The following is a 111,328-nucleotide window of genomic DNA, read 5'->3' as shown; positions in this document are numbered from 1 at the left end:
ATGTACAGGCGGCCGTCGGCGTCGGTGCCGAACTCGAACTTGGTGTCGGCGAGCAGGATGCCGCGCTCGGCGGCGAAGTCGGCGGCGAAGCGGTAGATGCGCAGGGTGGCGTCGCGCACGCGCTCGGCCAGTTCGGCGCCCACGGTCTTGACCATGGCGTCGAAGTCGATGTTCTCGTCGTGATCGCCCACCGCGGCCTTGGTCGACGGGGTGAAGATCGGTTCGGCCAGCTTCTCGGCCTGGCGCAGGCCGTCGGGCAGTTCGATGCCGCTGACCTTGCCGGTGCGCTGGTAGTCCTTCCAGCCGCTGCCGATCAGGTAGCCGCGGGCGATGGCTTCCACCGGCACCGGCTTGAGCTTGCGGGTCACCACCGCGCGCTTGGCGTACAGGGCCTTGTCCACGCCCTCGGGCAGCACCGCGGCCACGTCGATGCCGGTGAGGTGGTTGGGCATCAGGTGCTCGGTCTTCTTGAACCAGAAGTTGGAGACCTGGCACAGCATCTCGCCCTTGCCCGGGATCGGGTCGGGCAGCACCACGTCGAACGCGGAGAGGCGGTCGGTGGCCACCATCAGCAGGTAGTCGCCGGGCGGCGCGTCGGCCGGCAAGCGCTCGCGGGGAATATCGAACACGTCGCGGACTTTGCCGCGGTGGCGCAAGGGCAGGCCGGGCAGATCGGATTGCAACAGCGTGGTGGACACAGGCACTCCTACGGACTTCGCAATGGCGACCGTCCCGGGACCCGGCGGGCCCGCGGCGGACGGCGGGCCGCGTAGTGTACGGCCGGAATGCCCCGCTGTGCCGTAAAATGGCCGGCCCTGACGCCGCGCCCGCCCTTGCCCCATGCCCTGGTACGGAAAACTGCTCGGCGCCATCGCCGGGGCCCTGCTGCTGCGGCCCACGCCGGTGCTGGGCGCGTTGATCGGGCTGCTGATCGGGCACGCCTTCGACGCCGACTGGTTCAAGCTGTCCCAGCGCGAGGATCCCTACCGGGAACTGGGGCTGACCCGCGACGCCACCGACGCCGAAATCGAACTGGCCTATCGCCGGCTGATGTCCCAGTACCACCCCGACAAGGTCGCCAGCGCCAGCCCCGAGTTGCGTGCCCGCGCCGAGAAGAAGGCCAGCCAGCTCAACACCGCCTACGACCGTATCCGCACCCTGCGCAAGCGCTGAGATCCCGCCATGTCCGACTGCATCATCTCCCCGTCCATCCTATCCGCCGATTTCGCCCGCCTCGGCGAGGAAGTGGATGCCGTGCTGCGCGCCGGCGCCGACTGGATCCACTTCGACGTGATGGACAATCATTACGTGCCGAACCTCACCATCGGCCCGATGGTCTGCCAGGCGCTGCGCAAGCACGGCGTCACCGCGCCGATCGACGTGCATCTGATGGTGGAACCGGTGGACCGGCTGATCCCGGATTTCGCCGAGGCCGGCGCCAGCATCATCAGCTTCCATCCCGAGGCCAGCCGCCACGTGCACCGCAGCATCCAGCTGATCAAGTCGCACGGCTGCAAGGCCGGCCTGGTGCTCAACCCGGCCACCCCGGTGGACATCCTCGACTGGGTGCTGGACGACCTGGACCTGGTGCTGGTGATGTCGGTCAACCCGGGCTTCGGCGGCCAGGCCTTCATTCCCTCGGCGCTGGACAAGCTGCGCGCGATCCGCGCCCGCATCGACGCCAGCGGCAAGCCGATCCGGCTGGAGATCGACGGCGGGGTCAAGCCGGACAACATCGCCGCGATCGCTGCCGCCGGCGCCGACACCTTCGTCGCCGGCTCGGCCATCTTCAACGCGCCGGACTACGCCGAGGTGATCACGCAGATGCGCGCCGCGGTGGCGGGGCGCTGAGATGGCGGCGCTGCACATCCGCCCGGCGGTGGCCGACGATGCGGCGCTGATCCTGCGCCTGGTCCGCGACCTGGCCCGCTACGAGCGTGCCGAGGACGCGGTGCAGACCGACGAGGCCGGCCTGCGCGCGACGCTGTTCGGCGCCGATGCCCGCGCGCAGGCGCTGATCTGCGAGGCCGACGGCCAGCCGATCGGCTACGCGGTGTACTTCTACAACTACTCCACCTGGCTCGGCCGCAACGGCCTGTACCTGGAAGACCTGTACGTGGACCCGGCGCACCGCGGCGTGGGCGCCGGCAAGGCGCTGCTGCAGCACCTGGCGCGGCAGGCGGTGGCCGAGGGCTGCGGCCGCTTCGAATGGTCGGTGCTGGACTGGAACCAGCCGGCGATCGACTTCTACGAAGCGGTCGGCGCCCGCGCGCAGGACGAGTGGACCGTCTACCGCCTGCAGGGCGAGGCGCTGGCCAGGTTCGCGGCCGGCTGAGCGGCGCCGGACGGCCAAAAGAAAAGAACCGCACCGTCGCCGGTGCGGCCCCTGGGAGAGAAATCGGAGGCTGATCCTGCCTCCATCCGTCTTCCTTGCTATGGCCTTCCATGTTCCGGATCCCCGGTGACGTGCGTATGACAACGCACGTGCCTTGGATTCACGCATCGCGCATGCCGCGCCCGTTAGCGTGGGCGTCTCACCCCGGGATGGTTCGCATGGCTGCAGCGCATTGGCGTCTGATCCTCAACGGCAAATCGGCCGGCGACGAGGCGTTGCGCGAGGCGGTCATGGCCATGCGTGCGCGCGGCGTGGCACTGCAGGTGCGGGTCACCTGGGAGCAGGGCGATGCCGAGCGCTACGTGGCCGAAGCGGTGGCCGATGGTGCTGCGTGCATCGTCGCCGCCGGCGGCGACGGCACCCTCAGCGAGGTCGCCACGGCGCTGGCGCATCGCCAGGAACCGGGCAACGCGCTGCCGGCCCTGGGGCTGGTGGCGCTGGGCACGGCCAACGATTTCGCCACCGCGACCGGTCTCCCGCTGCCGCCGCTGGAGGCACTGGAACTGATCGCCCGCACGCCGGCGCTGCCGATCGACCTGTTGCGCATCGAGGCCGAGCACGGCCCGCACTGGTGCGCCAACGTCGCCAGCGGCGGCTTCGGCACCCAGGTCACGGTGGAGACCGACGAAGGCCTGAAGAAGATGCTCGGCGGGCTGGCCTACCTGGTCACCGGCATGAGCCGGCTGGGCCGGATCGATCCGATCCGGGCCCGCTTCGAAGGGCCGGACTTTGCCTGGGAAGGCGATTTCATCGCGCTCGGCCTGGGCAACGGCCGCCAGGCCGGTGGCGGCCAGGTGCTGTGCCCGGACGCGCTGCTCGACGACGGCCTGCTCGACCTGACCCTGGTGCCGGAGCTGACCGGCGAGGTCGCCGCGACCCTGGGCACCCTGGTCACGTCCGGCAAGCAGGCCGCGCTGGAGCGGGTGGCGGTGCGCGCGCGCCTGCCGTGGCTGCGGATCGAGGCGGCGCAGCCGCTGACCCTGAATCTGGACGGCGAGCCGGAAACCTCGCGCCACTTCCGCATCGACTGCGTGCCCGGGCGCCTGCGCATGCATCTGCCGCCGGACTCGCCGCTGCTGCAGGCGCCAGAGCGCTAACCGCAGGTCGGGCGCCAGCCCGAAGGCCGGCGCCCATGTGGGAGGGACTTCAGTCCCGACGCGCTGTCCTTACCGATCTCCGCAACACCGCGCTCGGTCGCGCCGTGGCAGGACGAACACGACGGATCACGGATGGGTGCGATGCGCGCCGAACAGCGCGCCCGAAGTCATGCGCCGCCTCCTGCGGGAGGGACTTCAGTCCCGACGCGACGCCCTCGCCGACCACCTCCGCACCGCACTCGATCGGTCGCGTCTGCAACCGTTGCCAGTCGCCGCAGTTGCGGTAAAGTAGCCGCCGTGTCCAGTCTGACGACCCCGCGTTCCTTCACTTCCGCTCGCCGTGCGTGGCGATGGTGGCCTGCAGCCGTCGTCCGCCCTGTCACCGAGTCCCGGAAGGAAAGCCGTCTTGATTACCCGCGAGCAGTTCCAGCGCTACGCCGCTGAAGGTCACACCCGCATCCCCGTCGTCCGCGAAGTGCTGTCCGACCTGGACACGCCGCTGTCGGTCTATCTCAAGCTCGCCGACGCCCCGCATACCTACCTGTTCGAATCGGTCGAAGGCGGCGAACGCTTCGGGCGCTACTCGATCATCGGCCTGCCGGTGCGTCGCGTGTACACCTTCCGCGGGCACACCCTGGAGGTGCGCGACCATGGCGAGCTGATCGAGCGCCGCGAGGTGGCCGATCCCTTTGCCGAGGTCGAAGCGCTGCGCGCACAGCATGTGGTGCCCAAGCTGGCGGGCGTGCCCGGCTTCACCGGCGGCCTGGTCGGCTGGTTCGGCTTCGAATGCATCGGTTATATCGAGCCGCGCCTGGCCGGCGCCGTCGCCCGCGACGAGCTGGACACGCCTGACATCCTGCTGATGCTGTCCGAGGAAGTGGCGGTCTTCGACAACCTCAAGGGCCGCCTGTACCTGATCGTGCATGCCGACCCGGCCGAAGCCGACGCCTGGGAGCGCGCGCAGGCACGCCTGGATACGCTCACCACGACGTTGCGCCAGCCCGGCGCCGGCTACCCCGCGCCGTTGGCGCGCGACGTGCTGGACGAGAGCGACTTCGTCTCCGGCTTCACCCGCGAGGGCTTCATCGCCGCGGTGGAGAAATCCAAGGACTACATCCGCGCCGGCGACATCTTCCAGGTGGTGCTGAGCCAGCGCCTGAGCGTGCCGTTCACCGCGCGCCCGGTGGACGTGTACCGCGCGCTGCGCGCGCTGAATCCGTCGCCGTACATGTATTTCCTCGACGTCGGCGACACCCAGGTGGTCGGCTCCTCGCCGGAGATCCTGGTGCGGCTGGAAAACGGCCAGGTCACCGTGCGCCCGATCGCCGGCACCCGCCCGCGCGGCAAGACCCCGGAAGAGGACCAGGCGCTGGAGGCGGAACTGCTGGCCGATCCGAAGGAGCGCGCCGAGCACCTGATGCTGATCGACCTGGGCCGCAACGATGCCGGCCGGGTCTCGCAGGCCGGCAGCGTCGCGGTCGGCGAACGCTTCGTGATCGAGCGCTACAGCCACGTCATGCACATCGTCAGCGAAGTCACCGGCACCCTGCTGCCCGGCCTCAGCTACGCCGACGTGCTGCGCGCCACTTTCCCTGCCGGCACCGTCAGCGGCGCGCCGAAGATCCGCGCGCTGGAAGTCATCCGCGAGCTGGAGCCGATCAAGCGCAACGTCTACGCCGGCAGCATCGGCTACCTCGGCTGGCACGGCGACGCCGATACCGCCATCGCCATCCGCACCGCGGTGATCAAGCACGGCCGCCTGCACGTGCAGGCCGGCGCCGGCATCGTCTACGACTCCGACCCGCAGACCGAATGGGACGAGACGATGAACAAGGGTCGCGCGCTGTTCCGTGCGGTCGCCGAAGCGGCGAAGGGGCTGTGAACGCCGCCGCATCGCCGCGGATCGGCTTCCGCAACGACTACAGCGAAGGCGCGCATCCGCGCCTGCTCGCCGCGCTGGCCGCCGCCAGTGTCGAGCAGAACGCCGGCTATGGCCTGGACCGGCACAGCGCGCGCGCCGCGCAGCTGATCCGCGCCGAGATCGGCTGCGCCGACGCCGACGTGCACCTGCTGGTCGGCGGCACCCAGACCAACCTCACCGCCATCGCCGCATTCCTGCGCCCGCACCAGGCGGTGATCGCCGCGGCCTGCGGCCACATCGCCACCCACGAGACCGGCGCGATCGAGGCCACCGGCCACAAGGTGCTCACCGTGGACGCGGCCGACGGCCGGCTCACGCCGGAGCGGATCGCGCCGTTGCTGGCCGAGCACGGCAACGAGCACATGGTGCAGCCGCGGCTGGTCTACGTGTCCAACACCACCGAGGTCGGCACGATTTACCGCAAACACGAACTGCAGGCCTTGCGCGCGTTCTGCGACGCGCAAGGCCTGCTGCTGTTCCTGGACGGCGCGCGCATCGGCAGCGCGCTCACCGCCGCGGGCAACGACCTGCGCATGGCCGACGTCGCCGCGCTGACCGACGCGTTCTACATCGGCGGCACCAAGAATGGCGCGCTGCTCGGCGAGGCGCTGGTGATCCTCAACCACGGGTTGAAAGCGGATTTCCGCTACCTGCTCAAGCAGCGCGGCGCGCTGCTGGCCAAGGGCATGGTGCTGGGCACGCAGTTCGCCGCGCTGTTCGAGGACGGGCTGTTCTACGAACTGGCCGTGCACGCCAACCGCATGGCCGCGCGGCTGCGCGAGGGACTGGCCGCGGCCGGCGCGGAGTTCGCCTCGGATTCGCCGACCAACCAGCTGTTCGTGATCCTGCCTGCCGCCGCGGTCGAGACGCTGGCACAGCGCTACGACTTCGAGCGCTGGCAGGTGCTGGGCGACGGCCGCTGGGTGATCCGCTTCGTGACGTCGTGGGCGACGCAGGCCGATGCGGTCGACACGTTGATCGCGGATTTCGCCACGCTGATCCACTCCGGCACGCCGCGTGCGGCCGGCTGACATTCCGCCAAGGAGAGGAAGATGAACATTCGTACGCTCGTTGCCTGGGTCGTTGCCGCGGTGCTGGCCTTGCCGGCCGTCGCCAGCGCGCAGGTCAATAGCCTGCCGTCGCAGCCGCATCTGTTGGTGAAGGGGGAGGCGCAGCGCGAGGTGGTGCCGGACAGGTTCTCGCTACGCATCAACCTGCGCGCCGTGGATATGCAGCCCGACCTTGCTCGCAAGCGAATCCAGGCATCGGCGGAGCAGATTCTTTCAGCACTCAAAAGGAATCGTGCCTTGCAGGACAGCATCATGGCCTCCTCTTTGCAGATCCAACCCTCGTATCGCTTCTCGCCGCAAGGGGGAACTCAGGAGTTCGAGGGTACCGAGGTCAAGCGCAGCATTGGTGCCACGTTCCGGTCGCTCGACGATGCGCGCCAGTTCCTAAGCGGATTCAAGACCAGCCGTGAGGTCGAATTGTCTGGAATCCAGACTTCGTACAGCAAGGAGGACGAGATACGTATGCAGCTCAAGCGGGAAGCCGCCGAGCAGACCCGTGTTTCGGCAGAGGGGCTTGCCAAGGCCTATGGCGTTCGTATCCAGGGGCTTTACACCATCTCCGATGTCGCGCCTAGCTTTTCCTATGGCATCCAGGCCGGCACCTGGCCAGCCGCGCGCAACGTCCGCGCCGGCTTTGTGTCCTCTCCAGAGCCGCCGGCGCCAGCCAGCGACGTTGGCGCGATCGTCGACTCACTCGAAGCCGGCACCCTCACCCTCTCCGAAAACGTCTATGCGGTCTTCCTGATCGCGCAATGAGTCCTTCGCCATGCTGCTGATGCTGGATAACTACGACAGCTTTACCTACAACCTCGTGCAGTACCTGCAGGCGCTCGGCGCCGAGGTCAAGGTAGTGCGCAACGATGCGCTCAGCGTGGACGAGATCGAGCGCCTGGCGCCCGAGCGCATCGTCATCTCGCCGGGGCCGTGCACGCCGAACGAGGCGGGCGTGTCGCTGCAACTGATCGAGCGACTGGGCCAGCGCATCCCGATCCTGGGCGTGTGCCTGGGCCACCAGAGCATCGGCCAGGTCTACGGTGGGCAGGTGGTGCGTGCCGGCACCATCATGCACGGCAAGACCTCGCGCATCCGCCACCAGGGCCGCGGCGTGTTCGCCGGCCTGCCGGACCGCTACGAGGCCACCCGCTACCACTCGCTGGTGGTGGAGAAGACCACGCTGCCCGACTGCCTGGAAGTGACGGCCTGGACCGAACACGACGACGGCACCGTGGAGGAGATCATGGGCCTGCGCCATCGCCAGTTCCCGGTCGAGGGCGTGCAGTTCCATCCCGAGTCCATCCTCACCGAGCATGGCCACGCCTTGCTGAAGAACTTCCTGGAGCGCTGAGCGCGCCGCGCGGGCGTCGCCCGCTTCCCGTCACTGCCGGACCCTGCCGATGCACGAGCGCACCGACGCCTTCCACTTCTACGAGCCGGCCAACGGCCACGGCTTGCCGCACGACCCGTTCAACGCCATCGTCGGGCCGCGGCCGATCGGCTGGATCGGTTCGCGCGGCGCCGACGGCGTCGCCAACCTGGCGCCCTACAGTTTCTTCAACGCCTTCAACTACGTGCCGCCGATCGTCGGCTTCGCCAGCATCGGCTGGAAGGACAGCGTGCGTAACATCGAGGCCACGGGCGAGTTCACCTGGAACCTGGCCACGCGGCCGCTGGCCGAGGCGATGAACGCCAGTTCCGCCGCGGTGGCGCCGGAGGTGGACGAGTTCGCGCTGGCCGGCCTGACCGCCGCGCCGTCGCGCCTGATCGGCGCGCCGCGGGTGGCCGCCAGCCCGGTCAGCTTCGAATGCCGGCTCAGCCAGTTGCTGCCGCTGCAGAGCGCACGCGGCGAGCCGATCCAGACCTGGCTGGTGCTGGGCGAGGTGGTCGGCGTGCACATCGCCGGGCACGCCCTGCACGACGGCATCTACGACCCGGCCGCGGTCGCCACCCTGCTGCGCGCCGGCGGCCCGGCCGACTACTTCGAGGTGCTGGCGCAAGGGCGCCTGCGCATGTCGCGGCCGACGCAGGCGCGCTGAGCCCATCACATGCAAAACAGAAAAACAAAAAAACGCATCCAGTACTGGAACTCATTGTCCATGCTTGTCGCCTGCATCTCATTAAGTGGTTGCGGCAATGATCGCTTGCCCGCATCTGTGACTGGCTACAATCACATGAGCGATTGGAGCATCGAGAGATTTACAGTCGACGGCGCAAGTGGACCCAACCTTTCGCCTGAGGAAGGGGGGGGGGGGGTCATGTTGTGCGTCCATTCCAAGGCATTGGCATCCGGGAATGAAGGTCAAGATCCAATGGGCCTATGACACTACGCAAAATGGCCCGCAGCCCCCATCGCCGCAAGAAGCAATTGTTGATCTACCCCAATATCCAAGCCAAGGCGGGGATATTCAGGTGCATTTTTATCCAGGTCATAAAGTCAAGGTAGTCATTTCGGAATATGGCATTGGACACCCTCTTTACCCCATGAGCGAAGAAGATAAGCGCCCCTGGGAAACCCGAAAAGATCTACTTCTTCCCCAGCTACGAGCAGCTCCTCTCCCATGACCATCACCCCCCAACAAGCCCTGCAACGCACCATCGAGCACCGCGAGATCTTCCACGACGAGATGGTCGGGCTGATGCGGCAGATCATGCGCGGGGAGGTGTCGCCGATGATGACCGCGGCCATCCTCACCGGGCTGCGGGTCAAGAAGGAAACGGTCGGCGAGATCGCCGGTGCGGCGGTGGTGATGCGCGAGTTCTCGCGCACCGTGCCGGTCGTCGACCGCACCCACATGGTCGACATCGTCGGTACCGGCGGCGACGGCTCGCACACCTTCAACATCTCCACCTGCGCGATGTTCGTGGCCGCGGCGGCCGGGGCCAAGGTCGCCAAGCACGGCAACCGCAGCGTCTCCTCCAAGTCCGGCAGCGCCGACGCGCTGGAGGCGCTGGGCGCGGCGATCGAACTGCAGCCCGAGCAGGTGGCGCAGGCGCTGGCGGCCACCGGCATCGGCTTCATGTTCGCGCCCGTGCACCATCCGGCGATGAAGGTGGTGGCGCCGGTGCGGCGCGAGATGGGCGTGCGCACCATCTTCAACATCCTCGGCCCGCTGACCAACCCGGCCGGCGCGCCGAACATCCTGATGGGCGTGTTCCACCCCGACCTGGTCGGCATCCAGGCGCGCGTGCTGCAGGAACTGGGCGCCGAACGCGCGCTGGTGGTGTGGGGCCGCGACGACATGGACGAACTCTCGCTCGGCGCCGGCACCCTGGTGGGCGAACTGCGCGACGGCCAGGTCCGCGAGTACGAAGTGCACCCGGAGGACTTCGGCATCGCCATGTCGGCCAGCCGCAACCTCAAGGTCGCCGACGCCGCCGAATCGATGGCGATGCTGCGCGCGGTGCTCGACAACGTGCCCGGCCCGGCCCTGGACATCGTCGCCTTCAACGCCGGCGCGGCGCTGTACGTGGCCGGCCTGGCCGAGGACATCGGTGCCGGCATCGCCCTGGCGCGTGCGGCCATCGCCGATGGGCGTGCGCGGGCGAAGCTGGAGGCGTATGTGGCGTGTACGCAGGGTCTGGTCGGGGCCCGGGACCCGGGACCCGGGACCCGCTAAGCGCAGGGCGTCGCCGATCTGCGGCCCCTCGTCTCGACTCGAGCATGTCGTCGGTTGCACTACTTGCATGGCGGCCCAGGCTGTTGCGGGTCCCGGGTCCCGATCCCTTCTTTACCCCACATCGCCGATAATCCGGCCATCCCCCAGGATTCCCTCCGCATGAGCAGCGACATTCTCCGCACCATCCTCGCGCGCAAGGCCGACGAGATCGCCGAGCGCAGCGCGCGCGTGCCGCTGGCCGAGCTGGTCGCCCGCGCCGAGGCCATGCCGCCGACCCGCGGCTTCGCCCGCGCGCTGCAGGCGGCCATCGCCAACGGCGACCCGGCGGTGATCGCCGAGGTCAAGAAGGCCAGCCCGTCCAAGGGCGTGATCCGCCCGGACTTCCACCCGGCCGACATCGCGGTCAGCTACGAATTCGGCGGCGCGGCCTGTTTGTCGGTGCTGACCGACGAGGATTTCTTCCAGGGCCACGACCGCTATCTGCAGCAGGCGCGCGACGCCTGCACCCTGCCAGTGCTGCGCAAGGACTTCACCATCGATCCGTACCAGGTGTACGAGGCGCGCACGCTCGGCGCCGACTGCATCCTGCTGATCGTGGCCGCGCTGGACGACCTGCAACTGGCCGAGCTGTCGTCGCTGGCCCTGCAGCTGGGCATGGACGTGTTGGTGGAAGTGCACGACATCGACGAACTGGAACGCGCGCTGCAGGTGCCGGCGCCGCTGATCGGCATCAACAACCGCAACCTGCGCACCTTCGAGGTGTCGCTGCAGACCACCCTGTCGATGCAGAACGCGGTGCCGCGCGACCGCCTGCTGGTCACCGAAAGCGGCATCCTCGGCCCGGACGACGTGGCGCTGATGCGCGGCGCCGGCGTGCACGCGTTCCTGGTCGGCGAGGCGTTCATGCGCGCCGAGGAGCCGGGCGAGGCGCTGCGCCAGCTGTTCTTCGCGGCATGAGCGGGCAGGACCCTAGTCCGTATCCGCTGCCGCGCGCCGATGCGCCGCTGGTGGTGTTCGATTTCGACCACACCCTGTACGACGGCGACTCCGGCAGCCACCTGTTCGCCTGGCTGATCAAGCGCAATCCGCTGCGCCTGGCCGCCGCGGTGCTGGCCACCCCGTTGCTGGGGCCGCTGGTGGCGATGCTGCCGACCCGCCGTACCGGCATTTCCGGCTACGTCTGGATCGCCAGCTTCGGCCTGCGTCGCGCGCGCGAGTTCAACCGCATCATCGACCAGTACGTGCTGCAGCATCAGGCGCAGATCCGCCAGCGGCTGCTGCCGCAGGCGCTGGAGGTGTTCGCCCGGCACCGCGCCGCCGGCGATCGCGTGGTGGTCGCCACCGGCGCGCCGCCGGAACTGGCGCGCGCCATCCTCGGCTTCGTCGCGCACCAGGACGTGCCGGTGGTCGGCAGCCTGATCGGCCCGCGCCTGGGCGCGGTCACCGCCACGCGCCACTGCCACAACGAGGAAAAGATGCGCATGCTGCGCGAACTGGGCTACGGCGAGATCGCCATGGCCTATTCCGACAGCACCGCAGACCTGCCGCTGTTGCAGGCTGCGGCCGCGCCGGTGGTGGTCAATCCCAAGCATGGCGCGGTGGCGGTGTTCCGCCGGCTGCTGCCGTCCGGCACGCCGATCCTCAACTGGGGCTGCCGCGACCGCGCCGGCGAGGTCGTCGGCCGCTAGGCGGGTCTGCCGTCACGGGCACCGCGCCCGTGACGCGCAGTGCCAACGTCGTCCGCATGCCTCTGAGTCCGCCCGCTGAGGGGCATCAGCCGCCGGATTTGGCGTAAGCGCTATCGCTCCCGACCAAGGCATGGTGCAGCGGCGCGACCCATTGCCCGCGGTCGATGTCGTAGGCGCCGAAGCTGCCCTCGAACTCCCAATACGCCCAGGCGAAATGGCGTTTCTCGGCGGCGTTGACCACCGCCACCGTCCAGGCCAGGCGATCGGCCGGCGGCGCCTGCTCGTAGGCACCGAACTCGCCCAGCAGTACCTGCCGGTGATGCGCCTTGGCCCAGGCCGCGATGCGGTCGAACTCGCCGTAGAGCTTGGTCCGGTCGGCTGCGCTGCCCCAGCTCACGCTGGTGTGGTCGCGGATATCCGCCGGGGCCCACGGCGCGCCCTGGTGGGTGAAGCGGAACGGGTTGTAGTAGTGCACGGTGACCAGCAGGTGCGCATCGTCGTCGGGCAGGCGCAGGCTGTCGAGCGCGGTGAAGGAATTGCTGCCGGCCGGGCCCACCACCACCGTGCGGGTCGGATTGTCGCGGCGGATGATCTGCAGCGCATCGTGCAGCAGGTCGTTCCACACCGCGCTGGTCATCTGGCCGTTGGGCTCGTTGAGGATCTCGAACAGCACCGACGGCGGCGCGTGGCGGTAGCGCGGGGCGATCTGGCTCCAGAACGCCAGCAGCCTGGTCCGGCACACCGCCGCGTCGGCCGCGCAGGGGTGGAAGTCGTGTTCGTCCAGGATCACGTTCAGGCCCGCGGCGGTGGCCTGGTCGACCACCGTATCCAGCGTCTTCAGCCAGGTCGGGTCGAGCCGATTGTCCGCGTCCATGTGCGCGAACGCCTGCAGGTTGACCCGCACCGTGCGGAAGCCGCCGTCGCGGATCGTGCGGTACAGCGGCGGGCGGAAGCGCGCCTTCGCCGGGTCGTTCCACAGCGGGTCGTAGCCGAGGATGTTGACCCCGCGCCCGAGCCGGGCGAAGGCGTCGTCGGCCTGCGCGCGCGGCGCAGGCAGCGCCAGGCACAGCAAGGCCAGGAACAGCGGAAGGGCACGGCGCATGGCGGTCTCGCGGGGGGAGGGCGGGGCGAGACGCGCGGCCATCGGCGGCGGCATCCCGGCCGCGATCATCGCGCGGCCCGCCCCGGCAAAAGCGAACGCGGCCTGACCGCAGATCGGGTCACCAGCGCAACGGCTTCAGGCGCCGCGGAGACCGCCTTTGCGAATCCCCAATCCCGACTCCCAAATCCCCGGCGTCAGCCCACCCAGCGATACAGCGCCCCGCTCACCTGATACAGGCTGATGCCCAGCACCAGCAGGCCCACCGCCACCAGCACCCAGCGCTCGCGCACCCGCTTGACCAGCAGCGCCGCCAGCGGTGCGGCGAGCATGCCGCCGACCAGCAGGCCGAGCACGATGTCCAGGTGCTGCACGCCCATGGTCAGCAGAAAGGTCAGCGAGATCGACAGCGTCACCAGGAACTCGGCGGCGTTGACCGTGCCGATGGTGGTGCGCGCCTGGCCGCCGTGGGCGAGCAGGGTCGAGGTCGCCACCGGGCCCCAGCCGCCACCGCCGCTGGCGTCCAGCAGGCCGGCGACGAAACCCAGCAGCGGCACCCGCCGCACCTCGCGGCGCGGCAGCGCACGGCCAGCCGCGCGCAGCAGGATCAGCACCGCCAGGGCCAGCAGATACAGATAGACGAAGGGGCGGATCAGCTCGCCCGGCAACCGGGTCAGCACGTAGGCGCCGGCGACCCCGCCGACCATGCCCGGCAGCGCCAGGCGCAGGAACAGCCGCTTGTCGACGTTGCCCAGGGCCAGGTGCGACAGGCCCGAGGCGCCGGTGGTGAACACCTCGGCGCTGTGCACGCTGGCGCTGACCACCGCCGGCGGCAGGCCCAGGCTCAGCAGGACCGAGGACGAGACCAGGCCGAACGCCATGCCCAGCGCGCCGTCCACCAGCTGGGCGGCCAGGCCGACCAGCACGAACCAGTAGAAGGTCTCGCTCAGCACCATCGTGCCGGGCCTATCGACCCATGGCGGTCAGCGCGCGCCGTACAGCACCACGGTCTTGCCGCGTGCGTGCAGGATGCCGTCGACCTGCAGCTTCTTCAGCACGCGGCCGGCCATCTCGCGCGAGCAGCCGACCAGCCGCGCCAGTTCCTGCCGCGACACGCGCAACTGCATGCCCTGCGGGTGGCTCATCGCCTCCGGCTCCTGGGCCAGGTCGTGCAGGGTGCGCACGATGCGGTCGGTCACGTCCAGGAACGCCAGGCGGCTGGCCTTGCGCGAGGTGTCCAGCAGGCGCTTGGACAGCTGCACGCCGATCGCGTACAGCACCCGCGGCGCATCGGACGACAGCGAGCCCAGGAACAGCTGGTGCAGGCGCTCGTAGCTGATCTCGGCCAGTTCGCAGGGCGTACGGGTGCGCAGGATCACCTCGCGCTGGTCGGACTCGATGAACAGGCCCATCTCGCCGACGAACTCGCCGCTGCCGAAATAGCCCAGCACCAACTCGCGGTCGTCATCTTCCTCGGCGATGATGCTGACCGAGCCGCTGACCACGTAGTACAGGGTGCCGGCCGGATCGCCTGGCCTGAACACGTCCGTCCGCGCCGGATAGCGGCGACGGTGGCTGTGGGCCAGGAAGCGGTCGATGGTGGCGGTGTCCAACGTCAAAGGACTTGGAGCGATGCGCACAGGTGCTGCAGTGGATGTGTTTCCGGGGCTCATGGCGGCTTCGCTACGGCGTAATTCCCGAAGCTTAACGGGACGCGTTCGCGGCGGCAAACAAGAGACGGACGCCACGTTTCGCAGCGCGGCCATTTGGCTCATAATTGATTGGCTTTCCCCCCGACCCACTTCCAGAGGATCCACGCCGTGGTCAAGCCGTTGCCTCGCCTGAGGCTGCAAGGTTTCAACAACCTCACCAAGGCGTTGAGCTTCAACATCTACGACGTCTGCTACGCGATCTCCGAAGAGGAGCGCCAGCGCTACATCGAGTACATCGACGAGCAGTACGACGCCGATCGCCTGACCCAGATCCTCACCGATGTGGCCGAGATCATCGGCGCCAACATCCTGAACATCGCGCGCCAGGACTACGATCCGCAGGGCGCTTCGGTGACGATCCTGATCTCCGAGGAGCCGGTCATCGACAAGAAGGCGGCGGGCAAGGAGATCATTTCCGATGCCGTGGTCGCGCACATGGACAAGAGCCACATCACCGTCCATACCTACCCGGAAACCCATCCGCAGCACGGTATCGCCACGTTCCGCGCCGACATCGATGTCGCCACCTGCGGCGTGATTTCGCCGCTGAAGGCGCTCAATTACCTGATCGAGAGCCTGGAATCGGACATCGTCATCATGGATTACCGCGTGCGCGGCTTCACCCGCGACGTGAAGGGCAAGAAGCACTACATCGACCACAAGATCAACTCGATCCAGAACTTCCTGGCCAAGAACGTCAAGTCGCGCTACGAGATGTTCGACGTCAACGTCTATCAGGAGAACATCTTCCACACCAAGATGCACCTGAAGGACTTCGACTTGGACCAGTACCTGTTCGAGGAAAAGGCCAAGAATCTCTCGTTCAAGGAGCGCATGCGCATCGAGGCGCTGCTCAAGCGCGAGATCGAGGAGCTGTTCCACGGGCGCAACCTGTCCGAGTAAGCGCTCCACACCGGCGGGACGGCCCGCCCGCAGCACGCGCTGCGACCCCTGCCGACGGCGGCCCGATGTGCAGACATCGGGCCGTTTTCGTTTTCATTTGTCTACGGAGAAAGACAATGCCCTGGATCTACCTGCTGCTCGCCGGTCTGTTCGAGATCGGCTTCGCCCTCGGCCTGAAGTACAGCGAAGGCTTCACCCGGCCGTGGCCGACCGTGGCCACCCTGGCCGGTGCGGGCCTGAGCCTGTGGCTGCTGACCCAGGCGCTCAAGCACATCCCGCTGGGCACCGCCTATGCGATCTGGACCGGGATCGGCGCGCTGGGCACGGCGGTGCTCGGCATCGCCCTGTTCGGCGACAGCGCCTCGCCGGCGCGGTTGGCCTGCATCGGCCTGATCGTGGTCGGGGTGATCGGCCTGAAGCTGGTCGGGCACTGAGCGCAGCCCGCGCGCGCGTGGGTCTCAGGCGGCGGCGATGCGGCGCCGGGTCAGCACCCGGCCGATCAGCAGCCGGTGCGCGACCACCGCCAGCAGGGCGGCGATCGACAGCGCGATCAGCGCGCGGGTGAACACGCTGCCGAGGTTGCCGGCGTGCTGCAGCTGGTCCAGGCGCCCGAAGCGTGCGGGATCGGCATTGGCGTAGGCGATCTCGACCGTGGCGCCGTCCAGCAGCAACGGCGCGGCCTCCGCGCCGCTGGCCTCGAAGGCGCCGCTGTGCAGGCGGCCCTTGCTCTCGAACACATAGTGGAAGCGGTAGCGCACCAGTGGCTCGGTCTGCACGCCGAAGGCGCCGTCGGCGATCACCGGGACGGTGGCGACCGAATGGTCGCGCAGGATCGCGCTGGCCTGGCGGTAGTCGCCGAGCAGGTGATGCAGTAGGGCGCCGCCGCCGATCGCGAACAGGGTCGCGAACAGCAGGCGCGACAACCAGCGGGTCCGGGGCGATGGCAGATGGGGCGAGGATGCGGGCATGACAGTCTGCAGGCGGAGCGCACGCTGGCGCGACTCGGCACGGGTACATCGGTGGCTGCGGCACATGGCGATACCGCAGCCGGAACGGCGTGCGCCGACGTGGAATCAGTCAGCGTTCGTTCACTTTAACGCGATCGGCCCGGCAATGCCAGCCGGGGTGGCATCGGCCCGACCGGCGGGCGGCTACAGCCGATAGGCGACGGCCTTCATCAGTCGCGAGGCGGCGGCCATGACCGTGGGGATCGGCGGCGGCAGGCGTCGTGCCCCGGCCTGTTCGGCATGCTCGGCGTGGCGGGCCTCGTCGGCCTTCATCACTGTCAGCACGTCGCGGCTGCGCAGGTCCGCCGGCGGCAGGGTCTGCAGGTGCTCGTCCAGGTGCGCCTCGACCTGGCGCTCGGTCTCGACCACGAAGCCCAGGTTCCAGCCGTCGCCGCGCAGCCCGGCCAGGGTGCCGATCGCGTAGCTGCCGGCGTACCACAGCGGATTGAACAGGCTGGGGCGGCTATCCAGTTCGCGCAGCCGCGCCGCGCACCAGGCCAGGTGGTCGGTCTCTTCCTGCGCCGCCTCCAGCAGGTGCGCACGGGTGGCCGGATCGCGCGCGACCGCGGCCTGGCCGAAATACAGACCCTGCGCGCAGACCTCGCCGACGTGGTTGATGCGCATCAGGCCGGCGGCATGGCGGCGCTCGTCCGGCGCCAGCACCACATCGGCGGTAGCCGCGGCCGGGTAGGGGCGCTGCGCCGGCGGGTCGCCGAATACGGTCTCCAGCGCGCGCTGGGCCTCGACCAGGGCGCGATCGAGCGGGGAGTGCTGGCGGCTGGTCGTCATGGGGGAAGCCCGGAAGCGGTGGGGATCCCGATTTTCGCCCCCGGCCGGCGCACTGCCAAGCGCGCCGCCTGCCCGATCTCCGCCGGTCATGGGTGGACTTGCGCCGGCCGGCCTGGCCGCGTAGAATTTCGCCTCTTGCGTTTTTGCAATTCACAACGCGTGGCAAAGTTCCGGCCGTTCGCTGCAGGAATCCGCCCGACCAACCGAGTCTGATCATGAGCACCTTCACTGCTAAGTCCGAGACCGTCCAGCGCGACTGGTATCTCGTCGACGCCGCCGGCAAAACGCTGGGCCGGCTTTCCACCGAACTGGCCCGCCGCCTGCGCGGCAAGCACAAGCCGGTCTACACCCCGCACGTCGATACCGGCGATTACCTGGTGGTGATCAACGCCGAGAAGATCGTCGTCACCGGCAACAAGCTCAAGGACAAGAAGTACCACCGCTTCACCGGCTACATCGGCAACCTGAAGACCGAGAGCCTGGAGCAGGCGCTGGAGCGCCACCCGGAGCGCGTGATCGAAATCGCGGTCAAGGGCATGCTGCCCAAGGGCCCGCTGGGCCGCGCGATGTACCGCAAGCTCAAGGTCTATTCCGGTGCGGAGCATCCGCACGCCGCTCAGCAGCCGCAGGTTCTGGATATCTAATCATGGCGATTTCGCAAAACTACGGCACTGGCCGCCGCAAGTCCTCCACCGCCCGCGTGTTCCTGCGCAAGGGCACCGGCAACATCTCCGTCAACGGCCGTCCGCTGGACGAGTTCTTCGGCCGCGAGACCGCGCGCATGATCGTGCGCCAGCCGCTGGAGCTGACCAAGAACACCGAAAGTTTCGACATCCTGGTCACCGCCACCGGCGGCGGCACCACCGGCCAGGCCGGTGCGATCCGCCTGGGCATCGCCCGTGCGCTGGTCGAGTACGACGAAACCCTGAAGACCGAGCTGCGCAAGGCCGGCTTCATGACCCGCGACGCCCGCGAAGTCGAGCGTAAGAAGGTCGGTCTGCACAAGGCCCGTCGCGCCACCCAGTTCTCCAAGCGCTGATCCATCGCGCCTGGCGTGGGCTCCCTCGGGAGCCTGCTGGGGACCAAGCAAAAGCCCGGCTTCGGCCGGGCTTTTGTCGTTCTAGGGTTGTGGTTTGTGCTGGCAAGTGCAGTGGTGGTCGTCGAGGCTCTGCCTCGTTGGATCTGCTCACGGGCTTGGGCGATCGCCGGCCTGATTGGAGGTCCGGGGTCGCTGGGAGGTTTCCTGCCTCACGCTCGAGGTCGCGCGCCCTGCTGCCGAAATGCTTCCGATGAAGTTCATAGGCTCGCGCCTGCTTCCAACGATCCGCATTCCATCTGGTGGAGTAGCCCCCTTGGAGTCCAAGGGGGCGCGCCGACAGGCGCGGGGATGTGGAAGCGTAAGGGCTGGGGCCCACCTCTTGCGCAGCAATAGGTGGGGCGTAGGCGCGAAGCGCCTGCGCAAATCTCGCGCCAAATAAAAAAGAAGGCCGATCTTGCGATCGGCCTTCTTTTTTATTTGGCTGCCCCGGATGGATTCGAACCACCGAATGCCTGAGTCAGAGTCAGGTGCCTTACCGCTTGGCGACGGGGCAATGTGGACTGCAAGTATCGCACGCCTCGGGCGTACACACCATGGTGGCTATGGGTGGACTCGAACCACCGACCCCAGCATTATGAGTGCTGTGCTCTAACCGGCTGAGCTACATAGCCCTGGTGAACCGCCAATTCTTATGGAGAAGCGGGCGGCTGTCAACGGGTTTCTGCGCTGCTTGTGGCCCGGCCGCAGCCATGGCAGAGTCGGAGCCAGTAGATTTTTCAGGAGTCCGCATCGTGATCGATCCGGACGGCTATCGACCGAACGTAGGCATCGTGCTGATGCGGCCGGATGGTCAGGTGTTCTGGGCACGCCGTGTGCGCCGGGACGGCTGGCAGTTCCCGCAAGGCGGCATGAACACCGACGAGACCCCGGTGGAGGCCATGTACCGCGAGTTGCGCGAAGAAACCGGGCTGTTGCCCGAGCATGTGGAAGTGCTCGGAGCCACCCCCGGTTGGCTGCGCTATCGCCTGCCCAGCCGGGCCATCCGCCGCAACGAGCGCCAGGTCTGCATCGGCCAGAAGCAGGTCTGGTTCCTGCTGCGGATGCAGTGCGACGAGAGCCAGCTGAACCTGGAACTGACCGAGACGCCGGAGTTCGACCACTGGCGCTGGGTCGATTTCTGGTACCCGGTGGAGCACGTGGTGCTGTTCAAGCGCGGGGTCTACGCGCGGGCGCTGCGCCACCTGGCGCCGCTGGCGCAGACCATCGCCGGCGCCGGCATCCGCGCCATGCCGACCCTGGCCCAGGAGGCCTGGTTGCCGGGCAATACGGCGGGCCACGAGCGGCCGCGCAAGCGTCCACGCAAGCGCGGCGGACCCTGGGCGGCGCGGATTAATAACGATTAACGGGCGGAATTGACAACCATTCTCACTTTGGTTTGAATGGGCGCCAGGCGCAGTCCGCGCCGTCCGCCGCCAAGCCCGCCGTGTACGTCTGCATCTGCAATGGGGTCACCGATCGCCAGATCCGCGAAGCCGCCGAAGCCGGCTGCCGCAGCGTGTCCGAACTGACCATGCGCACGGGCTGCGGGGCCACCTGCGGCTCCTGCCTGGACATGGCCGGCGACCTGCTGGAGCGCGCGCTGAGCCGCGAGCTGCCCCTGCCGGTGCTCGGCGGCCTGGCCCGCGCCGCCTGAGGCCGTCGCCGCGCTGCAGCGCGGGATGATCACGATTCGCGTTCCTTCACGTCGCAGCGCGATTCGCTAGAGTCTGCGCTTTCCGGCTTACGCGAGCGATGCAATGAAGGGCGACAGCAAAGTCATCGAGTTCCTCAACAAGGTCCTCTACAACGAGCTGACCGCGATCAACCAGTACTTCCTGCACGCCAAGATGCTGAAGAACTGGGGCCTGAAGGAACTGGCCGAGCACGAGTACAAGGAATCCATCGACGAGATGAAGCACGCCGACAAGCTGGCGGACCGCATCCTGTTCCTCGAGGGGCTCCCCAACTTCCAGGCGCTGGGCAAGCTGCGCATCGGCGAGAACCCCAAGGAAATCCTCGAGTGCGACCTGGCGCTGGAACAGGACGGCACGGTCACCCTGCGCGAAGGCATCGCCTACGCCGAATCGATCCAGGACTACGTCAGCCGCCAGCTCCTGGCCGACATCCTGGAATCGGAAGAAGAGCACATCGACTGGCTGGAAACCCAGCTCGACCTGATCGACCGGATCGGCGAGCCGAACTACCTGCTGACCAAGCTCGACGACTGAATCGTCGGTGCATGAGGCCGCGGCGCTGGCCTGTGTCCGCGCCGCGCAGGATGTTGTTCGCTCTGCGCTACGGGATGGCGCTGACATGCCACGTGCAGGAGTCAACTGTCATGCAGCCGCGACGCGTGGCTGGCGCAAGGACGCCGCTGATCCCGCGCAGCGGCACACGCTGCTTCTGCGCGAATCCATGGTGACGACATGGCACCCGCATCGTGCGGCGTTGCCCTTTCTGTTGGAACGGCTTCTGCCGCGACGCGTTGCAGGGCCGAACGTCGCCGCTGATCCCGAACAGCAGCACGTGCCGCTCCTGCGCGAATCCATGCGGCCGACATGGCATCGGCATCGCACCACCTCGCTCTCCTGTGGGAGCGGCTTCAGCCGCGACGCGTTGATGGTGATCGTCGCGGTTGAAGCCGTTTCTGCACGCACCGGGCAGGCGGCGACTGCGGCGGTACGGCGCAAGCGCAGCGAGACCTTCCTGTGCGGACCACCGCAACACGTCGCTGTTGAATCTCGCGGCGCCCTCTGCGCGTGATCGCAGGCGGAGCATGCGGCTTGGCGAAGGTCATGCAGGTGCACCACGACAGCCATGCATGCACAGCGCCACTGTTCCTGTAAGAGCGGCTTCAGCCGCGATGGCGTTAGCGGTAACGCCTTGTCGCGCGGAAGCGCTCCTACAAGAAAGGCAGTAGGCCGTGCGTCGATGTCTTCGATGCACTGTGGCCGGGTCTTGCGGGCGATCGTGTGCCTGCAGACGCGCCGTAGCGCGATACCGCGCTAGGGTTCGGCGGGTTCGGCGGGTTCGGCGGTGTCGCGGACGCTGGCGCGGTAGCCGTTCAGTGCCAGGCGCGCACGCGCGAACTCGGCGATCACCAGGGCGACCGCGACCACGGGGCGATCCAGCGTGCCGGTGCGCACGCCCGACTCGATGCGCAGCGCCGCCGCCGACAGCGCCAGCGCGCCGAGGTTGGCGGCCGAGGACTTCAGCGTGTGCGCCGCCTCGCGCAGCACGTCGCTCTGCGCCGTCGCCGCAGCCTGCTCCAGGCGCTGGATCAGCAGCGGCGCATCGGCCAGGAACAGCTCGACGATCTGCGCCACGCTGACCGAGCCGATGACCTCGCGCAACTCGTCGAGCACGGCGATCTCCAGCACCGACGCCGGCACCGCTGAAGGCGGTTCCGGATCGTCTGCCTCCGGCGCGGCGAGCGGCAGCGTCGACGTTGCGGTGGCGCCGCGCGATGCCAGGTCCTGGTCCAACGCAGGCGCTGCCGGGGGGACGTCGAGCGTGGCGTGATCGGGCGATGGCAGCGAGGCGGTCGACGTGGTGGTGGGGCTGGACGCCGTGGCGGCGTCCGTCGTGTGCAGGGTGGTGTGGCGGGTGTCCTGCGCTTCGACGTGCACCGCGTCGGCGAGCGCATCCGCCGCTGGCCCGCTGGCGATCGCCGCGGACCCGTGCGCGGCTGCATCCGCCTCCGGCGCGAACGCCGCGCTGGCCGGCGCGACCGCCGGCTGCAGCGGCAGCCAGCGCTGCAGGCAGTCCTCCAGCCGCGCGCGGTCGAGCGGCTTGGACAGGTAATCGTCCATGCCGGCATCGAGGCAGCGCTGGCGGTCGCCGGCCATCGCATTGGCGGTCATCGCCACGATCGGCAGGCGCGGGCGCGACGCATCGGCCTCGCGCTGGCGCCACTGCCGGGTGGCGGCGTAGCCGTCCAGCACCGGCATCTGGCAGTCCATCATCACCAGGTCGTACGGCTGCCGCGACAACTGCGCCAATGCGGCGGCGCCGTCCTCGACGCTGTCGGCGTGGTGGCCGAGCGATTCCAGCAGCCGCCGCGCCACCATCAGGTTGACCGGATTGTCCTCGACCAGCAGCAGGCGGTAGCCGCTGCGCGGCGGCGGCGCGTCGGCCACGACGGTCGTCGGTTCCGCAGTGCGGGCCGGTGCGGGGGCGTCCATGACGTCCGTCGCGAAGGCGTCGTGGTAGAACGCGTCGGCGGTGTCGGCGCCATCGCCAGCGGTCTCGCTGGCCAGGCTCGGCGTCGCCGGGGCCAGCGCCAGCATGCTGCGCAGGTCGATGTCCGCCGCCTGCCGCGACAGCAGCGCGCCGTGCGCGCGGATTTCCTCGGGAATGTCGGCCTCGCCGTACAGCCAGATCAGCCGCGCGGTCTGCGGCGCCGGCAGGCGCGCCACCGCCCGTTGCAGGGCGCGCGCGCTCTGCCGCAGGCCGTCCAGGTCGCCGATCACCAGATCGTAGGTCGGGCGCACGCTACCGCCACTGCCGTTGCCGCGCAGCCGCTCCAGCGCCTCCTGGGTCGAATCGACCTTGCTCACCTGCACGCCCCAGTTCGGCAGCAGCACGCTCAGGCGCTGCTGCAGGCGCTGGTCGGCGCCGACCAGCAGCGCATGCAGCCGCGGCAGGCCGCCCGGATTCTGCGGCAGGTCGCCGATCACCTTCAGCAGCGGGATCTCGAACCAGAACGTGGCGCCCTGGCCCTGCCGCGACGCCACGCCGATGCGCCCGCCCATCAGCTCGACGATGCGCTTGCAGATGGTCAGGCCCAGCCCGGTGCCGCCGTACAGGCGGGTGGTGGAGGCGTCGGCCTGGGTGAAGGCCTGGAACAGGTGCTCCTGGCGCTCGGCGCTGATGCCGATGCCGGTGTCGCGCATCTCGAAGCGCAGCAGGTGCTGTGCCGGGGTCTCGCCGAGCCGGCGCACGCTCAGGTCGATGCCGCCGCGCGCGGTGAACTTGACCGCGTTGCCGAGCAGGTTGCTCAGCACCTGGCGCAGGCGCACCGGGTCGCCGCGCACCGGCAGGCGCACCGCCGGGTCCAGTTGCAGCGCCATGCGCAGGCCCTTGGCCTCGGCCGCGCGCTGCATCAGCTCCAGCACGCCGTCGAGCAGTTCGCGCAGGTTGAAGGTGGTGATCTCCAGCTCCAGCCGGTTCGCTTCCAGCTTGGAGTAGTCCAGGATGTCGTCGACGATGCGCAGCAGTTGCAGCGAGGAGGTGTTGGCCGCGCGCAGCATCTCGCGCTGGTCCAGGCCGAGCGGGCCGCGCCCGATCAGTTCCAGCATCGGGATGATGCCGTTGAGCGGGGTGCGGATCTCGTGGCTCATCGTCGCCAGGAACTCGCCCTTGGCCAGCACGGCGGCCTCGGCGGCCTGCTTGGCCTGCAGCAGTTCCTGTTCCAGCCGCTCGCGCACGTGCACGTCGTGCTGCAGGGCGTTGCGCTCGGACTCGGCCAGCGCGGCACGCGCCAGCGCCGCATCCAGGCGTTCGATCTGCTGGCGCGCGCGGCAGCCAGCCAGGGTGGCCAGCGCGGCGGCGGCGGCCATGCACAGCGGCGCCAGCCAATGCCACAGCGGCGGCAACGGCAGCGCCAGCGGCGGCAGTGCCAGCAAGGTGCCGGCGACGGCGAGCGCCGCGGCGAAGGTCGCCGGCCGCGGAACGGGCCGACGTCTGCGGACGGACATGGCTAGAGCACCGCGTTCTGGAAGTCGAAGTTCAGCTGGTCGCCGACCGACTGCACCAGGTTGCCCTGGATGAAGTCGACCCCGCCCATCCACATCGCGGCCGCGGCCTGCGCCTGTTCGATCTGCTGGCCGATGATCAGCAGGCCGGCGCGGTGTGCCAGGTCGATGGTGGCGCGCAGCTGGTCGCGCAGTTCGGGATCGGCATGCGCGCCGGCGAAGCGTGCCGACAGGCGCAGATAACCCAGCGGCAGATGCGCCAGTAGCGCTTCGGCCTCGGCGCCCGGTTCGAACTGGCTGATGCAGAACTGCACGCCCAGCGGCATCAGCCGTGCGCAGAACTGCTGCAGCGTGGCGGTGTGGACCAGCGCATCGTCCAGGCGCAGGTCGATCACCAGCGAGGTGCCGGTGACGCCGCGCCGGCCGATGGTGTCGATCAGCCATTCGGCGAAGGCGGTGCGCGCCAGCGTGCGCGTGGACTGCGAGACGAACAGGCGCAGCGGCGGAGTGGCGTGCTGGTACAGATGCAGCAGGCCCAGCGCGTGGTCCAGCACCTGCTGGTCGAGGTCGGCGAGGCGTCCGCCGGCCTCGGCGGCCGGCAGCACCTGGCCGGCCGAGAGCAGGCTGCCGTCGCGCTGGCGCAGGCGCAGCAGGACCTGGTACTGGGCGATGTCGCCGCCGGCGACGGCGACGATCGGCTGGTAGGCCGGTTCCAGTTGTCCCTCCAGCATCGCGATGCGCTGCAGGTCCTCGTCGGTGCGCGGCGGCACGTAGGCGGCGATGCTCTGCGGATGCAGCCGCGCCTGCAGCGCGGTGCGTTCGACCGCTTCGAGCGCGCTGCCGGCGTCCTCGAAGCCATGGCCGAAGTCGGCGTAGCCGATCGCGCAGCGCAGGTGCAGCGCCTCGTCCTCGCGCAACGGGAAGGCGTGGCCGGACAGCGTGTCGCGCAGGCTCTGCGCGCGTTGCCGCTGCGCGTCGGCATCGGCGTCGTCGGCCAGCAGCAGGAAGCTGTTGTCGTTGAGCCGCGCCAGCGGCTGCGGCGCGGTGATGCCGGCCAGGCGGCGCCCGGCCTGCACCATCAGCCGCTCGAACGCAGCATAGCCATAGCGTTCGCGCAGGCCGAGCGCGCTGGCGATCTCGATGAAGTACAGGCTGCCGGGGCGGCGCGCGCGCAGCGTCGTGTCCAGCAACTGCAGCACGTGGGCGCGGGTCGGCAGGCCGGTCTCGGGATTGTTCAGCGGCACCGCCTCGGCGTGGCCTTGCTGGGCCTGCTGGCGGGCGCGGCGGATGCGGTTGGAGACCGCGGCGATCAGGTGCCGCGGCCGGATCGGCTTGGTCAGGAAGTCGTCGGCGCCGCTGTCGAGCACTTCGTATTCCAGTTCCGGATCGGCGTCGCCGGACAGGAACACGATCGGCAGCAGCTGGTGCTGCGGCTGCTGGCGGATCAGCGCGGTCAGGCGCATGCCGTCCAGTCCCGGCATGTGCAGGTCCATCAGGATCAGGTCCGGCCGGTAGTCGACGATGGCCTGCTGCACGCCTTCGGCCTGCATCTGCACCTGCGCATGCATGCCGGCGCCATGCAGCACGCTCTGCGCGAACAGCGCCTGCGCGCGATCGTCCTCGACGATCAGCACGCGGTACGGCGCGGCCGCGGCCGGTGTGGCGGGACCGGGGGCGGCGTCGGCGACGACGAAGGCGGCTGCGTTGGCGTCGGCGGTGCCGTCGTCGTGCTCGCTGCCGGCCAGTGGCGTGGCGGCTGCCGCCAGTTCGGTGGGCACCGGAGCGGCCATGCCATCACCGGCGGCGGGATCGGCGGGCGCCGCGCGCTCCGCGTCGCCGACCCAGCGCCGCCAGTAGTGCGGCGGCGGGGTCTCGGCGCGGACATGGCGCGCGCGCGCGTCCTCGCGAAGGGAAAGCGGAGCGGTGTCGTTGGCGGGCATCGCGTCTGGTTCCTGGGGCGCGTCCAATTATGCGACGAAGTTCACGATGGCTGTGCGCCGGGGTGCGAGACGTTGCCGGCCGGTGCCGTCGGCGAGGCCAGCAGGCGGCGCATGCCCCGCCACAGCAGGCGCCATGTCCACCACACCAGCAACGCGCCGAGCGCGCTCGCCGCCAGCACGACGGCCAGTGCCAGCCACGGGTGCGCGAGGGCCAGGGCCAGCGCGGCGATCACCACCGAATCCTCGGCCAGCGAGGCGATCCAGTTGCTGGCCGGCTCCGGCGAGGTGTTGAGCAGGGCGCGGGTGCCGGCCTTGAGCGCGTGGCTGGTCAGCGCCACGCCCGCGCCGGTGGCCAGCGCGCCGGCGCTCAGCTGGCCGTCGGGCGAAAGCGTGGCCGCGGCCAGGAAGGCGCCGGCCGGAATCCGGGTCAGGGTCTGCAGCAGGTCCCACACCGAATCCACGCCGGGGATCTTGTCGGCGAAGAACTCGGCCAGCGCCAGCGCGCCGGAGGTGCCGAGCACCCACCACGACTGCGTCGCCTGCAGCGCCGGCGGCAGCTCCAGCCAGCCGAGCAGGCCGGCCAGGCCGATGCCGAACACGGTCAGGTAGACGCGGATGCCGGCCAGCCAGGCCAGCAGGATGCCGATTACGAAGAGATGGGCGTCGGTCATGGCAGGCGCTCCTGCAAAGCACGGATGCCGGTCACTATCGGCCAAGCCCGCCACGAAGGCCAGCCCGCGGCGCGGGCCGGCCGCGCAGTCCGGCGCCGCTCAGGAGGGTGGCTTACACTAGATGGCCCAGCAGGCCGACCCGCGAGGATCGACGCCGGCGCCGCCTCGGTGGCGCGGCAGCGCGCATGAACCGACCCGTTCCCCGTTTCCAGATCGTGCCCAATGGCGCCGCGCCCCGCCGTGGCCGCGGGCTGTGGTTGCTGCTCGCCGGGCTGTGGCTGCTGTCGCTGGCCCTGACCTGGTGGCTGGCCAGCCGCCAGGCCGCGCCGCGGCTCGGTGCGGTCAGCGCGCAGTTGCGCGAGGCCGAACGCAACCTGCAGGCGCAGCAGCGGCAGATCGAGACGCTCAACCAGCGCCAGGCGACCCTGGCCCGTTCCGACCAGATCAGCCGCGCCGCCAACAACGAGGTGCAGAGTTCGCTGGCCGAGCGCGACGAGGAGATCGCCGGGCTGCGTGCCGACGTGGCGTTCTACGAGCGCCTGGTCGGCGCGACCAGCCAGCGCAAGGGCCTGAGCGTGCATTCGGTGGAGTTCTCCGCCGAGGCCGGCGGCACCTGGCGCTACAACGTGGTGCTGACCCAGAACCTCAACCGCGGCGCGATCAGCCAGGGGCAGCTGCGGCTGACCGTGGAAGGCGTGCGCGGCGGCAAACTGACCAGCGTCGGCTGGGACGAACTGCACCAGAAGACCGGTGTGCCCGGGCAGGACTACTCGTTCCGCTACTTCCAGCAACTGGACGGCAGCGTGATCCTGCCCAAGGGCTTCACCCCGCAACGGGTGCGGGTGGCATTGAGCGGCGGCGGGGCGCCGGTCAGCCAGACCTTCGATTGGACATTGGCCGGTAACGGCAAAGGGGAATAATCAGCCTATGTTTGGGAACAAGAACAGCCGCAACAGCGGCCAGACCGTGGTCGATACGCTGATCGGCGCGCAGGTGGTGATCCGCGGCGACCTGGTGTTCAGCGGCGGCCTCTACGTGGAAGGGCGCATCCTCGGCAAGGTCGTGGCCGAAGACGGTGCGCCGGCCACGCTGACCCTGTCCGAGCACGGCAGTATCGAGGGCGAGGTGCGCGCACCGGTGGTGATCATCAACGGCCAGCTGATCGGCGACGTGCATGCCGCCGAGCGCGTGGAACTGGCGTCGAAGGCGCGGGTGCAGGGCAACGTGCACTACCAGGTGGTGGAGATGAACGCCGGCGCGCAGCTGACCGGGCGCCTGATCCACGCCGGCAGCCTCGCCGCGCTGGCGCCGCCGGAAGCGCACCGCGAGGCCGCCGGCGACGCCGAGCCGCCGCGCGCGCTCACCGCCGAGGCTTGATTCGGCCGTCCGCCGTCCCCATTCTCCCGCCATGAGCACTCTTGTCTCCCTGCCCGGCGCCGCGCCCACGCCCGACTACCAGTCGCTGGACCGGCCGTTGAACTTCACCGCGGCCGCCGCGGCCAAGGTGCGCGAGCTGATCCGCGAGGAAGGCAACGACGCGCTGGCGCTGCGCGTCTACATCCAGGGCGGCGGCTGTTCCGGCTTCCAGTACGGCTTCGAGTTCGACGAGAACCGCGCCGAGGACGACCTGGCGGTGCAGACCGACCAGGTCACCCTGCTGGTCGACCCGCTCAGCCTGCAATACCTGATGGGCGCGGAAGTGGATTACAGCGAAGGCCTGCACGGGGCGCAGTTCGTGATCCGCAATCCCAACGCCAAGACCACCTGCGGGTGCGGCAGCAGCTTCAGCGTGTAGACACGCTGCGGCTTGCGGGACGCACGGTTTGCCTGCACCCTGCGGCGCATGTCCGATCCGACGCCTGCCTCTTTCGCCTTCGCCGGTCCTGCGATCGACCGTGCCGATGCCGTACGCAACGACCCGGCCGCGCTGCGCCAGGCCTGGGAACAGGCCAGGGTGCTGGTGCTGGAAGCCGATGGCCAGGCGCATGCCGATGCCGACGGACGCCCGCTGATCGCCAGCGCCGCCGCCCTGGGCGCGCTGGCAGAGCAGGCCATCTTCCTTGGCCTGGACCAGGATCAGGCCTGGTTCGCGCTGGCCGCCGACGCGCTGCCGCAGGCGCTGGCGCCGCCGCAGCGCATCGACCTGCGCCGCGCCGCGGCCGAATGGCCGGCGCCGGAGGCGGGCCTGTTCGCCTACGCCCGCGCGATGCTGCACTGGCAATCGCGCACCCGCTTCTGCGGCGTGTGCGGCGGCACCATCGCGTTGCAGCGCGGCGGCTTCCTGGGCGTCTGCACGCAGTGCGCCAGCGAACACTATCCGCGGGTGGATCCGGCGGTGATCGTCGCGGTCAGCGATGGCCGGCGCCTGCTGCTGGGGCGCCAGGCGAGCTGGCCGGCGCGGCGCTACTCGGTGATCGCCGGCTTCGTCGAGCCCGGCGAATCGCTGGAACAGACGGTGGCGCGCGAGGTGGCCGAAGAGACCCAGGTGCGGGTGCGGCCTGGCAGCTGCCGTTACTACGGCGCGCAGCCGTGGCCGTTTCCCGGCGCGCTGATGCTGGGCTTCAGTGCGCAGGCGGAGGCGGACACGCCGCAGGTCGACGGCGAACTGGAAGACGCGCGCTGGTTCGAGCGCGAGGAGGTCGGCGCCGCGCTGGCGCGCCTGGCGGCGCAGGGCGACAGTGCCGACGATGGGCACGGCCTGCGTCTGCCGCCACGCATCTCCATCGCCCGCGCGCTGATCGAGGATTGGTACCGGCACGGCGCGCCGGCCTGACCGCGCCGGCACGTTCCGCGCACCCGCTTCAGAACGGTCCCGGAGGACCTGCATGTTCACGACCCTCGTCGCTGTGATCGTCGCCCTGGTGCTGGGCCATGTCGCGCCCGGCATGGTGGCCTCGTTGCGCCGCTTCGACGCCTTCGGCGACTGGCTGAGCTGGCTGGATACGCATGCCGGCGAGGGCAGCGCCTGGCGCGGCCGCTACGGCATCGCGCTGGCGCTGCTGCCGCCGCTGCTGCTGGTCGGCCTGCTGCAATGGCTGCTGGCGGCGCCGCACCTGGGCCTGCTGACCCTGCTGTTCGGGATCGTGGTGCTGGCCTTCAGCTGGGGCCCGCGCGACCTGGACACCGACGTCGAGGCGATCATCGACGCCGATGACGCCAGCGCGCGACGCCTGGCTGTGGCGCACCTGCAGGCCGATGGCGGGCCGCTGCGTGAGGATCCGGCCGGGCTGGTCGAGGCGGTGGCGGTCAGCGCGCTGCGCCGCTGGTTCGCGGTGCTGTTCTGGTTCCTGTTGCTGGGGCCGTTCGGCGCGCTGGGTTATCGGCTGCTGGCGCTGGCCGCGGTCGGCCCCTATGCCGCGCGGCTGCCGCCGGCGACCGCCGCCGGCGCGCGCGCATTGCTGGCGGCGCTGGAATGGCCGGTGGCGCACCTGATGACCTTCTCGCTGGCCCTGGTCGGCAATTTCGAAGCGGTGTTCGGCGCCTGGCGCGCCGCTGGCGGCAAGCGGTGGCAACTGGACACCGGCTTTCTCGGGCCGGTGGCCTGCGCCAGCGTGCGCGGCGAACTCGATGCCGAGGCGCACGACTACAGCGACGCGGGCATGGTGGTGCCGGCGCTGCGGCGCCTGCCCGAACTGCGCGATGCGATGAGCCAGGTGTGGCGGGTGCTGCTGCTGTGGCTGGTGCTGCTGGCGCTGCTGGTGATCGCCGGTTGGGTCAGCTGAGCCAGGCGCCGAGAATCGCCTACGCGCAGGCGCTTGCTCGCGCCCGGTGCGAATCGCAAGGTGTTGCGTCCGGCTAGTGCGGCGCCAGCAGGGTGAACGGAAACCACGGCAGGTTGCGCGCGATCCAGTAGCCCGGCAGGGCGACCAGCCAGAAATTCGGCCGCGAGACCACGCTCACGACTGGCGCAAACCAGGCCGCGCGCCAGCCGGCCTTCCAGGCGATCAGGCCCGGCAACAGGGCCAGGCCCAGCATTGCGCCGGGATTCATCGCGAACGCGCCGACCGGGTCCAGGTGCACCAGCGCATGCAGGGCGCGGGTCATGCCGCAGCCCGGGCAGTAATAGCCGGTGAGCGCATGGAACATGCACGGCGCGAACGGGTTGTTCGCGGCATTGGGATCGAAGCGGTACAGCAGCGTGGCGCCGCCGGCCGCGAACGCGGCGGCGGCGCCCAGGCACGCCCGTTGTTGCCAGGCGCGCATGCCGATCAGCTCGCGTGCTGCATCTGCTGCATGAACTCCATGTAGCCCTGCATGCCGCCGGTAGAGAGTTTGTAGGTGGTGAAGAGTATGCCGATGATGGCCAGCGCGGTGGTCACCCAGCACCAGGTCTTGGCGGTGTTGGAGGCGCGACGCGCACCCTCCAGGTCGCCCTGGTTGAGCAGGCCGTTGACCTTGCTGGAGAACACGATGGCGACGATGCCGGTGATCAACGACGGGCAGCAAAAGCAGAAGCCAAGCACCGTCGAGATGATCGCCCAGGCCAGATGGTTGGGGACCGGGCCGGGAGCGGGCGGCGGCGGCGTGACAGGGCTGACGGTGCTCATGTGGATCTCCTCGAGGGGTGGCGCACGGCAGTCGGTGAGTCTAGACGAGTCGCTGCGGTGCGGAGGTGGCGGGCCGTCAGTGCGGCGCGAGCAGCGTGAAGGGATACCAGGGCAGATTGCGCAGCAGCGCATAGCCGAGCAGCACCCATAGCCATAATCGCGGGTCGGCGAGGATCTTCAGCAGCGGCGCGAGCGGGCGCAGGCGCAGGCCGGCGGCGTTGAGCGCCATGATCGCCAGCAGCGGCAGTGCCACCACCAGCAGGGGATTGCTGGTCCAGGCATGGGCCAGGTCCAGGTGCACCAGCGCGTGCAGGCAGCGGGTACTGCCGCAGCCGGGGCAATACAGGCCGGTGAGGGCGCGGAACGGGCAACCCGGTAGTGGATTGCCGGGGACATTGGGATCGACCCGGCGCAGCACCACGGTGGCGACCGCTGCGGCGCCGCTCAGTGCGGCCAGCGGCAGCCAGCGGGGCAGGGACTGCAGGCGCTGAAGGGACATGGCAGGCGGACGATCGCGTGGCCGGCCGCCGTCGCAGGCGACGGCGGCCGCGGTGCTCAGGACATGGACGACTGCTGCATCATGCCCAGGCCGCCCAGGGCGAAGAGGAAGATCATGTACAGCACGATCAGCACCACCGAGGTGATCGCCGAGTAGATCGCCCACTTCTTGGCCTTGTCCGACGAATCGCGCGCACCGGCCACATCGCCCGCGGCGAGCTTGGTGTTGACCTGCGAGGCGTAGACGATGGACACGATGCCCAGCGGCAGACAGCAGAACAGCGTGGTCAGGATCGCCCAGACGAGGTTGTTGGACACTTGCGGTGCGGTGGTATTCATCCGTGTTACTCCGGTGGTTGGGTGGTGGAACGGGAAACGGTGGGGGTCAGTTGCCGGCCAGGCTGCCGATCGCCTCCAGCAGGATGGCCACGAAGATCCACACGACGACCAGGATCGGCGACGCGAGCGCCCACCAGCCGGCCTTGCGTGCGGCGGCGCGCGCGCCCTCGATGTCGCCGGCAGCGCGGCGGCCATCCACCTGCGCGGCGTAGACGATGGACACGATGCCCAGCGGCAGGCAGCAGAACAGCGTGGACAGGATCGCCCAGACCATGTTGTTGGGCACATAGACGCCCGCGTTGGGCGCTGCTGGTGGTTCGGGCTGGTTCACTGTCCGCTCGGTCCTTCGCATTGGACGCCACGGCCTGTGGCGTCTCCCCTGCGGTTAATTTACCCGAAGCGCGTGCCCAGGGCACCTGCGCCGCACTCAGGCGGCATCGCCACGCAGCCTTCTCACCTGCGCCTCCAGCGTCTCGGCGGTGGCCTGGGCCCCGGCCACCGGCGCATCGGCGATCACCTCGATGTGGGCGCGGAAACGCCGCGGCACGCGCATGCGCCGCAGTCGCGAATCGCGCTTGCTCCACATGCTGGTCCACATGTTGCGCAGCGCCATCGGCACCACCGGCACCGCGCGCCGGGCCAGGATCTTCTCCACGCCGGACTTGAACGCGGCGATCTCGCCGTCCTTGGTCAGCGCGCCTTCGGGAAAGATGCACACCAGCTCGCCCTCGGCCAGCGCGGCGTCGATGGCGTCGAACGCGCGCTGCATCAGCTCGGGATCCTCGCGCGCCCCGGCGATCGGAATCGCCTTGGCGGTGCGGAAGATCCAGCGCATCACCGGAATGTTGAAGATACGGTAGTACATGACGAAGCGCACCGGTCGCGGGATCGCCGCGGCCAGCACCAGCGCGTCCATGTAGCTGACGTGGTTGCACACGATCAGCGCCGCGTCCTCCTCGGGCACGTGGCGTTCGACGCCGTGCAGGCGCAGCCGGTACAGGGTGCGCACCATCACCCAGCTGAGGAAGCGCATCAGGAACTCGGGCACGATGCTGAAGATCCAGATCGCCACCACCGCGTTGGCGATGGCCAGCGCCAGGAACACCTGCGGGATGCTCAGCCCGGGCAGCGGGATGCGCATGCCGAACAGGTGCAGTTCCTGCATCTGCAGGACAATGCCGATCATCGCCGCCAGCACGATGAACAGCGAGTTCTGGATGTTGAGCCCGGCGATGACGCGCGACAGTTCCGCCTTCGGCGTGCGGCTCTGGATCAGCGCGAACAGCGGCACCACGAACAGGCCGGTGCACAGGCCGATGCCGACCAGGTCGAGCATGATCCGCCAGCTGCCGGCCTGGTGGACGAACTGGCCGATGCCCAGGCCGGTCTGCAGCGCGGCGCCAGGGCGGGCGAAGTACAGGTCGAGCATGAAGGCGCTGATGCCGAACGCGCCCAGCGGCACCAGGCCGATCTCGACGGTGCGCCCGGACAGCTTCTCGCACAGCAACGAGCCGGTGCCGGTGCCGATCGAGAACAGCGCCAGGGCGAAGATGTACAGGTCCTGCGCGCCGCCCAGGTTGAGTTCGGCGTAGGTCGGCAACTGCGCGGTGAGCACGGTGCCGACGAACCAGAACCAGGACACGCCGAGCACGGCGTTGCGCACCGCCAGCTGGCGCCGGGTCAGGCGCATGATCGCCAGCGATTCCGGCAGCGGGTTCCAGTTGATCTTCAGCTCGGGTGCGCCCGCGTCGACCTTGGGGATGCAGCGCGCCATCAGGTTGCCGGTGACCGCCAGCGCGACCACCGCGGTGGCGGCGGCCACCGGCCCGTGGCTGCCGGCGATCTGGAAGATCAGCCCGCCCAGGATCATGCCGCACAGGATCGAGATCGAGGTGCCCATCTCGACCAGGCCGTTGCCGCCGGTCAGTTCTTCCGGTTTGAGCACCGAGGGCAGGATCGAGTACTTCACCGGGCCGAACAGGGTCGACTGCAGGCCGGTGCAGAACAGCGCCACCAGCAGCACCGCCATGTTCTCGGTCAGGAAGCCGACCGCGGCCAGCGACATGATGCCGATCTCCATCGTGGTGGTGATGACCACCAGCCGCGACTTCTCCAGCTTCTCGGCGATCTGCCCGGCCAGCGAGGAGAACAGGAAGTACGGCAGGATGAACAGTGCCGGCGCTAGGTTGGTGTACAGCGTGCGCTGCTCCGGGGTCACGCCCAGGTAGAACAGCAGGCCGATGATCGCCTGCCGGTACACGTTGTCGTTGAACGCGCCCAGCGACTGGACCACGAAGAACGGCAGAAAGCGGCGTTGCCGCAGCAGGGCGAACTGGCTGTGGGCGGACATGCAGGCTCCTTTGCGAACGCGCGCAGCCTAGCAGGTTCGCCGCGCGCGCAGGCGCGGCATGCGGCGGCCGGTGCTGGCGCTGTCGGTTGCGGCCTGCAGGGCGTCGCGCTGGGCGCGCAGCAGGGCGATGAAGGCGCGTGCGGCGGGGGTCGGATCCGGCCGCCACACGGCGTAGGTGAGGAAGCGGAAGCGCTCGCGCAATGCCACCGTCGCCACGCCGTGCATGCCGGTGGCCATGGTCTGCGGCACCACCGCCAGGCCCAGGTCCTCGGCCACCAGTTGTCGCTGCAGGTCGGCATGGGTGACCTCGTACTGCAGGCGCTGGCGCAGGCCGGCGGCGGCGAAGGCGCGGTCGATGATGCCGCGCACGCCGGCGCCGGGGATCAGCCCGGCCATCGGCGCGTCTTCCAGGTCGCGCAGGGAGACCTGGCGGCGCGCGGCGAAGCGGTTGCCAGGTGCGGCGATCAGCGCCAGCGGTTCCTCGTGCAGCAGCAGGTGTTGCGGCGGCAGCGCCACGTGCGGGCCGACCCCGACCAGTGCCACGTCGAGCCGGCCTTCGCCCAGTTCCAGCAGCAGCGCATCGCTCATGCCGGTGCGCAGGTGCACGTCCACCGCGCTGTGCGCCTCGCGGAAGCGGCGCAGCACCGCCGGCACCTGCACCGCGTTCAACGAGGAGATCTGCCCGATCTGCAGGCGGCCGCGCACCGTGCCCAGGGTCTGGGCCATTTCCTCGTGCAGGCGTTCGGCGGCGCGCAGGGTGGCGCGCGCGTTGTGCAGGAACACCTCGCCGGCGGCGGTGGCCCGCACGTGGCGCGCCCCGCGCTCGAACAGGCGCGCGCCCAGCGCCTGCTCGATCTTGGCGATCTGGTGGCTCAGCGCCGACTGCACGGTGTGGCAACGGCGCGCGGCCGCGGTGAAGCTGCCTTCCTCGGCGACGGCGACGGCGAATTCGAGCTGGCGCAGGGTCAGCATGGCGCTGCCTGGCGCGCACGGTGGCGATGCCGCAGCCGATCCGCGCCGGGGCTGCATGCGCCACGCGCCGTCTGTCGCAGTGCCCGCCTCATGCTGTGCGCCCGAGCCGCTTGCGCCATTGCTGACGCAGCCACAGGCGGATGTTGTAGCGGCGCTTGCGGCTCATGAACGGGTAGCGCAGGGTGATGCCGAGCAGGCCGCGCAGCGTGTCCAGCCGCGGCGCCTGCGCGGGCAGGGCGTCGCAGCGCACCGAGATGCGGTCGCAGCCGGCGTCGTGGGTGCGGTGGATGACGTCGGCACGCATGATCAGCAGGTCGCCGACCGCGAGGTGCGGCACCACCTTGTGCGCTTCCAGGTCGAAGCCGATCTTCCAGCCGGGGCTGGCGTCGTACAGATCCTCGATCGCGTACCAGTCGCCGATGGCCAGGGCCTCGCCCGGAAAGCGCAGCCGGAACCAGTCCAGCGTGTCGGCCTCCACGCAGCGGAAGCGCAGCGCGCCGCGGCCCTGGATGCGCTGGTGCAGCTGCGGATCCAGCCGCGCGACCACGTCGTCGGCGACGATGGCCACGTTGGCCAGGCCGGCATCGGGCTTGCGCACCGGCATGTAGCAGATCAGGTAGTTGCGGTGGTCGCCATGCAGGAAATAGCTGAAGTGATCCAGGTGCCAGTTGAGCGCGCCGCCCGGCGCGGTCTTCGGATCGCGGTGCTGGTCGAACGGCAGACGCAGGCTTGGCGCGGCATGGCTTTCGCGGATGCGGATGGCGCAGTAGCCGAAGCGGTCGACGGCGATCGCCAGGCCCATGGCCGCGGCCACCGCCGGCACGGTGGCGGCGATGCGGGCCTGGATGCGCTGCATGTCCGCCGCCGGCAGGTCGCCGATCACGCCGTCGTGGAACTTCTCGGCGCCTTCCAGGAAGCGCAGCAGGCTGTCGGGAATGTCGCCGTCGCCCAGGAAGCCGCGGACCACCGCATACCCGTGCTGCTGCAGCGCCTCGGCGATGTCGGTGCTGGGCATGGTGCGGGTTCCTTCGGCGCGGGGGCGGTGGTGGGGCGGCGCTCCAGTCCGGACGCCGCCTGCGTTCGAAGCGGCGGCCCCGGCGAACCGGCCGGCCTGTCGGCGCGGGAATCACACTATCTCGAAAACAGATGGCAGTGGTGAAAAAAATGCGTTTGAAAGATCGCTGCCACCGCCACAGACTGCGCCCCTCCCCACGATCCGGTGTCCGTCCATGGAAACGACCTCGCATCCGCCGATGCGCCGCGGCCTGGTGCTGCTGATGGCCACCGCCACCGGCCTGGCGGTGGCCAGCAACTACTACGCGCAGCCGCTGCTGGAGGTGCTGGCGCAGACCTTCGCCATCGACGTGCGCCGCGCCGGTGCGGTGGTCACCACCGCGCAGCTGGCCTATGCGGCGGGCCTGCTGTTCCTGGTGCCGCTGGGCGATCGTTTCGAGCGCCGCAGCCTGATCGTCGGCCTGTACGCGCTCAGCGCGGTCGGCCTGCTGGTCAGCGCGATGGCGCACAGCTTCGCGTTGCTGCTGCTCGGCACCTTGATCACCGGCCTGAGTTCGGTGGCGGCGCAGATCCTGGTGCCGTTCGCCGCGACCCTGGCCGCGCCGCACGAGCGCGGCCGGGTCATCGGCACGGTGATGAGCGGGCTGCTGCTGGGCATCCTGCTGGCCCGCACGGCCTCCGGCCTGCTGGCCGGGATCGGCGGCTGGCACACCGTGTACTGGGTCGCGGCGGCGCTGATCCTGGTGGCCTCGGGGCTGCTGTGGCGCGGCCTGCCGCGGCACCCGGGCAACCCGCACCTGTCCTATCCGCACCTGATCGGTTCGGTGCTGGCGCTGCTGCGCGACGAGCCGGTGCTGCGCGCGCGCTCGGTGCTGGGCGGGCTGCTGTTCGCCGGCTTCAGCATGTTCTGGACCACCCTGGCGTTCCTGCTGTCCGGCCCGGACTACCGCTACGGCACCGCGACCATCGGCCTGTTCGGGCTGATCGGCGCGGCCGGCGCCTTCGCCGCCAACCTGTCCGGCAAGCTGTCCGACCGCGGCGCCGGCCATCTGGTCGGCTGGGGCGGCCTGGTCATGCTGCTGCTGTCGTGGTTGCTGTTGCTCGGCGCGCCGCACTCGCTGTGGCTGCTGATCGCCGGCGTGGTGCTGCTGGACGTGGCGGTGCAGGGCGTGCACATCGGCAACCAGAGCGTGATCTACCAACTGGATCCGGCCGCGCGCAACCGCATCACCTCGGCCTACGTCACCTGCTATTTCATCGGCGGTGCGATCGGGTCCAGCCTCGGCACCGCGGCCTATGCCTACGCCGGCTGGCGCGGGGTGGCGCTCGGCGGTGCGGCGCTGGCGGTGGTGGCGCTGCTGTGGATGGGCCTCAGCGTGCGGCCGGGGCGGCAAGCGCCGGCGCCGGCGCCGGCGGCACCGTCGCGGCAGTGACCGCCTGCGCGGCGTCGCGCAGCTTGGGCAGCAGGCGCAGGGTCAGCGCGAGCTGGTTGCGCACCAGCCGGCGCTTGGCCTCGTCGATGCCGTCCTCGCGTTCCAGCGCCTCGGCCAGTGCGATCTCGGCCGGCTCGTCGGCGGCCGGCAGCGCACGTCGTTCCGCAAGCGCGTCGGCCAGCGCGCCCAGCGCCTGCGGCAGGTAGTCGCCGGCGCGGGCGATGTCCGGATCAGTCTCGCCGGCCAGCGCCGCCCGATGCGCGCCCAGCGCCGACAGATAGCCGAGCAAGGTGTTGGACAAAGCCAGGAAGCGGAAGCCGGCATCCAGGTTGCGGCGGTAGCGGCCGGGCTCGCGCAGCATGTTCGACAGCGCCACCGACAGCGCGGCGTCGGCGTTGTGCATGTCGCGGCGGGCGATGCGGTAGGGCAGGTCGTCGCGCATGCCGCTGCGGTACTGCTCCAGCACCTGCGCCAGGTAGCGCGCGCTGCTGGACAGCACCGTCGCCAGCACCTGGTTGAGGCGCCGGCCCTGCCAGTCCGGCAGGATCAGGAACGAGGCGGCGGCGGCGATCGCGCAGCCGATCAGGGTGTCGAGCAGGCGCGGCCAGATCAGCATGAAGCCGTCGCCGATCAGGTTGAAGCAGAACAGCGCCATCACCGTGATCGCCGCGGTGGCGAGCATGTAGCGGTCGGTGCGGGTGACGAAGAACACCAGCGTGCCGAGCAGGGCGAACAGCAACTGCAGCTCGGTGCCCGGGAACAGCTGCATCAGCGCCCACGCCGCGCCCAGGCCGATCAGGGTGCCGGCGATGCGCTGGGCCAGGCGCAGGCGGGTGGCGCCGTAGTTGGGCCGGCACACGAAGGCGGTGGTCAGCAGGATCCAGTAGCCGTTGCTGGCGTGGATCGACTGCATGATGGCGTAGCCCAGCACCAGCGCGATCGCCATGCGCAGGCCGTGCCGGAACAGCACCGAGCCGGGCGTGAGCTGCTGGCCCAGGCGCCGCAGCATCTCGCGCAGGGTGTGCGGCGACGAGTCGCGCAGGCGAGTGTCGAGGGTGTCGCTGGTGGTGTCCGACTGCGCGGCCTCGGCCAGGCGCCGCTCGATGCTGTGCAGGTTGGTCACCAGCAATTCCAGCGAGCCGAGCAGCCGCGCCTGCCGTGGGTCGGCACGGGCGTGCAGGAAATCCAGCGACTCGCGCAGGTCGGTGGTGGCCTGCTGGGTCTGCTCGCCGTAGTCGAACGGCTGCCGCAGCCGGATCGCCTCGCCCAGCGCCGCGCAGGCCTTGCCCTGCAGGGCAAGCAGGCGCTGGCAGCGGTACAGCACGTCGCTGTGGAAGAACGCGTCGGTCAGCGCCTCGTACGGGTAGTGCGAGGAACTGGCGCGCTCGTGGAAGTCCTGCGCCATGTAGTACAGGCGGAAATACAGGCCCGACTGCACGCCGGGCCGGCCGGAGCGGCCGAAGCGGCTGATGATCGCGGTCTTGGCCGCGTTGAGTGCGGCCACCACCTGCGCGTTCTGCTCGGCCAGCGCCAGCCGCCGCGCGTGCAGGTCGCTCTGCCGCACCGGCTCGAACAGGGCCGCCTTGAGCCGCAGGTAGCGGCCCAACTCCAGGTACAGCCGCGACAACCGCTCGCGCACCGGCCGGTTGGCGAACAGCACCGTCCACAGCACCGACAGCACCGCGTACCAGCCGGCGCCGAGCAGCAGCAAGGCCACGCCGTGCCAGGCGTTGCCGCCGACATGGCCGTTCTGGGTGCCGTGATCCAGGCCGATCATCGCGTAGATCGCCAGCGCCACCGTGGCCTGGGCGATGGAGGCGTAGCGTTCGCCGAGCGCGCCGAGCAGGGTCAGGGCGAAGGTGGACAGTGCCAGGCCGGCCGCGAACGGCCACGGATACGGGAACAGCAGTACCACCGCGGCCGCGGCGGCGGCGAAGCACAGCAGCGATAGCAGCACCGACTTGATCCGGCCCAGCCAGTTGTCGTCGGTCTCGGCGATGGCGCTGGCGATGGTGCCCAGGAAGATCGCCGGCACCGCCTCCAGTTGCTGCAGGTGCCAGCACACGCCCATCGCCACCGCCAGCGCGATGAACACGCGCAGCCCGTAGCTGGCCTTTTCGTGGGCCCACAGGCGGCTCAGGCGGGTTTCGATCGAGGGGGTCGGCACGGCGACACGATAGCGCACCGTCGCTGTATGCGATCCCCCTCGGGAGGGTGGATGCACGCGGGCGCTCAGACCTCCAGGTGCCGCAGTCGGGCGTCCAGCAGTGCCGGGAAGCGCTTGTACCAGGTCTGGTTGAGTGGCGAGGGATGCGGCAGCGGATGCAGCACCACGCGGCGGCTGCGGCGGCCGTCCTCGCTGTGCAGCTTCACCTCGGTCTGCGCCTGGAAGCGGTCCTCGCGCGCCCAGAACGTTTCCAGCGCCGCGCGCACCTCGCGCGGCTGGTCGATGCCGAACCACAGGAAGGCCTCGCGGCTAGGGCGTGTCGTCCATTCCCGAGGATGCCGCGTTGGGTCTGGCAGGCGCGCGGCCGGCGTTGCGTGGCGCAGCGCCTGACTGGCCGTCAGGTCAAGCCGCGCGGCGCCGGCCGCGCGCCTGCCAGGCCCAACCCGAAGGGCCGTGATTGCGCGCGCCCGTGACCGCGTCATCGCTCGGGCGTGGACGGACGTCCACTTCCTCCCTCTTCCTTGCCACAGGCACGCGCAATCACGGCGCGGCATGCTCGGGAACGGATGACGCGCCCTAGGGTGAGGATGGCGTGGCCGCGCCATTGCTCGAGCAGTAGGTGCCGCATCAGCGGATGGAAGCGCCGCTTCACCGGCATCGACCACGCCTTGTTGCCCACTGGCTTGTACGGCACGGTGTTGAGCCAGAAGGCGACGCGGCCGGCCTCGAGCCCGGCGGCGAAGTCGGGCATCTCCGCCCCGTCGTGCAGGTGTCGGTACAGCGCCTTGCGCACCAGCTGGCCGCCGCTCCCGACGAAGGGTTCGCCGTGCTCCACCTCGCTGCGGCCCGGGTCGCGGCCGAGGATGCACACCCGCGCGTCGCGGCGGCCCAGGCCGATGATGGGATCGAGCGGATCCTTGCCGCAGGCGGCATAGGCCGCGGTATCGATGCCGTCGGTCTGCGCGGCGAGCGCGCGGAAGCGGGTGCGGAGAGCGGGGGACAGGGCCATGGAGCGTGTGCGAATCGGTGGGGAATCCAGGCTAGCGCAGCGGCGATGGTGGCTGCGTGCGGGCTTCCACGCGAGAGCGGTGTGCGCTCCTTGTGGGAGGGACACCAGTCCCGGCAAGCGAGGATGTCAGCCGCGCTTTGAGCTTCACTCGTCGCGGCTGAAGCCGCTCCCACAGGGAGTGGATCGGGTGTCCTTGTGGGAGGGACTTCAGGGCACCTCGAACAACCTGCCACGACCTGGAGCCAGGGGTAGCATCTGTCGCAACGGCACCAGAGCGGCGCCTGATCGTGGTGGTTGGGAGGCTGAGGTGGCCGCTGGGCTACCTCAGCCGATCACGCTGGCGCCATGGCCCGCTCCTGTAGCCGTGCCAGCCGCATCACGTTATGGCTGGCGACCTTCAGCCCGATCACCACCTTTGCCCGCGCCAAGCCGATGCAGCGTACGAACTTGCCGCCTTGTTGGGCCAAGCGCGCAAACGGGTGCTCGCCGAACACCCGATCCTTGGCAATTCGACGGTTCCGGCGCTTTGCTGCCTCGCTCAAGGGCTTGCGCGCATGCCCTTGATGTTGGATCGCGGGGCGGTAACCACGCCTTTTCAGGTCTGCTTCCCGCGCTGCATCGGCATACCCGCTATCGGCCCATACCGTGCGGCCGGTGTTGTCCGGGTCCAGCACCTGCTCGAAGTGACGGCTGTCGTGCACGTTGGCCGCGCTCACGTCGTAGCGGCGGATGAAGCCCCAGCGACGGTCCGTGCTGGCGTGCAGCTTGTAGCCGTAGAACGCCACCCCATGCTTCCTGGTCCAACGTGCCTGCATATCCTTCTGCGCACGCTTGGCATCGCTCCAGTCCTGGCCGACGTCATCGCCCTGCTTGATCTGCGCGTTCTCTTCGCGCGTGTTGCGCTGGATCGGAGCGCTGACGATGCTGGCGTCGATGATCTGACCGCCGCGGGCAATGAACCCGGCACGTTGCAATTGCTCACCGATCGCCGCGCTGATGTCGCCCATCAGATCCTTGGTCTTGAGCCGTTCGCGCCACACCCAGATCGTCTTGGCGTCGGGCACCTTGCCGCTGTGTTCCAGTCCGAGGAATTGCTGGAAGCTGCGCCGATCCAGCACCTGGTACTCCAGCGCATCGTCGGAGAGGTTGTACAACTGCTGCAACAGCAGCAGCTTGATCATCACCTGCGTCGGCCAAGCCGGACGGCCACCGCGCTTGCCAGTACCCAAGGACAGCTTCGCGTCTACGACGTGAGCAATCCCGGCAAAGTCGATATGCCGTGACAGCAGAGCCAGAGGATCGCCGATCTGCTGCCGCTTGGCTTCGCGTTCGTGGCCGGCAAACAGGCTGATCATCGTGGCGTCCTCGGCGTGTTCTCCAGACCAATGATGCCAAAGGCGGGGTTTTTAGAGGTGCCCTTCAGTCCCGACGCCGGATGGTGTCAGCCGGCATCGTGCTTTGCTCCTCGCGGCTGAAGCCGCTCCCACAGGGAGTGGATCGGGTGTCCTTGTGGGAGGGACTTCAGTCCCGACGCCGGGTGATGTCAGCCGGCATCGGGCTTTGCTCGTCGCGGCTGAAGCCGCTCCTGCACGTGGCGACGTGCTACGCCCCCTGCTCGCGCGCGATCGCACGCCAGCCGATGTCGTGGCGGTGGAATTCGCTGGCCCAGTGAATCTGCGCCACGCCGGCGTAGGCACGGCGCTGCGCCTCGGCCACGCTGTCGCCCAGCGCCGCCACGCACAGCACGCGGCCGCCGGCGCTGAGCACCCGGCCCTGCGCATCCAGCGTGGTGCCGGCATGGAACACCTTGGCGTTGCCCGGGACCGCGTCCAGGCCGGTGATCGCTTCGCCGGTGACCGGGGTTTCCGGATACGGCGCCGCCGCCAGCACCACGCCCAGCGACGGGCGCGGATCCCACTGCGCCTCGGTGGCGTGCAGGCGTTCGTCGAGCGCGGCCTCGAGCAGGTCGAGCAGGTCCGACTGCAGGCGCAGCATCACCGGTTGCGTTTCCGGGTCGCCGAAGCGCACGTTGAACTCGATCACCTTGGGCGCGCCGCTGGCGTCGATCATCAGTCCGGCGTACAGGAAACCGGTGAACGGCACGCCGTCGTCGCGCATGCCGCGCACGGTCGGCTCGACCACCTCGCGCATCACCCGCGCGTGCACCTCGGGCGTCACCACCGGCGCCGGCGAGTACGCGCCCATGCCGCCGGTGTTGGGGCCGGTGTCGCCGTCGCCGACGCGCTTGTGGTCCTGGCTGGTGGCCATCGGCAGCGCGGTGTGGCCGTCGACCATGGAGATGAAGCTGGCTTCCTCGCCGTCGAGGAATTCCTCGATCACCACGCGCGCGCCGGCGTCGCCGAAGGCGTTGCCGGACAGCATGTCGCGCACCGCGGCCTCGGCCTCGTCCAGCGACATCGCCACGATCACGCCCTTGCCGGCGGCCAGGCCGTCGGCCTTGATCACGATCGGCGCGCCCTTGTCGCGGACGTAGGCCAGCGCCGGCTCGACCTCGGTGTGCACGGCGTAGAACGCGGTGGGAATGCCGTGGCGCTGCAGGAAGTCCTTGGCGTAGGCCTTGCTGCCTTCCAGCTGCGCGGCGGCGGCGCTGGGGCCGAAGATGCGCAGCCCGGCGGCGCGGAAGCGGTCGACCACGCCCAGCACCAGCGGCACTTCCGGGCCGACCACGGTCAGTGCCACGCCTTCGTCCTGGGCCAGCGCGAGCAGTCCGTCGAGGTCGTTGACCTTGACCGGCACGTTGCGGCACTTGGCCTCGCCAGCGGTACCGGCATTGCCGGGCGCGACCAGCACTTCGTCGACACGGGGGGACTGGGCCAGCTTCCAGGCCAGGGCGTGTTCGCGGCCGCCGGAGCCGATGACGAGCAGTTTCATCGCGGAATTCCAGATTGCAGGGGAAAGGGGAACGGCTGCGCCGGGCGCGCGCGCCTCACGTGCAGCCTTCGCGCTGCAGCGCCTCGGGGAAATGGTAGGTCCAGGTCTTCGCGTCCAGGGCGAAGCGGTGGCTGCGCTGCACCGGGCGCTGGCCGCACTCCGTGCCGGTTTCCTCGATCAGCAGCGGCCAGACGCGGGCGGCGTGGTCGCGGTCGTCGAAGCGCAGGGCGAAGTCGATGGCGAACTGGCCGGCCTTGCAGTCCGCGGCCGCATCGGCGGCATCGCAGTCGGCGGCGGCGCTGTTGTCGATGTGGCTGCGCACGCTGCCGGCGTCGACCAGGCCCTTGGGGCCGGGTAGGATCAGGGTCTGCGATTGCAGCGCGTAGCCCTGGCCGAACCAGCCGTCCTCGACGCGGAACCCGTAGAAATCGCTGCCGGCGCGGACGATGCCGACCTCGCCGGGCTGGCCCTGGCTGCCGTAGGTGCCGCCGGTGCGCTCGGCGGCGACGGCGAAGCCCTGGCCCTCGGGGCGCAACACGTAGAAGTCGATGGTGCCCGGTTCGGGATGGCCGGCATCGCGCAGCGCGCCGCACACCGCCAGCAACTGCTGCCAGCCGTCGCCGGTGACCACCGGCTGTTCGGCGCACACCTGCCAGTCCACCGCATGACTCTCGCCCCCCTGGGTCCATTGCCCCGGCCAATGCCCGGCCAGCGTCGCGGCGCTGCCGTAGCGTTGCTGCAGGAACGTCTGCAGGCGCGCGGTGCGGCTGACGTGCGCGGGCGCGGCGGCGCTGGCGGGCGCGGCCGCAGGTGCGGCGCTGGGCGCGGGTGTCGCGGCCGGCGTGCAACCGCCCAGCACGAGGGCGCCGGCCACGGCCAGCACGGCGAGTGGACGGGGCACGACAGCGGACAGGCGCATCGCTGCAGACCTCAGTGGCGGAAATGCCGCACGCCGGTGAACACCATGGCGATGCCGTGCTCGTCGGCCGCGGCGATGACCTCGGCGTCGCGCATCGAACCGCCGGGCTGGATCACCGCCTTGATGCCGGCCGCGGCGGCGGCGTCGATGCCGTCGCGGAACGGGAAGAACGCATCGGAGGCCATCACCGAGCCCTCCACGGCCAGGCCGGCATCGGTGGCCTTGATGCCGGCGATGCGCGCCGAGTACACCCGGCTCATCTGCCCGGCGCCGACGCCGATGGTGCGGTGGTCCTTGGCGTAGACGATGGCGTTGGACTTGACGTACTTGGCCACCTTCCACGCGAACAGCAGGTCGGCGAATTGCGCCTCGGTCGGCGCCAGGCGGGTCACCACCTTCAGCGCATCGCGCGGCACCACGTGCGCGTCGCTGGTCTGCAGCAGGATGCCGGAGCCGACGCGCTTGCTGTCGATGCCGTAGGCGCCGTCGCCGGCGGGGATGCGCAGCACGCGCACGTTGGCCTTCTTCTTGGCGTATTCCAGCGCGGCGTCGTCGTAGTCGGGGGCGATCAGCACTTCGACGAACTGGCGGTCCAGGATCGCCTGCGCGGTGGCCGCATCCAGGCGCCGGTTGAAGGCGATGATGCCGCCGAAGGCGCTGGTCGGGTCGGTGGCGTAGGCCAGTCCGTAGGCGTCGCCGCAGCCGGCGCCGACCGCGACGCCGCACGGGTTGGCGTGCTTGACGATGACGCAGGCCGGCGCGTCGAACTGGCGCACGCATTCCCAGGCCGCATCGCTGTCGGCGATGTTGTTGTAGGACAGCTCCTTGCCCTGCAACTGGGTGAAGGTGGCCAGGGTGCCGGGCGTGGGGAAGAGGTCGCGGTAGAACGCGGCCTGCTGGTGCGGGTTCTCGCCGTAGCGCAGTTCCATCACCTTGACGAAGCTGGAGTTCATCTGCGCCGGGAACGCGCTGCGCGTCGGCACGGCGGCGTCGCTGGCGGTGACCGCGGACAGGTAGTTGCTGATCGCCGCGTCGTACTGGGCGACGCGGTTGAACGCGGCCACGGCCAGGGCGAAGCGCTTGGCCGCCGACAGCCGGCCGTCGTTGGCCTCCAGCTCGGCCAGCAGTTCGGCGTACTGCGCCGGATCGGTGGCCACCGCCACGCGGGCGAAGTTCTTGGCCGCCGAGCGCAGCATCGCCGGGCCGCCGATGTCGATGTTCTCCACCGCGTCGGCGAGCGTGCAGTCGGCCTTGGCGGTGACCGCCTCGAACGGATACAGGTTGAGCACCAGCAGGTCGATCGCGGCGATGCCGTGCTCGGCCATCACCGCATCGTCGGTGCCGGCGCGGCCGAGCAGGCCGCCGTGCACCAGCGGGTGCAGGGTCTTGACCCGGCCGTCCATCATTTCCGGGAAGCCGGTCAGTTCGGACACGTCCTTCACCGCCAGCCCGGCCTCGCGCAGGGCCTTGGCGGTGCCGCCGGTGGACAGCAGCTCGACGTTGCGCGCGGCCAGCGCGCGGGCCAGGTCGATCAGGCCGGTCTTGTCGGAAACGGACAGCAGTGCCCGGCGCACGGGCAGGAAATCGGAGGACATGGGGCAGGGCGGGGGCAGCGGAACGGGCCGCCATTGTAGGCGCTGAGGCCCGCCGACGCCCGGCCGGCCGAGCCCACGGGCCTGCGGATCGCGTGCGCGGCGGCGCCGGCACACGGTGTGCGCGCCTCGCCGTGGAGCCGCGCGCGCGGTGCGTGCGGACCGTGCAGAACACCTGCGCCGTGGCTTCGGCCGCGCGCGCAGCCGCTGCGATGCATTAGGCTGTCGCCGCCCCGCCCTCGCCGTCAGGACCACGCGCGTGTCGATCTATGCCCTCAAAGGACGTTTCCAGGACCTGCTGCGGCCCGGCGTGCGCGTGCTGTACCGGCTCGGCGTCACCGCCAACCAGGTGACGGCGGCCGCGGCGCTGCTGTCGCTGCTGGTCGCCGCGGTGGTCTACACGCAAGGCGCGGCGCAACCGCTGTGGTACGCGCTGCTGCCGCTGTGGATGCTGCTGCGGATGGCCTTGAACGCGGTGGACGGCATGCTGGCGCGCGAGTTCGGCCAGCAGTCGCGGCTGGGCGCCTACCTCAACGAACTGTGCGACGTGGTCGCCGATGCGGCGCTGTACCTGAGCCTGCTCGGCGTGCCCGGCGTCGGTGCCGGCTGGCTGTGGCTGATGGCGCTGACCGCGGCCTTGACCGAATATGCCGGCGTGCTCGGGCTGATGGTCGGCGCCAGCCGCCGCTACGATGGGCCGATGGGCAAGAGCGACCGTGCCTTCGTCATCGGCGTGCTGGGGCTGCTGCTGGCCGGCGCCTGGATCGGCGCGGCGACGGTCACGGCCGTCGCCATGGCGGTGGCGCTGTTGTGCGCGGCGACCGTGCTGCGCCGGGTCGCGGCGGGATTGCGCGAGGCGGCGGCACGCGCGTGAGCGGGGCGGCCGGCGTGGCCGCGGCGAACAGGGATTCAAGACAGACAAGGAATCGGCAACGGATGCGGCAGGTCAACGAAAGCGAATTCGCCAGTTTCGACGGCACACGAGTGTTCTACCGGCATTGGCCGGCCACGACGCCGGCGGCGCCGCCGCGGGCGGTGGTGCTGCTGCACCGTGGCCATGAGCATTCCGGGCGGGTCATGCACCTGGCCGAGGAACTGGGCCTGGATGAGTGCGCGCTGTTCGCCTGGGATGCGCGCGGCAACGGCCGCTCGCCCGGCGCGCGCGGCGATGCGCCCGGCTTCCCGGCGCTGGTGCGCGACCTGGACCGCTTCGTCGCGCACATCGGCGAGGTCCACGGCATTGCCGTGCAGGACATCGTGGTGGTGGCGCAGAGCGTGGGCGCGGTGGTCGCCAGCACCTGGGTGCACGACTACGCGCCGCCGCTGCGCGCGCTGGTGCTGGCCTCGCCGGCGTTCAAGGTCAAGCTGTACGTGCCATTCGCGCGGCCCGGGCTGGCCCTGATGCAGAAGCTGCGCGGCAACTTCTTCGTCAACAGCTACGTCAAGCCGCAGTGGCTGACCCACGATCCGGCGCGGGTCGAGAGCTATCGCAACGATCCGCTGATCACCCGGCCGATCTCGGTGCGCGTGCTGCTGGGCCTGTACGCGGCGGCCGACCGCGTGGTCGGCGATGCGCAGGCGATCACCGTGCCGGTGCAACTGCTGGTGTCCGGCAGCGATTTCGTGGTGCACCGCGGCCCGCAGGACCGCTTCTACGAGCGCCTGTCCTCGCCGGTGAAGGAGCGCCACCTGCTGCCCGGTTTCTTCCACGACACCCTGGGCGAGCGCGATCGCGCGCCGGCGCTGGCGCAGATCCGTCGCTTCGTGCGCGAGCGCTTCGCCGAGGAACCGGCATTGCCCAGTCTGCGCCACGCGCACCGCCGCGGGCCGACCTTCGAGGAGGCCGAGCGCCTGGCCTGGCCGCCGCAGCGCTACAGCCTGCAGGACCTGCGCTGGCGCGGCGTGCGCGCCGGCCTGCGCGTGGGCGGCCAGCTCTCCGAAGGCATCGCCCTCGGCCTGCAGACCGGTTTCGATTCCGGCAGTACGCTGGACTACATCTACCGCGACCAGGCGGCCGGGCGCGGCCCGCTGGGGCGGATGATCGACCGCAACTACCTGGATGCGATCGGCTGGCGCGGCATCCGCGTGCGCCGCCAGCACCTGCATGAGCTGCTGGGCCTGGCGATGCAGCGGCTGCGTGCCGCCGGCCTGCCGGTGCGCGCGCTGGACATCGCCGCCGGCCACGGCCGCTACGTGCTCGAAGCGCTGGCCGGCGGCAGCCAGCGCGCCGACGCGATCCTGTTGCGCGATTTCAGCCCCTTGAACGTGGCGCAGGGTCGCGCGCTGATCGCCACGCTCGGCGCCACCGACATCGCCCGCTTCGAACAGGGCGACGCCTTCGACCGCGACGCGCTGGCCGCGCTGCAGCCGCGGCCGACGCTGGCGGTGGTGTCGGGCCTGTACGAGCTGTTCCCGGACAACGACCAGGTGCTGCGCTCGCTGCAGGGCGTGGCCGCGGCGGTGGAACCGGGCGGCTACCTGGCCTACACCGGCCAACCCTGGCATCCGCAGCTGGAGTTCATCGCCCGCGCGCTGACCAGCCACCGCGGCGGCGCGGCCTGGGTGATGCGCCGGCGCACCCAGCAGGAGATGGACGAACTGGTGCGCACGGCCGGCTTCCGCAAGCTGGAGCAGCGCATCGACGAATGGGGCATCTTCACCGTGTCGCTGGCGCAGCGGATCGCGCCATGAGCATGGCGGCCGCGCGGCCGTGGCGGCGTGCGCTGGCCTGGCTGGCGCTGCTGGGGCCGTTCTTCTTCCTCAGCTACGGCCTGGCCAACACGCTGGCCGCGCGTCGCGCCGCCGTGCCGTCGCTGCCGTTCGCCTGGGAAACCCAGATCCCGTTCTGGCCGTGGACCATCGTCCCGTACTGGTCGATCGACCTGTTCTACGTGATCTCGTTCTTCGTGTGCCGCACGCGTGCCGAGCTGGACACGCATGCGCGGCGCCTGCTCACCGCGCAACTGTTGGCGGTGGGCTGCTTCCTGCTGTGGCCGTTGCGCTTCAGTTTCGAGCGGCCGCCGACCGAGGGCGTGTTCGGCTGGCTGTTCGCGGTGCTGCTCGGCTTCGACAAGCCGTTCAACCAGGCGCCGTCGCTGCACATCGTGCTGCTGGTGGTGCTGTGGGTGCGCTATGCGCAGCACCTGCACGGGCTGGCGCGGCTGGCCCTGCACGGTTGGTTCGCGCTGATCGGCCTGTCGGTGCTGACCACCTACCAGCATCATTTCCTCGACGTGCCCACCGGCCTGGCCGCCGGCTGGCTGTGCGTGTGGCTGTGGCCGGAGCGCATCGCCGCGCCGTGGCGCGCCGCGGCGCCCGCGCGCGATCCGCGGCGCTGGCGCCTGGCCGCGCTGTACCTGCTCGGCAGCGCGGCCTGCGTGGCCGCCGCACGCGCGCTCGGTGGCGCCGGCTGGTGGCTGCTGTGGCCGGCGCTGTCGCTGCTGCTGGTCGCGCTCAGTTATGCGCTGCTCGGCCCGCTGGGCCTGCAGAAGCGCGTCGACGGCCGCTTGAGCCTGGCCGCGCGCTGGCTGTACGCGCCGTACCTGGCCGCCGCCTGGCTCAACTCGCGTGCCTGGACCTGGCGCGATCCGGCGCCGCGCGAGATCGCCGACGGCGTCTGGCTCGGGCGCCTGCCCGGCCGCGGCGAGCGCACGCGCTTCGCCACGGTGGTCGATGTCAGTGCCGAACTGTCGTTGCGCGAGGCGCAGGCGCACGACCGCGTGGTGCCGATGCTGGACTTGGTGGCGCCGCCGACCGTGGCCTTGCGCGCGGCCGCCGACGCGATCGCGGCGGCGCGCACGCACGGCGCGGTGCTGGCCTGTTGCGCGCTGGGCTATTCGCGCAGTGCGGCCGCGGTCGCCACCTGGCTGCTGCGCAGCGGCCGTGCCGCCACGCTGGACGACGCGCTGGCGCTGTTGCGGGCGCGCGCGCCACGCATCGTGCTGGGACCGGCGCAGCGTGCCGCCATCGCCGCCGCCTGCACCGCGCCGCCGGCGCCGCTGCAGGCGCAGGAGCTGCCGGCATGAGCACGCCGCTGGAACTGCGCACGATGGCGGCGGTGTTGCGCCAGGGTGCGCCGCTGGATCGGCTGTCGCTGCTGTTGCTCGCGCTGACGGTGGCGCTGGCGGCGTGGTATGCCGGCATCGGTGCCGTCCTCGCCGTATCCTGCTGCGGCGTCGCCGCCTTGGCCGGCCTGTTGCAGCGCTATTGGGCGGCGCGGGTTGGCCTGGACGTGGCGTTGCTTGAGGCAGTGCTGGCCGAACCGGACCTGCAGCGCGCCGGCGCCGACCTGGACGCGACCCTGCAGCGGCTGGGCTTGCTGCGCACGCTGCCGCCGCCGCGCGACTGGCTGGCGCGCTGGCAGGGCATGCGCCGCCTGCTGCGGCGGCAGCTGCTGTGTTTCGCCCTTCAGGTTCTGTCACTGCTGCTGGCACTGTGCTCGGCGCCCGCGGGCTGGGGAGCGCTGCGATGACGCGAACGCCGACGCCACTGCTGCCGGCCAGCGTCGATCCCGATCACGCGGCGTTGTGGCAGCGTCTGCAGGCCGACGGCTTCGGCGAGGGCGAGACGGCGTTGGCGGCGTTCGAGCGTCGCGTCGCCGAGGAGGCCGGCGTGTCGCCGGCGCTGGCCACGCAACTGGTCGAGGAATACCGGCGTTTCTGCTTCCTGGCCTGCGTCGCCGGCGAAGAGATCACGCCGAGTCCGCTGGTCGACCAGGCCTGGCATGCACACCTCACCGACACCCGCGAATACTGGCAGCGGTTCTGTCCACAGGTGCTGCGCCGCACCCTGCACCACCACCCCGGGCGCGGCGACCCGGCCGACGCCGCGCGCTTCCAGGCCCAGTACGCGGCCACCCTGGCGCATTACCGGCACTACTTCGGCGAACCGCCAACGGCGTGCTGGCCGGCGCCGGCCGGCACGCGGCCGCCCGCGCCGGCAATGCGCCAGGCCGGCACGCGCCGCAGCGTGCCGGCGCGTGCCGGCGTCGCCGTGTGGGGCTGGATGCTGGGCGTTGCCCTGCTGTTCGCAGTGCTCTGGCAACGCCACGGCCCGCTGTCGCCGCTGCACTGGCCGGGACCGCCGTTCCTGCTGCTGTTCCTGGCCGGCATCGGCCTGGCCTGGAACCTGGGCGCGCGCCTGCGCCTGGCCGTGCGCGGACTGCGCCACGCGACGCTCGATACGCCATTGGACGCCACCGAACTGGCGTATCTGGCCGGCGGCAGCGAGCGCGTCGCCGATCAGCAACTGGCTCTGCTGCTGGCGGCCGGCGCGGTGCGCCTGCAGGCGGAGCCGCACGTGCGCCGCCAGGCGCGGCTGCAGTCCAACACGGTCGCGGTATCGCCGACGCTGCAGCGCGCGCTGGCGATCGTGCGCGCGCACCCCCAACTGCAGCAGGCGCTGGCCGCGTTGCAGCGCGATGCCGCGCCGCTGCGCCGGGCGCTGGTCGCCAAGGGGCTGTGGCTGGGCCATGGACAGGCGTTGTGCGCCCGCCTGCTCGGCGCCGCGCCGTTGCTGGCGCTGTGGACCCTGGGCGTGATGAAGTTGCGGATCGGCCTGCAGTTGCAGCGTCCGATCGGCTTCCTGGTGGCGGCGATGGTGGTGGTCGCGGTCGTTGCGCTTGGCTTCCTGCTCACGCCACCGCGGCGCAGCGTCGCCGGCGACGCGCTGCTGGCCGAGCGCGATGCGGCCTGGCGTGACGGCGTCGCCACTCCCTCGCTGGCGCCCGGTTCGCATCTGGCGCTGCCGCTGGCCCTGGCCGGGACCAGCGTGCTGATGACCACGCCCTGGGCCGACTATCACGCCTTGCGTGCGCCCGCAGCCAACGGCCGCGGCGGCAGCTGTTCGACCAGCAACTGCGGTGGGGGAGGTGGCAGCAGCGACGGCGGCAGCAGTTGCGGCGGCGGTGGCTGCGGCGGCTGCGGAGGCGGCGACTGATGGCCGCTTCGACCTGGCAGGCGCGGCGGGCGCAGTGGCGCGCGCGGCTGGCGCTGGCGTTGCGCGCGCGTGGGGCCACGCCGAATGGCGTGTCCTGGACCGGACTGGCGTGCGCGGTGCTGGCGGCGCTGATGTTCGCCCTGGCCTGGCGCGAGCCGCCGGCCAATGCCGCCGCGCTGCTGGTGCTGGCGGCGCTGGCGCTGCAGGCGCGGCTGCTGTGCAACCGCCTGGACGGGTTGCTGGCGCAGCAGGCGCAGATGATCGGCCGTGCCGGGGCGGTCTACAACGAGGCGCCGGACCGGTTGTCGGACGTGGCGGTGTGCCTGGGCGTGGGCTATGGCCTGCAACCGGTGTTGGGCATCGGTGCGCAACTGGGCTGGGCCGCTGCGCTGGTGTGCGTGGGCACCGCCTACGTGCGCATGCTCGGCCTGGCCTGCGCGGTGCGCGAACCGTTGCAGGGGCCGATGGCGCGCGTGCAACGCATGCATTGGCTGTCGCTGGCCGCGTTGGCGGCGGCCGCTGCATTGCTGCTGCAACACGCCACACTGGCCTGCATGCTTCTTGCCGTGGCGCTGGCGCTGCTGATCGCCGCCGCCGCCCTGACCATCGTGATTCGCGTGCGCGCCATCGTGCGCGAACTGGAGTGGAAATGATCGCCCGTCTGATCGCCCGCGGCTGCAGTGCCGCGATCCGTCTGCTCACCGGCGCACGTGCGCTGTGGCGCGGCTGCATGCCGTCCAGCGAGCGCCGCGTGTACTACGGCAACCACGCCAGCCACGGCGATTTCGTGCTGATCTGGTCGTCGTTGCCGGCAGCGCTGCGACGCGAGGTGCGGCCGGTGGCGGCGGCCGACTACTGGCAGCGCGACGCGTTGCGCCGCTACCTGATCCACGCGGTGTTCAACGGCGTGCTGATCGAGCGCGATCCGCAGCAGCGACAGCGCGATCCGATCGCCTGCCTCTGCGAGGCGGTCGACGGCGGCGGCTCGCTGATCCTGTTTCCGGAAGGCACGCGCAATACCGAGGAGGGCCTGCTGCCGTTCAAGAGCGGTCTCTATCACCTGGCGCGGCAGCGTCCGGAACTGGAGTTCGTGCCGGTGTGGATCGACAACCTCAAGCGGGTGATGCCCAAGGGCAAGTGGCTGCCGTTGCCGTTGCTGTGCACCACCACCTTCGGCGAACCGCTGCGGCTGGGCGCCGGCGAGGACAAGCAGGCGTTCCTCGATCGCGCGCGCGCGGCCTTGTTGGCGTTGGCGCCGGAGCAGGCGGAGGCCGCCCGATGAATCCGATCGCGCTGAGCGAACACCTGCAGCAATCCTCGCTGCGGCAACAGACGGTATGGCTGTTCCTGGGCATCGCCACGGTGCTGGTGGTGGCCACGCTGATCGCCGAGGCCCTGCGCTGGCGCGCGCGCGAACGGCCCAGTGCGGTGCTGGACAACCTGGTGGCGCGGATCCGCGCCTGGTGGGTGATGGCGACGGTGGTGGCGCTGGCGTTCGCCTTCGGCCGGCTCGGCGTGATCGTGCTGTTCGCGCTGGTGTCGCTGTTCGCGCTGCGCGAGTTCATCACCCTCACTCCCACCCGGCGCGGCGACTACTACGCGCTGCTGGCCGCGTTCTACGTGGTGCTGCCGTGGCAGTACTGGCTGGTGTGGAGCGACTGGTACGGCCTGTACACGCTGCTGATCCCGGTCTACGCGTTCCTGGTGCTGCCGATCCTGTCCACCATCGGCGGCGACACCACGCGCTACCTGGAGCGCACCGCCAAGGTGCAGTGGGGGCTGATGATCAGCGTGTTCTGCATCTCGCACGTGCCGGCGCTGCTCAACTTGCGCATTCCCGGCTACGAGGACCGCAACCTGCTGCTGTTCGCGTTCCTGGTGATCGTGGTGCAGTCCTCCGACGTGCTGCAGTACGTGTGGGGCAAGCTGCTGGGCCGGCACCTGATCGCGCCGAAGCTGTCGCCGTCCAAGACCGTGGAAGGTTTCGTCGGCGGCATCCTCTCGGCCAGCCTGCTCGGCGCGGCGCTGTGGTGGATCACCCCGTTCTCGCCGCTGCAGGCGTTCGCGCTGGCACTGGTCGCCAACCTGATGGGCTTCTTCGGCGGCCTGGTGATGTCGGCGATCAAGCGCGACCGCGGCATCAAGGACTGGGGCCACATGATCGAAGGCCACGGTGGCGTGCTCGATCGATTGGACTCGGTGTGTTTTGCGGCGCCGGTGTTCTTCCACCTGATCCGCTATGGGTGGGTGTGAGGGCGGGGAGTGGGGATGGTGGGATTGGGGATTGGTTGGAGCGTCGCGCGCTGTGCGTGTGCATCTATGCGGGCGTAGGAGTGGCTTCAGCCGCGATGCTTTACCGAGAGCGCATCGCGGCTGATCGCGCAGGAGGACAGCATGGCTTCCGCACCAGCATCTTCAGACGCTGTCGCGTCGGGGCTGAAGCCCCTCCCACAATGGCGAGGCGCCGTGTTCGGCGTTCTGTGGTTTCTTCGCCGCGGTAGCGCGTTTGCTATCGCCAGGTGGGTTTCAGGCGTCGCGGCTGAAGCAGCACCTATGAGGGCGATGTGCAGGCGCTACACGCTGGGTCGCGATGTGTGTCGGATCGCTTGACAGTCAAGTCATGCAGGACAGCACGCTGGATTCCCGATTCCCGATTCCCGATTCCCGATTCCCGATTCCCGATTCCCGATTCCCAGCCTGACTCAGGCCAACCCGTATTCCTTGAGCTTCTTGCGCAAGGTGGCGCGGTGGATGCCCAGCAGCGCGGCGGCGCGGCTCTGGTTGCCTTCGCAATGGTTGAGCACTTCCACGAACAACGGGATCTCCATCTCGCGCAGCACGATCTCGTACACGTCGTCGGCGTCGCAGCCGTCGAGGTCGCGCAGGTAGCGGCGGACCGATTGCGCCACGTGTTCGCGCAGCGGCGGCTTCGGCGCGCCGCGACTGGAGTCAGGACGAGTGGTGGCGGCGTTCAAGTTCGACGGATCCCCGGATGACAGCGGCGCCGGACGGCAGGAGGGCCGGCGCGGGGGGACGAGTCTAGCGCGTGGCCTGCGTCGCTGCCATGGCGTAGTGCCCGAACGCAGCGTTCTCAGTGGAAATCGAAACTGAATGCCGCCGTCTCGGCGGCCGGTTCGCGCACCTGGAACGCGACCTGTGCGCTCTGTCCCGGCGCCAGTGTGGCGCTGTCCGGCCGTGCGCGCCCCAGGTACTCCTGCGGGCGCAGCACGCGGCTGCCGATGGTGCGGCCGTCGGCGTCGGCCAGCGACAGTTGCAGCAGCGGCCAGGCCTGCGCCCAGCGCGCGTCGTTGCGGAAGGTCGCCTGCACCTGCAGGGTGCCGGCATGGCCGGGCAGCGGCCGCACCTCGCGGCTGAGCATGGTGAAGGCGGCCGGCTCGCGCCAGGCCGGCACGCTGCAGCGCAGGACCTGGCAGACCCCGGCCACCCACGGCCGCCAGCGCGGGTCGGCGCCCAGGCGCTGGCGATCGGCGATCAGGATCTGCAGCGTCAGCAGCAGGCCCAGCCCGGCCAGTGCGATCCACTGCCATGGCGCGGCACGCAGCACCGGGCGGCGTTCGCGCGGGCCATGCAGGAAGCTGGGCGCGGCGGCGGCGGACACTGGCGAGGTGGGGACTGTCGCGGGAGTCGCGCCCGCGGCCGGTGCCAGTGCCGGGTCGGTCGCCGACGCGCGGGCTGGCGACAGCGTCTCCAGGTCGCCCGCGTCAGGTGCGGCGTGGACCGCGTCGGTCTCTTCCTCGGCGGGCTTCACGTTCGCAGACGCTGGCGAGACGCTCGACGCCACGGGCGGCGCTGCAGTGTCGGTCAGCGGCGTCGCGGGTGCCGACGCATCACCGCCCGCCGCCGGCGCGACCGGGGTCTCGCCCTGTGTGGCGGACGGATCGGGCTGACGCAGCAAGGTGGCGAGGCTGGGACGGGGCGGAGTGCGATCGGGCATGCGCGCGGGCGACGACGGCGAGAGCCGTATTCAAGCACGCGCCGGCGGGATCTGCAGTGCGCTGCCGGCGGATCGCGGCCTTTCTCAGCGCTGGACGCTCTACGGAGCGAGGGGCCCGCGGCGTGCTCAGCGCGACTTGCGGGTGTCGAGCAGGTCCAGCAAGCCGGCGCGCTGGCGCGGGCTCAGGCTGTCGAAGCGCTCCAGCAGGCGCAGTTGCTGGTCGGTGAACTGGTAGTGGTTGGGCAGCTCGCCGATGGCCGCGGCGTCCGCCGCCATCGGTTCGCCGAACACGCGCTCGCCACGGCCGGTGGCCAGGTACTCGAAATGCAGCCCGCTGCGGCGGGCCAGGGCGATCAGGTGCTCCAGCGCTGGCGCGGTGCCTTCGGCCATTTCCCACTGCGCCACGGCGCTGCGGGTCACGCCCAGGTCCAGCGCCAGGGCCTCCTGGGTGAGGCCGGTGAGCTTGCGCGCTTCGCGCACCCGTTCGTACAGCTTGCTGTTCACACGCACCTCCGCAGGGGAGGCGAGATATAGCCGCGCCGGCCACTGCGTTTGGTTCGCAGTGCTGTCCATCAGTTAAATGTTAGCGATACTGTCTTCTGCGCTATGGGCCGGCTGGCCTTGCGGGGCCACGCCCCGGCGTGGCCGTGCCCCGGTTCAGTCCCGGCGCACGCCGTCGATGCGCATCCAGTCGCCGTCCTGTTCGGTGCGCAGCTGGGCGAACCACGGGGCGTAGCGCTGCAGCAGCTCCTGTTCCTGGCCATGCAGGATGCCGGACAGGGCGATGCGCCCGCCCGGCGCCACGCGCGCGGCCAGGGTCGGCGCCAGCGCATCCAGTGCAGAGGCGAGGATGTTGGCCACCACCACCGGATAGGTGGCCGCCGGTTCGTCGGCAGGCAGGTACACGGCCAGGCGCTCGCCCACCGCGTTGCGTTCGGCGTTGTCGTGGCTGGCCAGCAGCGCCTGCGGGTCGTTGTCCACGCCCACCGCGGCGGCGGCGCCCAGCTTCAGCGCGGCTAGCGCCAGGATCCCCGAGCCGCAGCCGAAATCCAGCACGCGCGCCTGCGCCAGGACGCCGTCGGTGGCCAGCGCGTCCAGCCAGCGCAGGCACAGCGCGGTGGTCGGGTGGGTGCCGGAGCCGAACGCCAAGCCCGGGTCCAGGCGCACCACGGCGGCGTCGGTGCCGCGGGCGTCCTCGGGCAGGTCGTGGTTCCACGGCACGATGAAGGTGCGCGCGCCGAAGCGCATCGGCTGGAACTGGTCCAGCCAGGCCCGTTCCCAGTCCTGGTCGTCGACCTTGCGGAAGGTGACCTGGGCCCAGTCCAGCCCGGGGTCGAACGCCTCCAGCGCGGCCAGCAGCACCAGCCCGTCCTGGTCCTCGGGGAACAGCGCGCTCAACACCAGCGTGCCCCACAGCGGGGTCTCGCCCACGCCCGGTTCCAGGATCGCGCGTTCGTTGCTGGTGTCGGCGTCGGCATCGAGCAGGGTCACCGCCAGCGCGCCGACATCCTCCAGCGCGGTCTCGTAGCGGGGCTGGGTGGCATCGGTGCAGCGCAGGGTCAGTTCGAGGAACGGCATCGGTCGGTGGGGCAAGAAGGGGAAGCGCGCATCTTAGACGGGCGGCGGGCGTCGCGCTGGCGACGGCCCGGCCGGCGCGGCGGAGCAGGGCGGGCGTATCGACGGGCCAGGCCTGGGATGTGGTGACACGCCGGCCACCGCACCCTGCCGTTCGTCCCTGCCGCCCGGCCGCGCGTCCGTGCGCCGATGCCGCGGCCCGCATTTGGCGCATGCCGCCGCCGTGGCCTGGGGTAGACTGCCGGCTCGCAGCGGCCGGGCGACAGGGGGTCCGGCTGCGCTTCTGCCCGTTGTCCGGCTCTCTCGCGCATGCCCGTCGTGTCCCGTCCAACCTGGCTGTTGCTGGCGCCCGCCGCGCTGTTGCTGGGCGTTGTCGCCTATCGCGTGCTGTCGCTGCCGGCTGCACCGGCAGCGTCCGTGCCGGCGACCGCGGTGGCGGCCGCTGCCGCCCCTGCGCCTGTCGCGTCGGCCACCGCGTCGCTGCCGGCGTCCACGCCAGCGCGCCCGCGTCGTGGGGACGCCGAGGGCGAACGCGGCGCCGACCTCTACCGTGCCGCGCAGCAACTGTCGATCGCCGCCGCGCACGGCGACCCCGAGGCGTCCTGGCGGCTCAGCCGCATCTACGACTACTGCGCCGGCTATGCGATGGACCCGGTCGGCTACGGCGCCGATACCCGCGCCATCGCCGACGCCCGCCTGCCGACCTCGGCGCAGATGGTGCAGGCGCGCGCCCGCGTCGGCCGCCGCTGCGCCGGCTTCGCGCCCGGCGACGGCCTGACCCGCCAGGCCATCGTCGCCCAGCGCGTGCAGGCCGCGCGCGGCGGCAACCTGGCCGCCGAAGCGGCGCTGCTGGCGCTGGGCCAGCCGTTGCATGCCGGCGCCGAGTACAAGCGCGATCTGGTCGCGCGGGTGCGCGCCTCCGGCGATCCCGATGCCTACGTGGCGCTGTCGCCGGCGATGGGCCTGGCCGCCAGCGGCGACGACAGCCTGGACGGGCGCGTGGCCGGCACCCAGTTTTCCGAATTGGCCTGGCAGTTGGCCGCCTGCAGGCTGGGATTGGATTGCGGCCCGGACAGCGAACTGATGACCCGCTATTGCGCCAACGGCGGGATCTGCTCGCGCGACCCCACCCAGGACTTCAGCAGTTTTGTTTACGACGCCGCGGTGCCGCGGCAAGGCACGGACACGATGAACGACATGGTCAATCGACTGGTGGACAGCAAGGGAGCAGGCTCATGAATTACCGGCGATGGCTGCACGGCGCCAAATTCTGGTTCTGGGTCCTGGCCTTCGTCGCCTACTCGGCGGCGGCGGCGGGCCTGTTGCTGATCGACACCGCCGAGCAGCGCTATCGCGGCCTGTCCAAGGTCGAACTGACCACCGCGCACGCCGCGCCGGACGTGCGCCGCGCCGGCGCCGCGCAGGTGGCGGCGATCTACCGCGCCAACAGCGGCATGCCCTTCTCCACCCTGGCCCCGGGCAGCACCTTCCAGATCGTCTGGCCGGACGGCTCCACCGAGACGGTGATGATCGTCAGCCCGACCTCGAGCCTGGGCGTGGAGCCGGTGGCGGGAACCCAGCAGGGGAAGTAGCCGGGAGTGGGGAACCGGGAATGGGGAATCGCAAGAGCGGGTTCCCGGCCCCTCATTGCACTGCGCGGTGGTTGTCGCAACGATGTCGGCGACGGGCGCCGACGCGCTGCATCGAAGCCATTCGCTCCCGGGACCTATTCGTTCCGTCCCGATCCTGCGGCGAGGTCGCGGCCTTCACCGCCGAAAATCGGGAGCCGGCACTGCCGATTCCCGATTCCCGTTTCCCCATTCCCGGCTGTCAAACCAAGGCAATCGACTTGTTCTTGCGCTCGGCCAGGCGCTTTTCCAGGTAGTGGATGTTCTGGCCGCCGGCCTGGAAGCCTTTGTCGCGCATGATGCGCTGTTGCAGCGGGATGTTGGTCTTGATGCCGTCCACCACCATCTCGCTCAGCGCCACGCGCATGCGCGCGATCGCGGTCTCGCGGTCGGGGCCGTGCACGATCAGCTTGCCGATCATCGAGTCGTAGTTCGGCGGCACCTTGTAGCCGCTGTAGATGTGCGTATCCACGCGCACGCCGGGGCCGCCGGGCGGGTGGAAGCCGGTGATCAGGCCCGGGTTGGGCATGAAGGTTTCCGGGTCCTCGGCGTTGATGCGGCACTCGATCGCATGGCCGCGCAGGACGATGTCCTTCTGCTTGATGCTGAGCTTGTGCCCGGCGGCGATGCGCAGCTGCTCGCAGACCAGGTCGATGCCGGTGATGCGCTCGGTGACCGGGTGCTCCACCTGGATGCGCGTGTTCATTTCGATGAAGTAGAAGCGCCCGTTCTCGAACAGGAACTCGAAGGTGCCGGCGCCGCGGTAGCCGATGCGGATGCAGGCGTCCACGCAGACCTTGCCGATCTCGTTGCGCAGTTCCTCGGTGATGCCCGGCGCCGGCGCTTCCTCCACCACCTTCTGGTGGCGGCGCTGCATCGAGCAGTCGCGCTCGCCCAGGTGGATGGCGCCGCCCTGGCCGTCGGCCAGCACCTGGATCTCCACGTGACGCGGGTTCTCCAGGAACTTCTCCATGTACACCTGGTCGTTGCTGAAGGCGGCCTTGGCCTCGGACTTGGTGGTCTCGATGGCGGCCTTCAGCGCGGCCTCCGAATGCACCACGCGCATGCCGCGGCCGCCGCCGCCGCCGGCGGCCTTGATGATCACCGGGTAGCCGATCTCGCGGGCGATCTTGGTGTTGGCGACGATGTCCTCGCCCAGCGGGCCGCCCGAGCCGGGCACGCACGGCACGCCGGCGGCCTTCATCGCGCGGATCGCCTCGACCTTGTCGCCCATCAGGCGGATGGTGTCGGCCTTGGGCCCGATGAAGATGAAGCCGGACTGCTCCACGCGCTCGGCGAAGTCGGCGTTCTCCGACAGGAAGCCGTAGCCGGGGTGGATGGCCTGGGCATCGGTGACCTCGGCCGCGGCGATCAGCGCCGGGATGTTGAGGTAGCTCTCCGACGAGGGCGCCGGGCCGATGCACACCGACTCGTCGGCCATGGCCACGTGCTTGAGGTTGCGGTCCACGGTGGAATGCACCGCGACCGTGCGGATGCCGAGCGTATGGCACGCGCGCAGGATGCGCAGCGCGATTTCGCCGCGATTGGCGATGACGACTTTATCGAGCATGGGAAGGCCGGGAATTGGGAATGGAGAATCGGGAATGGAGGACGGCGTGCATCGTCAATCTCCGCGCTTGCTCAGAACATTCATCAATGCGGTCAGTTTGGCGAAGATCGTATCGATCAATCCGTCGAGTGCCGCGATGTCGGAGGTGTAGTCGAGCCGGCGCGCGATCTGCAGGTGCGTGCTGGCCTCGGACAGCGAGCCACGTGCGATCGACAGAAAACGCAGGTATTCGGGAGTGGAGCGGCGTGCCGCGCCTTCGGCGATGTTGGCGGGAATGCTGACCGCTGCGCGGCGCAGCTGCGCCGTCAGCCCGAAACGTTCCGTCGCCGGAAACGTTTCGGAGAGGCGGTAGATCATTTCCACCAGATCCATGGAGTCGCGCCAGACGTCGAGCCGCTCGTGCGGTCGCTTTGACGATTCCCCATTCTCCACTCCCGATTCCCGGCGTCTCAGCCGATCACAAACAACGGCTGATCGAACTCCACCGGCTGGCCGCTTTCGCCCAGGATCGCGACGATGGTGCCGGAGACGTCGGCTTCGATCGGGTTGAACATCTTCATCGCCTCGATGATCGCCAGGGTCTCGCCGGCCTTGACCGCCTGGCCGACGCTGACGAAGGCCGGCTTGTCCGGGGCCGGCGAGGTGTAGAAGGTGCCGACCATCGGCGCGCGCAGCACGTGGCCCTCGGGCAGGGCGTTGCCGGGCTTGGCGCTGCCGCCGGTGGAGGCTTCGGTGGGCGAGCTCATCGGCATCGGCGCGGCGGCGGCCGGCGCGGCCGCGGGGGCGGCGGCCACATACTGCGGCGCGCTGGCGGTCATGCCCTTGGGGGTGCGCGCCAGGCGCACGCTTTCCTCACCTTCCTTGATCTCGATCTCGGCGAGATTCGATTCTTCCAGCAGGTCGATCAGTTTCTTGATTTTGCGGAGATCCATAACGGCCTCGTGAGGTGACTTTGAAAAAGACCGGGCGCGCGGCCCGGGGACTCAGACGGGGGTGTGCGGTGCCGGTTGGGTGTGGGCGCGGCTCATGCGGCCGCTCCCAGGCGGGTCAGCGCCGCGTCCATCGCATAGCGGTAGCTGTCGGCGCCGAAGCCGCAGACCACGCCGACCGCGTGGTCGCTGAAATAGCTGTGGTGGCGGAACGGCTCGCGGCTGTGCGGGTTGGACAGGTGGATCTCGATGAACGGGATCGCCACCGCCGCCAGCGCGTCGCGCAGCGCCACCGAGGTATGGGTGAAGGCCGCCGGGTTGATCAGGATGAAGGCGGTGCCGTCGCCGCGCGCGGCCTGCACCCTGTCCACCAGCACGTGCTCGGCGTTGGACTGCAGGCTCTCCAGCGCGTGACCGGCGGCGCTGGCCTGGGCCTGCAGCGCGGCATCGATCTGCGCCAGGGTGGCATGGCCGTACACGCCCGGCTCGCGGGTGCCGAGCAGGTTGAGGTTGGGGCCATGCAGCAGCAGCAGTCGCGCCATCGGGAACAAAGCAGCGGAAAGGGCGGCAGTCTGCGCGAAGCCGGCATTGCTGTCCAGTTCGGCGAAGTTGCGGGCGTTTTAAACAAATGTTTGATTTTTCGCCGGTCTGCGTCGCGTCAGCGCAGGCATGGCGGGCGGGCAACGGGCCGCGCCACTGCCTGCGGTTATGTCGCATCTTGTGCGGGCCATGCAAGTGTCGCTGCAGCATGGGACGGCCACATTGCAGCGCCATCGCCACCGCGCGTCGACGCGCCGGCGGAAGTGGTATATACCATTTCAAAATCACTGAAATACCAGTCGAGGGTAGGCGCATGCGAACCGAGCGTATTGGCCGTTGCGGCCTTGGCCGCCACATCCTGGCGTTCGCTCTGCTGGCCGGGGCGGCCGCGCCCGCGCTGGCGGCGGGGCCGGCCACCCTGCCGGCGGTGTACCCGACGCCGACCGCGCTGCGCCTGCTCGGGCCGGAGCTGCCGCTGGGGCCGTCGGTGGTGCTGGTGCAGGCCGGCAAGGCCGACCCGGCCACCGACACGCTGGTGCGCGCGGTGTTGCGCGAGGCCGGCGTTTCCCGCATCCGCCGCGCCAGCACGCTGCCGCACGACCCGCAGGCGGTGTCGGTGGTGCTCGGCACCGTCGACGCGGCGCCGGTGCGCGATGCGCTGGCCGCCGTCGACCTGGACGTGCCGGAACGCGCGGAAGGCTATGCGCTGGGCAGCGTGGCCAGCGGCGGTGCCACGCGGATCGTGCTGGCCGGCCGCGACGGCGCCGGCCTGTACCACGCGGCGCAGACCTTCCGGCAACTGGTCGCGCCCGGACGCATCGCCTCGGTGGCGGTGACCGACGCGCCGGCGATGCCGGTGCGCGGCACGATCGAGGGTTTTTACGGCAAGCCCTGGAGCATGGACGAGCGCGCCGCGCACCTGGCGTTCCTGGCGCGGTTCAAGGCCAACACCTACATCTACAGCCCCAAGGACGACGTGTTCGCGCGCGATCGCTGGCGCGCGCCGTACCCGGCCGCTACGCTGGCGGCGCTGGGCAAGCTGGCCGCGGTCGCCAACCGCGAGCACATCAATTTCGTCTACGCGCTCTCGCCGGGGCCGTCGATCTGCTACAGCGATGCGGCCGACCTGCAGGCGATCCGGCGCAAGTTCGCCGCGCTGCGCGCGCGCGGCGTGCGCAGCTTCTACATCGCCTTCGACGACATCGAATACACCAAGTGGAACTGCCCCGGCGACGCCACCGCATTCGGCCCGGCCGGCGAGCAGGCCGCGGCCACCGCGCAGGCGCGGCTGCTCAACGCGGTGCAGGCGGACATCGCCGCGGCCTGCCATGGCGCGCTGATCATGGTGCCGACCGAGTACTACAACGTCACCGAATCGCCGTACAAGGCGACGCTGCGCAAGGCGCTGGATCCGCGCGTGGTGGTGCAGTGGACCGGCACCGACGTGGTTCCGGCGTCGATCTCGGTGAGCGACGCGAAGAACGCCACCAAGGCGTTCGGGCGCAAGACCCTGCTGTGGGACAACTATCCGGTCAACGACTTCGCCGAGACCGCCGGGCGCCTGCTGCTGGCGCCGTACGACCGCCGCCAGGCCGGGCTGTCGACGGAGCTGAGCGGTATCGTGTCCAACCCGATGAACCAGGAAGTGGCCAGCCGGCCGGCGGTGGCCGGGCTGCTCGCCTTCGCCTGGAACGACCGCGGCTACGACGCACAGCGCACCTGGCGCGCGGCCGCGCGCGACCTGGCCGACGGCGATGCGCAGGTCGCCGACGCGCTGCTGACCTTCTTCGACACCCAGCACCTGGCACCGACTTTCGGCCATCTGCCCTGGCAGCCGCAGGCGCCGCGGCTCAAGGTGCTGATCGACGCCGCCCGCGACGCGCTGGCCGACGGCGATCCGGCCGCTCGCACTGCGGCGCTGGCCGCGCTGGCCGCGCTGGGCCAGGCGGCCGACGACCTGGTGGCGGCACCGCAGCGCATCCGTGCCGGCGCCACCACCGGCGCATTCGTGGCCGAGGCAGCGCCATGGCTGGACGCGACCGCGCTGTGGGGCCGCGCGCTGCGCCTGAGCGTGGACGGGCTGAACCAGGCGCTGGCCGGCGATCCGGCGGGCGAGCAGGCCTTCGCCACCGCCGGGCAGCTCGCCGCGCAGGCCGAGGCGATTCCCTCCATTCCCGGCGCGACCCGCTTCGGCGGCCCGGTCAAGGTCGCCGACGGCGTGCTCGACACCTTCGTCGCCGACGCGCCCGGCCTGGTGCAGCGTCCGCCGGCGCGTTAGCGGAAGGCGCCGGTTCGGATTGGCGCCTTCCGCCAGGCCTAACGATCAGACTGACAGTCCGTTGGCTTGCGCGACTCGGAGGACTTCGCTTATAGCAATAATCTCTGCTACGCCTCCAGGATTAAGAACCCCCTTGTGTACAACTCCACGAACCTCAAACTTCGAGTCCAGTGCGGGTCCGCCGCTCATTCCGCTCTGGATGGGGCCGTCCACCCTGGCTTTTCTTATATCATGAGCGCCAGATGTCGCCTTATTCTTAAATACTCTCGTGACTGGTGAGTTCACAGCTGTGGCATGCTCGCCCCGCGTATAATCTGGATAGCCTACGGTAACTAGATTGTCACCCTGGTTGGGGTCTCGGCCCAGCCTGTAACGTGAGCGCTCCAAATCCAGTCGGTGTTTATCATTGCGTACGCGAAGTAGGGCAATATCTCTATTCCAATCTATTGCAATAACGTCACAAATAACTAAGGCCAGTCTTCGTTCGTTCATGACATAAACAAAAGGAAGAATAGTTTTTGTGTCGTCACGCTCTACGACGTGAGCGGCGGTCACCATTATTCCAGAGGAAGTGGTGAATGCTGTCCCTTGGCTTTGGCCTAGATCGAATACAAACAGCGGATCAGTACTGGCGTTGACGATGTGAACTCCCCGCGCCCGACGAACTAGTTGACTGATCAGCTCTACACTAGGCACTCTCAACTGCAAAGTTTCGTGAAGCTTGTTGAAGCGGTGGGCGATATCTGAAGCAAGCCAATCTCCTTTGCCGCGTACCATACTGAGGTACGAAACTTTTCCGTGAATCTGTCGAAGCAGCCTAGCTGGCGCGACTCCTGGAGTTTTCTCCTCAGGAAATTTCTGAGCAGCGACTTCATCAACTCCAAACTTCTCCATTGCGTATATCGTAGACTCTAGCGCAAAGTACCAAGGGCGTTTGACATTGACCTTTTCATTTACAACGAGTCCAGTGACTGTCTTCCTGCTTCCCTTGGTGGCGATTCGGAGCTTTTCCATGTTTATGGAAAATCCCTCCGAAGTCACAATTTCTGAAATTGATGCGCCGACCAGGGGTTTCCCTTCATCGTCTAAAATGGCCACGCTACGAAGTTGAGTAAGTGGCCTATCGAACGAGAAAGTAAGGTCGTCAGCGTAGCGTGTGTAAGAACCACCAAGCCGGGCTGCCAATGCGGAAAGTCTCTTATCAAGCTTTGCGCAAATAATGTTCGAAAGCACTGGTGAAGTTGGTGCGCCAGCGGGCATCACGCCATCCAGTGAACAGATCTGCGCAAGAATGTTGGCAACCGACCAGTCGAGTCGCAGTGGAGTTCCGAGAAAGACGCCGCGGATCCGTTGGAAGCTGATGGAGGAGAAAAAGTCTTTAAGGTCGAAATTTATAACTACCTTTCTGGTAGCGTGCGGCAGTGCATTAGTCCTTACATTTCGGCCTTTAGCGAAGCCATGCACGTTAGGCCCCATTTTATAGGCGCTGTACAACACAGGCAAAAGCTTGTGTTGAAGCTTCTTCCTTAGACGGCCAGGCGCGGAGATCAAGCGAACGCCGCCGGACTTCTTAGGAATGGTGAAGTCCGTGTACCCCCGGGACTTGTATAGGTTGTTCTTCAGTGTAGAGCCAGGAACCCCAAATAGAGCTCCCAGAGAGTCATAGCTGTGAACGCATCGCAGGCTCTCAATATCCATGTATGGCGCACCTCACCGTTTTCACCCTTACAACGTGCGACATCGCGCATAACGTAACGTACGCACAGCGGCATCAGCTAACTTTGGAATTCCGTCTCAATCAGTAGACGGAGGTTAAACACCTGGTGAGGTGCGCCATGGATGGACATTACCTGAACCCCTAAGGATGTTCAATGGTGTTTGCTGCAATTCAGCAGATGGATTCGATGGCCGAGATCCTGCCCGGGAGGGAGTAGGGCTGGGCGACAACGGGCCTGGCAAGGACTAGGATTCTAGAATGATGATCAAGAGAAGGATCGACCAGGATGATTCCTATTGCTGCGACCAGCAAAGAAATTGATCGACGTGTCCACCGATTCTGCGCGCCGCTATTTGGCAACGGATTGTTACTGGATAGCGGTCACGACACTTCGGTAACCAGCGCTACGGCGACGTTCGTGAAGTTCCAGTCACGCTTCTACGTCGTGACTTGCCACCATGTCCTGTCAGCCTTCTTCAGCGCCAGTGTCAGGAACAATCGACACATCGTACCGACGCTCCACTCCGGCAGGAGTATTTACCAGCTCGGCCGGTATACGCGACAAGGAACCTATCGGTGGTGCTTCCAGAGTTGCCGAGATTTCCCCGACTCAGCAGATGTCGACAACGAGGAGGCGCTAACCGCGCTAGATAGAAAAAACGCGGAACGGCCGGATATCGCAATCGCGGACGTTACCGAAATTTGGACACAGTTCCAAGATGAACGTAATGCTGAGGCGATCGATCTTGATACCTGGACCGAACCGGAATGGACGACGATACAGTCGACTTGGTTGGCATTCGGCTTTCCCGACGCGCACAAGTACGAGGACGAAGGCAAGTTGGTGGCGCCTATGCCGAGGGTGTCGGCGAGCCTAGCGACAGACTTCCCAACGCAGGAGAGGCCTACCTACATCCTTTGGTCTACGCTTACTTCGGACCATGGTTGGGGATTCAGTGGGATCAGCGGCGGCCCCGTTTTGGTTGCGCATGCCACTGACGATAAGTTCTTCTTCGTCGGCATTACGTTCGAGGGAGCACCTAGTAGGAAGGAATTGCACGAAGATGCCGAAGCGTTAGTTAGAAAGAACGATATCGTGCTGAGGGGCTACCACCTTAGTCCCATGCAATTTGGTTTGTGGCTGTCGCAACTTAAATACGGAGTGGAAGTGGATGCACTGCCAATTTAAAAGGGAAAATCTAGGGGTGGCGGAGGTCCCAATCTAGTCATGGTCTAGTGGTCCAACTGTTAGATCTACGGCTCGTCGGCCAGAGGTGGTGCGCCGCAGACGACGCTAGAGAACAGCGCTATCTCCGCGCTCCTCATCGCTTATGTGCCGAGCGCATTTGCTGATGCCCGATCGCCATGCCGCGCAGCGCACGCATTAACCGGCGATTTACACCCGCGCGCCGCATCCGGGGCACAAAGGACGCCCCGAGCGGCCAAGGTGCGTGCCATGCGAATCGCGATCATCGGCGCAGGATTCTGCGGCAACGTGCTGGCCGCGGCGCTGGCACGCCAGGGCACCGCCAGCCGCATCACCCTGGTCGGCATGGCCGACACCTTCGGCCGCGGCGTCGCCTACGGCGCGGCGCGGCCGGAGCACCTGCTGAACGTGCGCGCCAAGGACCTGGGCGTGGATCCGCAGGATCCCGGCGGCTTCGCCGCGGCGCTGCACCTGGATGCGGCGCAGGGCATGGCGTTCCTGCCACGGCTGCAGTACGGCCAGTACCTGGAGCAGCACCTGGCGGCCGCCCTGGCGGAGTCGGCGACCGAGGTGGTGCCGCTGGCGCAGGAGGCGGTGGCGCTGGAGCGCGATCCGCACGGTTTCCGCGTGTTCCTGGCCAATGGCGAGGATTTCGTCAGCGACGTGGTGGTGCTGGCGATCGGCGCGCTGCCGCCGGCGGCGCTGCCGGGCATCGGCCCGCGCCTGGCGGTGCATCGCCGCTACATCGGTTGGCCGTGGCAGGACGGCGTGCTGGACGAGGTGCCGCCGCAGGCGCGGCTGTTGCTGGTCGGCACCGGCCTGACCATGGCCGATGTGGCGTTGACCCTGCGTCGGCGCGGACACCGCGGCCCGATCACCGCGCTGTCGCGGCGCGGCCTGGCGCCGCAGGCGCACCTGGCGGTGCCTGGCGCGCCGGTGAGCCTGCCGCCCAGCGTCGTGCAGGCGCTGCGCAGCCACGACCTGCGCGGCCTGGTGCGCAGCCTGCGCCAACTGACCACGGTGGTGGAGGACTGGCGCTGCGTGGTGGATGCGCTGCGTCCGCACCTGCAGCCGTTCTGGCAAGGCTTGGCGCCGGCGGCGCGCGCCCGCTTCCTGCGCCACCTGCGGCCGTACTGGGAAGCGGCGCGGCATCGGCTGGCGCCGGCCGCGGCGGCCGCGCTGGCGCAACTGCAGGCGCGGGGCCAGCTGCGCATCCGCGCCGGGCGCCTGCTGCGCGCGCGGCTGGGCGAAACCGCGGTGGAAGCGGTGATCCGCGATCGCGCCAGCAGCAACGCGCGCACCGAGGACTTCGGCGTGCTGATCCGCGCCACCGGGCTGGACACCGACGTCGCCCGCACCAGCCATCCGCTGGTCGCCACGATGCGCGACGCCGGCCTGCTGCAGGCCGATCCGCTGGGCCTGGGGCTGCAGGTGGACGAGCGCCTGCGGGTGCGCGACGGCAGCGGCCATCCGGTCGCCGGGCTGTACTGCATCGGGCCGCTGCTGCGTGGCGTGCTGTGGGAGATCACCGCGGTGCCGGAACTGCGCACCGCCGCGCAGCGCCTGGCCGAGGAGCTGGCGACGCTGGCGCAGGTGCGGACCGGGAATGGCAGTGTTGGCGAAGCGCGGCAGCGGCAGGCGTTTTAGCGGACTGATCCGGTGCGGCGTGGACGTGGCGTGGGAGGCAACTCTCACGACGCTGCAGCGCGCTTTCCCGATAATGCAATGCGTCGGGACTGAAGTCCCTCCCACAGTGCACCCGGCAGGCTCGCCGCAAGCCGCTTGGGAGGCGCGAGGTGAGTCGCGACAGCGCTATCGGCAATGCGTCGCCGACGCGGACGTCGCTCCCACAAGGGCGCGCATCGGCGGCTGGCTCGCCGGCTACTGCGTCGGCTGCGCGCCGCCGCCCACCCAGCCCTCCACTTCGCCCGGCGCGAACGGGCCGAGCTTCTGCCTGACGATGCGGCCGTCGGCGTCGATCAGCACGCTGTACGGCAGCAGGCCCTGGGTGTCGCCCAGGCGCACGCTGGCGTCGGCCGGGCCCGGGGTCTCCAGCGCGATCGGGTAGCCGATCGGCACCCGTTGCAGGAAGGCGCGCACGTCTTCGGCACGGTCCAGGGCGATGCCCAGCACCTGCAGGCCGTCGCTCGGTTGCGCGCGCGCCAGCCGGTCCAGTTCCGGCATCTCGCGCACGCAGGGTTCGCACCAGCTCGCCCAGACGTTGACCAGCAGCGGCCGGCCGCGGAACTGCGCCAGGGTCAGGTGGCCGCCGTCGAGCGTGGGCAGGCGCAGCGCCGGGGCGGGATCGCCCGGGCGCGCCGCGGCGACCGGCGGCGCGGCCGCATGGCCGCTGGCCGTGGCGGACGTTGCCGGGGCCAGCGCCGGCGTCCGCCGTTCCCACCAGTGCGCCGCCGCCACGCCGAGCACCGCCGCCACCGCGGCGACCGCCAGCAGGCGCGCGCTGGCGGGAGTCATCGCGCCGCGCGCAGCAGGGCGTCCTCGACCACCGCCTGGCTCAGCACCGGCGGCAGTACCGTCGGCGGCGCGCCGGGGCCGTAGACCACGTACAGCGGCACGCCCACTGCCTTGTGCTCGGCGAGGAAGGCGCTGATGCGCGGATCCTCGTTGGTCCAGTCGCCCTTCATGTACACCGCGTCCACCCGCTTGATGGTGTCGCGGAACGCGTCGCTGTCGAACACGTTGCGTTCGTTGGCCTTGCAGGTGACGCACCAGTCGGCGGTCATGTTGACGAACACCACGCGGTTGTCGGTGCGCAGGCGGTCGAGCATCTGCGGCGAATAGGCCACGGTGTTGCGCTCGACGCTGGCGCTGGGCGGCGGCAGCCGGGTCACGCCCCAGGCCGGCACCAGCGCGGCCAGCAGCAGCACGGCGGCCAGGCGCATGCCGGTCTTGTGGTCGCGCCAGCGCGCGCGCTCGAACCACCACAGGCCCAGCGCCAGCAGGGTGGCGCCGATCAGCAGCAGCGCCACCGCGTCCACGCCGCGCTGCTTGCCCAGCACCCACAGCAGCCAGATCGCGCTTAGGTACATCGGGAACGCCAGCACCTGCTTGAGCGTTTCCATCCAGGCGCCGGGCTTGGGCAGGCGCCTGGCCAGCGACGGCACGAAGCCGATCAGCAGGAACGGCAGCGCCAGGCCCAGGCCCAGGGTCAGGAACACCAGCATCGCCGCCGCCGCCGGCGCGGTCAGCGCATAGCCCAGCGCCGGGCCCATGAACGGGCCGATGCAGGCGCTGGACACCACGCAGGCCAGCACGCCGGTGAAGAAGTCGCCGACCGGGCCGCTGCGCGTGGACAGCGACTGGCCGACGCCACCGAGGTTGGCGCTGAGGGTGAACACGCCCGACAGGCTCAGCCCGACCACGAACATCAGGTACACCAGCACCGCGACGAAGCCCGGGCGCTGCAGCTGGAAGCCCCACAGCAGCCGCGCGGCCACGGCGATGCCGCCGACCACGGCGAAGGAGGCGAGCACGCCCAGCGTGTACCACAGCGCATGGCTGCGGGCGCGGCCGCGGCTCTCACCGCTCTGCGCCAGGCCCAGCACCTTCAGCGACAGGATCGGCAGCACGCACGGCAGCAGGTTCAGCAGCAGGCCGCCGCCGAGCGCCAGCAGCAGGATCCACAGCAGGTTCTGCGTGGCCGGCGGCGGTGCGGCGCTGCGCGCGGCGTTGTGCGCCGAGGCGTCCGGCGTCGCCGGCAGGGCATCGGCGGCCGTGGCCGCGGCCGCGTCGTTGGCGTCGGCCTGGCGGCTGTCCAGCGGCGTCACCAGCAGCGGGCTGACCTCGGCCTGGTCGGCCGGGGTGATGGTGCCCTTGGGCAGCGCCAGCTTCACCCGCCGGGTCATCGGCGGGTAGCAGATGCCGTCGGTCTGGCAGCCCTGGAAGGTCGCCACCAGGGTCGCGGCGGTGGCGTCGGCGCGCTGGCGCTGCAGCGGCACGGTGACCTCGGTCTGGTCGAAGTACACCACCACGTTGCCGAAGTGTTCGTCCTGGTGCGAGCTACCCTTGGGCCAGCGCGGCATGCCGGTGCGGATGCCGGGCGCGCCCTCCAGCGCCAGCGCGGTGCGGTCGCGATACAGGTAATAGCCGGGCGCCGGGGTGAAGCGCAGCAGCAGGGTATTGCCGTCGCCGACGATGGCTTCGAACTGGAATGCCTGGTCCGAGGGCAGCGGCAGGCCCTGCACCGCCGCGGTGCCGGGGCCGGGACCGAACAGCGGCTTGGCGCCGTTGCCGGCGCCCGGGCCGCTGCCCGGCAGCCCGCCCGTCGCGGCCGGCGGCGGCAGTGCCGGTGCGGGATCGGTGGCGGCCGTGGCGGCCGGCAGGGTCACCTCGAGCAGGCGCTTCTGCGGCGGATAGCACACGCCGGCATCGGCACAGCCCTGGTAGCGCACCTCCAGCTGCACGCGGCTGGTGCCGGGATCGGCGACGCCGCTCTGCACCGCGTTCAGTTCGTCGCGGTAGGTCTCCACCTCGCCGAAGTACGGGTCGGTCTTCTTGTGGCCGGCCGGCAACTGCAGGGTCGGGTTGGGCTTGAAGCCGCCGATCACCTTCACCGCGATGCGGTGCCGATACAGGTAGTAGCCCTTGGCGATGTCCCAGTGCAGCGCGATGCGGCCGCGTTCGGGTGCCTGTGCGCTGAGCGCGAAGGCCTGGTCCACCGGCAGCAGGTCCTTTTCGCTGATCGCCAGGGCGGGGAAGGCGGCCACGGCCAGCAGGCACAGGGCGGCGAGGCGGTGCAGCAGGGTCATCGGCTTACGGTTCCTCACGGGTTTCGGCATGCACCCACTGCAGGTAGGCCGGCAGGCCGCCGGCGACCTCGAGTTCGACCAGTTCGGGGACCTCGTACGGGTGCAACGCGCACAGCCGCTGCCGCAACGCGGACAGGCGGTCGGCGGCGGTCTTGATCAGCAGCAGCACCTCCTCGCCCTGTTCCACCTCGCCTTGCCAGCGATAGGTGGACTGCACGCCGGGCAGGCGGCTGACGCAGGCGGCCAGGCGTTCGTCGACCAGCGCCTGGGCGACCCGCGCGGCGCTGGCCGGATCGGGGCAGGTGCTGAGCAGCAAGCGGAGGGCGGGCGCGGACATGCGGCCGACAGTATAGGGATGCCGGCCGCGCTTTGGCGGCGCCCGCGGGGAAAGCCGGCGCCGCTCTGAATCCCCAATCCCGAATCCCGGGTTTTTCAGCAGCCGAATGGCTGATCATCCCCGCCCGCTGCAAATGCAGCGGGCGAGGCACTACGGCTCAGTTGAGCAACTGGCAGCTGGCCGGCTTGGCCGAGGTGAACAGCGACGAGGTCGCCCACTCCGGGTGGTCGATGAACGGGTTGCGGTTGCCCTGGAAGCTGTAGATCACCTCGTTGCGGGCGCGCTCGGCGTCGTCCGGCGGATCCTGCTGGCTCCACGCGATCAGGGTCGACAGCAGGCCCATGTAGGCCGGCGAGGACGAGGTCTTGACGATCTTGCTGCGGTCGTCGGTCAGTTCCAGGTCCGGCTCGGACTGCCCGGTCTTGGCATCCACGCCACCCTCATAGCGGATCGCCATGTACATCACCGCACGCGCCATGTCGCCCTTGCGGTGGTCCCACACCTCGAAGGTGCCGCTGTTGCCGTCCGGGGTGCGCACCCAGTTGGAATTGCCCGGGTAGCGGCCGCTGCCGCCGCCGAAGCCGGCGTTGGCCTCGGTGGCGCGCTCGCCGCAGTTGCTGTCGCACTTGGCGTAGGGCTTGTTGCCGCGGTCGGCGTTCCAGGTGGCGTCGGTCAGGTACAGCATGTGGGTGTCGGTGTAGGGCGCGTAGGGCAGGCCCTTGTTGCCGGTGGAGGTGCCGAAGCCCAGCGAGTTCGGCCAGCTATGCTCGCGGTTGTACTTCAGGCCGCTGCCGCTGCCGGCACGGTCGGTGCCCTTGGCATAGCTGCGGTTGCGGTAGGCGTCGAGGACGCGCTGGCTGTTGTTCGGATCCTCGTCGGCGATCTCCAGGATGGCCCAGGTGTCGGTGCCGGAGCTGCTGCTGTACGGATAGACGGTGTGGCCCTTGATCGTCTCGTGCAGCGAGCAGCGCAGCTGGCTGGGGCTGGAGGTGTTGACCCGCGAGTAGTAGCTGCCGGCGCCGTTGCCGCCGCCGCCCGAGCCGCTGGCGACGTTGAAGGCGACGCTGCGATCCTGCGCCGGATGCGCGCCGTCGGCATCGCTCACGCGTGCGGCGACGATGCTCAGGGTGCAGCTCTCGCCGGCCTTCAGCGCGGTGTTGGTGGACAGGGAGAACTGGGTGCCGCTGCTGGGATAGGTCAGCGCCACAGTGCCGGACTGCTGGCAGCTCAGGCCGAACGCGCCGCTGGCCAGGCTCACCGCCTCGCTGAAGGTCACCGCCAGGTCGCCGGCGGCGGGGAAGTCGGTGGCGCCCTGGGTCGGGGTGGTGGCGGTCACGGTCGGCGCGGCGTTGCTGCCGCCGCCGCCGGCGAAGGTCTGGCCGTTGTTGCAGGCGCCGAAGGTGCTGGTGGCGCTGTCGCTCCAGCTGAAGTCGGCCGCGGCGCTGCCGTTGCCGCGCAGCTGCAGCGAGGTGCCGGCCGGGGTGCTGTTGCTCTCGCTGACCGGCAGGTTCTGGCTGGTCATGCCCGCGGCGGGGCCGCCGCCGCCGGTGATGGCGCCCTCGTAGCTGAGGAACTGCACCACCTTGCCGTTGCCGTCGACCAGCGCCAGGCCGTCGTTGGGCCCGTTCTGGATGCCGTTGCTGGCGTAGCTGACGGTGGCGATGCGCACCTGCCCGCCGCAGCTGACCAGGTTGCCGGCCGGCACCGCGCTGTTGGCGTAGACGGCCGCCGACCCCGGGTTGCTGCCGTTGTACAAGTAGACGCGGTAGCCGCTCAGGCTCTCCCCGGCGGTGGCGACGATCTCCACGCCTTCGCCGGTGTCGCCGGCGGCGGTGGCATCGTCGTAATGCAATTCATTAATGAATACGGCGGCCTGGGCCGGCCCGGCAAGGGCGAGCAGGCAGGCCAGCGGCAGCGCAACGGCGGATGGCTTCATCGACAACTCCTTTTGGTGACGGATCCCCCCATGGGTCCGCGCTCAGCCTAGCCTGCCTCTGTGACACTGTGACGGGATTCGGTCACTGCTTGCCACCGAATGCACGTTCCTGGCAAAAATTTTTTGCCTCCCGCCCTTGAAAGCCCCGGCCGCGGCACTACATCAGGCGCATCCCGGCGCTACCGGGTTTTTTCGCGAGCGTTGCTGGCAGTCGTCATGGGCGAGTGCTAACATCGCCGGCCTTTCCTAGACCAATCAATCACTTAAGAGGTCTCACTCAATGAGCATCAAGCCGCTTCACGACCGCGTCGTAGTCAAGCCGATCGAAGCCGACGAAATCTCCGCCGGCGGCATCGTGATCCCGGATTCGGCCAAGGAAAAGTCCACCAAGGGTGAAGTTGTGGCCGTCGGCGCCGGCAAGCCGCTGGACAACGGCAGCGTGCGCGCCCCGGCGCTGAAGGTCGGCGACAAGGTCATCTACGGCCAGTACGCCGGTTCCAGCTACAAGGCCGAAGGCGTCGAGTACAAGGTGCTGCGCGAAGACGACGTTCTGGCGATCGTCGGCTGAAGCCGACGATCGCGGGATTCGGGAATCGGGATTCGGGATTGGCAAAGGCGCCAGGCGCCGCGCGACCCGACATCTCCGCCCGAATTCCGCTCTAGCGAATCCCTAATCCCCAATCACGAATCCCGGAGCAACACACATGGCTGCCAAAGATATCCGTTTCGGTGAAGACGCCCGTTCGCGCATGGTGCGCGGCGTCAACATCCTCGCCAATGCCGTCAAGGCCACCCTGGGCCCGAAGGGCCGCAATGTCGTGCTCGAGAAGAGCTTCGGCGCCCCGACCATCACCAAGGACGGCGTCTCCGTCGCCAAGGAAATCGAACTGGCCGACAAGTTCGAGAACATGGGCGCGCAGATGGTGAAGGAAGTCGCCTCCAAGACCTCCGACAACGCCGGCGACGGCACCACCACCGCCACCGTGCTGGCGCAGGCGCTGATCCGCGAAGGTTCCAAGGCGGTCGCCGCCGGCATGAACCCGATGGACCTCAAGCGCGGCATCGACAAGGCCGTCGTGGCCGCCGTGGCCGAGCTGAAGAAGATCAGCAAGCCCACCGCCGACGACAAGGCCATCGCCCAGGTCGGCACCATCTCCGCCAACTCCGACGAGTCGATCGGCAACATCATCGCCGACGCGATGAAGAAGGTCGGCAAGGAAGGCGTGATCACGGTCGAGGAAGGCTCGGGCCTGGAGAACGAGCTGGACGTGGTCGAGGGCATGCAGTTCGACCGCGGCTACCTGTCGCCGTACTTCATCAACAACCAGCAGAGCCAGCAGGCCGACCTGGACGACCCGTTCGTGCTGCTGCACGACAAGAAGATCTCCAACGTGCGTGACCTGCTGCCGGTGCTGGAAGGCGTGGCCAAGGCCGGCAAGCCGCTGCTGATCGTCGCCGAGGAAGTGGAAGGCGAGGCGCTGGCGACCCTGGTGGTCAACACCATCCGCGGCATCGTCAAGGTCGTGGCGGTCAAGGCCCCGGGCTTCGGCGACCGTCGCAAGGCGATGCTGGAAGACATGGCCGTGCTGACCGGCGGCACCGTGATTTCCGAGGAAGTGGGCCTGGCGCTGGAGAAGGCGACCATCAAGGACCTGGGCCGCGCCAAGAAGGTGCAGGTCTCCAAGGAGAACACCACCATCATCGACGGCGCCGGCGACACCTCGGCGATCGAGTCGCGCATCAAGCAGATCAAGGCGCAGATCGAAGAGACCTCGTCGGACTACGACCGCGAGAAGCTGCAGGAGCGCGTGGCCAAGCTGGCCGGCGGCGTGGCGGTGATCAAGGTCGGTGCCTCGACCGAGATCGAGATGAAGGAAAAGAAGGCGCGCGTCGAAGACGCCCTGCACGCGACCCGTGCGGCGGTGGAAGAAGGCGTGGTCCCGGGCGGCGGCGTGGCGCTGGTGCGCGCGCTGAGCGCGATCGGCGAGCTGAAGGGCGCCAATGAAGATCAGACCCACGGCATCCAGATCGCGCTGCGCGCGATGGAAGCGCCGCTGCGCGAGATCGTCACCAACGCCGGCGAAGAGCCGTCCGTGATCCTCAACAAGGTCAAGGAAGGCAGCGGCAACTTCGGCTACAACGCCGCCAACGGCGAGTTCGGCGACATGGTCGAGTTCGGCATCCTGGATCCGACCAAGGTGACCCGTTCGGCGCTGCAGAACGCCGCTTCGATCGCCGGCCTGATGATCACCACCGAAGCGATGGTGGCCGAGGCCCCGAAGAAGGAAGAGCCGGCCGCTCCGGGCGGCATGGGCGGCGGCATGGGCGGCATGGGCGGCATGGATTTCTGATCCAGCCGGCCTCGGCCGACCTGTTGTTCCACGCAGTCGAAAGGAGCCCCGCAGCGATGCGGGGCTCTTTTTTTGTGTCATCGACATCGGGGCATGCCGATGCGCTCGCATGCTGACCAACCTGCCGGCCGCGCCGCTGGCGCATCCGCTTGGCGCGCGTCTGTAGCGAGCTTCCCGTCAGGACGCAGGATCATGCGCAGGAACGGCTTCAGCCGCGACGAGGCGCTACCGGGAATGCCTGTCGCGGCTGAAGCCGCTCCCGCGAGGACAACGGCGTTTCTCGCCGAGCTGCGGTAAGCAGCGAAGCGGGTCATGGAAGCTGCCTGTGCCGGGCTTGTGCGATCTCCCCGACCGAGGCGCGGCACAGGCGTGCCAGGCGGCCGTGACCCAACCGGACGGATGCGAGTGCAGGCTTCGCTCCATGCGCCTCAAACACCACGAGACGCTGCGCGCCGGACCCTTGCCCCAACCCCTCTCTCAACGGAAGAGGGGCACGCGATCGCGATGCGCATGCAGCCCATCGTTGCCCAGCAGCGTCTCCGCCAGAGGTGCGGCTGGCACGGCCTGCGGTGGCGATACGGCGAGAATCGACGCGCTGCGCGGCGAATCGCGCACAACGTGCAATCGTCTACAAGTGCGCTGTAGCCGCGTGTTGACAGCGTTTTCAGCGCCATGCAGGTTAGGACGCACGGGCGTCCAGGGGGATCTGCACGCCCGCATGTTCGTCCTTTTGTTTGCGTCGCGGCCGGCGCACGGTGGCGCTTGCCTGCGGCATGCGCAGCACGGTCGTGGGCGCGGCGCAGCGAAGAGGGCGCCGCAGGTCGTGTTCGCACGGCGCTGCTTCCATCCGCTGCCGGGGACACCGCATGCCACTTCGCTCATCCACCACCCTCGCGTTCGGCATCGTGCTGGCGCTGTACGGCGCCAGCGAGGCGCGCGCGCAGGACGCCGACACCGCCGCGCCCAAGGCCGCCGCCACCACCGACCTCGGCCAGGTCGTGGTCACCGGCTCGCGGATCAAACGCTCGGAGGTGGAGGGCGCCGAACCGGTGCTGACGATCAGCGCGCAGCAGATCCAGCAGGAAGGTTTCCTCACCGTCTACGACGTGCTCAGCACGCTCAACCAGCAGGGCAGCGTCGAGGCCGACACCAAGTACGGCTCGCACACGCCCAACGCCTCGCCGGTGAGCCTGCGCGACCTTGGCCCCGGACGCACCCTGCTGCTGGTCAACGGCCACCGCGTCGCCGACTACCCGCAGCCCTACGCCGGCGAGAGCAACTTCGCCAACTACGCCAACATCCCCTCCGCGGCGGTGGAGCGCATCGAGATCCTCACCGGCGGCGCCTCGGCCATCTACGGTTCGGACGCGGTCGCCGGCGTCATCAACGTGATCCTCAAGCAAGGCTACGAGGGCAACCAGGTGCGCCTGCGCGGCGGCACCGCCACCGCCGGCGGGCGCGACGTGGTCGACCTGTCCTGGGTCGGCGGGCGCAGCGGCGACAAGTGGAACCTGACCTACGCGCTGCAGTGGACCCGGCGCGATCCGCTGTCGGTCGGCGAGCGGCCGAAGATGGACGACCAGGACGACGAGTCCTACAGCAACTGGACCGCGCAGGCGCGCAAGTACGGCTTCAATCCGTTCACCGGCCTGAGCCTGGTCGACGCCGGCAACAACACGCGCCTGGCGCCGCCCAGCGGCACCTGTGCGCGCTTCGGCGGCCAGTTCGTCGACGCGCAGCGGCTGAGCTACGACTACAACAGCGACACCGTGCGCAACCTCGGCGGTTACTGCGGCATGGCACACGACTACGCCGACTGGCTGGCCGCCAGCGGCGGCGACAGCGGCTCGGCGTATCTGTACGGCACCTTCGACTTCGACAACGGCGTGCAGGCCTGGAGCACGCTGTCCACGACCAAGAGCCTGGGCTACTGGACCTACGACCCGCCCTATGTCTACCTCGGCCCGTTCCACGATACCGGCAGCGACCGCGACCTGTACGCGATCCGCCAGCTCACCCGCTTCGAATCCGGCGGCTGGAAGAACCTGGCCAACACCACCAGGGAACTGTCCTGGGACCTGAGCGCCGGCCTCAAGGGCCGCCTCGCCGATCGCTTCGACTGGGAACTGGCGGTGGGCCGCGCGCGCTACACCGTGGACGAATACGTGCGCACCGTGGACACGCAGAAGGCCACCGCCTATTTCCTCGGCCCGCAACTGGGCAGCACCGCCGACGGCACGCCGATCTACGATCTGGACGAGTCGCGCTGGTACCAGCCGCTGACCGGCGCGCAGTACAACGACCTGGCGGTGAAGGCGCACAACCGTGCCGATTCCTGGGTCAACCAGGTCAACGCCAACATCACCGGCGAGCTGCTGCAGGGCTGGGCCGGGCCGATCAAGTTCGCCGCGGTCGGCGAAGTGGCCAAGCAGGGCTACCGGCTGTCGCCCGATCCCTGCGCCAACACCTGCTATCCGCTGGACGTGGTCGACTATGGTGGCGGCGAGCGCTTGCGCTACTCTGGCGGCATCGAGTTCGACGTGCCGCTGCTGTCCTCGCTCAACGCCAGCCTGGCGGCGCGGCACGACCGCTACGGCGACTATCGCGCCTACGGCAGCGACCTCGGCGCGGCGATCGGCACCCAGCGCGACACCACCTGGAGCGCCGGCCTGGAGTGGCGGCCACTGAGCACGCTGCTGCTGCGCGGCAGCGTCGCCACCAGTTTCCGCGCCCCGGACATGCACTACGTGCTCGGCGAACCCAGCTCCACCCAGCAGACCGTGATCGACCAGTACCGCTGCATCCAGAAGGGCTACTACCTCACCGGCGGCTGCAGTGCCGAGAACAGCGACGTGTTCTACCTGATGCAGGTCAACCGCCGCGGCACCCCGGACCTGGAATCGGAGCATGGACGCTCGGTCACCGCCGGCTTCGTCTGGGATATCGCCGAGGGCCTGTCGCTGACCGCGGACTACTACCGGATTCGCTTGCAGGACATGATCAAGGACCTCAACCGCGACGAGGTGCTCAGCGCCGAAGCCGGCTGCCGCACCGGCCTGACCACCGCCGGCGGCGTGTGGGTCAATCCCGGCGGCGCCGAGTACTGCGCGCGCATCCTTTCGCGAGTGGCGCGCGATGCCGCCGGCCGCGTCACCGGCATCGAGCAGGGGCCGATCAACATCGCGCAGATGCACGTGTCCGGCGTCGACGCCTCGCTGAAGTACCGCCTCAACACCGCGCGCTGGGGCAACTTCAGCTTCGCCCTGGATTACAACAATCTGATCGGCTACCACGAGCAGACCTACCGCACCGACGACGACAAGAACCTGCGCGACCAGAAGATCCGCAGCAAGCTGCGCGGCAGTGTGCACTGGGAGAACGGCGGTCCGCTGGACCTGACCGTGTACGCCAAGCGCTTCGGCTCCACCCAGGCAGTGAACTGGGGCACCTGCACCCGCTTCGACGACGGCTACCAGCCCAGCCCTTCCGACGCCTGCCGCGTCACCGACAGCGGCAACCGCCACTTCGGCGAGAGCACCACGCGTTACTTCGGCCGCGTCGGCCCGGCGCTGTACTGGAACCTCACCGCCGGCTACCGCATCGCCCCGAAGATGAAGGTCAACCTGTACATCAACAACGTGCTCGATACCGTCGGCTACGACAACAAGGAGCGCTACTACGGCTACCAGTTCTACAACACCACCCTGTACGACGCGATCGGCCGCGAGGTGGCGATGGAATATGTGCTGGATTTCTGAGGGGCCGGGATTCGGGAGTGGGGATTCGGCATGCGGGATGCGCTCTAGCCCCTCTCCCACCGGGAGAGGGGTGAGGGTCCGGAGCGCGCAGCGCCACGTAAGAACCCACGCGTCAAAGGCTCCTACGCGATGACGGCGACATCATGGCCCTGCCGCCGCGTTGAACCGCTTTTCCGATTCCCCATTCCCTGTTCCCCTTTCCCGGCTCCACAAGTTGCTGATGCAACTGTGGCGCTGCCGCAAACCCTGTGCTATCACTACGTCCCATGAACGCTTCCTGCCGCAGCTTTTACTTTTGGTATTACGGTTTTCCGATGCCGCTGGCGGAGGAAGGATCGCGTTCACCCTGAAGGACACTTCAGCCGCAATCCCGAAAGCCGCCAGCGAACCTGGCGGCTTTTTTCATGCCGCCGGATCTGGCCCCCACCCAGCCCCCCGACGAGACACGCACATGGCCCCGCACACCGACGATCTGCGCATCCGCAAGATCGAACCGCTGACTCCGCCCTCCCAGTTGCAGGCGCTGCTGCCCTGCGACGAGGAGGCCTCGCAGACCGTCACTGCCGCGCGCGCGGCGCTGCACGAGATCCTGCACGGCCGCGACGACCGCCTGGCGGTGGTGATCGGCCCCTGCTCGATCCACGACCCGGTCGCGGCGATGGAGTACGCGCAGCGCCTGCGCCCGCTGCGCGAGACCTACGGCGACGCGCTGGAGATCGTGATGCGGGTGTACTTCGAAAAGCCGCGCACCACGGTCGGCTGGAAGGGCCTGATCAACGATCCCAACCTCGACGGCAGCTTCGACATCAACAAGGGCCTGCGCCTGGCGCGCGGCCTGCTGCGCGACATCAACCGCCTGGGCCTGCCGGCCGGCGTGGAGTTCCTTGACATCATCTCGCCGCAGTACATCGCCGACCTGGTGGCCTGGGGCGCGATCGGCGCGCGCACCACCGAGAGCCAGGTGCACCGCGAGATGGCCTCGGGCCTGTCGTGCCCGGTGGGCTTCAAGAACGGCACCAGCGGCGACGTCAAGATCGCGGTCGATGCGGTCGGCGCGGCCTCGCATCCGCACCATTTCCTGGCGGTGACCAAGGACGGGCAGACTGCGGTGGCGGCCACCGCCGGCAATCCCGATTGCCACGTGATCCTGCGCGGCGGCACCCAGCCCAACTACGACGCCGACAGCGTGGCCGCAGCGGCGCAGGTGCTGGAGAAGGCCGGCCTGCCGGCGCGGCTGATGGTCGACGCCAGCCACGCCAACAGCGGCAAGAACCCGGACAACCAGCCCAAGGTGATCGAGGACATCGCCCGCCAGCTCGAGGCCGGGCAGACCCGCATCGTCGGCGCCATGGTCGAGAGCCACCTGCGCGGCGGCCGCCAGGACCTGGTCGCGGGCCAGCCGCTGGTCTACGGCCAGAGCATCACCGACGGCTGCATCGACTGGGACAGCTCGGTGCAGGTCCTCGAGCGGCTGGCGCAGGCGGTACGCGCACGGCGCCAGGCGCGCGTGGCGCAGGCGGCCTGAGCTCGGTGGTGGGAGAAACGCACGCAGCCTGACCGGCTGCGTGCGTGCGTGGGGGGCGGGGGAGGCCCGGAAGAGGGGCCGGACGCGCCGCCGAATGCGAAGGGAGAGAGCTTCGGTATCGACGGCTGCGTGCCGGTGATGACGTTATCCGCCCATCCGGTGACCACGGTATGCCGGTGTGTGGCAGCGGCTGGCAAGGTGTTGGCGAGGCGTTAAGACCGGTTGTCGCCGGTTCAGCGCGGCGGCGTGGAAGTGGCGCGATGGGATGTACAAGCCGCGCATTGAGGGGCCGGGGGCATAGCGGCGATCGCCTGCCGGACGCACCAGGCCCTGCTCGGCGCGACGCTGTTCCAGCGCCATGCGCGTGGGGTCAAGCTGACCGCCGAAGATCGACAACTGGCCGATGCCGCCAGCGCCGCGTTCGCCGACATCGGGGTCTGACCGATAGGTGCTGCCCGAGTCGCATGCGCGCATGTGCGGACGCCGCTGCTGGCGAAACCGGCCACCGTGTCGATAATGCCTGCATGGCCGCCGACTCGCCCTGGTTCCTGTACCTGCTCGAATGTCGCAACGGCAGCTACTACGCCGGCATCACCCCGGACCTGCAGGCACGCTTCCAGGCGCACCTGCGCGGCGCCGGTGCCAAGTACACCCGCGCCAACCCGCCGGTGCGGCTGCTGGCAAGCCGTGCCTATCCCGACCGCGCCGCCGCCTCGCGCGCCGAGTACGCACTCAAGCAGTTGCCGCGTGGCCGCAAGCTGGCGTTCCTGACCGCGCCCGAGACCGCGTCTGGCCCCGACAACCTGCAAGCGACCGCCGAATCCGCAGCGGTGTCGTAGGAGTGGCTTCAGCCGCGAGAAGCGTGACCCGTAACGCCCGTCGCGGCTGCAGCCGCTCCCGCGACGATGCCGCACATTCGCGCAGATTCTGGATGCGAGAGGGCTGCACTGTGGGAGGGACTTCAGTCCCGACGCGCGGTCCCGCAGTGCTCAGTGGCACTCCAGAATCATCGACAGCCGTCGTAGGAGCGCTTTCAAGCGCGACCTCGGGAAAACGCGTCGCGGCTGAAGCCACTGCTACCAGGGCACTGGACATTCGCGCAGATGTCGGGATGGCAGGGCTGCAATGTGGAAAGGGCTGCATGTCCCGCTGCCGATCGGTGGCTCAGCCGCCCGCGTGCATCGTCCCTGTGTCCAGCCAGCGCTGGTGCCAGGACAGCGCCTCGGGCAGCAGGTGCGGGGTGTGCTTGCCGTAGCTGGCGTGCAGGGCGCGGTCGAAATAGTCCTGCAATTGCGCGCGGTAGCTCGGGTCCACGCAGTGCGCGAGCAACTGTTGTGCGCGCTGCCGCGGCGGCAGGCCGCGCAGGTCGGCCAGGCCGTGCTCGGTGACGATGATGGAGACGTCGTGCTCGGTGTGGTCGACATGGCTGACCATCGGCACGATCGAGGAGATGCTGCCGTTCTTCGCCGTGCTGGGGCTGAGGAAGATCGACAGGAAGCCGTTGCGGGCGAAATCGCCGGAGCCGCCGATGCCGTTCATGATGCGGCTGCCCATCACGTGGGTGGAGTTGACGTTGCCGTACAGGTCGGCCTCGATCATGCCGTTCATGCCGATGCAGCCCAGCCGCCGCACCAGTTCCGGATGGTTGGAGATCTCCTGCGTGCGCAGGATGATGCGCTCCCGGTAGAAGTCGATGTTGCGCTTGAACTCCTCGTTGGCCTCCGGGCTCAGCGCGAAGCCGGTGCACGAGGCGACCTTGAGCACGCCGCTGCGCAGCAGGTCGAGCATGCCGTCCTGGATGACCTCGGTGAACGCGCTGAGGTCGCGGAAGCCGCTGCTGGCCAGCCCGGCCAGCACCGCGTTGGGAATGTTGCCCACGCCGGACTGCAGCGGCAGCAGGTTGGGCGGCAGCCGGCCCTTGCCGACCTCGTGCTGGAAGAACGCGATCAGGTGCTCGGCGATGCGTTGGCTGGTGGCATCTGCGGGCGTGAACGGGCTGTTGCGGTCGGGGCCGTGGGTGCGCACCACCGCCACGATCCTGTCCGGGTCGCAGCGCAGCGATGGTTCGCCGATGCGGTCGTCGGCGTGCAGCAGCGGGATCGGCTTGCGGTGTGGTGGCAACGCGGTGCCGTAGTACACGTCGTGCATGCCGTCGATGCCGGCCGGCTGCCAGTCGTTGACCTCGACGATCACCTTCTTCGCCAGGTCCAGCCAGGTCTTGTTGTTGCCCACCGAGGTCGACGGGATCAGGCTGCCGTCCTCGCGGATGCCGGCCACTTCCACCACCGCGGTGTCGATCTGCCCATAGAAGCCGAACCACACGTGCTGGGCGACGTGGCTGAGGTGGATGTCGATGTAGTCCAGGCTGCCGGCGTTGATGCGCTGGCGCGCGTCCGGGTCGGACTGGAACGGCATGCGCAGGGCGATGCCGTCGGCCTTGGCCAGCGCGCCGTCCAGTTCCGGCGCGGTGGAGGCGCCGGTCATCAACTGGATCTTGAACGATTGCCCCTGCAGGTGCGCCGCTTCGATGCGCTGCGCCAGCGCCATCGGCACCGCCTTGGGATAGCCGGAGCCGGTGAAGCCGCTCATCGCCACCGTCTCGCCGGGCTGGATCAACGCCGCCGCGGCCTCGGCGCTGACGATGCGTTCGCGCAGGCGGGGATGGAGGATACGTTCGGCGGACATGCGGCGACCATGGCGTGGGAAGGGGAGGGCAATTATCGCGGATCGGGCCGAGGCCCGCGTTGGGGTGTGTCCCCACTTTTTGCGCCTGTCGCGTGGCGGTGCGGGCGGGCGCCACGTAACGCACGCACGCCACGGTCTGTGCGATGTGTGTGGCGCTTCGCGCGCCGGACCCTCACCCCAACCCCTCTCCCGGTGGGAGAGGGGCTCTGGCTTCTCCCTTCTCCTGGTGGGTCTGCCTTGTGATGACAGGACGCAGCGCGCATGCAGCCAGCGCAGTGCCGTGTACGTGCCACCGTCGCTTTCACGCGTTCCACGCCGCGCCGCGGCGATAGTGCGGCGGTGCCGCTCTCCGCCCGCCCACTGACCGCCGTCCATGCTCGCTACCGGCGTCTGCCGCGCGGCTGGCGCCTGCTCCTGCGCGGCCTGCTGATCGCCTACCTGCTGTACCTGCTGGCCGGCAACGTGTTCCTCAACACGCCGCTGTTCGACCTGGCCACCAACCGCAAGCCGGAGAAGTTCCGCATGCACACCGGGCCGGCCGTCACCGTGCTGCCCGGCTTCATCACCGCCTGGAACGTGCGCATGCGCGGCCACGTGCAGCGCAATGTCTGGCAGGTGCGTGCCGACCGCGCCAGCGCGCGCATCGCGCTGCTGCCGCTGCTGCATCGCGAAGTGCGCCTGCCGTGGATGGAAGCGGTGAACGTGATCGGCGAGATGGACCGCGTCGAGGAGATGATCCCGCCACCGCCGCCCAGCGACCAGGGCTGGACCCTGCGCTTCGACGCGATCCACAGCGGCACGCTGCGCCGCGCACGCTTCGGCGATTTTACGGTCGAGGGCAAGGGCCACGGCACCGTCGGCTTCCTCAAGCAGTTGCGTGGCGGTCCCTCGGAACTGTTCCGCTCGCAGATCGTGTTCGAGGACGCCAGCGTGCGCTACGGCAAGCGCCAGATCGCCGACCAGGCCACGCTGGACGCGCGCTTCTCGTTCCCGCGCCACTACCGCGCGCAGGCGCCGGGGCTGCGCAAGCTGGGCATCACCGACCTGGCGCTGCGCATGCACGGCCGCAGCGTGGCCCTGCGCATCGACACCGCCGGCGACACCACCAAACTCAGTACCGAACCCGGGCTGGGCCATGTGCAGGCCGATCTGCACCTGCTGCGCGGCGCGCTGCAGCCCGGCAGCACGCTCAACTGGCGGGTGCCGCTGCATGCCGGCGTGGGCGCCACCGATCGCGGTGTGCTGACGCTGCTGCTGGACGTGGAGGGCGAGGACATCCGCGCCCGCGCGCGCCTGCCCGGCCAGGTCGATCCGCGCAGCATGCTTGATGCCGACCTGCGCATCGCCGGGCGCCAGGTGCCGTTCGCCGACCTGGCGGCGTTGCTGCCGCGCACCTCCGGCCGCGTGCAGGGACGCTGGCATTTCGAATCGTTGAACTGGATCAGCGACCTGCTGGTGCGCAAGCCGTGGTTCCAGCTCGACGGCGGCGGCGACGTCGCCGCCGATCTGCAGTTGCGGCAGGGCGCGTTGCAGCCGGGTAGCCGCCTCGACGTGCCCGACGTGCAGGCGGTGGCGGAGATCATGCGCGTGCGCCTGAGCGGCAAGGCGCAGGCGGTCGGCCGCATCGTCGGCAGCGCCGAACAGCCGCGCACGCAACTGGACGTGCGCATGCGCCGCTTCGCGCTGGCGCCGCTGGACGCGCCCAAGGCCAGCTTCGTCGAAGGCGAGAACCTGCAACTGGACTTGCAGGGCGACGGCGCGCTGGCCACCTTGCGCGACTCGTTGCAGGCGCGGCTGCGCTTCGCCGATGCGCGCGTGCCGGACCTGCGCGCCTACAACCGCTACCTGCCGGCGGCGCAGGTGCGTGTGCTCGGCGGCGATGGCCGGCTCAGCGGCGATCTGCAGCTGGATGCGTCCGGCCAGGTCGGCCAGGGCACCTTGCGCGTGCTCGGTCGCCGGGCGCGGCTGCAGACCGCGGGCCTGGAACTGGCCGGCGATCTCGACCTGGACGCGCGGCTGCGGCGCGCCGAGCTGCAGGACAAGCGCTTCGATCTGAGCGGCAGCACCCTGCGCCTGCAGGGCGTGCGCTACGGCACCCAGCCCAAGCAGGGCGACTGGTGGGCGACGCTACGCATTCCGCAGGGCCGCATCGCCGCGGCGGCGCCGGTGCAGGCCGATGCGCAGGTGCAGATGCAGATGCGCGACGCCGGCCCGGTGCTGGCGGTGTTCGCGCAGCACAGCGATGCGCCGGCGTGGTTGCTGAAGCTGGCCGATGCCGGACAACTGCAGGCCAGCGGACAGCTGCGCTGGCGCAAGGACGCGCTGTGGCTGGATCGGGTCGCGGCGGAGAACGAACGCGTGGCCTTGCGCGCGCGCCTGCGCGTGGGCGATGCCGGCACGCAGGGCGATCTGTATGCGCGCTGGGGCGTGCTCGGCGTGGGCGTGGCCTTGCGCGGCGAACAACGGCAATGGCATCTGCTCGGCGCGCGCGAGTGGTACGACAAGCAACCGGCATGGCTGCCGGAGGCGCCGGCACCGGCGGCATCGCCTTAGCGCGACAGAGATCGCGTTGGGCGTGCTTCGCTGGCTGCGGGTGGATGCGCTGTGCGCCGCGCCACGCCGGCATGCGAAAACACGCAACGCGCGTATTCCCCCGCTTTATCTATTCCCCATTCCCGTCTCCCCATTCCCGCCCACGCAGAATGTACTGCCCGGTATCGTTTTGCAGTGCAGCGTGCAATGTCCAAAAAAAGCGCCCAAGATCGCCCTGCATCCCGACGTGGGGGAGGGAGCAAAGCCCGCTGGCAGTTCGCTGCAAGCGGGCTTTTTTATTTCAGTCGGCGGGCATCGCGTCGCTGCCGGAAAGTGCCTCGGGTGATTGCGATAGTTGTTGCGCTAGCGCCTCCGCTGCCGGCGTTCGGTTGGCCTCGCTCCACAGCAGCCGGAAGCTGGCGTGCGGCAACGGCGGCAATCCAAAGCGCTCGTCCACGGCGACCATTCCCGCTTCCAGATCTTCCTGGGGCAGGGCGGTGATGGCCAGGCCGGCCTTCACGGCGGCACGCAGTCCCTGCTGACTTGGCGAGGTGAATGCCACTCGCCAGGCGAGATCGGCGCGTTCCAGTGCAGCGGTTCCCACCTGCCGGTGCAGGCAGGGCTTGGGCGCAAAAGCGAGCGGGACTGGCGCATTCGCGGCCGGCGCGAACGCTGGCGCGGCCGCCCACACGAAGCGGGTCCGGCGCAGCAGGGGCGTTGTCGGGTCGTCCTCCAGTGCGAGTGTCACCGCCAGGTCGAGGGAGCCCGCAACGATCTGCTCGTGCAGCGCGGCATAGGTATCCACCGTCACGTCCAGCCGCACCGCCGGAAACATCCGTGCGAACCGCGCCAGCATTGGCGGAAGGCGATCGCCGACGTAGCTTTCGGGGGCACCGAAACGCACCGTGCCGGACACCGGAGAACGCCGGAAACGCCGTGCGAGCGCGTCATGCGCCTGCAGCACCTGCGTCGCATGGCGAAGAAAGTCTTCGCCGTCTTCGGTCAGGCTCACCCGGCGGGTTGTGCGATTCAGCAGTGCCGTGCCGGCCTGCGCTTCCAGTTTGCGAATGTGATGGCTGATGGCCGACTGGGTGAGGTGCAGCCGTTCGCCTGCGCGCGTGAAGCCGCCAGTCTCGTTCACCGCAACGAAGGTGCGTAACAGATCCGGATCGTAGTCCATGCGATTCAGTCCATTTTTTAATTAATTCAAGAAAATTAAATCATTTCCATCATCCATTGTGTGCTCCCAGACTGGAAGTCAGCCGCTCCCAAGCCCGAATCGACCCGCCGTGCACCGGTCGGTCCGCTCGGCGCCGCGGGCGGATGTCCCTCTAGGAAAAGCCCATGACGCACCTTCCTTCCGCGCGCAGGAACACCCTCACGCTGGCGGCCGCCTGCCTGGCTTCGCTGATGTTCGGTCTGGAGATCTCCAGCGTGCCGGTGATCCTTCCCCTCCTCGAAGCGGCGCTGCACGGCAGCTTCCGCGATCTGCAGTGGATCATGAATGCCTACACCATCGCCTGCACCACCGTGCTGATGGCGACGGGCACGCTGGCCGACCGCTACGGGCGCAAGCGGATCTTCCTGATCTGCGTGTTCCTGTTCGGCGTGACCTCCTTGGTATGCGGCCTGGCAGGGAGCACGGCGCTGCTGATCGCTGGTCGCTTCCTTCAGGGGATGGCCGGGGGCGCCATGCTGGTGTGCCAGTTCGCCGTGCTCTCGCAGCAATTCGCAGACGCGACGGCCCGTGCCAAGGCGTTTGGGATCTGGGGGATCGTCTTCGGCATCGGCCTGGGTTTCGGCCCGATCATCGGTGCCGGCATCGTCGCGTTGTGGAGTTGGGAATGGGTTTTCCTTGTGCACGTTCCCATTTCCGCGATCGCCCTGGGGCTGGCGCTTGTCGGTGTCGAGGAGTCGCGCGATCCGCAGCGGTGCCGTTTGGACGTCGCCGGGATCGTCTCGCTGTCGGTCGCGGTGCTCGCCTTGGCGTGGTTCATCACGCAAGGGCCGGTAGCCGGCTTTGGCAGCGTTTCGTCGCTGGCGAGTCTGATCATCGCCAGCGGCAGCTGCGTCGCGTTCGTTGTGGCGGAGCGCCGCGCCGACGCGCCCATGTTCGACTTCTCGGTGTTCCGCATCCGCGACTTTTCCGGCGCCCTGTTGGGCTCGATGGGCATGAACTTCAGCTTCTGGCCGCTCATGATCTATCTGCCGCTGCTGTTCCAGCATGGGCTGGGCTACGGCAACGTGGCCACCGGACTTTCGCTGCTGGCTTACACCTTGCCGACCCTGGTGCTGCCGCCGTTGGGCGAGCGGCTGGCGCTGCGCTACCGCGCGCATACCGTGATTCCTGCCGGCCTGTTTGCGATCGGAGCCGGCTTGTTGCTGATGGCGTGGGGCAGCGGTACGGTGCGGGCCAGTTGGTTGACGATGCTCCCCGGGTGCCTGCTGGCCGGTACCGGGTTGGGGATCGTCAACACCCCGGTGACCAATACCATCACCGCGTCGGTCTGCGTCGCGCGTACCGGCATGGCCTCCGGCATGGACACCAGTGCGCGCCTGATCAGCCTTGCGATCAATATCGCGGTCATGGGATTCATCCTGGTGGAGGGCGTGTTGTCCTTTCTCCGCCGGACGCTGCCGACGGTCGACGCCACGTTGTTGCGGGGGCTGGCTGAGCGGCTTTCCGGCGGAACCGCACACGCGGCGGGGCAGGGCCTCTCCACGCCGACGGTTCCGCCCGACGTCGCGGCGGCAGCCATGATCCAAGGCATGCAATGGGTGATGTTGTATGGCGGCATCAGTGTCTGGACCCTCGCGCTCTGCAGCGTGATCGTGTTCGGCAGGTGTGGCGCCGAACATCGGTCTGCCGTGTCGAAAGAGGTCGCCTGATGGACGCGCGACCGAGGCGAAGGCGCTCGGCCGGTTGCCCATGACGGAAGCGCCGCGTCGTGCGCTGCGCCCGAAGCCCGCGCTTGGACGTGGATTGTCCGCGGCGGCGCGTGCACATGCGCCGCCGGCAGCGCCGCTGCGCCTCGACTGCCGCGAACCATCGCCGATGCGGGGTGCGCGGCGCCGGTTGCGTGTGCGTCAGGTCGGCATGGCCTGCGACGGCGGTTCCGGCGACGCCGGCAGTTCGGGGCGGGTCGGGTCCACGGTCAGCGGCTCGTCGCTGCGCAGCAGCGCATGCGCCTCGGCTTCGCTGGCCACCGCCGGCGGTGAACCGCGCAGCGGCAGGCCGGCGGTTTCGCGCACGAAGGCCATGGTCGCGATGCCGACCACCGCCGCCCCCATCAGGTAGTACGCCGGCACCAGCGGATCGCCGGTGCGCTCGACCAGCCACGCGGTGACCAGCGGCGTGGTGCCGCCGAACAGCGACACGGACACGTTGAAGGCGATCGACAGCGCGCTGTAGCGCACCGGGGTGTAGAACAGCGCCGGCAAGGTCGACGGCATCGAGCTGGTGAAGCACACCAGCGCCACGCCCAGCAGCATCAGGCCGAGGAAGATCAGCCAGTCGTTGCCGGTGCCGACCAGCCGCAGGCACGGCACCGCCAGCACCAGCAGCGCGATGCAGGCGCCGATCACCATCGGCTTGCGGCCCAGGCGATCGCTGAACAACCCGCCGAGCACGTTGAGCGGCATCATCACCAGCATCACGATGATGATCAGCAGCAGGCCCTTGCTCTCGGCATACCCCATGGTGACGCTGAGGTAGCTGGGCATGTAGGTCAGCAGCATGTAGTCGGTGACGTTGAACACCAGCACCAGGCCCACGCACTTGAGCAACTGCGGCCAGTGCACGCGGAACAGCGCGCCCAGGCCCGGCGCATCGTGCTCGCGCTTTTCCGCTTCTTCGGCATAGGCCTGGAACGCCGGGGTTTCCTCCAGCTTCATGCGCATGTACAGGCCGAGTAGGCCCAGCGGGCCGGCGATCAGGAACGGCACGCGCCAGCCCCAGTCGTGCATCTGCGCATCGCTCAGCGCAAAGTGCAGCGCGGTCACCGTGGCGGCGCCGGCGATATAGCCGCCCAATGTGCCGAACTCCAGCCAGCTGCTCATGAAGCCGCGGTTGCGATCGGTGGAGTACTCGGCGATGAAGGTCGCCGCGCCGCCGTATTCGCCGCCGGTGGAAAAGCCCTGCACGAGCCGCGCCACCAGCAACAGGATCGGCGCCCAGATGCCGATGCGCGCGTAGGAGGGGATCAGGCCGATCGAAAATGTGCCCAGCGCCATCAGGATCATGGTCGCGGCCAGCACCTTCTGCCGGCCGTAGCGGTCGCCCAGCGGGCCGAACACCAGCCCGCCCAGCGGGCGCACCAGGAACGCGACGGTGAAGGTCGCGAACGTGGCGATCAGCTGCGCGGTCGGGTTGGTGCTGGGAAAGAACACGTGGCCCAGGGTCACGGCCAGGTAGCCGTACACGCCGAAGTCGAACCATTCCATCGCGTTGCCCAGCGCCGCCGCGCCGACCGCCCGCTTGAGCATGGGTTTGTCGACGACGGTGACTTCTTCCACCTGCAGTTGGCGGCGGCGCTTGAACCATCCGAAATGGGCGTGGAACTCCGACATGTCTTCTCCTGTCCTGGAACGGTGAGGTGATGACCCCCGGCCCGCACGCGTCAGGCAAGCAAGACGGAACGACAGGGCGCCACGGGCGCCGCACTGGTCTGCGGGGGCGATCCCGGACGGCCGCGTCAACACCACGGCGCTGCAGGATCGAAGAACGGAGCGGGCGGCGCAGGGCGCACAGGGCTCCGTCGAGACAACCATGATACACCATCGTCGTGGCGGGGCTGGCGGCAAGGTCTGCGAAACGTCGCGAAAAGTGCTGAAAAGCTGCGTTCTGCGTGGATTTTCCGTTCCGTGCGGGAATGGCCTCAGCCGCGACGCGCGACGGTGGAACAGCCTTGCGGCGTCGGATGCGCCGTCGGGTCGGGACGGAAGTCCCTCCCACAGTGCAGTGCTGCACCGTGGGGTTCCAGAGAATGTGGGTGCTTCACCTGTGGGAGCGGCTTCAGCCGCGACGCGCGGTGTTGGGAGATCCAGCAAGCGTCGGACACGTCGGAATGAAGTTCCTCGTATGCAGCGCAGACAGCTCCGCCCTGGCTAGGGCCGATGCTGCAATCACGACGCTTTCCTTGCGCTCGCCGTGTCCGACGGCGCGCGTTTGATTGCATCCACGCCGCGGTCCTGTCCGCGGTCGCCGCGGGATGCCATCATCGGCCGATGGCTTCTGCTCCCTTCGCCGTTCCCGACGTCCTGCAACCCACGCTCGAACGCAGCCTGGCACGCCTGCGCCAGGCCGTGGCCGCGCAGCCGTGGCCGTCTCATCCCGGTTTCGAGGACGCGCTGGCGCGCGCGCTGCTGGCCAGCGATTTCTTGCTCGACACGCTGTGCCGGCAGCCGTCGCTGCTCGCGCACCTGGCGCAGCCGGATCCGCCGCCGTTGCCGCTGCCGCAGCTGGATCCGGCGCAGCCCGCCGCATGGCAGGCGCAGTTGCGCCGCTACCGCGCGGCCGCCTCGGCGCGGCTGGTGTGGCGCGACGTGCTGGGCCTGGACGAGGTCGATGCGACCCTGGCCGGTAGCACGCAGTTGGCCGAGGACTGCCTGGCGCTGGCGCTGCAGGCGCTGGAGGGCGAGTTCGCCGCGCGCCATGGCGTGGTGCGTGCCGCCGACGGCAGCGTGCAGCGGTTGGTGGTGTTCGGCCTGGGCAAGCTCGGCGGCGGCGAACTGAACTTCTCCTCCGACGTGGATCTGGTCTATGCCTATCCGCAGGGCGGCGAGTCCGACGGCGCGCGGGCGCTGGCCGCCGAGGAATACTTTGCGCGGCTCGGCCAGCGCCTGGCGCGGCTGCTCGACGAGACCACCGCCGACGGCTTCGCGCACCGCGTGGATCTGCGCCTGCGCCCATTCGGCACCGCCGGCCGGGTGGCGCTGTCGTTCGCCGGCATGGACCAGTATTTCCAGCGCGAAGGCCGCGACTGGGAGCGCTACGCCTGGCTGAAGGCGCGCGCGGTGGCCGGCGACATCGCCGCCGGCGAGGAATGGCTGCAGGCGCTGCGCCCGTTCGTGTACCGGCGCTATCTCGACTACACCGCGCTGGACGGCCTGCGCGAGATGAAGGCGGCGATCACCGCCGAAGTCGCGCGCCACGACCGCCTGGACGACATCAAGCGCGGCGCCGGCGGCATCCGCGAGATCGAGTTCCTGGTGCAGTCGCTGCAGTTGATCCGCGGCGGCCGCGAACCTACCCTGCGCGAGCGCCGCCTGTTGCCGGCGCTGCACGCGCTGGTCGCCGCCGGCCAGGTCGCCGCCGAGGATGGCGCGGCGCTGGCGCAGGCGTATCGCGTCCTGCGCCAGGTGGAGAACCGCCTGCAGATGCTGCGCGACGCGCAGACCCACGCGTTGCCGGAGGATCCGCTGGATCGCGCGCGCATCGCGTTCGGCCTTGGCCATGCCGACTGGGCCGCGCTGCACGCAGCGCTGCAGGTGCAGCGCGATCGGGTCGCCGCCGAGTTCGCCGAACTGCTGGCGCCGCGCGAGCGCGCGCTGGCGCCCGATGCGCTGGCCGACTACTGGCGCGGCCTGCCCGACTCTGGCCAGGTGCAGGTGCTGCGCGAGGCTGGTTTCGCAGACCCTGATGGCGCCGACCAGGCCTTGCGCGGCTTCGTGCAGTCGCTGGGCGTGCGCACGCTCTCCGATGCCGCGCGCGCGCGCCTGGACCGGGTGTTGCCGGCGCTGCTGCACGCCGCGGCGCGCTCGGCGCAGGCCGATGCCGCCCTGCACCGCGTGCTCGGCCTGCTGCAGGCGATCCTGCGCCGGGCCAGCTACCTGGCCCTGCTCGACGAACAACCCAGCGCGCTGGCGCGGCTGGTCGACGTGCTGGCGCGCAGCGCGTTCCTGTCCGAACGGCTGGCCGCGCATCCGCTGCTGCTGGACGAACTGCTCGACAGCCGCGTGGACGGCGCGATGCCGGACCAGGCGGCGATGCAGCGGCTGTGCGATGCCGCGATCGCCACCGCTGGCGACGATCCGGAAGCGGCCTTGCGCGGCCTCAACGAAGCGCGCCAGGCGCTGAGTTTCCGCATCGCCCTGGCCACGCTGGACCGTCGCCAGCCCGCGCTCGACAGCGCGCGCCAGCTCGCGCGGCTGGCCGAGGCGGTGGTCGTGACGGTGCTGCGCCTGGCGCGTGCCGATCTGGTCGCCGCGCACGGCGAGGTGCCTGGCGGCAGTTTCGCCATCGTCGGTTACGGCAGCCTCGGTGGTGTGGAACTGGGCATCGGCTCGGACCTGGACCTGGTGTTCCTGTACGACCACCCGCCGGGCGTGGAGGCCTCGGCCGGGCCGCGGCCGCTGGAGAGCGGGCGCTGGTTCGCGCGGCTGGCGCAGAAGGTGATCGCGTTGCTCGGCGCGGTCACCGGTGGCGGCCGCCTGTACGACATCGACGTGCGCCTGCGCCCGGACGGCGGCAAGGGCGCGCTGGTGTCGTCGCTGGCCAGCTACCGCGAGTATCAGCGCGAGCGCGCCTGGACCTGGGAGCACCAGGCGCTGGTGCGCGCGCGCGGCGTGGCCGGCGATGCGCCGCTGCTGCAGCAGTTCGAGCAGGTGCGCGCGCAGACCCTGGCGCGCCCGCGCGAGCCTGCAGCGCTGCGCGAGGAAGTGCGCAAGATGCGTGCGCGCATGCGTGCCGAACTCGACCGCAGCGATGCCGCGCGCTTCGACCTCAAGCAGGGCGCCGGCGGCCTGGTCGACCTGGAATTCCTGGTGCAGGCCGGCGTGCTGCTCGGCGCCGCGCAGCAGCCTGCGCTGCTGGCGCCGCGCGACACCCCGGCGCTGCTCGATGCGCTGGCGCACAGCGGCTGGCTGTCGCCTTCCATCGCTGCCAGCCTGCATGCCGCGCATGCCACGCTGGTCGAGGCCGGCCTGGCCTGCACGCTGGACCGGCGTCCGCGCCTGACCGCGCCCACGGCCGAGATCGCCGCGGCGCGTGCGGCGATCCGACAGGCCGCGGTCGCGCTGGAGCTGGTGTTCGTCGATGGCCGTGCGGACGGCGACGCGGCACGCTAGCGCGATCCTTGTTGGCAGCGGATGCGCGCACGGGTGGTGTCGATGGCGACATGCTTCTCCGGCAACGCCGCGTCTCGCCGAGTCGCGGCGGAAAGCGCGCCGTCGGCGCTGGCTGCGATCGGCCGGAGGGCCTGGGCTCGCCGCCGTGATGCCACCGCAAACACGCCGCCTTGGTCGCGGCGAGCGGCGCCGGCATGCCGTTCCGCGCCGCGGTGGCGCGATTGCTACGCGCTGACGTACTGAGTCTGGAACCAGACCGCGTCGGGATCAGTGTCCACCACCTGGTCGGGATCCACCCCGAACAGCCCCTGGTAGGCGCGCTTCCACAGGCCGGCGCGGCCGGCGCACAGGTCGTGCCACAGCGCATGGAAGGTCACTGACTCGAACACCCGCACCACGTCCACGACCTGCTCGAGGCAGGCCTGGAACAGGTAGATCCGCTCGCCGTCCACCAGGATGTTGACGTTGTGGATCAATTGCGACGGATCGCCCAGCAGCACGAGGTTGACGAAGTCGCCGTCGCCGAAGGTCGGCAGCGCCGCGTCCGCCAGGTACAGCCGTGTGCGCAGGGGCCGGTCGCGACGCAGCAGCACCATTTCCAGCATCAGCGGGGCGAAGGTATTGCACGACCACGCTGGGTTGGAAACGGCGGGACTGGTCAGCGTGGCCAGCGCTGTGCCGGCCGGCTGCAGTTGCGCCAGGGTGGCGTTGAGCGCACTCAGCGCGAGGGCGGGGGTGACGTCGTGCGGCATGGGTGTGGTCTCGTCGCAGGCGCGGCGCACGGGACGTGCGCCGCCGATGGCCTGTTCAACGTCTGCCGTGGCCGCTTGTGAAGCCGCGCTTGCGCAAAGCGCGGCGCAGCCGTCAGCGCGTCGGCGCCATCCGCCACAGCAGCGCGCGGAACGGCGCCAGCAGGCACACGCCGATGCCCAGCTTCACCGCCAGGTCGCCGGCGGCCCAGCTCAGCCAGGGCAGCGTCGAGCCGGCGAAGGCGATCGACCAGAAGATCGTGGTGTCCAGCGTCGCGCTGCAGGTGGTGGCGACGATCGGCGCGCGCCACCAGCGGCCGCGGCGCAGCCGGTCGAACACGGTGATGTCCAGCAACTGCGCGGCGATGAAGGCCAGGCACGAGGCCGCGGCGATGCGCGGGGTGGCGATCCAGATCGACAGCAGCACCGCCAGTGCGAACCCGCACCAGGCCACCCGCCGCGCCGCGCGCGGGCCGAAGCGGCGGTTGATCAGGTTGCTGACCAGGAACGCCAGCGGATAGCTGAAGGCGCCCCAGGTCAACCAGTCGTTGATCGGGAACTGCACCAGCACGTTCGACAGCAGCACCACCGCGCCCATCGCCAGCACGGACAGCAGCAGCGCGCGCGGGGTCAGCGCGGCGAAAGTGGGCGAGGGAGCGGCAACGGACGGCACGGCGATCGGGGCAGGGGCGGCGGGCGCGCATTATCGCGGCCCGGACACCCAATGACCAATGCCCGTGTGCGGACACGCTCCTACAAATGGAACCCCGCGCTGGGAACCGCTTTTGCGATTCCCCATTCTCCATTCCCCATTCTCGGCTTCACCGCGGCAGCGCCGTTCCATCCACCGCCGCGCGGCCCACCGCCGGGTCGTCGGTGAAGAAGCCATCGATGCCGGCGTCGATCAGCGCGCGCATTTCCTTCATGCTGCCGGCGGCATTCACCGCAGCCGGGCCGCGCGCGTCCTGCAACTGCTTGGGCAGGAAATAGTTCTCGGGACGGAACGTGTACGGAATCACCTGCAGGCCGGCCGCATGCGCATCGGCCACGAACGACGTGGGCGCGGCCAGGGCGCCGTCGGCGCTCACCGGCACGATCGCGCGCAGGTTGGGGCTGACCAGCTGCGCGTACTTGGCGATCGCGCGCAGGCCCTGTGCACTGCCCATCTGCGCGTAGGTCGGGCCATTGCGCAACTGGTCGCCCGGGCGGTCCTTGGGGTCGCCCAGCAACTGCACCAGGCGCACGTTCGGATGGGTGCTGCCCAACTTGCCGTGCAGGTATTCCAGGTTGCCGATCTCGAACGACTGGATCACCACCGGCGCCTTGCGCGTGTAGGCATGCGCATCGAGGGTGGCGACCAGCTTGTCTTCCATCGCCAGGCCGAGCCCATGGAAATAGGTGCCGTGCTTGATCTCGGGAATCAGCCCGATCGGCCGCCCGCGCGTGGCCGACTCGGCCGCGGTGAAGTCGATGATCTCGTCCATGGTCGGCACCTGGAACTGCCCGTCGAAGGCGGTGCCGCGCAGTTGCGGCAGGCGCTCGCGCGCGCGCAGGGTCTTCAGCTCGGCCAGGGTGAAGTCTTCGGTGAACCAGCCTTCCACGCGCTGCCCGTCGATCTGCTTGACGGTCTTGCGCGCGGCGAACTCCGGGTGCGCGGCCACGTCGGTGGTGCCGCCGATCTCGTTCTCGTGGCGCGCCACCAGCACGCCGTCCTTGGTCGAAACCAGGTCCGGTTCGATGAAGTCGGCGCCGTCGGCGATGGCCTTGGCGTAGGACGCCAGGGTGTGTTCGGGGCGCAGCGCGCTGGCGCCGCGGTGGCCGATCACCAGCGGCTTGCTCTCGCCAGGGGCGGCGGCCGGTGCGGCCGCCGCGGTGGTCGCCAACACGGCCATCGCGCATCCCAACAACCAGGAGGTGGATCGGATCATCGCATGCGTTCCGGTTCGGGGGCGGACGGACAGGATGGACGCGCTCAGAAGCGCGCGTCCAGGGTCAGGAACGCCTGCCGCGGCGCGCTGGCGTGGAAGGCCAGCGAGCGGCCGTTCGGATCGCTGTTGCTGAAGGCGGTGAGGTTGGAGGCGTAGCGCTTGTCGGTGAGGTTGGTGACGTTCAACGACAGCTTCAGGTCCCGCAGGAACGACACCGCCCCGAAATCGTAGCCGGCGCCGGCATCGAAGGAGGTGTAGCCGCCGAAGCCCTGGTCGTTGGTGTAGGTGTAGTAGCGCTGGCCGGTGTACTTGCCGCGCAGGTTGGCGTTCCAACCGTTCCAGGTCCAGCTGAGTTCGCTGGCGAACATGCGCTTGGGCGTGTCGACGGTGGACTTGCCGGCGGTGGGGATGACCGCGCCGTTCTGCACGTAGTTGTCGTCGTAGGTGGAGCGATTGATCGAGGCCGAGTTGTACCACTGCAGGTGCGCGGTCGGCTTCCAGATGAAGGTCAGCTCGCCGCCGCGGCTGCTTACCGAGCCGACGTTGAAGAAGCGCGTGGTGCACGCCGGGCTGGTGCCCTGCTGGATGCTCGGGCACGGGTTGAGCGAGAGCAGGCGGTTGTCGAAGGTGACGTCGTAGCCGACCAGCGAGGCCTCGAACTGGTCGCGCACCAAGCGGTAGCCGGCTTCGAAGGTCTTGGACTTCTCCGGCTGCAGCGCGCCGACGCTGGCGTCGAACGAAGCCTGCGTCACCAGCAGCGGGCCGCCGGCGCCGCCGCCCTGGAACGCGGCGATGTTCTCGGCGTAGGACGCGAACACTTCCTGGCCCTCGGCCAGACGGTAGCTCAGGCCGGCCTGCGGCAGCAGCGCCTTGCTGGCCTTCAGCTCGCCGTTGGCCACCGGCGACTCCACCGCGATCCCCGGCGTCTCGCGCGCGGTCATGGTGGTGTGCGGGCTCTTGGCGCCGATGTCCAGGGTCAGGCGCTCGTCGAGCAGCTTGAAGGTGCCCTGCACATAGGCCTGCTTGGTGGTGATGACGTAATCCTGCGAGAACAGCCGGCGGTTCGGGTTGCTGAGGAAGATGTCGTCGTCGATCGGGCCGTCGATCCAGTAGAAGTTGCGCTCCACGTGGTGCTTGTTGCGCTCGTACCACACGCCCGCTTCCAGGTGGTGCGGGCCGATGTCCCAGCCCAGCGAGGCGATGCCGCCGGTGCGGTTGATGGTGTAGTTGGTGCTGCGGATCGAGATCGGCAGCGCCTGCGGCGTGCCCGGGTAGGACGGCTGGCCCGGCGACCACCAGTGGCCCTGGCCTTCGTTCTCGTGGTGGTAGACCTGGGTGTGCACGCTCACCGCATCGGACGGCTGGAAGTCGCCGGCCAGGTAGTACAGGTCGTCGTTGCGCAGCGCGCGGCTCTGGTAGTAGGCGTCGTCGATGTTGTCCACGCCGCCGCTGTAGCCGCAGCGGCTGGGGTTGCGCGTGGCCGGCGCGCAATAGGCCGCGGCCAGCGCACGCTGCCAGTCCGGCGCGTACAGGTTCCAGTCCCAGCCCAGGCCGCGGTGCAGGCCGCTCTTGGACAGGTAGGCGTAGTCGGCCTGCGAGGTGCGCGAGGTGTCGACGAACGCGGTGATCTTGCCGCCCTCGAACTGGTACACGCCCTTGCCGTTGAACTGCGCGGTGTGGGTCGGCGAACCCGGCGGGGCCCACATGTCGGCGTCGGCGTAGATGCCGGACAGGTAGGCGGAGAAGCCGTTGTGCTCGCCGGTATCCAGACGCAGGTAGGTACGGCGGTTGCTGTCCGAGCCCACGGTCTGCGCCAGGCGCACGCCGACCTCGGTGGACGGATCGTCGGAGTAGTACTGCACCGTGCCGCCGAGGTTGCTGGTGGAGGCCGTGCCCAGGCTGCCGATGCCCGAGGCCAGTTCCACGCCGCCGAAGTTCTCGGCGATCAGCGCGCGGCTGATGTTCAGGCCGTTGTAGTTGCCGTAGGCGTTGTCGCCCAGCGGCAGGCCGTCGAGGGTGTAGCCCAGGCGCACGCCGTTGAAGCCGCGCAGGCTGATGGTCTGCGATTCCTCGTTGGCGCCGAAGGCGTCGTTGGACTGCACGTTGACGCCGGGAATGCGGTTGAGCAGCTTCTGGATGCTGGTGCCCGGCGGCAGCACCGCCACGTCCTGCGCGGTGATGCGCTGCACCTGGCGGGTTTCGCCCTGGCCGATCACCGACACCGCATCGAGTTGCTGCACGTCGGCCGCGGCGCCATCGGCGGTGGGTTCTGCGGCAGTGGCGGCGAAGGGCGACAACAGGGCGGCAAGGATCGCCGTGCTCAGCAAGGAATGGAGAGGCATGCGCAAGGGGGATTCGTAAAGGAAGTGCGCACACGATGCGACAGCGACGTTGCAGGTTGGCGTCATCGGCGTTGCGGTTGTCATGCAGCGGTCCTGCGGCATGGCGTTCGTGTCGCCGCCGCCGGGCGCGCGATGACTGCAGGCGCGCCATCGTGCGACACCGCGGAAGAAGCGGCGTGGCAAGCGCGTGTCGACATCAATGCGATACAGAGTGTCGCCGATTGCCATGCATGACGAGTGGTGAACACATGTAGGCGTGTGTGTCGGAAACCCGGCGAAACATGCTGTTTCCAAAGTCGAAAACGGCGTCGTCCGTCAAAGTTTTGTAGTGCGCTCCTCCTCAATGATCACGCCTCGCCCAAGCCCGACGACGTGCCGATGCGTGCAGACATGAGCAGGAAGCACAGTGCCCTCGCGTCGCTCGGAGCGTCGTTCGCGTGCGCTGTTGGGCCCTCGCCTCGACAGGTCTGCGCGCGCCGTACTCTCACCCCAACCCCTCTCCCGATGGGAGAGGGGCGCAGCGTCTCCCTTCTCCCCTCGGGAGAAGGTGCCCCGCAGGGGCGGATGAGGGTCCGGACGCAGGCTCGCAGCAACAAACCACGCGTGCGCTTCGCGCGCCGTACCCTCACCCCAACCCCTCTCCCGGTGGGAGAGGGGCTCAGGCTTCTCCCTTCTCCCCCCGGGAGAAGGTGCCCCGCAGGGGCGGATGAGGGTACGGGCGCAGCAACGCACCACGCACGCGCTGCGCGCGCCGTATCCTCACCCCAACCCCTCTCCCGGTGGGAGAGGGGCTCAGCGTCTCCCTTCTCCCCCCGGAGAAGGTGCCCCGCAGGGGCGGATGAGGGTACGGGCGCAGCCTCGTCGCAACGAACCACGCGCGCACTTCGTGCTTCCCACCCTCACTCCAACCTCTCTCCCGAGGGAAGAGGGGCCATCGATTTCCCACCGCGAGGCCGCCACGGCCTCGTCCCACCCGCTCTACCCCCGGAGAGACGCCCATGCTTGATCGCATCCGCCGTCGGCCCTTGCTGGCTGCCGTGTTGTCCGCTTCCCTGCTGTGCGCGCTCGGCACCGCCAATGCCGTGCCCGACGCCTCCATCGCGGCGATGACCGCAACGCTGCGCGCCGCGCCGGTCAATTTCGACGTGCACCTGCCGTTGCGCGATCAGGCCGGCCTGGACGCGTTGCTGGCCGACATCCAGGATCCGGTCTCTCCGCAGTATCACCATTGGCTGACGCCGGCCGAATTCCAGCGCCGCTTCGCGCCGGCACCGGCGCAGGTCGCGCAGGTGCGTGCCGCGCTGCAGGCCGCGCACATGAACGTCACCGAGCAGGGCAACACCCTGCATGTCAGTGCGAGCGCGAACAACGTCGAGCGCTTGTTCGCGGCGCCGCTGACCGCCGAGGTACAGCAGGGCAGTCAGGCCCACCTCGCCGCCGCCGCTCCCCTGCAACTGCCCGCTGCGCTGCGCGACAGCGGTGCGACGGTGACCGGCCTGACCCGCGGTGTGCCGCCGATGCACGTCAACTGGCAGCGCGCAGCCACCAAGAATCCCGCCAACCGCTACGGCGCCGGCGGCACCACCTATTGGTACAACGACCTCAAGCAGGCCTACGGCTATCCGTCCTACCAGGCCACCACCGGCGCGGCCGGGCAGCAGCGCCGGCTCGACGGCACCGGCAGCACCATCGCCATCCTGATCAGCAGCGACGTGCTGGATTCGGACATCAAGGCGATGTTCGACCACGAAAACTTCAGCCGCTACGCCGCCAACCACGCCGACCCGACCCTGTACGCGCGCCACTACGTGGCCGGCGCCACGCCGGGCCTGCAGGACGGCAACGACGCCGCGGCGAGCGAGGCCGCGCTCGACGTGGAGATGGCGCTGGGCGGCGCGCCGGGCGCGCACGTGCTGCTGTACGTGATCCCGGACCTGAGCGACGCCTCGGTGCTGGCCGGCTACCGGCAGATCGTGCAGGACAACCAGGCCGACGTCGTCAGCTCCTCGTTCGGCGGCTGCGAGCTGTACTACACCGCGGCCTACAACGGCGGCAAGGATTTCACCTCGCTGCTGCGTCCCTACGATGCGGTGTTCAAGCAGGGCAACGCGCAGGGCATCACCTTCGTCGCCTCCAGTGGCGACAACGCCGGCCTGGACTGCGCCGACACGCAGTACGCGGTCGACCACAAGGACGGCCGCTTCGTCGCCGGCGTCGAACACCCGGCGGCCAGCCCGCACGTGACCGCGGTCGGCGGCGGCAACCTGCTCACTGCGTACAAGAAGGGCAGCCTGGAATCCGGCTACAAGAGCGAAAGCGCCTACGGCGATCCGCTGGAGACCGCCGACTACTACGGCGTCGGCGCGAACCTGGCCGGCGGCTACTGGGGCGCCGGTGGCGGCGTCAGCGCCCTGTTCCAGCGTCCGGCCTACCAGTTGCGTGCACTCGGCGGGACGCGCACGTCCATGCGCGCGCTGCCGGACATCGGCATGCTGGTCGGCGGCTGCCCGGGGATTGCGACGCAGCCGTGCCGTGAGGGCGACAGCTCGGTGGCCACCTACTTCAAGGGCGGTATCTCGGCGGTGATCGGCACCAGCGTCGCCGCGCCGGAATTCGCCAGCGCGGTCGCGCTGCTGGTGGAGAAGCAGGGCCGCCAGGGCAATCTCAACGATTACCTGTACCGCCTGGCCGCCAATGGGCCGGAGGCGCTGCATCGCGGCATCCCCGGCTACAACGGCGTGGTCGACAACAATCAGCCGATCAAGGGCAAGTACAACTACACGGTCGGCGTGGGCACGCCGGTGGTGCGGCTGCTGATCGGCGCGCTGGATGCGGCGCCGGCGGGCGTGCCGCGCTCGCCGAGCAACCCCTGACACAGCGTGATGTGACGCGTTGGGCCCGGTTGCCGTGTCGGTGTCGTGGCAGCGACGCCGGCACGGCGGCCGATCAGGCCAGCGCCAGGCGGTCGCGGATCAGCGCGGCCACCCGCGCGGTTTCGCGCAGCGGTGCGATGCCGGCGGCGTATGCGTCGTCGGCATCGTTCGCCGGAAGCAGGCGTCCACGCGCGTGCAAGGCGCGATGGAACGCCAGGGCGCGGCCACGCGCCGTTTCCGGCATCAGCACCTGCACCGGCACGCGCGTGGCGCAGGCTTCCGACAGCAGGTTCACCGAATCCGGCGTGCAGGCGAGGCGCTCGGCCCAGCCGAGCAGGCCCGCATAGGGATTGGCGCCATCGTCCGCGCCGCACCACACTATGCCCGGTACTTCGGCGAACGTGCGGCGCAGGGCTGCGGCCACCGCGGGCGGCGTGCGCCGCGATGCGCTGGCGAGGAGGCTGCCGCCGTGCGCGCGCAACTGTGCGGCGATGTCGGCGAAGGCGGCCTGTGCCTGCGCCTCGCTCCATGGCGCCAGGCCCGACGGGCCGCCCACCAACAGACCGATGCGCGGCGAGGGCAATGCGCCCAACGCAGGAAACGCGGCGCGTCCTGCGGACAGCCAGGCATCGTCGATCGGATGCAGGCTGCCGAGCAGGGTCAGCACATTGGCGCCGCGCAGGCGATCGTGTTCCGGCACCACCACCACGTCCCAGTGGCGCGGATCCAGCCGCGGATCCAGGATCTGCACCACCTGGCTGCCGCGTGTGCGCAGCAGCCGCGTCGCCAGCGCCGCCTGGCGGCCGCAGCCCACGGCGAGCGGCGGCGGCTGCTGCACTGCTGCGGCGAATGTCGCGCCGTACGCATGCCGTGCGCCGGGCAGCCAGCGCGGCGCCAACCAGCGCCACGGCATGTGCGGCTGCAACACCTGCGCCTGGATCGGTGCCGCGGCCGGAAGCGCCAACGCGGCGGCCAGCGCCTCGGCCTGGCGGGCGTTGCCGGCGCGGCCATCGCTAATCGCCCAGGTCGCGTCCGATCGTTTCACGTTTGGTAGTAATCCGTTGCATCGCGGCCGGGTGTTGCGACAATCGTGCCACTCTACACTGGCCGCCTCGCATCGGGACGGCCCCACCGGCCTCCTGGCGCTTCCCTCGATCAAGGAACTTCCCGCATGTCCGACGCCTTGCACGACGCCGCCCTCGACCAGTTGTTCCGCACCGCGCGCACCCAGAACGCGTTCCTGGACAAGCCGGTCGACGAAGCCACCCTGCGTGCCCTCTACGACCTGGTGAAGTGGGGCCCGACCGCGGCCAACGGCAGCCCGGCACGCTTCGTCTTCGTGACCTCGCCGCAGGCCAAGGAAAAGCTCAAGCCGGCGCTGTCCGAAGGCAACCTGGCCAAGACCCTGGCCGCGCCGGTCACGGTGATCGTCGCCCACGACGAGGACTTCCACGAGAAGCTGCCGTACCTGTTCCCGCACACCGACGCCAAGAGCTGGTTCGACGGCCCGCGCGAAGGCCGCAGCGAAGGCGCGTTCCGCAACGGCTCGCTGCAGGGCGCCTACCTGATCCTGGCCGCGCGTGCGCTGGGCCTGGATGCCGGTCCCATGTCCGGCTTCGACAACGCCAAGGTCGATGCCGCGTTCTTCGCAGGCACTGCGATCAAATCCAACTTCCTGGTCAACCTCGGCTACGGCGATCCCAGCGGCCTGTTCCCGCGCCTGCCGCGGCTGAGTTTCGACGAGGCCGCGCGCATCGAGTGAGCGCGCGGGTTCCGCTTTCGTGTCCCACCGCAGGCCCGCGCCTGCCGCAGTTTCGTCCCATCACCCCTCCAAGGAGTTCCACCATGACCAAGACCCGCAAACTGCTGCTCCCGCTCGCCATGGCCCTGGCCGTCGTCGTCGCCCAGCCGGCCACCAGCGCCTTCGCCGCGCCGGCCGCCGCCGCTGCCGCCGCCAAGGGCGTCTCCGGCACCTACACGCTCGACCCGGCCCACACCGACGTGCTGGTGCAGTGGAGCCACTTCGGCTTCTCCAACCCGTCCGCGCACTTCGGCGACGTCGACGGCACCCTGGTCTACAACGCCCAGGACGTGAGCAAGTCCAGCGTCAACGTGACCCTGCCGCTGTCCGGCCTCAACAGCTTCACCGCCAAGTTCGACGAGCACCTGAAGAGCGCCGACTTCTTCGACGCCGCCAAGTTCCCCACTGCCACCTTCAAGAGCACCAAGGTGACCTCGGCCGGCGGCAACAAGCTGACCGTCGCTGGCGACCTGACCATCAAGGGCACGACCAAGCCGGTGGTGCTGGCGGTGACCCTCAACGGTGCCGGTCCGCACCCGATGAAGAAGGTGCCGGCGCTGGGCTTCGACGCCACCACCACGGTCAAGCGCAGCGACTTCGGCCTGGGCGCCTACGTGCCGAACGTCAGCGACGAAGTGAAGATCCGCATCACCACCGAAGCGCTGCAGGCAGCGGCCAAGTAAGGCCGCCTGTGGTCGCGGCAGCGGCGCTTCGCGCGCTGCCGCCTGTCGTAACGCAAACGCCCGCCATTCGGCGGGCGTTTGTATGTTCGGGATCTCGCTGTGTGCGGTGCAATGAAACTGCGGGCGAAAGACGCAGCGTAGGGCCGGCTTCAGCCGCGATGGCCTTACCGCGATGGTTCCTGGCGAAGCCCCGCATGCGCCTGAAGCGCCAGGCGCACCTTACCCTCACCCCAACCCCTCTCCCGGTGGGAGAGGGGCTGTTGCGCCGGATTGCCGTGTGTTCGGCGCCGGCCGTCGTGCGCGCGCTTTTTGCTTTTTTCGACGCGGCTTTCAGTCTTCGGCCGCGTCCCCGCCGGCCTTCCAATACCCCGTCGCGCGAATCCATTCCTTGGGCACGCCGAGGTGGCCTTCGACGAACTTGCGCATCATCCGCGCGCGTGCCGACTCGCAGGCGATCCAGTAGAACGCGTCGCCCTCGGGCGGATCGAAATCGCGCAGCGCGCCTTCCAGCAGCTGGCTGCTGCGTGCGTCCACGCCGTTGCGTTCCAGCCAGGTGACGCGCAGCTCGGCGTCGCAGTCCAGCGCTTGCCGGTCGGCGTAGCCGGGAATCTCGATCAGCGCGTCGACTTCCGCGTTGGCCGGCAGGGTTTCCAGCCAGCGGCCGATCGCCGGCAGCGCGGTCTCGTCGCCGATCAGCACATAAGCGTCGAAGTCGTCGGCGGCCACGAACGAGCCGCGCGGCCCGCCGACGACCAGCGCATCGCCCGGGTCGGCCTGCGCCGCCCAGCGGCAGGCCGGGCCGTCGCCGTGCAGCACGAAGTCCAGGGTCAGTTCCTGCGCGTCGGCGTCGTAGTGGCACGGGGTGTAGTCGCGTGCAGGGGAGGGCAGCGCGTCGGCCGGATACACCGGGCCGTGCTCGGTCATCGTCGGCAGCACGAACGCGCCTTCGGGGTTGGGGAAGAACAGCTTGACGTGGTCGTCCGGCCCGGCGCTGACGAAGCCGTCCAGTTCGGGGCCGCCGACGACGATGCGGCGCATGTGCGGGGTCAGCGGTTGCGTGCGCAGCACCTGCAGATAACGCAGGCGCAGCGGGTGGCGCAGCAGGCGGTGTTCGTGGGTCGCCATGGGAATCCTCGGAAGTAGGGGAGAGGGTTGGCGGGCGACGCGGGCGGCACGACAAAAGCCCCGCGTGCTGGCTGGAAGGGGAATCAGGGTGTGTTGCCATCCATGCCGTCGGCGGCGGCATGCAACAGCGCGGCGACGCGCTCGATCTCGTCCGGGTCCCAGCGCCCGTGCCGCGCCAGCAGGCCGTGCTTGATGCGGCGCATCGCCTCGCGCACCGGCGCCGGCACGTTGGCGCGCACCAGCGCACGCGCGCTGTGCTGGGTGCGCTGCAGCGCCGCGTCCACCTGCGCGCGCTCGGTGCGCACGAAGGCCTGACCGGCTTCGGTGATGGCATAGCGTTTGCGCGTGGCGTCGGCATCGGCCTGCACCAGGCCCTGCGCTTCCAACTGCGCCAGGGTCGGGTAGACCGTGCCGGCGCTGGGCGTGTACAGGCCATGGAACAGCTCGGCGACCGCGCGGATCAACTCGTAACCGTGGCGCGGCTGGGTCTCGATCATCGCCAGCAGCAACAGCCGCAGGTCGCCGTGGCCGAGCGGACGGGGGCCGCGTGCGCCACGGCCGCGGCCGGCCCGGTCGTCCTCGAACAGGCGGTGCGCGGGATGCGGTCCGGGGGCGTGGGATCGTGGCATTTCGATATGTCGAATTTGGTGCGGAAACGATATATCGAAGTAGAGTGGCCGGCAAGCGCTTGGCAGGCCGGGCGCGGGAGCGCGGTGGGATTGGTTCAGTCAGGACGGCAGCGCGCGTTTGCGTCCTGCGCGTGCGTGCGGTGCGCGTGGATCTATGCGGGCGTGAGTTGCTTCGGTTGCCTGGGCCAGGGGCGCCCGTGTGGGAATCAACGGTCGTGCAGTTGCGCCAAGCGAAGCCGAAAGCCGACTGACACCCTCCGTCGTCGGGACTGAAGTCCCTCCCACAAAGATGCTCAGCCATTCCTGTGGGAGCGGTGTCAGCCGCGACGGGCTGTACTGGCAAATCCCGTCGTGGCTGAGGCCGCTTGTGTGGAAAGAGGGTCTTGCAGCGCGCTCGCTGGGTGCACTGTAGGAGGGACTTCAGTCCCGACGCATTGCGCCATCGGCGAGCACCCGCCGCTGCATCTCGTCCAGGTACTCGTCCAGTTCCTGCACCGAGGTAAAGATCTCGTTCAACGGCACCGCCTTGACCACGTCGAACACCTTGCGGATCTGCGGTTGCGGGTTCACCACCAGCACCCGCCCGTCGCGCGCGGCCAGCACCTTGCGCGCCTTGAAGATCGAGCGGATGCCGGCGCTGCTGATGTAGTCCAGGTGCGACAGGTCCAGCACCAACGTGGTGATCGGCGTGGCCAGCAGCGGCGCCAGCGCCTCGTCCAGGGCCTGGTAGGTATGCGTGTCCAGCCGCCCGCTCAGGGTGAGGCGTTGGCGCTTGTCCTGCGCCGGGTCGATCTGCAGGCTCAACGTGGTCATGCGGGCGACTCCTGAAGAGGGGGATCGGCAGGTTGCAGCAACACGATGCGCACCACATTACGGCCGGCGTCGTGGCGATACTCGAGGCGATCGGCCAGTTGCTGCACCAGGTGCAGGCCGAGGCCGCCGATCGGGCGCTCGGCGATGTCCGCGTCCAGGTCCGGCACCGGCGCGTCGCGCGGGTCGAAGGCCGGTCCGCTGTCGTGGAATTCCAGCACCAGCGCGTCGGGCTGCAGGTGCACGATCACGTCCACCGGCAGCGGTGCGCGGCGCAGGTGGCCGTGTTCGAGGGTGTTGCACGCCAACTCCTCGACGATCAGCCGGGTGCGGCTGACCTGCTCGCCGCTCACGCCGTGGCGCCGCAGCGCCGCCTCCACGCTGTCGCTCAACTGCGCCAGTGCGTCGATTGCCGGTTCCATCTGCCATCGCAGCATCATCGCGTCGCCTCCCGTGCCGGATCCTGGCGCAGCCGGATCGCCAGGAGCGTAATGTCGTCGGACTGCGGTGCCGGCGCGGTGAACGCCTGCACATCGGCCAGCACCGCGGCGCACTGCGCCTGCGCGTCGGCGCCGGGCTGCAGTGCCGCCAGCAGCCGCGCCTCGCCGTAGGGCCGGTCCTGCGCATCCATCGCCTCGGTGATGCCGTCGGTGTAGCTGAGCAGGGTGGCGCCGGCGGCCAGGCGCCCATGCACCACCGGGTAGCGCGATTGCGGCTCCAGCCCCAACGGCGGGCCGGATTCCAGCGGCAGCAGGTGTGCACTGCCATCGGCGCCGAGCAGCAGCGGCGGCTCGTGGCCGGCGCTGGACAGCCAGTAGTCGCCGCTGTGCACGTCGATCAGCCCGCACAGCACGGTGGCGAACATGCACGGCTCGTTGCCTTCCACCAGCCGCTGCGAGGCCGCGATCAGGATTGCGTCCGGGCGCGTGTGCCGGCGCGCGGCGATCTCCAGCACCGTCATCGCCCGCGCCATGAACAGCGCCGCCGGCACGCCCTTGTCCGACACGTCGCCGACCACGAACCACAGCAGCCCGGGCTCGGTCTCGAAGAACTGGTAGAAATCGCCGCCCACCATCTCCGCCGGTTCCAGCAGCGCATAGGTCTCCAGGTGCTTGTGGGCGCTGTCGAAGGTGCGCCCGCCCGGCAGCATCGCCTGCTGGATGTCGCGCGCGATCGACAGCTCGCTCTGCATGCGCTGCCGCGCCTGCGCCAGCGTGGCGATCTCCTCCAACTGGCGCTTGATCGAGCCGCGCGCGCTGTCGAAGGCGCGCGCCATCACCCCCACTTCGTCCGCGCGCTCGACGTGGCGCAGCGGATAGTCGAACGCGCCCTGGCTGAAGTGCAGCGCCGAGTCGGTCAGGTCCTCGATCGGCCGCACCAGCCGCACCGTGTAGCGGTGCAGCAGCCACAGCCACAGCGCCAGCGCGGCGGCACCGGCCAGCGCGCCCCACAGCACGATGCGGTCCAGCCCGGCCAGGATGTAGTCCTCCGACACGCTCAGCGCGAAGGTCCAGCCGGTGTCGCCCACCGCCGCGCTCTGGGTGAGGTAGCGGGTGCCGTCCGGCGCGGTGTGCTCGAAGCGCACCGGCCTGTGGGTGTCGGCCGCCTGCGCCAGCGGCGACAGGTCCGGCCGCGCCCGCGCCACGTGCGCCTCCAACGTGCGGCGGAAGCGCAGCGCCGGGTCCGGATGCAGCACGAACAGCCCGTCCGGCGACAGCAGCATCGGCTGCAGCCCGCTGTTGGCCGGCAGTTCGGCGACGATGGCCTGCAGCCGCTGCAGCGGCACGTCCACGCTGACCATGCCGATCGCCGGTGCCTGCGGCCCGTCGCCGGACAGGCGCAGCGGCAGGTTGTAGGTGGTCAGGTAGGCGCCGCCGGTGCTGGCATCGCTGTACGGCTCGGACCACCACGGCGCCGGCGCGGCCAGGGTGCGCTGGTACCAGGGCATGCTGCGCGCGTCGAAGCCCAGCGCCTCCACCGGTTGTTCCAGCACCCCGGTAGCGGTGCGCCGCAGGTGCCAGGCGAAGCCGCGGCCGTCGTCCTTCAGTGCGCCGGGCTCGATCACCAGCAAGGCGCCGGCGATGTCCGGGTCGCCCTGTAGCGTGGCCTGCAGCAGATTGCGCAGGTTGAACGGTTGCCGGCCCAGCCCGCTCGCGGCGGCGGCCAGGGTGCGCCCGCTCACCTGCACCGAGCCCAGCGTGGCGTCCAGGCTGCGCGCGGTCTGCTGGGTCAGCCCGGCCACCTCCTCGCGCGCGTTGCGCACCATCACCTCGCGCGCCCCCACGTAGAACAGCAGGGCCAGGCCCAGCAGCAGCGCCACCTGCAGCAGGCTGCCCCACAGCAGCAGCCGCGTGCGCAGGCTGTGCCGCCAGGCGACCGCGGAGGCGTCCTGCGCTGACGAGGCAAGGGCGATGGCGGCGCTCCACGGGGGCCTGGAGCCCGATCATAAGCGCAGCCGCGGCCGCCCGGCACAGTGGCCGTGGCGGCTGTCCCGCAGGGTGTCACGGGCCAATGTGACAGTCCGTTCCATACGCTGGCGTACGAGGTCCTGAGAGGCGGTTGCGCTACACTTGCAGGCTTCGAGAAAACACATGCCATCGCGCGCGTGCGTGCGACCTACGGGAGCGTTATGAACTGGTTGAACGAGGTGCTGCAGAACGATCCGAACCCCACTGAAACC

The 111,328-nt window shown here is 69.6% G+C and carries 102 protein-coding genes, 2 tRNA genes and 1 pseudogene (2 of these 105 cut by a window edge); 53 read left to right on the top strand and 52 right to left on the bottom strand.

What is annotated here, in order from left to right; all coding sequences use genetic code 11:
• A protein-coding gene (locus tag RAB70_RS01780; protein WP_191091472.1) for a phosphoribosylaminoimidazolesuccinocarboxamide synthase crosses the window boundary here: on the bottom strand, positions 1-698 show its 5' portion. 229 nt of this gene lie to the left of the window's left edge; only the first 698 of its 927 coding nucleotides appear in the window; the start codon lies at positions 696-698; its stop codon lies off the left edge, out of view.
• 142 nt (positions 699-840) lie between these two features.
• Here RAB70_RS01780 and RAB70_RS01775 point away from each other — a divergent pair, with 142 nt between their 5' ends.
• From RAB70_RS01775 to RAB70_RS01715, 13 genes are all read left to right on the top strand, one after another.
• Entirely contained in the window at positions 841-1,173 is a 333-nt protein-coding gene (locus RAB70_RS01775) for a DnaJ family molecular chaperone (RefSeq protein ID WP_010341396.1), read from the top strand.
• A 9-nt stretch (positions 1,174-1,182) separates the two neighbouring features.
• Complete coding sequence (rpe, locus tag RAB70_RS01770) at positions 1,183-1,851, top strand: ribulose-phosphate 3-epimerase (protein ID WP_017910179.1); 669 nt, start codon at positions 1,183-1,185, stop codon at positions 1,849-1,851.
• 1 nt (position 1,852) lies between these two features.
• The gene (locus RAB70_RS01765; protein WP_148829514.1) at positions 1,853-2,335 is read left to right on the top strand and encodes a GNAT family N-acetyltransferase; all 483 of its coding nucleotides are present in this window, start codon (positions 1,853-1,855) and stop codon (positions 2,333-2,335) included.
• A 218-nt stretch (positions 2,336-2,553) separates the two neighbouring features.
• The gene (gene yegS, locus RAB70_RS01760) at positions 2,554-3,492 is read left to right on the top strand and encodes a lipid kinase YegS (RefSeq protein ID WP_148829513.1); all 939 of its coding nucleotides are present in this window, start codon (positions 2,554-2,556) and stop codon (positions 3,490-3,492) included.
• 406 nt (positions 3,493-3,898) lie between these two features.
• Positions 3,899-5,374 (top strand): anthranilate synthase component I, encoded by a 1,476-nt coding sequence (trpE, locus tag RAB70_RS01755; RefSeq protein ID WP_026143672.1) that lies wholly within the window; start codon positions 3,899-3,901, stop codon positions 5,372-5,374.
• The gene (locus RAB70_RS01750; protein WP_148829512.1) at positions 5,371-6,444 is read left to right on the top strand and encodes a low specificity L-threonine aldolase; all 1,074 of its coding nucleotides are present in this window, start codon (positions 5,371-5,373) and stop codon (positions 6,442-6,444) included. The genes trpE and RAB70_RS01750 overlap by 4 nt, the downstream gene beginning before the upstream one ends.
• Positions 6,445-6,471: 27 nt before the next feature.
• Entirely contained in the window at positions 6,472-7,239 is a 768-nt protein-coding gene (locus RAB70_RS01745; RefSeq protein WP_148829516.1) for an SIMPL domain-containing protein, read from the top strand.
• Positions 7,240-7,249: 10 nt separating this feature from the next.
• A complete protein-coding gene (locus tag RAB70_RS01740) occupies positions 7,250-7,828 on the top strand; it encodes an aminodeoxychorismate/anthranilate synthase component II (protein WP_148829511.1) in 579 nt (192 codons plus the stop codon).
• Positions 7,829-7,877: 49 nt separating this feature from the next.
• The gene (locus RAB70_RS01735; protein ID WP_148829510.1) at positions 7,878-8,516 is read left to right on the top strand and encodes a flavin reductase family protein; all 639 of its coding nucleotides are present in this window, start codon (positions 7,878-7,880) and stop codon (positions 8,514-8,516) included.
• Between the two features lie 256 nt (positions 8,517-8,772).
• Positions 8,773-9,042, top strand: coding sequence for a DUF3304 domain-containing protein (locus tag RAB70_RS01730; protein ID WP_408068848.1), 270 nt, complete (start codon positions 8,773-8,775; stop codon positions 9,040-9,042).
• Positions 9,039-10,097 carry an anthranilate phosphoribosyltransferase gene (gene trpD / locus RAB70_RS01725; RefSeq protein ID WP_148829507.1) on the top strand — a complete coding sequence of 353 codons (1,059 nt, stop codon included), beginning with the start codon at positions 9,039-9,041 and terminating at the stop codon, positions 10,095-10,097. The genes RAB70_RS01730 and trpD overlap by 4 nt, the downstream gene beginning before the upstream one ends.
• A 159-nt stretch (positions 10,098-10,256) precedes the next feature.
• On the top strand, positions 10,257-11,054 hold the full coding sequence (trpC, locus tag RAB70_RS01720) for an indole-3-glycerol phosphate synthase TrpC (RefSeq protein ID WP_010341411.1): 798 nt from the start codon (positions 10,257-10,259) through the stop codon (positions 11,052-11,054).
• Positions 11,051-11,785: a haloacid dehalogenase-like hydrolase gene (locus tag RAB70_RS01715; protein ID WP_148829506.1), complete on the top strand. Its 735-nt coding sequence runs from the start codon at positions 11,051-11,053 to the stop codon at positions 11,783-11,785. Before trpC ends, RAB70_RS01715 begins: the two co-directional genes overlap by 4 nt.
• Before the next feature lie 85 nt (positions 11,786-11,870).
• On the opposite strand, the gene RAB70_RS01710 is transcribed toward RAB70_RS01715, so the two are convergent.
• The 3 genes from RAB70_RS01710 to crp all read right to left on the bottom strand — a co-directional run bounded on the left by RAB70_RS01710 (position 11,871) and on the right by crp (position 14,557).
• Complete coding sequence (locus RAB70_RS01710) at positions 11,871-12,887, bottom strand: glycoside hydrolase family 5 protein (protein ID WP_170268166.1); 1,017 nt, start codon at positions 12,885-12,887, stop codon at positions 11,871-11,873.
• Positions 12,888-13,081: 194 nt separating this feature from the next.
• The gene (locus RAB70_RS01705) at positions 13,082-13,840 is read right to left on the bottom strand and encodes a sulfite exporter TauE/SafE family protein (protein ID WP_148829504.1); all 759 of its coding nucleotides are present in this window, start codon (positions 13,838-13,840) and stop codon (positions 13,082-13,084) included.
• 27 nt (positions 13,841-13,867) lie between these two features.
• Positions 13,868-14,557, bottom strand: coding sequence for a cAMP-activated global transcriptional regulator CRP (gene crp / locus RAB70_RS01700; protein WP_010341415.1), 690 nt, complete (start codon positions 14,555-14,557; stop codon positions 13,868-13,870).
• Between the two features lie 147 nt (positions 14,558-14,704).
• Between crp and speD the strand changes: the two genes are divergently transcribed.
• Together speD and RAB70_RS01690 are read left to right on the top strand one after the other, a co-directional pair.
• Positions 14,705-15,499, top strand: coding sequence for an adenosylmethionine decarboxylase (gene speD / locus RAB70_RS01695; RefSeq protein ID WP_017910332.1), 795 nt, complete (start codon positions 14,705-14,707; stop codon positions 15,497-15,499).
• Positions 15,500-15,615: 116 nt separating this feature from the next.
• Complete coding sequence (locus tag RAB70_RS01690; protein ID WP_017910331.1) at positions 15,616-15,933, top strand: multidrug efflux SMR transporter; 318 nt, start codon at positions 15,616-15,618, stop codon at positions 15,931-15,933.
• Between the two features lie 24 nt (positions 15,934-15,957).
• Here RAB70_RS01690 and RAB70_RS01685 read toward each other — a convergent pair whose 3' ends face one another.
• Positions 15,958-16,422: a hypothetical protein gene (locus RAB70_RS01685; RefSeq protein ID WP_017910330.1), complete on the bottom strand. Its 465-nt coding sequence runs from the start codon at positions 16,420-16,422 to the stop codon at positions 15,958-15,960.
• Positions 16,423-16,650: 228 nt separating this feature from the next.
• Positions 16,651-17,295 carry a 2-polyprenyl-3-methyl-6-methoxy-1,4-benzoquinone monooxygenase gene (gene coq7 / locus RAB70_RS01680; RefSeq protein WP_148829503.1) on the bottom strand — a complete coding sequence of 215 codons (645 nt, stop codon included), beginning with the start codon at positions 17,293-17,295 and terminating at the stop codon, positions 16,651-16,653.
• 215 nt (positions 17,296-17,510) lie between these two features.
• Between coq7 and rplM the strand changes: the two genes are divergently transcribed.
• Positions 17,511-17,939, top strand: coding sequence for a 50S ribosomal protein L13 (gene rplM, locus RAB70_RS01675; protein WP_010341420.1), 429 nt, complete (start codon positions 17,511-17,513; stop codon positions 17,937-17,939).
• 2 nt (positions 17,940-17,941) lie between these two features.
• Positions 17,942-18,334, top strand: a complete 393-nt coding sequence (gene rpsI / locus RAB70_RS01670; RefSeq protein WP_010341421.1) for a 30S ribosomal protein S9 — start codon at positions 17,942-17,944, stop codon at positions 18,332-18,334.
• A gap of 478 nt (positions 18,335-18,812) precedes the next feature.
• Here rpsI and RAB70_RS01665 read toward each other — a convergent pair.
• Together RAB70_RS01665 and RAB70_RS01660 are read right to left on the bottom strand one after the other, a co-directional pair.
• Positions 18,813-18,887: transfer RNA gene (locus RAB70_RS01665), tRNA-Gln, on the bottom strand.
• Between the two features lie 41 nt (positions 18,888-18,928).
• Positions 18,929-19,005: transfer RNA gene (locus RAB70_RS01660), tRNA-Met, on the bottom strand.
• Positions 19,006-19,125: 120 nt separating this feature from the next.
• Between RAB70_RS01660 and RAB70_RS01655 the strand changes: the two genes are divergently transcribed.
• From RAB70_RS01655 to RAB70_RS01640, 4 genes are all read left to right on the top strand, one after another.
• Positions 19,126-19,737, top strand: a complete 612-nt coding sequence (locus RAB70_RS01655) for an RNA pyrophosphohydrolase (protein ID WP_010341422.1) — start codon at positions 19,126-19,128, stop codon at positions 19,735-19,737.
• A gap of 80 nt (positions 19,738-19,817) precedes the next feature.
• Positions 19,818-20,027 (top strand): bacterioferritin-associated ferredoxin, encoded by a 210-nt coding sequence (locus tag RAB70_RS01650; protein WP_017912292.1) that lies wholly within the window; start codon positions 19,818-19,820, stop codon positions 20,025-20,027.
• Between the two features lie 103 nt (positions 20,028-20,130).
• Complete coding sequence (gene bfr, locus RAB70_RS01645; protein ID WP_017910327.1) at positions 20,131-20,601, top strand: bacterioferritin; 471 nt, start codon at positions 20,131-20,133, stop codon at positions 20,599-20,601.
• Between the two features lie 7 nt (positions 20,602-20,608).
• Positions 20,609-21,136 carry a hypothetical protein gene (locus RAB70_RS01640; protein WP_148829502.1) on the top strand — a complete coding sequence of 176 codons (528 nt, stop codon included), beginning with the start codon at positions 20,609-20,611 and terminating at the stop codon, positions 21,134-21,136.
• A 242-nt stretch (positions 21,137-21,378) separates the two neighbouring features.
• Here the strand turns inward: RAB70_RS01640 and RAB70_RS01635 are convergent, their stop codons facing one another.
• From RAB70_RS01635 to RAB70_RS01625, 3 genes are read right to left on the bottom strand one after another with little or no spacing between them, the layout of a single operon-like run.
• Complete coding sequence (locus tag RAB70_RS01635) at positions 21,379-24,072, bottom strand: hybrid sensor histidine kinase/response regulator (protein ID WP_148829501.1); 2,694 nt, start codon at positions 24,070-24,072, stop codon at positions 21,379-21,381.
• 2 nt (positions 24,073-24,074) lie between these two features.
• Positions 24,075-26,009, bottom strand: a complete 1,935-nt coding sequence (locus RAB70_RS01630; protein ID WP_148829500.1) for an EAL domain-containing protein — start codon at positions 26,007-26,009, stop codon at positions 24,075-24,077.
• Positions 26,010-26,050: 41 nt separating this feature from the next.
• Entirely contained in the window at positions 26,051-26,680 is a 630-nt protein-coding gene (locus RAB70_RS01625) for a DUF4126 domain-containing protein (RefSeq protein WP_017912459.1), read from the bottom strand.
• Between the two features lie 185 nt (positions 26,681-26,865).
• Here RAB70_RS01625 and RAB70_RS01620 point away from each other — a divergent pair, with 185 nt between their 5' ends.
• The 5 genes from RAB70_RS01620 to RAB70_RS01600 are packed head-to-tail and all read left to right on the top strand — an operon-like array spanning position 26,866 to position 30,402.
• Entirely contained in the window at positions 26,866-27,600 is a 735-nt protein-coding gene (locus RAB70_RS01620; protein ID WP_017912460.1) for a DUF6776 family protein, read from the top strand.
• A gap of 7 nt (positions 27,601-27,607) precedes the next feature.
• The gene (locus RAB70_RS01615) at positions 27,608-28,057 is read left to right on the top strand and encodes a polymer-forming cytoskeletal protein (protein ID WP_017908989.1); all 450 of its coding nucleotides are present in this window, start codon (positions 27,608-27,610) and stop codon (positions 28,055-28,057) included.
• 31 nt (positions 28,058-28,088) lie between these two features.
• Positions 28,089-28,475 carry an iron-sulfur cluster insertion protein ErpA gene (gene erpA, locus RAB70_RS01610; protein ID WP_017908990.1) on the top strand — a complete coding sequence of 129 codons (387 nt, stop codon included), beginning with the start codon at positions 28,089-28,091 and terminating at the stop codon, positions 28,473-28,475.
• A gap of 48 nt (positions 28,476-28,523) precedes the next feature.
• Positions 28,524-29,453 carry an NAD(+) diphosphatase gene (nudC, locus tag RAB70_RS01605; RefSeq protein WP_043093567.1) on the top strand — a complete coding sequence of 310 codons (930 nt, stop codon included), beginning with the start codon at positions 28,524-28,526 and terminating at the stop codon, positions 29,451-29,453.
• Between the two features lie 52 nt (positions 29,454-29,505).
• Positions 29,506-30,402 carry a membrane protein gene (locus tag RAB70_RS01600; protein ID WP_017909100.1) on the top strand — a complete coding sequence of 299 codons (897 nt, stop codon included), beginning with the start codon at positions 29,506-29,508 and terminating at the stop codon, positions 30,400-30,402.
• A gap of 73 nt (positions 30,403-30,475) precedes the next feature.
• Here the strand turns inward: RAB70_RS01600 and RAB70_RS01595 are convergent, their stop codons facing one another.
• The 8 genes from RAB70_RS01595 to RAB70_RS01560 form a co-directional block, all read right to left on the bottom strand.
• Complete coding sequence (locus RAB70_RS01595) at positions 30,476-30,883, bottom strand: DUF2752 domain-containing protein (protein ID WP_017908847.1); 408 nt, start codon at positions 30,881-30,883, stop codon at positions 30,476-30,478.
• 5 nt (positions 30,884-30,888) lie between these two features.
• Positions 30,889-31,227 carry a CD225/dispanin family protein gene (locus RAB70_RS01590; RefSeq protein WP_026144348.1) on the bottom strand — a complete coding sequence of 113 codons (339 nt, stop codon included), beginning with the start codon at positions 31,225-31,227 and terminating at the stop codon, positions 30,889-30,891.
• A gap of 76 nt (positions 31,228-31,303) precedes the next feature.
• Entirely contained in the window at positions 31,304-31,726 is a 423-nt protein-coding gene (locus tag RAB70_RS01585; RefSeq protein ID WP_017908845.1) for a DUF2752 domain-containing protein, read from the bottom strand.
• A gap of 56 nt (positions 31,727-31,782) precedes the next feature.
• Complete coding sequence (locus RAB70_RS01580; protein ID WP_148829499.1) at positions 31,783-32,064, bottom strand: CD225/dispanin family protein; 282 nt, start codon at positions 32,062-32,064, stop codon at positions 31,783-31,785.
• Positions 32,065-32,110: 46 nt separating this feature from the next.
• On the bottom strand, positions 32,111-32,338 hold the full coding sequence (locus RAB70_RS01575) for a CD225/dispanin family protein (protein WP_017915514.1): 228 nt from the start codon (positions 32,336-32,338) through the stop codon (positions 32,111-32,113).
• A 153-nt stretch (positions 32,339-32,491) separates the two neighbouring features.
• On the bottom strand, positions 32,492-34,414 hold the full coding sequence (locus RAB70_RS01570) for an MFS transporter (RefSeq protein WP_148829497.1): 1,923 nt from the start codon (positions 34,412-34,414) through the stop codon (positions 32,492-32,494).
• Between the two features lie 27 nt (positions 34,415-34,441).
• Complete coding sequence (locus RAB70_RS01565) at positions 34,442-35,386, bottom strand: LysR family transcriptional regulator (protein ID WP_148829496.1); 945 nt, start codon at positions 35,384-35,386, stop codon at positions 34,442-34,444.
• 88 nt (positions 35,387-35,474) lie between these two features.
• Positions 35,475-36,401 (bottom strand): hypothetical protein, encoded by a 927-nt coding sequence (locus tag RAB70_RS01560; protein WP_017909712.1) that lies wholly within the window; start codon positions 36,399-36,401, stop codon positions 35,475-35,477.
• A gap of 214 nt (positions 36,402-36,615) precedes the next feature.
• Here RAB70_RS01560 and RAB70_RS01555 point away from each other — a divergent pair, with 214 nt between their 5' ends.
• Positions 36,616-37,833: an MFS transporter gene (locus RAB70_RS01555; RefSeq protein ID WP_148829495.1), complete on the top strand. Its 1,218-nt coding sequence runs from the start codon at positions 36,616-36,618 to the stop codon at positions 37,831-37,833.
• On the opposite strand, the gene yccS is transcribed toward RAB70_RS01555, so the two are convergent.
• The 7 genes from yccS to purH all read right to left on the bottom strand — a co-directional run bounded on the left by yccS (position 37,772) and on the right by purH (position 46,415).
• The gene (gene yccS / locus RAB70_RS01550) at positions 37,772-40,000 is read right to left on the bottom strand and encodes a YccS family putative transporter (protein WP_148829494.1); all 2,229 of its coding nucleotides are present in this window, start codon (positions 39,998-40,000) and stop codon (positions 37,772-37,774) included. The two genes, RAB70_RS01555 and yccS, sit on opposite strands and share 62 nt — an antisense overlap.
• 65 nt (positions 40,001-40,065) lie before the next feature.
• A complete protein-coding gene (locus tag RAB70_RS01545) occupies positions 40,066-40,266 on the bottom strand; it encodes a hypothetical protein (RefSeq protein WP_309252744.1) in 201 nt (66 codons plus the stop codon).
• Between the two features lie 212 nt (positions 40,267-40,478).
• A complete protein-coding gene (locus tag RAB70_RS01540) occupies positions 40,479-41,009 on the bottom strand; it encodes a uracil-DNA glycosylase family protein (RefSeq protein ID WP_225851737.1) in 531 nt (176 codons plus the stop codon).
• A 332-nt stretch (positions 41,010-41,341) separates the two neighbouring features.
• Positions 41,342-42,364 carry an IS5 family transposase gene (locus tag RAB70_RS01535; protein WP_148829423.1) on the bottom strand — a complete coding sequence of 341 codons (1,023 nt, stop codon included), beginning with the start codon at positions 42,362-42,364 and terminating at the stop codon, positions 41,342-41,344.
• A gap of 247 nt (positions 42,365-42,611) precedes the next feature.
• Complete coding sequence (gene purD, locus RAB70_RS01530) at positions 42,612-43,901, bottom strand: phosphoribosylamine--glycine ligase (protein ID WP_148830058.1); 1,290 nt, start codon at positions 43,899-43,901, stop codon at positions 42,612-42,614.
• Positions 43,902-43,956: 55 nt separating this feature from the next.
• Entirely contained in the window at positions 43,957-44,820 is an 864-nt protein-coding gene (locus RAB70_RS01525; protein WP_170268211.1) for a hypothetical protein, read from the bottom strand.
• An 11-nt stretch (positions 44,821-44,831) separates the two neighbouring features.
• Positions 44,832-46,415: a bifunctional phosphoribosylaminoimidazolecarboxamide formyltransferase/IMP cyclohydrolase gene (purH, locus tag RAB70_RS01520; protein WP_148830059.1), complete on the bottom strand. Its 1,584-nt coding sequence runs from the start codon at positions 46,413-46,415 to the stop codon at positions 44,832-44,834.
• 256 nt (positions 46,416-46,671) lie between these two features.
• On the opposite strand from purH, the gene RAB70_RS01515 reads away from it, so the two are divergent.
• The 8 genes from RAB70_RS01515 to RAB70_RS01480 all read left to right on the top strand — a co-directional run bounded on the left by RAB70_RS01515 (position 46,672) and on the right by RAB70_RS01480 (position 54,602).
• Positions 46,672-47,286 (top strand): CDP-alcohol phosphatidyltransferase family protein, encoded by a 615-nt coding sequence (locus RAB70_RS01515; RefSeq protein WP_017911013.1) that lies wholly within the window; start codon positions 46,672-46,674, stop codon positions 47,284-47,286.
• A gap of 62 nt (positions 47,287-47,348) precedes the next feature.
• Positions 47,349-49,103, top strand: a complete 1,755-nt coding sequence (locus RAB70_RS01510) for a bifunctional alpha/beta hydrolase/class I SAM-dependent methyltransferase (RefSeq protein WP_148830060.1) — start codon at positions 47,349-47,351, stop codon at positions 49,101-49,103.
• A complete protein-coding gene (locus tag RAB70_RS01505) occupies positions 49,100-50,437 on the top strand; it encodes a phosphatase PAP2/dual specificity phosphatase family protein (RefSeq protein WP_148830061.1) in 1,338 nt (445 codons plus the stop codon). Before RAB70_RS01510 ends, RAB70_RS01505 begins: the two co-directional genes overlap by 4 nt.
• Positions 50,434-50,883 carry a hypothetical protein gene (locus tag RAB70_RS01500; RefSeq protein ID WP_148830062.1) on the top strand — a complete coding sequence of 150 codons (450 nt, stop codon included), beginning with the start codon at positions 50,434-50,436 and terminating at the stop codon, positions 50,881-50,883. The genes RAB70_RS01505 and RAB70_RS01500 overlap by 4 nt, the downstream gene beginning before the upstream one ends.
• On the top strand, positions 50,880-52,349 hold the full coding sequence (locus RAB70_RS01495) for a TIGR04222 domain-containing membrane protein (RefSeq protein ID WP_148830063.1): 1,470 nt from the start codon (positions 50,880-50,882) through the stop codon (positions 52,347-52,349). Before RAB70_RS01500 ends, RAB70_RS01495 begins: the two co-directional genes overlap by 4 nt.
• Positions 52,349-53,002, top strand: a complete 654-nt coding sequence (locus tag RAB70_RS01490) for a CDP-alcohol phosphatidyltransferase family protein (protein WP_148830064.1) — start codon at positions 52,349-52,351, stop codon at positions 53,000-53,002. Before RAB70_RS01495 ends, RAB70_RS01490 begins: the two co-directional genes overlap by 1 nt.
• Positions 52,999-53,631 carry a 1-acyl-sn-glycerol-3-phosphate acyltransferase gene (locus tag RAB70_RS01485; protein ID WP_017909397.1) on the top strand — a complete coding sequence of 211 codons (633 nt, stop codon included), beginning with the start codon at positions 52,999-53,001 and terminating at the stop codon, positions 53,629-53,631. The genes RAB70_RS01490 and RAB70_RS01485 overlap by 4 nt, the downstream gene beginning before the upstream one ends.
• Positions 53,628-54,602, top strand: a complete 975-nt coding sequence (locus tag RAB70_RS01480; RefSeq protein ID WP_170268212.1) for a phosphatidate cytidylyltransferase — start codon at positions 53,628-53,630, stop codon at positions 54,600-54,602. The genes RAB70_RS01485 and RAB70_RS01480 overlap by 4 nt, the downstream gene beginning before the upstream one ends.
• Positions 54,603-55,051: 449 nt before the next feature.
• Here the strand turns inward: RAB70_RS01480 and fis are convergent, their stop codons facing one another.
• From fis to prmA, 4 genes are all read right to left on the bottom strand, one after another.
• Positions 55,052-55,324: a DNA-binding transcriptional regulator Fis gene (gene fis / locus RAB70_RS01475; RefSeq protein WP_010343856.1), complete on the bottom strand. Its 273-nt coding sequence runs from the start codon at positions 55,322-55,324 to the stop codon at positions 55,052-55,054.
• A gap of 116 nt (positions 55,325-55,440) precedes the next feature.
• Positions 55,441-56,118 (bottom strand): DUF3426 domain-containing protein, encoded by a 678-nt coding sequence (locus tag RAB70_RS01470; protein ID WP_225851559.1) that lies wholly within the window; start codon positions 56,116-56,118, stop codon positions 55,441-55,443.
• A 312-nt stretch (positions 56,119-56,430) separates the two neighbouring features.
• Positions 56,431-56,877: a helix-turn-helix transcriptional regulator gene (locus RAB70_RS01465; protein WP_148827974.1), complete on the bottom strand. Its 447-nt coding sequence runs from the start codon at positions 56,875-56,877 to the stop codon at positions 56,431-56,433.
• Between the two features lie 84 nt (positions 56,878-56,961).
• On the bottom strand, positions 56,962-57,882 hold the full coding sequence (gene prmA, locus RAB70_RS01460) for a 50S ribosomal protein L11 methyltransferase (protein WP_148827975.1): 921 nt from the start codon (positions 57,880-57,882) through the stop codon (positions 56,962-56,964).
• A 306-nt stretch (positions 57,883-58,188) separates the two neighbouring features.
• Between prmA and RAB70_RS01455 the strand changes: the two genes are divergently transcribed.
• Positions 58,189-59,118, top strand: coding sequence for a hypothetical protein (locus RAB70_RS01455; protein WP_148827976.1), 930 nt, complete (start codon positions 58,189-58,191; stop codon positions 59,116-59,118).
• The gene (locus RAB70_RS01450; protein ID WP_017911500.1) at positions 59,115-59,471 is read left to right on the top strand and encodes a hypothetical protein; all 357 of its coding nucleotides are present in this window, start codon (positions 59,115-59,117) and stop codon (positions 59,469-59,471) included. Before RAB70_RS01455 ends, RAB70_RS01450 begins: the two co-directional genes overlap by 4 nt.
• A 238-nt stretch (positions 59,472-59,709) precedes the next feature.
• Here the strand turns inward: RAB70_RS01450 and accC are convergent, their stop codons facing one another.
• From accC to aroQ, 4 genes are all read right to left on the bottom strand, one after another.
• Positions 59,710-61,077, bottom strand: a complete 1,368-nt coding sequence (gene accC / locus RAB70_RS01445) for an acetyl-CoA carboxylase biotin carboxylase subunit (protein WP_017911501.1) — start codon at positions 61,075-61,077, stop codon at positions 59,710-59,712.
• A 54-nt stretch (positions 61,078-61,131) separates the two neighbouring features.
• Positions 61,132-61,509 carry a four helix bundle protein gene (locus tag RAB70_RS01440; RefSeq protein WP_026143397.1) on the bottom strand — a complete coding sequence of 126 codons (378 nt, stop codon included), beginning with the start codon at positions 61,507-61,509 and terminating at the stop codon, positions 61,132-61,134.
• Between the two features lie 17 nt (positions 61,510-61,526).
• Positions 61,527-62,009, bottom strand: a complete 483-nt coding sequence (gene accB, locus RAB70_RS01435) for an acetyl-CoA carboxylase biotin carboxyl carrier protein (RefSeq protein WP_148827977.1) — start codon at positions 62,007-62,009, stop codon at positions 61,527-61,529.
• Positions 62,010-62,101: 92 nt separating this feature from the next.
• The gene (aroQ, locus tag RAB70_RS01430; RefSeq protein ID WP_148827978.1) at positions 62,102-62,548 is read right to left on the bottom strand and encodes a type II 3-dehydroquinate dehydratase; all 447 of its coding nucleotides are present in this window, start codon (positions 62,546-62,548) and stop codon (positions 62,102-62,104) included.
• Between the two features lie 311 nt (positions 62,549-62,859).
• Here aroQ and RAB70_RS01425 point away from each other — a divergent pair, with 311 nt between their 5' ends.
• Positions 62,860-64,824: a beta-N-acetylglucosaminidase domain-containing protein gene (locus RAB70_RS01425; RefSeq protein ID WP_148827979.1), complete on the top strand. Its 1,965-nt coding sequence runs from the start codon at positions 62,860-62,862 to the stop codon at positions 64,822-64,824.
• Positions 64,825-64,869: 45 nt separating this feature from the next.
• Here the strand turns inward: RAB70_RS01425 and RAB70_RS01420 are convergent, their stop codons facing one another.
• Positions 64,870-66,522 (bottom strand): reverse transcriptase domain-containing protein, encoded by a 1,653-nt coding sequence (locus tag RAB70_RS01420; protein ID WP_148827980.1) that lies wholly within the window; start codon positions 66,520-66,522, stop codon positions 64,870-64,872.
• 305 nt (positions 66,523-66,827) lie between these two features.
• On the opposite strand from RAB70_RS01420, the gene RAB70_RS01415 reads away from it, so the two are divergent.
• Together RAB70_RS01415 and RAB70_RS01410 are read left to right on the top strand one after the other, a co-directional pair.
• Positions 66,828-67,730, top strand: a complete 903-nt coding sequence (locus tag RAB70_RS01415) for a hypothetical protein (protein ID WP_148827981.1) — start codon at positions 66,828-66,830, stop codon at positions 67,728-67,730.
• A gap of 267 nt (positions 67,731-67,997) precedes the next feature.
• Positions 67,998-69,395: an FAD/NAD(P)-binding protein gene (locus tag RAB70_RS01410; protein WP_148827982.1), complete on the top strand. Its 1,398-nt coding sequence runs from the start codon at positions 67,998-68,000 to the stop codon at positions 69,393-69,395.
• Positions 69,396-69,629: 234 nt separating this feature from the next.
• Here the strand turns inward: RAB70_RS01410 and RAB70_RS01405 are convergent, their stop codons facing one another.
• The 4 genes from RAB70_RS01405 to RAB70_RS01390 form a co-directional block, all read right to left on the bottom strand.
• Entirely contained in the window at positions 69,630-70,223 is a 594-nt protein-coding gene (locus RAB70_RS01405) for a TlpA disulfide reductase family protein (protein WP_148827983.1), read from the bottom strand.
• Entirely contained in the window at positions 70,220-72,517 is a 2,298-nt protein-coding gene (locus RAB70_RS01400) for a protein-disulfide reductase DsbD (protein WP_148827984.1), read from the bottom strand. The genes RAB70_RS01405 and RAB70_RS01400 overlap by 4 nt, the downstream gene beginning before the upstream one ends.
• A 4-nt stretch (positions 72,518-72,521) precedes the next feature.
• On the bottom strand, positions 72,522-72,854 hold the full coding sequence (gene cutA / locus RAB70_RS01395) for a divalent-cation tolerance protein CutA (RefSeq protein WP_148827985.1): 333 nt from the start codon (positions 72,852-72,854) through the stop codon (positions 72,522-72,524).
• Between the two features lie 157 nt (positions 72,855-73,011).
• Complete coding sequence (locus RAB70_RS01390) at positions 73,012-74,790, bottom strand: endonuclease (protein ID WP_148827986.1); 1,779 nt, start codon at positions 74,788-74,790, stop codon at positions 73,012-73,014.
• A 280-nt stretch (positions 74,791-75,070) separates the two neighbouring features.
• Here RAB70_RS01390 and RAB70_RS01385 point away from each other — a divergent pair, with 280 nt between their 5' ends.
• From RAB70_RS01385 to RAB70_RS01360, 6 genes and pseudogenes are all read left to right on the top strand, one after another.
• Entirely contained in the window at positions 75,071-75,358 is a 288-nt protein-coding gene (locus RAB70_RS01385) for a co-chaperone GroES (RefSeq protein WP_010340979.1), read from the top strand.
• 136 nt (positions 75,359-75,494) lie between these two features.
• Positions 75,495-77,141, top strand: coding sequence for a chaperonin GroEL (gene groL / locus RAB70_RS01380; protein WP_010340980.1), 1,647 nt, complete (start codon positions 75,495-75,497; stop codon positions 77,139-77,141).
• 866 nt (positions 77,142-78,007) lie between these two features.
• Positions 78,008-80,899 (top strand): TonB-dependent siderophore receptor, encoded by a 2,892-nt coding sequence (locus RAB70_RS01375; RefSeq protein ID WP_148827987.1) that lies wholly within the window; start codon positions 78,008-78,010, stop codon positions 80,897-80,899.
• Positions 80,900-81,350: 451 nt separating this feature from the next.
• Positions 81,351-82,424 (top strand): 3-deoxy-7-phosphoheptulonate synthase, encoded by a 1,074-nt coding sequence (locus RAB70_RS01370; RefSeq protein WP_017911936.1) that lies wholly within the window; start codon positions 81,351-81,353, stop codon positions 82,422-82,424.
• 315 nt (positions 82,425-82,739) lie between these two features.
• Positions 82,740-82,856 (top strand): annotated as a pseudogene (locus tag RAB70_RS01365) (LysR family transcriptional regulator); the annotation flags it as partial.
• Positions 82,857-82,948: 92 nt separating this feature from the next.
• Positions 82,949-83,263, top strand: coding sequence for a GIY-YIG nuclease family protein (locus RAB70_RS01360; protein WP_017911938.1), 315 nt, complete (start codon positions 82,949-82,951; stop codon positions 83,261-83,263).
• 325 nt (positions 83,264-83,588) lie between these two features.
• On the opposite strand, the gene RAB70_RS01355 is transcribed toward RAB70_RS01360, so the two are convergent.
• On the bottom strand, positions 83,589-85,109 hold the full coding sequence (locus RAB70_RS01355) for an acetyl-CoA hydrolase/transferase family protein (protein WP_148827988.1): 1,521 nt from the start codon (positions 85,107-85,109) through the stop codon (positions 83,589-83,591).
• A 360-nt stretch (positions 85,110-85,469) separates the two neighbouring features.
• On the opposite strand from RAB70_RS01355, the gene RAB70_RS01350 reads away from it, so the two are divergent.
• Positions 85,470-87,662, top strand: a complete 2,193-nt coding sequence (locus RAB70_RS01350; RefSeq protein ID WP_408068868.1) for a hypothetical protein — start codon at positions 85,470-85,472, stop codon at positions 87,660-87,662.
• A 280-nt stretch (positions 87,663-87,942) separates the two neighbouring features.
• Here the strand turns inward: RAB70_RS01350 and RAB70_RS01345 are convergent, their stop codons facing one another.
• On the bottom strand, positions 87,943-88,821 hold the full coding sequence (locus RAB70_RS01345) for a LysR family transcriptional regulator (protein WP_017911940.1): 879 nt from the start codon (positions 88,819-88,821) through the stop codon (positions 87,943-87,945).
• A 164-nt stretch (positions 88,822-88,985) separates the two neighbouring features.
• Here RAB70_RS01345 and RAB70_RS01340 point away from each other — a divergent pair, with 164 nt between their 5' ends.
• Positions 88,986-90,530, top strand: coding sequence for an MFS transporter (locus tag RAB70_RS01340; protein WP_148827990.1), 1,545 nt, complete (start codon positions 88,986-88,988; stop codon positions 90,528-90,530).
• Between the two features lie 198 nt (positions 90,531-90,728).
• Here RAB70_RS01340 and proP read toward each other — a convergent pair whose 3' ends face one another.
• Positions 90,729-92,210: a glycine betaine/L-proline transporter ProP gene (gene proP, locus RAB70_RS01335; protein ID WP_148830614.1), complete on the bottom strand. Its 1,482-nt coding sequence runs from the start codon at positions 92,208-92,210 to the stop codon at positions 90,729-90,731.
• 657 nt (positions 92,211-92,867) lie between these two features.
• Here proP and glnE point away from each other — a divergent pair.
• A complete protein-coding gene (gene glnE / locus RAB70_RS01330; RefSeq protein WP_148829844.1) occupies positions 92,868-95,708 on the top strand; it encodes a bifunctional [glutamate--ammonia ligase]-adenylyl-L-tyrosine phosphorylase/[glutamate--ammonia-ligase] adenylyltransferase in 2,841 nt (946 codons plus the stop codon).
• Between the two features lie 224 nt (positions 95,709-95,932).
• Here the strand turns inward: glnE and RAB70_RS01325 are convergent, their stop codons facing one another.
• From RAB70_RS01325 to RAB70_RS01310, 4 genes are all read right to left on the bottom strand, one after another.
• Entirely contained in the window at positions 95,933-96,460 is a 528-nt protein-coding gene (locus RAB70_RS01325) for a hypothetical protein (RefSeq protein WP_148829845.1), read from the bottom strand.
• 112 nt (positions 96,461-96,572) lie between these two features.
• A complete protein-coding gene (locus tag RAB70_RS01320) occupies positions 96,573-97,130 on the bottom strand; it encodes a queuosine precursor transporter (RefSeq protein ID WP_010343084.1) in 558 nt (185 codons plus the stop codon).
• A gap of 148 nt (positions 97,131-97,278) precedes the next feature.
• Complete coding sequence (locus RAB70_RS01315) at positions 97,279-98,349, bottom strand: glycerophosphodiester phosphodiesterase (protein ID WP_148829847.1); 1,071 nt, start codon at positions 98,347-98,349, stop codon at positions 97,279-97,281.
• Between the two features lie 80 nt (positions 98,350-98,429).
• On the bottom strand, positions 98,430-100,727 hold the full coding sequence (locus tag RAB70_RS01310; protein ID WP_148829846.1) for a TonB-dependent receptor: 2,298 nt from the start codon (positions 100,725-100,727) through the stop codon (positions 98,430-98,432).
• Between the two features lie 998 nt (positions 100,728-101,725).
• Here RAB70_RS01310 and RAB70_RS01305 point away from each other — a divergent pair.
• On the top strand, positions 101,726-103,600 hold the full coding sequence (locus RAB70_RS01305) for a protease pro-enzyme activation domain-containing protein (protein ID WP_191091463.1): 1,875 nt from the start codon (positions 101,726-101,728) through the stop codon (positions 103,598-103,600).
• A gap of 73 nt (positions 103,601-103,673) precedes the next feature.
• On the opposite strand, the gene RAB70_RS01300 is transcribed toward RAB70_RS01305, so the two are convergent.
• Entirely contained in the window at positions 103,674-104,645 is a 972-nt protein-coding gene (locus RAB70_RS01300) for a mitochondrial fission ELM1 family protein (RefSeq protein ID WP_148827936.1), read from the bottom strand.
• A 126-nt stretch (positions 104,646-104,771) separates the two neighbouring features.
• Between RAB70_RS01300 and RAB70_RS01295 the strand changes: the two genes are divergently transcribed.
• Both RAB70_RS01295 and RAB70_RS01290 read left to right on the top strand, forming a co-directional pair.
• On the top strand, positions 104,772-105,362 hold the full coding sequence (locus RAB70_RS01295) for a malonic semialdehyde reductase (RefSeq protein WP_010343089.1): 591 nt from the start codon (positions 104,772-104,774) through the stop codon (positions 105,360-105,362).
• An 83-nt stretch (positions 105,363-105,445) separates the two neighbouring features.
• Positions 105,446-106,084, top strand: coding sequence for a YceI family protein (locus tag RAB70_RS01290; RefSeq protein ID WP_017910034.1), 639 nt, complete (start codon positions 105,446-105,448; stop codon positions 106,082-106,084).
• A 330-nt stretch (positions 106,085-106,414) separates the two neighbouring features.
• On the opposite strand, the gene RAB70_RS01285 is transcribed toward RAB70_RS01290, so the two are convergent.
• The 5 genes from RAB70_RS01285 to RAB70_RS01265 form a co-directional block, all read right to left on the bottom strand.
• Complete coding sequence (locus tag RAB70_RS01285) at positions 106,415-107,209, bottom strand: siderophore-interacting protein (protein ID WP_148827937.1); 795 nt, start codon at positions 107,207-107,209, stop codon at positions 106,415-106,417.
• 83 nt (positions 107,210-107,292) lie between these two features.
• Positions 107,293-107,838: a PadR family transcriptional regulator gene (locus RAB70_RS01280; protein ID WP_148827938.1), complete on the bottom strand. Its 546-nt coding sequence runs from the start codon at positions 107,836-107,838 to the stop codon at positions 107,293-107,295.
• A gap of 420 nt (positions 107,839-108,258) precedes the next feature.
• Positions 108,259-108,651: an STAS domain-containing protein gene (locus RAB70_RS01275; protein WP_017910037.1), complete on the bottom strand. Its 393-nt coding sequence runs from the start codon at positions 108,649-108,651 to the stop codon at positions 108,259-108,261.
• Positions 108,648-109,088 (bottom strand): ATP-binding protein, encoded by a 441-nt coding sequence (locus RAB70_RS01270; protein WP_148827939.1) that lies wholly within the window; start codon positions 109,086-109,088, stop codon positions 108,648-108,650. The genes RAB70_RS01275 and RAB70_RS01270 overlap by 4 nt, the downstream gene beginning before the upstream one ends.
• Positions 109,085-111,061, bottom strand: a complete 1,977-nt coding sequence (locus RAB70_RS01265) for a SpoIIE family protein phosphatase (RefSeq protein WP_170268104.1) — start codon at positions 111,059-111,061, stop codon at positions 109,085-109,087. The genes RAB70_RS01270 and RAB70_RS01265 overlap by 4 nt, the downstream gene beginning before the upstream one ends.
• 216 nt (positions 111,062-111,277) lie before the next feature.
• On the opposite strand from RAB70_RS01265, the gene aceE reads away from it, so the two are divergent.
• Positions 111,278-111,328, top strand: the beginning of a protein-coding gene (gene aceE, locus RAB70_RS01260) for a pyruvate dehydrogenase (acetyl-transferring), homodimeric type (RefSeq protein WP_148827941.1). The gene runs 2,640 nt beyond the window's last position; only the first 51 of its 2,691 coding nucleotides appear in the window; the start codon lies at positions 111,278-111,280; its stop codon lies off the right edge, out of view.

Source organism: Xanthomonas sontii, assembly GCF_040529055.1.
Lineage (GTDB): Bacteria > Pseudomonadota > Gammaproteobacteria > Xanthomonadales > Xanthomonadaceae > Xanthomonas_A > Xanthomonas_A sontii.
This window is presented reverse-complemented; position numbering and strand designations above follow the sequence as displayed.

Excerpts from the sequence above, each read along its gene's own strand:
- RAB70_RS01775 (WP_010341396.1), top strand. The coding sequence starts at position 841 with ATGCCCTGGTACGGAAAACTGCTCGGCGCCATCGCCGGGGCCCTGCTG.
- rpe (WP_017910179.1), top strand. The coding sequence starts at position 1,183 with ATGTCCGACTGCATCATCTCCCCGTCCATCCTATCCGCCGATTTCGCC.
- RAB70_RS01765 (WP_148829514.1), top strand. The coding sequence starts at position 1,853 with ATGGCGGCGCTGCACATCCGCCCGGCGGTGGCCGACGATGCGGCGCTG.
- yegS (WP_148829513.1), top strand. The coding sequence starts at position 2,554 with ATGGCTGCAGCGCATTGGCGTCTGATCCTCAACGGCAAATCGGCCGGC.
- RAB70_RS01740 (WP_148829511.1), top strand. The coding sequence starts at position 7,250 with ATGCTGCTGATGCTGGATAACTACGACAGCTTTACCTACAACCTCGTG.
- RAB70_RS01735 (WP_148829510.1), top strand. The coding sequence starts at position 7,878 with ATGCACGAGCGCACCGACGCCTTCCACTTCTACGAGCCGGCCAACGGC.
- RAB70_RS01730 (WP_408068848.1), top strand. The coding sequence starts at position 8,773 with ATGAAGGTCAAGATCCAATGGGCCTATGACACTACGCAAAATGGCCCG.
- trpD (WP_148829507.1), top strand. The coding sequence starts at position 9,039 with ATGACCATCACCCCCCAACAAGCCCTGCAACGCACCATCGAGCACCGC.
- trpC (WP_010341411.1), top strand. The coding sequence starts at position 10,257 with ATGAGCAGCGACATTCTCCGCACCATCCTCGCGCGCAAGGCCGACGAG.
- RAB70_RS01715 (WP_148829506.1), top strand. The coding sequence starts at position 11,051 with ATGAGCGGGCAGGACCCTAGTCCGTATCCGCTGCCGCGCGCCGATGCG.
- RAB70_RS01710 (WP_170268166.1), bottom strand. The coding sequence starts at position 12,887 with ATGCGCCGTGCCCTTCCGCTGTTCCTGGCCTTGCTGTGCCTGGCGCTG.
- RAB70_RS01705 (WP_148829504.1), bottom strand. The coding sequence starts at position 13,840 with ATGGTGCTGAGCGAGACCTTCTACTGGTTCGTGCTGGTCGGCCTGGCC.
- crp (WP_010341415.1), bottom strand. The coding sequence starts at position 14,557 with ATGAGCCCCGGAAACACATCCACTGCAGCACCTGTGCGCATCGCTCCA.
- RAB70_RS01690 (WP_017910331.1), top strand. The coding sequence starts at position 15,616 with ATGCCCTGGATCTACCTGCTGCTCGCCGGTCTGTTCGAGATCGGCTTC.
- coq7 (WP_148829503.1), bottom strand. The coding sequence starts at position 17,295 with ATGACGACCAGCCGCCAGCACTCCCCGCTCGATCGCGCCCTGGTCGAG.
- rplM (WP_010341420.1), top strand. The coding sequence starts at position 17,511 with ATGAGCACCTTCACTGCTAAGTCCGAGACCGTCCAGCGCGACTGGTAT.
- rpsI (WP_010341421.1), top strand. The coding sequence starts at position 17,942 with ATGGCGATTTCGCAAAACTACGGCACTGGCCGCCGCAAGTCCTCCACC.
- bfr (WP_017910327.1), top strand. The coding sequence starts at position 20,131 with ATGAAGGGCGACAGCAAAGTCATCGAGTTCCTCAACAAGGTCCTCTAC.
- RAB70_RS01635 (WP_148829501.1), bottom strand. The coding sequence starts at position 24,072 with ATGTCCGTCCGCAGACGTCGGCCCGTTCCGCGGCCGGCGACCTTCGCC.
- RAB70_RS01630 (WP_148829500.1), bottom strand. The coding sequence starts at position 26,009 with ATGCCCGCCAACGACACCGCTCCGCTTTCCCTTCGCGAGGACGCGCGC.
- RAB70_RS01625 (WP_017912459.1), bottom strand. The coding sequence starts at position 26,680 with ATGACCGACGCCCATCTCTTCGTAATCGGCATCCTGCTGGCCTGGCTG.
- RAB70_RS01620 (WP_017912460.1), top strand. The coding sequence starts at position 26,866 with ATGAACCGACCCGTTCCCCGTTTCCAGATCGTGCCCAATGGCGCCGCG.
- RAB70_RS01615 (WP_017908989.1), top strand. The coding sequence starts at position 27,608 with ATGTTTGGGAACAAGAACAGCCGCAACAGCGGCCAGACCGTGGTCGAT.
- erpA (WP_017908990.1), top strand. The coding sequence starts at position 28,089 with ATGAGCACTCTTGTCTCCCTGCCCGGCGCCGCGCCCACGCCCGACTAC.
- nudC (WP_043093567.1), top strand. The coding sequence starts at position 28,524 with ATGTCCGATCCGACGCCTGCCTCTTTCGCCTTCGCCGGTCCTGCGATC.
- RAB70_RS01600 (WP_017909100.1), top strand. The coding sequence starts at position 29,506 with ATGTTCACGACCCTCGTCGCTGTGATCGTCGCCCTGGTGCTGGGCCAT.
- RAB70_RS01595 (WP_017908847.1), bottom strand. The coding sequence starts at position 30,883 with ATGCGCGCCTGGCAACAACGGGCGTGCCTGGGCGCCGCCGCCGCGTTC.
- RAB70_RS01590 (WP_026144348.1), bottom strand. The coding sequence starts at position 31,227 with ATGAGCACCGTCAGCCCTGTCACGCCGCCGCCGCCCGCTCCCGGCCCG.
- RAB70_RS01585 (WP_017908845.1), bottom strand. The coding sequence starts at position 31,726 with ATGTCCCTTCAGCGCCTGCAGTCCCTGCCCCGCTGGCTGCCGCTGGCC.
- RAB70_RS01580 (WP_148829499.1), bottom strand. The coding sequence starts at position 32,064 with ATGAATACCACCGCACCGCAAGTGTCCAACAACCTCGTCTGGGCGATC.
- RAB70_RS01575 (WP_017915514.1), bottom strand. The coding sequence starts at position 32,338 with ATGGTCTGGGCGATCCTGTCCACGCTGTTCTGCTGCCTGCCGCTGGGC.
- RAB70_RS01570 (WP_148829497.1), bottom strand. The coding sequence starts at position 34,414 with ATGTCCGCCCACAGCCAGTTCGCCCTGCTGCGGCAACGCCGCTTTCTG.
- RAB70_RS01565 (WP_148829496.1), bottom strand. The coding sequence starts at position 35,386 with ATGCTGACCCTGCGCCAGCTCGAATTCGCCGTCGCCGTCGCCGAGGAA.
- RAB70_RS01560 (WP_017909712.1), bottom strand. The coding sequence starts at position 36,401 with ATGCCCAGCACCGACATCGCCGAGGCGCTGCAGCAGCACGGGTATGCG.
- RAB70_RS01555 (WP_148829495.1), top strand. The coding sequence starts at position 36,616 with ATGGAAACGACCTCGCATCCGCCGATGCGCCGCGGCCTGGTGCTGCTG.
- RAB70_RS01540 (WP_225851737.1), bottom strand. The coding sequence starts at position 41,009 with ATGGCCCTGTCCCCCGCTCTCCGCACCCGCTTCCGCGCGCTCGCCGCG.
- RAB70_RS01535 (WP_148829423.1), bottom strand. The coding sequence starts at position 42,364 with ATGATCAGCCTGTTTGCCGGCCACGAACGCGAAGCCAAGCGGCAGCAG.
- purD (WP_148830058.1), bottom strand. The coding sequence starts at position 43,901 with ATGAAACTGCTCGTCATCGGCTCCGGCGGCCGCGAACACGCCCTGGCC.
- RAB70_RS01525 (WP_170268211.1), bottom strand. The coding sequence starts at position 44,820 with ATGCGCCTGTCCGCTGTCGTGCCCCGTCCACTCGCCGTGCTGGCCGTG.
- purH (WP_148830059.1), bottom strand. The coding sequence starts at position 46,415 with ATGTCCTCCGATTTCCTGCCCGTGCGCCGGGCACTGCTGTCCGTTTCC.
- RAB70_RS01510 (WP_148830060.1), top strand. The coding sequence starts at position 47,349 with ATGCGGCAGGTCAACGAAAGCGAATTCGCCAGTTTCGACGGCACACGA.
- RAB70_RS01505 (WP_148830061.1), top strand. The coding sequence starts at position 49,100 with ATGAGCATGGCGGCCGCGCGGCCGTGGCGGCGTGCGCTGGCCTGGCTG.
- RAB70_RS01500 (WP_148830062.1), top strand. The coding sequence starts at position 50,434 with ATGAGCACGCCGCTGGAACTGCGCACGATGGCGGCGGTGTTGCGCCAG.
- RAB70_RS01495 (WP_148830063.1), top strand. The coding sequence starts at position 50,880 with ATGACGCGAACGCCGACGCCACTGCTGCCGGCCAGCGTCGATCCCGAT.
- RAB70_RS01490 (WP_148830064.1), top strand. The coding sequence starts at position 52,349 with ATGGCCGCTTCGACCTGGCAGGCGCGGCGGGCGCAGTGGCGCGCGCGG.
- RAB70_RS01485 (WP_017909397.1), top strand. The coding sequence starts at position 52,999 with ATGATCGCCCGTCTGATCGCCCGCGGCTGCAGTGCCGCGATCCGTCTG.
- RAB70_RS01480 (WP_170268212.1), top strand. The coding sequence starts at position 53,628 with ATGAATCCGATCGCGCTGAGCGAACACCTGCAGCAATCCTCGCTGCGG.
- RAB70_RS01465 (WP_148827974.1), bottom strand. The coding sequence starts at position 56,877 with ATGGACAGCACTGCGAACCAAACGCAGTGGCCGGCGCGGCTATATCTC.
- prmA (WP_148827975.1), bottom strand. The coding sequence starts at position 57,882 with ATGCCGTTCCTCGAACTGACCCTGCGCTGCACCGATGCCACCCAGCCC.
- RAB70_RS01455 (WP_148827976.1), top strand. The coding sequence starts at position 58,189 with ATGCCCGTCGTGTCCCGTCCAACCTGGCTGTTGCTGGCGCCCGCCGCG.
- RAB70_RS01450 (WP_017911500.1), top strand. The coding sequence starts at position 59,115 with ATGAATTACCGGCGATGGCTGCACGGCGCCAAATTCTGGTTCTGGGTC.
- accC (WP_017911501.1), bottom strand. The coding sequence starts at position 61,077 with ATGCTCGATAAAGTCGTCATCGCCAATCGCGGCGAAATCGCGCTGCGC.
- accB (WP_148827977.1), bottom strand. The coding sequence starts at position 62,009 with ATGGATCTCCGCAAAATCAAGAAACTGATCGACCTGCTGGAAGAATCG.
- aroQ (WP_148827978.1), bottom strand. The coding sequence starts at position 62,548 with ATGGCGCGACTGCTGCTGCTGCATGGCCCCAACCTCAACCTGCTCGGC.
- RAB70_RS01425 (WP_148827979.1), top strand. The coding sequence starts at position 62,860 with ATGCGAACCGAGCGTATTGGCCGTTGCGGCCTTGGCCGCCACATCCTG.
- RAB70_RS01420 (WP_148827980.1), bottom strand. The coding sequence starts at position 66,522 with ATGGATATTGAGAGCCTGCGATGCGTTCACAGCTATGACTCTCTGGGA.
- RAB70_RS01415 (WP_148827981.1), top strand. The coding sequence starts at position 66,828 with ATGATTCCTATTGCTGCGACCAGCAAAGAAATTGATCGACGTGTCCAC.
- RAB70_RS01410 (WP_148827982.1), top strand. The coding sequence starts at position 67,998 with ATGCGAATCGCGATCATCGGCGCAGGATTCTGCGGCAACGTGCTGGCC.
- RAB70_RS01405 (WP_148827983.1), bottom strand. The coding sequence starts at position 70,223 with ATGACTCCCGCCAGCGCGCGCCTGCTGGCGGTCGCCGCGGTGGCGGCG.
- RAB70_RS01400 (WP_148827984.1), bottom strand. The coding sequence starts at position 72,517 with ATGACCCTGCTGCACCGCCTCGCCGCCCTGTGCCTGCTGGCCGTGGCC.
- cutA (WP_148827985.1), bottom strand. The coding sequence starts at position 72,854 with ATGTCCGCGCCCGCCCTCCGCTTGCTGCTCAGCACCTGCCCCGATCCG.
- RAB70_RS01390 (WP_148827986.1), bottom strand. The coding sequence starts at position 74,790 with ATGAAGCCATCCGCCGTTGCGCTGCCGCTGGCCTGCCTGCTCGCCCTT.
- RAB70_RS01385 (WP_010340979.1), top strand. The coding sequence starts at position 75,071 with ATGAGCATCAAGCCGCTTCACGACCGCGTCGTAGTCAAGCCGATCGAA.
- groL (WP_010340980.1), top strand. The coding sequence starts at position 75,495 with ATGGCTGCCAAAGATATCCGTTTCGGTGAAGACGCCCGTTCGCGCATG.
- RAB70_RS01375 (WP_148827987.1), top strand. The coding sequence starts at position 78,008 with ATGCCACTTCGCTCATCCACCACCCTCGCGTTCGGCATCGTGCTGGCG.
- RAB70_RS01370 (WP_017911936.1), top strand. The coding sequence starts at position 81,351 with ATGGCCCCGCACACCGACGATCTGCGCATCCGCAAGATCGAACCGCTG.
- RAB70_RS01360 (WP_017911938.1), top strand. The coding sequence starts at position 82,949 with ATGGCCGCCGACTCGCCCTGGTTCCTGTACCTGCTCGAATGTCGCAAC.
- RAB70_RS01355 (WP_148827988.1), bottom strand. The coding sequence starts at position 85,109 with ATGTCCGCCGAACGTATCCTCCATCCCCGCCTGCGCGAACGCATCGTC.
- RAB70_RS01345 (WP_017911940.1), bottom strand. The coding sequence starts at position 88,821 with ATGGACTACGATCCGGATCTGTTACGCACCTTCGTTGCGGTGAACGAG.
- RAB70_RS01340 (WP_148827990.1), top strand. The coding sequence starts at position 88,986 with ATGACGCACCTTCCTTCCGCGCGCAGGAACACCCTCACGCTGGCGGCC.
- proP (WP_148830614.1), bottom strand. The coding sequence starts at position 92,210 with ATGTCGGAGTTCCACGCCCATTTCGGATGGTTCAAGCGCCGCCGCCAA.
- glnE (WP_148829844.1), top strand. The coding sequence starts at position 92,868 with ATGGCTTCTGCTCCCTTCGCCGTTCCCGACGTCCTGCAACCCACGCTC.
- RAB70_RS01325 (WP_148829845.1), bottom strand. The coding sequence starts at position 96,460 with ATGCCGCACGACGTCACCCCCGCCCTCGCGCTGAGTGCGCTCAACGCC.
- RAB70_RS01315 (WP_148829847.1), bottom strand. The coding sequence starts at position 98,349 with ATGGCCGTGTTGGCGACCACCGCGGCGGCCGCACCGGCCGCCGCCCCT.
- RAB70_RS01310 (WP_148829846.1), bottom strand. The coding sequence starts at position 100,727 with ATGCCTCTCCATTCCTTGCTGAGCACGGCGATCCTTGCCGCCCTGTTG.
- RAB70_RS01305 (WP_191091463.1), top strand. The coding sequence starts at position 101,726 with ATGCTTGATCGCATCCGCCGTCGGCCCTTGCTGGCTGCCGTGTTGTCC.
- RAB70_RS01295 (WP_010343089.1), top strand. The coding sequence starts at position 104,772 with ATGTCCGACGCCTTGCACGACGCCGCCCTCGACCAGTTGTTCCGCACC.
- RAB70_RS01290 (WP_017910034.1), top strand. The coding sequence starts at position 105,446 with ATGACCAAGACCCGCAAACTGCTGCTCCCGCTCGCCATGGCCCTGGCC.
- RAB70_RS01285 (WP_148827937.1), bottom strand. The coding sequence starts at position 107,209 with ATGGCGACCCACGAACACCGCCTGCTGCGCCACCCGCTGCGCCTGCGT.
- RAB70_RS01280 (WP_148827938.1), bottom strand. The coding sequence starts at position 107,838 with ATGCCACGATCCCACGCCCCCGGACCGCATCCCGCGCACCGCCTGTTC.
- RAB70_RS01275 (WP_017910037.1), bottom strand. The coding sequence starts at position 108,651 with ATGACCACGTTGAGCCTGCAGATCGACCCGGCGCAGGACAAGCGCCAA.
- RAB70_RS01270 (WP_148827939.1), bottom strand. The coding sequence starts at position 109,088 with ATGATGCTGCGATGGCAGATGGAACCGGCAATCGACGCACTGGCGCAG.